This is a genomic window from Ewingella americana ATCC 33852, assembly GCF_000735345.1.
Classification (GTDB): domain Bacteria; phylum Pseudomonadota; class Gammaproteobacteria; order Enterobacterales; family Enterobacteriaceae; genus Ewingella; species Ewingella americana.
The window spans coordinates 343734-459076 of record NZ_JMPJ01000065.1 but is presented as its reverse complement, the minus strand read 5'-3'; the positions used below and the strand labels follow the sequence as shown (position 1 = coordinate 459076).

104 protein-coding genes, 1 tRNA gene, 1 pseudogene and 1 riboswitch (2 of these 107 cut by a window edge) are annotated in these 115343 nt (G+C 52.7%); of the genes and pseudogenes, 75 read left to right on the top strand and 31 right to left on the bottom strand.

Features of this window, described 5'->3' with window-relative positions; genetic code table 11:
- Positions 1–1097 carry the 3' portion of a bifunctional isocitrate dehydrogenase kinase/phosphatase gene (gene aceK, locus GEAM_RS16510; protein ID WP_034793508.1) on the top strand. The gene continues 661 nt to the left of window position 1, outside the view, so the window shows 1097 of its 1758 coding nt (coding positions 662–1758); its start codon lies off the left edge, out of view; its stop codon occupies positions 1095–1097.
- A 30-nt stretch (positions 1098–1127) separates the two neighbouring features.
- Here aceK and iclR read toward each other — a convergent pair whose 3' ends face one another.
- Positions 1128–1970 (bottom strand): glyoxylate bypass operon transcriptional repressor IclR, encoded by an 843-nt coding sequence (gene iclR, locus GEAM_RS16505; protein ID WP_034793506.1) that lies wholly within the window; start codon positions 1968–1970, stop codon positions 1128–1130.
- 264 nt (positions 1971–2234) lie between these two features.
- Between iclR and metH the strand changes: the two genes are divergently transcribed.
- Complete coding sequence (metH, locus tag GEAM_RS16500; RefSeq protein WP_051899558.1) at positions 2235–5918, top strand: methionine synthase; 3684 nt, start codon at positions 2235–2237, stop codon at positions 5916–5918.
- Between the two features lie 108 nt (positions 5919–6026).
- Here the strand turns inward: metH and GEAM_RS16495 are convergent, their stop codons facing one another.
- Positions 6027–6737 carry a UTRA domain-containing protein gene (locus GEAM_RS16495; protein WP_034793504.1) on the bottom strand — a complete coding sequence of 237 codons (711 nt, stop codon included), beginning with the start codon at positions 6735–6737 and terminating at the stop codon, positions 6027–6029.
- Positions 6738–6938: 201 nt separating this feature from the next.
- On the opposite strand from GEAM_RS16495, the gene GEAM_RS16490 reads away from it, so the two are divergent.
- From GEAM_RS16490 to GEAM_RS16455, 8 genes are all read left to right on the top strand, one after another.
- Positions 6939–7997 (top strand): ABC transporter substrate-binding protein, encoded by a 1059-nt coding sequence (locus GEAM_RS16490; RefSeq protein ID WP_034793501.1) that lies wholly within the window; start codon positions 6939–6941, stop codon positions 7995–7997.
- A 61-nt stretch (positions 7998–8058) separates the two neighbouring features.
- The gene (locus GEAM_RS16485) at positions 8059–8856 is read left to right on the top strand and encodes an alkaline phosphatase family protein (RefSeq protein WP_034793498.1); all 798 of its coding nucleotides are present in this window, start codon (positions 8059–8061) and stop codon (positions 8854–8856) included.
- Between the two features lie 25 nt (positions 8857–8881).
- Positions 8882–9721, top strand: coding sequence for an ABC transporter permease (locus GEAM_RS16480; protein ID WP_034793495.1), 840 nt, complete (start codon positions 8882–8884; stop codon positions 9719–9721).
- 29 nt (positions 9722–9750) lie between these two features.
- Positions 9751–10536, top strand: a complete 786-nt coding sequence (locus GEAM_RS16475; protein WP_034793612.1) for an ABC transporter permease — start codon at positions 9751–9753, stop codon at positions 10534–10536.
- A 2-nt stretch (positions 10537–10538) separates the two neighbouring features.
- Complete coding sequence (locus GEAM_RS16470) at positions 10539–11531, top strand: ABC transporter ATP-binding protein (protein WP_034793494.1); 993 nt, start codon at positions 10539–10541, stop codon at positions 11529–11531.
- Positions 11528–12184, top strand: a complete 657-nt coding sequence (locus GEAM_RS16465; RefSeq protein WP_034793493.1) for an HAD family hydrolase — start codon at positions 11528–11530, stop codon at positions 12182–12184. Before GEAM_RS16470 ends, GEAM_RS16465 begins: the two co-directional genes overlap by 4 nt.
- 15 nt (positions 12185–12199) lie before the next feature.
- Entirely contained in the window at positions 12200–13855 is a 1656-nt protein-coding gene (locus GEAM_RS16460) for a Na/Pi cotransporter family protein (RefSeq protein WP_034793492.1), read from the top strand.
- A gap of 235 nt (positions 13856–14090) precedes the next feature.
- Entirely contained in the window at positions 14091–14576 is a 486-nt protein-coding gene (locus GEAM_RS16455; RefSeq protein ID WP_034793491.1) for an ureidoglycolate lyase, read from the top strand.
- Between the two features lie 57 nt (positions 14577–14633).
- Here GEAM_RS16455 and panS read toward each other — a convergent pair whose 3' ends face one another.
- Together panS and lysC are read right to left on the bottom strand one after the other, a co-directional pair.
- On the bottom strand, positions 14634–15575 hold the full coding sequence (panS, locus tag GEAM_RS16450; RefSeq protein ID WP_034793490.1) for a ketopantoate/pantoate/pantothenate transporter PanS: 942 nt from the start codon (positions 15573–15575) through the stop codon (positions 14634–14636).
- A 134-nt stretch (positions 15576–15709) separates the two neighbouring features.
- The gene (gene lysC, locus GEAM_RS16445; protein WP_051899551.1) at positions 15710–17098 is read right to left on the bottom strand and encodes a lysine-sensitive aspartokinase 3; all 1389 of its coding nucleotides are present in this window, start codon (positions 17096–17098) and stop codon (positions 15710–15712) included.
- A gap of 107 nt (positions 17099–17205) precedes the next feature.
- A riboswitch (Lysine riboswitch) is annotated at positions 17206–17400 on the bottom strand.
- Positions 17401–17640: 240 nt separating this feature from the next.
- On the opposite strand from lysC, the gene pgi reads away from it, so the two are divergent.
- From pgi to ubiA, 4 genes are all read left to right on the top strand, one after another.
- On the top strand, positions 17641–19287 hold the full coding sequence (pgi, locus tag GEAM_RS16440; RefSeq protein ID WP_034793489.1) for a glucose-6-phosphate isomerase: 1647 nt from the start codon (positions 17641–17643) through the stop codon (positions 19285–19287).
- A gap of 151 nt (positions 19288–19438) precedes the next feature.
- A complete protein-coding gene (psiE, locus tag GEAM_RS16435; protein WP_034793488.1) occupies positions 19439–19846 on the top strand; it encodes a phosphate-starvation-inducible protein PsiE in 408 nt (135 codons plus the stop codon).
- A gap of 113 nt (positions 19847–19959) precedes the next feature.
- Positions 19960–20496: a chorismate lyase gene (ubiC, locus tag GEAM_RS16430; RefSeq protein WP_034793486.1), complete on the top strand. Its 537-nt coding sequence runs from the start codon at positions 19960–19962 to the stop codon at positions 20494–20496.
- A complete protein-coding gene (gene ubiA / locus GEAM_RS16425) occupies positions 20496–21407 on the top strand; it encodes a 4-hydroxybenzoate octaprenyltransferase (RefSeq protein ID WP_034793484.1) in 912 nt (303 codons plus the stop codon). The genes ubiC and ubiA overlap by 1 nt, the downstream gene beginning before the upstream one ends.
- Positions 21408–21499: 92 nt before the next feature.
- On the opposite strand, the gene plsB is transcribed toward ubiA, so the two are convergent.
- Positions 21500–23980, bottom strand: coding sequence for a glycerol-3-phosphate 1-O-acyltransferase PlsB (gene plsB, locus GEAM_RS16420; RefSeq protein ID WP_034793482.1), 2481 nt, complete (start codon positions 23978–23980; stop codon positions 21500–21502).
- Positions 23981–24144: 164 nt separating this feature from the next.
- Between plsB and GEAM_RS16415 the strand changes: the two genes are divergently transcribed.
- The 4 genes from GEAM_RS16415 (at position 24145) to GEAM_RS16400 (ending at position 27259) form a co-directional block, all read left to right on the top strand.
- The gene (locus tag GEAM_RS16415; RefSeq protein ID WP_034793480.1) at positions 24145–24513 is read left to right on the top strand and encodes a diacylglycerol kinase; all 369 of its coding nucleotides are present in this window, start codon (positions 24145–24147) and stop codon (positions 24511–24513) included.
- A 118-nt stretch (positions 24514–24631) separates the two neighbouring features.
- Complete coding sequence (gene lexA, locus GEAM_RS16410) at positions 24632–25240, top strand: transcriptional repressor LexA (RefSeq protein ID WP_034793478.1); 609 nt, start codon at positions 24632–24634, stop codon at positions 25238–25240.
- A gap of 259 nt (positions 25241–25499) precedes the next feature.
- Positions 25500–26861, top strand: a complete 1362-nt coding sequence (gene dinF, locus GEAM_RS16405; protein ID WP_034793476.1) for an MATE family efflux transporter DinF — start codon at positions 25500–25502, stop codon at positions 26859–26861.
- 188 nt (positions 26862–27049) lie between these two features.
- The gene (locus GEAM_RS16400; RefSeq protein WP_034793474.1) at positions 27050–27259 is read left to right on the top strand and encodes a CsbD family protein; all 210 of its coding nucleotides are present in this window, start codon (positions 27050–27052) and stop codon (positions 27257–27259) included.
- 143 nt (positions 27260–27402) lie between these two features.
- Here GEAM_RS16400 and zur read toward each other — a convergent pair whose 3' ends face one another.
- Positions 27403–27912: a zinc uptake transcriptional repressor Zur gene (gene zur / locus GEAM_RS16395; RefSeq protein WP_034793471.1), complete on the bottom strand. Its 510-nt coding sequence runs from the start codon at positions 27910–27912 to the stop codon at positions 27403–27405.
- A 120-nt stretch (positions 27913–28032) separates the two neighbouring features.
- On the bottom strand, positions 28033–29235 hold the full coding sequence (locus tag GEAM_RS16390; RefSeq protein WP_034793468.1) for an ROK family protein: 1203 nt from the start codon (positions 29233–29235) through the stop codon (positions 28033–28035).
- A 110-nt stretch (positions 29236–29345) separates the two neighbouring features.
- Here GEAM_RS16390 and GEAM_RS16385 point away from each other — a divergent pair, with 110 nt between their 5' ends.
- The 9 genes from GEAM_RS16385 (at position 29346) to pspG (ending at position 41652) form a co-directional block, all read left to right on the top strand.
- Entirely contained in the window at positions 29346–32633 is a 3288-nt protein-coding gene (locus GEAM_RS16385; RefSeq protein WP_034793465.1) for a DUF5107 domain-containing protein, read from the top strand.
- A gap of 158 nt (positions 32634–32791) precedes the next feature.
- The gene (locus tag GEAM_RS16380; protein WP_034793462.1) at positions 32792–33778 is read left to right on the top strand and encodes a substrate-binding domain-containing protein; all 987 of its coding nucleotides are present in this window, start codon (positions 32792–32794) and stop codon (positions 33776–33778) included.
- 44 nt (positions 33779–33822) lie between these two features.
- Positions 33823–35334: a sugar ABC transporter ATP-binding protein gene (locus GEAM_RS16375; RefSeq protein WP_034793459.1), complete on the top strand. Its 1512-nt coding sequence runs from the start codon at positions 33823–33825 to the stop codon at positions 35332–35334.
- Between the two features lie 170 nt (positions 35335–35504).
- A complete protein-coding gene (locus GEAM_RS16370) occupies positions 35505–36503 on the top strand; it encodes an ABC transporter permease (RefSeq protein WP_419471236.1) in 999 nt (332 codons plus the stop codon).
- An 89-nt stretch (positions 36504–36592) separates the two neighbouring features.
- The gene (locus GEAM_RS16365; protein ID WP_034793453.1) at positions 36593–37654 is read left to right on the top strand and encodes a zinc-dependent alcohol dehydrogenase family protein; all 1062 of its coding nucleotides are present in this window, start codon (positions 36593–36595) and stop codon (positions 37652–37654) included.
- Positions 37655–37672: 18 nt separating this feature from the next.
- Positions 37673–38581: an aldose 1-epimerase gene (locus GEAM_RS16360; protein ID WP_034793450.1), complete on the top strand. Its 909-nt coding sequence runs from the start codon at positions 37673–37675 to the stop codon at positions 38579–38581.
- Entirely contained in the window at positions 38581–40008 is a 1428-nt protein-coding gene (locus tag GEAM_RS16355; RefSeq protein WP_034793608.1) for a sugar porter family MFS transporter, read from the top strand. Before GEAM_RS16360 ends, GEAM_RS16355 begins: the two co-directional genes overlap by 1 nt.
- Positions 40009–40181: 173 nt before the next feature.
- On the top strand, positions 40182–41216 hold the full coding sequence (gene dusA / locus GEAM_RS16350; protein ID WP_034793447.1) for a tRNA dihydrouridine(20/20a) synthase DusA: 1035 nt from the start codon (positions 40182–40184) through the stop codon (positions 41214–41216).
- A gap of 199 nt (positions 41217–41415) precedes the next feature.
- Complete coding sequence (pspG, locus tag GEAM_RS16345) at positions 41416–41652, top strand: envelope stress response protein PspG (protein WP_034793444.1); 237 nt, start codon at positions 41416–41418, stop codon at positions 41650–41652.
- Positions 41653–42027: 375 nt separating this feature from the next.
- On the opposite strand, the gene GEAM_RS16340 is transcribed toward pspG, so the two are convergent.
- Positions 42028–43014 carry a quinone oxidoreductase gene (locus GEAM_RS16340; RefSeq protein WP_034793441.1) on the bottom strand — a complete coding sequence of 329 codons (987 nt, stop codon included), beginning with the start codon at positions 43012–43014 and terminating at the stop codon, positions 42028–42030.
- Between the two features lie 193 nt (positions 43015–43207).
- Between GEAM_RS16340 and dnaB the strand changes: the two genes are divergently transcribed.
- Positions 43208–44614, top strand: a complete 1407-nt coding sequence (dnaB, locus tag GEAM_RS16335) for a replicative DNA helicase (protein ID WP_034793439.1) — start codon at positions 43208–43210, stop codon at positions 44612–44614.
- A 195-nt stretch (positions 44615–44809) separates the two neighbouring features.
- Positions 44810–45895 carry an alanine racemase gene (gene alr / locus GEAM_RS16330; protein ID WP_034793437.1) on the top strand — a complete coding sequence of 362 codons (1086 nt, stop codon included), beginning with the start codon at positions 44810–44812 and terminating at the stop codon, positions 45893–45895.
- Between the two features lie 6 nt (positions 45896–45901).
- On the opposite strand, the gene GEAM_RS16325 is transcribed toward alr, so the two are convergent.
- Positions 45902–46660, bottom strand: a complete 759-nt coding sequence (locus GEAM_RS16325; protein ID WP_034793435.1) for a 3-oxoacyl-ACP reductase family protein — start codon at positions 46658–46660, stop codon at positions 45902–45904.
- A gap of 124 nt (positions 46661–46784) precedes the next feature.
- Here GEAM_RS16325 and GEAM_RS16320 point away from each other — a divergent pair, with 124 nt between their 5' ends.
- The 4 genes from GEAM_RS16320 (at position 46785) to GEAM_RS16305 (ending at position 49971) form a co-directional block, all read left to right on the top strand.
- Positions 46785–47717: a LysR family transcriptional regulator gene (locus GEAM_RS16320; RefSeq protein WP_034793434.1), complete on the top strand. Its 933-nt coding sequence runs from the start codon at positions 46785–46787 to the stop codon at positions 47715–47717.
- 162 nt (positions 47718–47879) lie between these two features.
- Positions 47880–49073 carry an amino acid aminotransferase gene (locus tag GEAM_RS16315; protein ID WP_034793606.1) on the top strand — a complete coding sequence of 398 codons (1194 nt, stop codon included), beginning with the start codon at positions 47880–47882 and terminating at the stop codon, positions 49071–49073.
- 122 nt (positions 49074–49195) lie between these two features.
- Positions 49196–49612, top strand: coding sequence for a secondary thiamine-phosphate synthase enzyme YjbQ (locus tag GEAM_RS16310; protein ID WP_034793432.1), 417 nt, complete (start codon positions 49196–49198; stop codon positions 49610–49612).
- Between the two features lie 5 nt (positions 49613–49617).
- Positions 49618–49971 (top strand): MmcQ/YjbR family DNA-binding protein, encoded by a 354-nt coding sequence (locus GEAM_RS16305; RefSeq protein ID WP_034793604.1) that lies wholly within the window; start codon positions 49618–49620, stop codon positions 49969–49971.
- Between the two features lie 2 nt (positions 49972–49973).
- Here the strand turns inward: GEAM_RS16305 and GEAM_RS16300 are convergent, their stop codons facing one another.
- Positions 49974–50903: a pyridoxamine 5'-phosphate oxidase family protein gene (locus GEAM_RS16300; RefSeq protein ID WP_419471237.1), complete on the bottom strand. Its 930-nt coding sequence runs from the start codon at positions 50901–50903 to the stop codon at positions 49974–49976.
- A gap of 33 nt (positions 50904–50936) precedes the next feature.
- The gene (locus GEAM_RS16295) at positions 50937–51557 is read right to left on the bottom strand and encodes a glutathione S-transferase family protein (RefSeq protein WP_034793430.1); all 621 of its coding nucleotides are present in this window, start codon (positions 51555–51557) and stop codon (positions 50937–50939) included.
- A 101-nt stretch (positions 51558–51658) separates the two neighbouring features.
- Here GEAM_RS16295 and GEAM_RS16290 point away from each other — a divergent pair, with 101 nt between their 5' ends.
- Positions 51659–52558 (top strand): LysR family transcriptional regulator, encoded by a 900-nt coding sequence (locus GEAM_RS16290; protein WP_034793428.1) that lies wholly within the window; start codon positions 51659–51661, stop codon positions 52556–52558.
- Positions 52559–52606: 48 nt separating this feature from the next.
- Here GEAM_RS16290 and uvrA read toward each other — a convergent pair whose 3' ends face one another.
- A complete protein-coding gene (uvrA, locus tag GEAM_RS16285; RefSeq protein WP_034793427.1) occupies positions 52607–55462 on the bottom strand; it encodes an excinuclease ABC subunit UvrA in 2856 nt (951 codons plus the stop codon).
- A 324-nt stretch (positions 55463–55786) separates the two neighbouring features.
- Between uvrA and ssb1 the strand changes: the two genes are divergently transcribed.
- The 8 genes and pseudogenes from ssb1 to GEAM_RS16240 all read left to right on the top strand — a co-directional run.
- Positions 55787–56323: a single-stranded DNA-binding protein SSB1 gene (gene ssb1, locus GEAM_RS16280; protein WP_034793426.1), complete on the top strand. Its 537-nt coding sequence runs from the start codon at positions 55787–55789 to the stop codon at positions 56321–56323.
- Positions 56324–56541: 218 nt separating this feature from the next.
- Entirely contained in the window at positions 56542–57714 is a 1173-nt protein-coding gene (locus GEAM_RS16275) for a tyrosine-type recombinase/integrase (protein WP_034793425.1), read from the top strand.
- Positions 57715–58222: 508 nt separating this feature from the next.
- On the top strand, positions 58223–59302 hold the full coding sequence (locus GEAM_RS16270) for a tyrosine-type recombinase/integrase (RefSeq protein WP_244956638.1): 1080 nt from the start codon (positions 58223–58225) through the stop codon (positions 59300–59302).
- Positions 59295–61304, top strand: a complete 2010-nt coding sequence (locus tag GEAM_RS16265; RefSeq protein WP_034793424.1) for an integrase — start codon at positions 59295–59297, stop codon at positions 61302–61304. The genes GEAM_RS16270 and GEAM_RS16265 overlap by 8 nt, the downstream gene beginning before the upstream one ends.
- Complete coding sequence (locus GEAM_RS16260; RefSeq protein ID WP_034793423.1) at positions 61297–61773, top strand: hypothetical protein; 477 nt, start codon at positions 61297–61299, stop codon at positions 61771–61773. The genes GEAM_RS16265 and GEAM_RS16260 overlap by 8 nt, the downstream gene beginning before the upstream one ends.
- 107 nt (positions 61774–61880) lie before the next feature.
- The gene (locus tag GEAM_RS16255) at positions 61881–63134 is read left to right on the top strand and encodes an SIR2 family protein (protein ID WP_034793422.1); all 1254 of its coding nucleotides are present in this window, start codon (positions 61881–61883) and stop codon (positions 63132–63134) included.
- A 12-nt stretch (positions 63135–63146) separates the two neighbouring features.
- Positions 63147–64880, top strand: a complete 1734-nt coding sequence (locus GEAM_RS16250) for an ATP-binding protein (protein ID WP_034793421.1) — start codon at positions 63147–63149, stop codon at positions 64878–64880.
- 543 nt (positions 64881–65423) lie between these two features.
- Positions 65424–65585 (top strand): annotated as a pseudogene (locus GEAM_RS16240) (transposase); the annotation flags it as partial.
- Here the strand turns inward: GEAM_RS16240 and GEAM_RS16235 are convergent.
- The 3 genes from GEAM_RS16235 to GEAM_RS23480 form a co-directional block, all read right to left on the bottom strand.
- Positions 65581–66777 carry a hypothetical protein gene (locus GEAM_RS16235; RefSeq protein WP_034793419.1) on the bottom strand — a complete coding sequence of 399 codons (1197 nt, stop codon included), beginning with the start codon at positions 66775–66777 and terminating at the stop codon, positions 65581–65583. The pseudogene GEAM_RS16240 and the gene GEAM_RS16235 sit on opposite strands and share 5 nt — an antisense overlap.
- Positions 66774–68411, bottom strand: coding sequence for an AAA family ATPase (locus GEAM_RS16230; protein ID WP_034793418.1), 1638 nt, complete (start codon positions 68409–68411; stop codon positions 66774–66776). The genes GEAM_RS16235 and GEAM_RS16230 overlap by 4 nt, the downstream gene beginning before the upstream one ends.
- Before the next feature lie 223 nt (positions 68412–68634).
- Positions 68635–68817 (bottom strand): integrase domain-containing protein, encoded by a 183-nt coding sequence (locus GEAM_RS23480; RefSeq protein ID WP_244956644.1) that lies wholly within the window; start codon positions 68815–68817, stop codon positions 68635–68637.
- A 473-nt stretch (positions 68818–69290) separates the two neighbouring features.
- Here GEAM_RS23480 and GEAM_RS23160 point away from each other — a divergent pair, with 473 nt between their 5' ends.
- Positions 69291–69467: a hypothetical protein gene (locus tag GEAM_RS23160; RefSeq protein ID WP_156965804.1), complete on the top strand. Its 177-nt coding sequence runs from the start codon at positions 69291–69293 to the stop codon at positions 69465–69467.
- Positions 69468–69792: 325 nt separating this feature from the next.
- Entirely contained in the window at positions 69793–70368 is a 576-nt protein-coding gene (locus tag GEAM_RS16225) for a DUF1349 domain-containing protein (RefSeq protein ID WP_034793417.1), read from the top strand.
- Positions 70369–70383: 15 nt separating this feature from the next.
- Here the strand turns inward: GEAM_RS16225 and GEAM_RS16220 are convergent, their stop codons facing one another.
- The gene (locus GEAM_RS16220) at positions 70384–70869 is read right to left on the bottom strand and encodes a hypothetical protein (protein ID WP_034793416.1); all 486 of its coding nucleotides are present in this window, start codon (positions 70867–70869) and stop codon (positions 70384–70386) included.
- Positions 70870–71021: 152 nt separating this feature from the next.
- Here GEAM_RS16220 and GEAM_RS16215 point away from each other — a divergent pair, with 152 nt between their 5' ends.
- Both GEAM_RS16215 and GEAM_RS16210 read left to right on the top strand, forming a co-directional pair.
- Positions 71022–72479: an aldehyde dehydrogenase family protein gene (locus GEAM_RS16215; RefSeq protein ID WP_034793415.1), complete on the top strand. Its 1458-nt coding sequence runs from the start codon at positions 71022–71024 to the stop codon at positions 72477–72479.
- 26 nt (positions 72480–72505) lie between these two features.
- Positions 72506–73435 (top strand): AraC family transcriptional regulator, encoded by a 930-nt coding sequence (locus GEAM_RS16210; protein WP_051899550.1) that lies wholly within the window; start codon positions 72506–72508, stop codon positions 73433–73435.
- 3 nt (positions 73436–73438) lie between these two features.
- Here GEAM_RS16210 and GEAM_RS16205 read toward each other — a convergent pair whose 3' ends face one another.
- Complete coding sequence (locus GEAM_RS16205) at positions 73439–74332, bottom strand: LysR family transcriptional regulator (protein WP_034793411.1); 894 nt, start codon at positions 74330–74332, stop codon at positions 73439–73441.
- A 139-nt stretch (positions 74333–74471) separates the two neighbouring features.
- Between GEAM_RS16205 and GEAM_RS16200 the strand changes: the two genes are divergently transcribed.
- Complete coding sequence (locus GEAM_RS16200; RefSeq protein ID WP_034793410.1) at positions 74472–75215, top strand: SDR family oxidoreductase; 744 nt, start codon at positions 74472–74474, stop codon at positions 75213–75215.
- A 179-nt stretch (positions 75216–75394) separates the two neighbouring features.
- Positions 75395–76303 carry an SDR family oxidoreductase gene (locus GEAM_RS16195; RefSeq protein ID WP_034793409.1) on the top strand — a complete coding sequence of 303 codons (909 nt, stop codon included), beginning with the start codon at positions 75395–75397 and terminating at the stop codon, positions 76301–76303.
- A 43-nt stretch (positions 76304–76346) separates the two neighbouring features.
- On the opposite strand, the gene GEAM_RS16190 is transcribed toward GEAM_RS16195, so the two are convergent.
- A complete protein-coding gene (locus GEAM_RS16190) occupies positions 76347–77255 on the bottom strand; it encodes a DMT family transporter (RefSeq protein ID WP_034793408.1) in 909 nt (302 codons plus the stop codon).
- Positions 77256–77434: 179 nt separating this feature from the next.
- On the opposite strand from GEAM_RS16190, the gene GEAM_RS16185 reads away from it, so the two are divergent.
- The 3 genes from GEAM_RS16185 (at position 77435) to GEAM_RS16175 (ending at position 79591) form a co-directional block, all read left to right on the top strand.
- Positions 77435–78313 (top strand): helix-turn-helix domain-containing protein, encoded by an 879-nt coding sequence (locus GEAM_RS16185; protein ID WP_034793407.1) that lies wholly within the window; start codon positions 77435–77437, stop codon positions 78311–78313.
- A 69-nt stretch (positions 78314–78382) separates the two neighbouring features.
- The gene (locus GEAM_RS16180; protein ID WP_034793406.1) at positions 78383–78913 is read left to right on the top strand and encodes a GNAT family N-acetyltransferase; all 531 of its coding nucleotides are present in this window, start codon (positions 78383–78385) and stop codon (positions 78911–78913) included.
- 54 nt (positions 78914–78967) lie between these two features.
- Entirely contained in the window at positions 78968–79591 is a 624-nt protein-coding gene (locus GEAM_RS16175; protein WP_034793405.1) for a glutathione S-transferase family protein, read from the top strand.
- 105 nt (positions 79592–79696) lie between these two features.
- On the opposite strand, the gene GEAM_RS16170 is transcribed toward GEAM_RS16175, so the two are convergent.
- The gene (locus GEAM_RS16170; protein ID WP_034793404.1) at positions 79697–80809 is read right to left on the bottom strand and encodes an SDR family oxidoreductase; all 1113 of its coding nucleotides are present in this window, start codon (positions 80807–80809) and stop codon (positions 79697–79699) included.
- A 482-nt stretch (positions 80810–81291) separates the two neighbouring features.
- Between GEAM_RS16170 and GEAM_RS16165 the strand changes: the two genes are divergently transcribed.
- Entirely contained in the window at positions 81292–82149 is an 858-nt protein-coding gene (locus tag GEAM_RS16165; RefSeq protein WP_034793403.1) for a PA4780 family RIO1-like protein kinase, read from the top strand.
- A gap of 91 nt (positions 82150–82240) precedes the next feature.
- Here GEAM_RS16165 and GEAM_RS16160 read toward each other — a convergent pair whose 3' ends face one another.
- Both GEAM_RS16160 and GEAM_RS16155 read right to left on the bottom strand, forming a co-directional pair.
- Complete coding sequence (locus GEAM_RS16160; protein WP_034793401.1) at positions 82241–82981, bottom strand: molybdate ABC transporter substrate-binding protein; 741 nt, start codon at positions 82979–82981, stop codon at positions 82241–82243.
- A gap of 43 nt (positions 82982–83024) precedes the next feature.
- A complete protein-coding gene (locus tag GEAM_RS16155; RefSeq protein WP_034793399.1) occupies positions 83025–84104 on the bottom strand; it encodes an ABC transporter substrate-binding protein in 1080 nt (359 codons plus the stop codon).
- Positions 84105–84288: 184 nt separating this feature from the next.
- On the opposite strand from GEAM_RS16155, the gene GEAM_RS16150 reads away from it, so the two are divergent.
- From GEAM_RS16150 to GEAM_RS16140, 3 genes are all read left to right on the top strand, one after another.
- Positions 84289–84741, top strand: coding sequence for a GNAT family N-acetyltransferase (locus tag GEAM_RS16150; RefSeq protein ID WP_034793397.1), 453 nt, complete (start codon positions 84289–84291; stop codon positions 84739–84741).
- 96 nt (positions 84742–84837) lie between these two features.
- The gene (locus GEAM_RS16145) at positions 84838–85626 is read left to right on the top strand and encodes an inositol monophosphatase family protein (RefSeq protein ID WP_034793395.1); all 789 of its coding nucleotides are present in this window, start codon (positions 84838–84840) and stop codon (positions 85624–85626) included.
- Positions 85627–85699: 73 nt separating this feature from the next.
- Positions 85700–86038, top strand: a complete 339-nt coding sequence (locus tag GEAM_RS16140; protein WP_034793393.1) for a nuclear transport factor 2 family protein — start codon at positions 85700–85702, stop codon at positions 86036–86038.
- Positions 86039–86146: 108 nt separating this feature from the next.
- Here the strand turns inward: GEAM_RS16140 and malG are convergent, their stop codons facing one another.
- From malG to malE, 3 genes are all read right to left on the bottom strand, one after another.
- Entirely contained in the window at positions 86147–87037 is an 891-nt protein-coding gene (malG, locus tag GEAM_RS16135; RefSeq protein WP_034793391.1) for a maltose ABC transporter permease MalG, read from the bottom strand.
- Between the two features lie 19 nt (positions 87038–87056).
- Positions 87057–88619 (bottom strand): maltose ABC transporter permease MalF, encoded by a 1563-nt coding sequence (malF, locus tag GEAM_RS16130; RefSeq protein WP_128124395.1) that lies wholly within the window; start codon positions 88617–88619, stop codon positions 87057–87059.
- Between the two features lie 74 nt (positions 88620–88693).
- Positions 88694–89881, bottom strand: coding sequence for a maltose/maltodextrin ABC transporter substrate-binding protein MalE (gene malE, locus GEAM_RS16125; protein ID WP_034793387.1), 1188 nt, complete (start codon positions 89879–89881; stop codon positions 88694–88696).
- 455 nt (positions 89882–90336) lie between these two features.
- Here malE and malK point away from each other — a divergent pair, with 455 nt between their 5' ends.
- The 4 genes from malK to GEAM_RS16105 all read left to right on the top strand — a co-directional run bounded on the left by malK (position 90337) and on the right by GEAM_RS16105 (position 94865).
- Positions 90337–91446 carry a maltose/maltodextrin ABC transporter ATP-binding protein MalK gene (malK, locus tag GEAM_RS16120; protein ID WP_034793386.1) on the top strand — a complete coding sequence of 370 codons (1110 nt, stop codon included), beginning with the start codon at positions 90337–90339 and terminating at the stop codon, positions 91444–91446.
- A 30-nt stretch (positions 91447–91476) separates the two neighbouring features.
- Positions 91477–92772, top strand: coding sequence for a maltoporin (locus GEAM_RS16115; protein ID WP_034793384.1), 1296 nt, complete (start codon positions 91477–91479; stop codon positions 92770–92772).
- Positions 92773–92991: 219 nt separating this feature from the next.
- Positions 92992–93918 (top strand): maltose operon protein MalM, encoded by a 927-nt coding sequence (malM, locus tag GEAM_RS16110; protein WP_034793383.1) that lies wholly within the window; start codon positions 92992–92994, stop codon positions 93916–93918.
- A gap of 107 nt (positions 93919–94025) precedes the next feature.
- Positions 94026–94865, top strand: coding sequence for an AraC family transcriptional regulator (locus tag GEAM_RS16105; RefSeq protein ID WP_034793382.1), 840 nt, complete (start codon positions 94026–94028; stop codon positions 94863–94865).
- Between the two features lie 93 nt (positions 94866–94958).
- Here GEAM_RS16105 and GEAM_RS23295 read toward each other — a convergent pair whose 3' ends face one another.
- On the bottom strand, positions 94959–95132 hold the full coding sequence (locus tag GEAM_RS23295) for a hypothetical protein (protein ID WP_167333536.1): 174 nt from the start codon (positions 95130–95132) through the stop codon (positions 94959–94961).
- Positions 95133–95225: 93 nt separating this feature from the next.
- On the bottom strand, positions 95226–95789 hold the full coding sequence (locus GEAM_RS16100; RefSeq protein ID WP_051899549.1) for a hypothetical protein: 564 nt from the start codon (positions 95787–95789) through the stop codon (positions 95226–95228).
- A gap of 137 nt (positions 95790–95926) precedes the next feature.
- Here GEAM_RS16100 and GEAM_RS16095 point away from each other — a divergent pair, with 137 nt between their 5' ends.
- From GEAM_RS16095 to GEAM_RS16035, 13 genes are all read left to right on the top strand, one after another.
- On the top strand, positions 95927–96373 hold the full coding sequence (locus GEAM_RS16095) for a DUF2000 domain-containing protein (RefSeq protein WP_034793381.1): 447 nt from the start codon (positions 95927–95929) through the stop codon (positions 96371–96373).
- Positions 96374–96472: 99 nt separating this feature from the next.
- A complete protein-coding gene (locus GEAM_RS16090) occupies positions 96473–97111 on the top strand; it encodes an RpiB/LacA/LacB family sugar-phosphate isomerase (protein WP_034793380.1) in 639 nt (212 codons plus the stop codon).
- A gap of 105 nt (positions 97112–97216) precedes the next feature.
- The gene (locus GEAM_RS16085) at positions 97217–97918 is read left to right on the top strand and encodes an acid phosphatase (RefSeq protein WP_034793379.1); all 702 of its coding nucleotides are present in this window, start codon (positions 97217–97219) and stop codon (positions 97916–97918) included.
- Positions 97919–98120: 202 nt separating this feature from the next.
- Positions 98121–98861, top strand: a complete 741-nt coding sequence (locus GEAM_RS16080; RefSeq protein ID WP_034793596.1) for a response regulator — start codon at positions 98121–98123, stop codon at positions 98859–98861.
- Positions 98858–100165, top strand: coding sequence for an ATP-binding protein (locus GEAM_RS16075; RefSeq protein ID WP_034793377.1), 1308 nt, complete (start codon positions 98858–98860; stop codon positions 100163–100165). The genes GEAM_RS16080 and GEAM_RS16075 overlap by 4 nt, the downstream gene beginning before the upstream one ends.
- A gap of 161 nt (positions 100166–100326) precedes the next feature.
- Positions 100327–100596, top strand: coding sequence for a YdgH/BhsA/McbA family protein (locus tag GEAM_RS16070; RefSeq protein ID WP_034793375.1), 270 nt, complete (start codon positions 100327–100329; stop codon positions 100594–100596).
- A gap of 155 nt (positions 100597–100751) precedes the next feature.
- Positions 100752–101519: an alpha/beta fold hydrolase gene (locus GEAM_RS16065; RefSeq protein ID WP_051899548.1), complete on the top strand. Its 768-nt coding sequence runs from the start codon at positions 100752–100754 to the stop codon at positions 101517–101519.
- Between the two features lie 20 nt (positions 101520–101539).
- Positions 101540–102730: a cytochrome c biogenesis protein DipZ gene (locus GEAM_RS16060; RefSeq protein WP_034793374.1), complete on the top strand. Its 1191-nt coding sequence runs from the start codon at positions 101540–101542 to the stop codon at positions 102728–102730.
- Between the two features lie 99 nt (positions 102731–102829).
- On the top strand, positions 102830–103096 hold the full coding sequence (locus tag GEAM_RS16055) for a BufA1 family periplasmic bufferin-type metallophore (protein WP_034793372.1): 267 nt from the start codon (positions 102830–102832) through the stop codon (positions 103094–103096).
- An 18-nt stretch (positions 103097–103114) separates the two neighbouring features.
- Entirely contained in the window at positions 103115–103951 is an 837-nt protein-coding gene (gene bufB, locus GEAM_RS16050; RefSeq protein ID WP_034793369.1) for an MNIO family bufferin maturase, read from the top strand.
- Positions 103948–104700: an HvfC/BufC N-terminal domain-containing protein gene (locus GEAM_RS16045; RefSeq protein WP_034793366.1), complete on the top strand. Its 753-nt coding sequence runs from the start codon at positions 103948–103950 to the stop codon at positions 104698–104700. The genes bufB and GEAM_RS16045 overlap by 4 nt, the downstream gene beginning before the upstream one ends.
- 15 nt (positions 104701–104715) lie before the next feature.
- Complete coding sequence (locus GEAM_RS16040) at positions 104716–105198, top strand: DoxX family protein (RefSeq protein ID WP_051899547.1); 483 nt, start codon at positions 104716–104718, stop codon at positions 105196–105198.
- Positions 105199–105439: 241 nt separating this feature from the next.
- On the top strand, positions 105440–107461 hold the full coding sequence (locus GEAM_RS16035; protein ID WP_034793364.1) for a DUF4034 domain-containing protein: 2022 nt from the start codon (positions 105440–105442) through the stop codon (positions 107459–107461).
- 421 nt (positions 107462–107882) lie between these two features.
- On the opposite strand, the gene GEAM_RS16030 is transcribed toward GEAM_RS16035, so the two are convergent.
- Positions 107883–108767: a LysR family transcriptional regulator gene (locus GEAM_RS16030; RefSeq protein ID WP_034793363.1), complete on the bottom strand. Its 885-nt coding sequence runs from the start codon at positions 108765–108767 to the stop codon at positions 107883–107885.
- Between the two features lie 159 nt (positions 108768–108926).
- On the opposite strand from GEAM_RS16030, the gene attM reads away from it, so the two are divergent.
- A complete protein-coding gene (attM, locus tag GEAM_RS16025; protein WP_167333538.1) occupies positions 108927–109721 on the top strand; it encodes an AttM family quorum-quenching N-acyl homoserine lactonase in 795 nt (264 codons plus the stop codon).
- Positions 109722–109926: 205 nt separating this feature from the next.
- On the opposite strand, the gene GEAM_RS16020 is transcribed toward attM, so the two are convergent.
- Positions 109927–110003: transfer RNA gene (locus tag GEAM_RS16020), tRNA-Ile, on the bottom strand.
- A 142-nt stretch (positions 110004–110145) separates the two neighbouring features.
- Between GEAM_RS16020 and mug the strand changes: the two genes are divergently transcribed.
- Positions 110146–110646, top strand: coding sequence for a G/U mismatch-specific DNA glycosylase (mug, locus tag GEAM_RS16015; RefSeq protein ID WP_034793357.1), 501 nt, complete (start codon positions 110146–110148; stop codon positions 110644–110646).
- Positions 110647–110725: 79 nt separating this feature from the next.
- On the opposite strand, the gene rpoD is transcribed toward mug, so the two are convergent.
- The 3 genes from rpoD to rpsU form a co-directional block, all read right to left on the bottom strand.
- On the bottom strand, positions 110726–112564 hold the full coding sequence (gene rpoD / locus GEAM_RS16010; RefSeq protein ID WP_034793354.1) for an RNA polymerase sigma factor RpoD: 1839 nt from the start codon (positions 112562–112564) through the stop codon (positions 110726–110728).
- Positions 112565–112728: 164 nt separating this feature from the next.
- A complete protein-coding gene (gene dnaG, locus GEAM_RS16005) occupies positions 112729–114477 on the bottom strand; it encodes a DNA primase (protein ID WP_034793352.1) in 1749 nt (582 codons plus the stop codon).
- A 135-nt stretch (positions 114478–114612) separates the two neighbouring features.
- Positions 114613–114828: a 30S ribosomal protein S21 gene (gene rpsU / locus GEAM_RS16000; protein WP_001144069.1), complete on the bottom strand. Its 216-nt coding sequence runs from the start codon at positions 114826–114828 to the stop codon at positions 114613–114615.
- A 312-nt stretch (positions 114829–115140) separates the two neighbouring features.
- On the opposite strand from rpsU, the gene tsaD reads away from it, so the two are divergent.
- A protein-coding gene (tsaD, locus tag GEAM_RS15995; RefSeq protein ID WP_034793345.1) for a tRNA (adenosine(37)-N6)-threonylcarbamoyltransferase complex transferase subunit TsaD crosses the window boundary here: on the top strand, positions 115141–115343 show its 5' portion. The gene runs 811 nt beyond the window's last position; the window shows 203 of its 1014 coding nt (coding positions 1–203); the start codon lies at positions 115141–115143; its stop codon lies beyond the right edge, outside the window.

Below are 115343 nucleotides of genomic sequence, written 5' to 3'. Positions count from 1 at the left end.
TTTTACCGATTCACCGCAGCCTCAATGGCCAACTCTTTGTTGATACTTGCCTGACCAAGAGTGACGACGCCAGTATCGTGTTTGGGTTCGCTCGCTCCTACTTCATGGTGTATGCGCCGCAGCCTGCGGCATTGGTCGAATGGCTGCGAGAAATCCTACCGAGCAAAACCACCGCCGAGCTGTATAGCGCCATCGGCTGTCAGAAGCATGCTAAAACCGAGTGCTATCGCGAGCATCTGCGCTTTATGGCGCAGACTGAGCAGCCGTTTATTATCGCGCCGGGCGTCAAAGGTATGGTGATGCTGGTCTTCACGCTAGCGGACAGTGACCGCGTTTTCAAAGTGATTAAAGACAATTTTGCTCCGCAGAAAGAAGTGACCGAGGCGCAGGTGAAGGCCTGTTATCAACTGGTCAAAGAGCACGACCGCGTGGGGCGCATGGCGGATACGCAGGAGTTTGAGCATTTTGCCTTAGCTAAGAAAGACATCAGCCCTGAACTGCTGGATGAGCTGCTGCGAGAAGTGCCGAGCAAAATCGAGGATCTCGGCGACAGCATTTTGGTGCGCCATTTGTATATTGAACGCCGCATGACGCCGCTGAATCTTTATCTCGAAACAGCCACTGATCAGCAGTTGCACGACGTGATTGAAGAGTATGGCAACGCCATTAAGCAGCTGGCCGCGGCCAATATCTTCCCCGGCGACATGCTGTTTAAAAACTTTGGCGTCACCCGTCATGGTCGGGTGGTGTTTTATGATTACGACGAAATCTGCTACATGACGGATGTTAATTTCCGCGCCATTCCCGCCGCGCGCTACCCGGAAGATGAGCTTTCCAGTGAGCCTTGGTACAGCACTTCGCCACAAGACGTGTTTCCCGAAGAATTCCGCCATTTCCTCTGTAGCGACAAAAGAATCAAGCCGCTGTTTGAGATGCTACATGGCGACCTTTTTGAGGTGGAATACTGGCAGAGAGTGCAGCAACGCATTCTTGCTGGCGAAGTTGACGACGTCTACGCCTACCGTCGCCAACAACGCTTTAGTCAGCGCAGAGATGAAAAAGTCTGGGCTGAAATTCCGGCCATTATCTCCCTATAACTTCTCCCCTCTATAAAAGCAGGTTGCGAATTAATGCTTCCCGCCGCCGTAAGCCTGAGTGATCTCTTTGGCGGCGTGAATTACCAGCGCCCCCAGCTCAGTCACGCGGTCGTCAGTAATACGCGATATCGGCCCTGAAATCGAAATGGCGGCATAGGCGTCGTTATGCTCGTCATAAATGCAGGTCGCTACACAGCGCAGCCCGAGCGCATGTTCTTCATCATCAAAGGCATAGCCGCGTTTTCGGGTATCGGCTAGCTCCTGTTTTAAATTGGCAGGAGAAGTGCGAGTCAGTGGCGTATAGCTGTGCAGGCCGATTTTATGCAGCAGCTTAACCAGTCTGTCCTCAGGCAAGGTCGAGAGGAAAGCTTTACCCGCCCCCGAGGCGTGCATTGGCAGTTTACCGCCGATAGGCGCCGACATCCTCATCAGCGCGTTGCACTGCACCTGATCGATAATAATCGCCTGATAGTCGCTGTGATCCAGCACCGCCAGATTCACCGTCTCGCCTGACTCCTCCATTAACCGACGCAGCATCGGATGGACCATGGCCAGGAAATTGCGGCTTTGCAGGAAGCTGCTGCCGACCACAAACGCGTGGGAGCCAATCGTCCACAGCCCTAAATCGCCCACCTGACGAACAAAGCCCTGCTGCTGCATGGTGGTCAGCAATCGGTGGGTCGTTGAGTTAGGTAACCCTGCCTGCTGGGCTAAATCTGTCAGCGCCACGCTGCCCTGAGCTTCAGCGATATATTCCAATAATTTTAGGCCACGGGTTAGCGACTGCACTTGTCCGGTGGCGGCGCTGCCCGATGCGGCAGCGGCTTTGGTTTTTTTCACTCGTTTGGCCGAGGTGGTCACTGGCGTTGCCATGGGCCTTTTCCTTGTAAGATGCGCTAATTAGCGAGGAATAAAAGTTATTTTGGAATTCATTTTCGTTTTTACAGTATGGATCGCAACCTGCATTTCCGCTCATCCGATGTGTTGCATTGGGCTTGCGAGATGCATTCCTAAATTGAAAAAGTCTCACCAACTCCTGAGCTTTGGCCCTTGGAAGGTATGCTAGGATGCTTTTCATGATTTCCGGCGATTGCTAAGGGTTTGGCCGGTGGTGAACGACAGGTGATTGAGGTGAGAGTGGCGAATCAAGTTGAGGCACTACGCAACCAGTTAGCGCAGCGGATTATGGTACTGGACGGCGGCATGGGGACGATGATCCAAAGTTATCGTCTGGAAGAAGCGGATTATCGCGGCGAGCGTTTTGCCAATTGGGAAAGCGATCTCAAAGGGAATAACGATCTGCTGGTGCTGACCAAACCTGAGGTGATCACGGCCATTCATTACGCCTATCTTGAGGCTGGCGCTGACATTCTCGAAACCAACACCTTCAACTCGACTACCATCGCTATGGCCGACTACCACATGGAGTCGCTATCTGCTGAAATTAACTATGAAGCTGCCCGTTTAGCGCGAATCTGTGCCGATGAATGGACGGCGCGCACGCCTGAAAAGCCGCGATACGTCGCTGGCGTACTCGGACCGACCAACCGAACGGCGTCAATCTCACCTGATGTTAACGATCCCGCTTTTCGTAATGTCACCTTTGATCAGCTGGTGGCCGCCTACCGCGAGTCGACTCGTGCCTTGATCGAAGGCGGTGCCGACCTGATCATGATCGAAACCGTGTTCGATACCTTGAACGCCAAAGCCGCGACCTTTGCCGTGGAAACGGAGTTCGAAGCGATGGGCGTGATGCTGCCGGTGATGATCTCCGGCACCATTACCGATGCTTCGGGCCGCACGCTCTCTGGGCAAACCACCGAAGCTTTCTATAACTCTCTGCGTCACGTTAAACCGCTGACCTTTGGCCTGAACTGCGCCCTTGGCCCTGATGAGTTACGCCAGTATGTGGCCGAGTTGTCCAGAATTTCAGAGTGTTATGTCACGGCTCACCCTAATGCCGGCTTGCCCAATGCTTTTGGTGAATACGATCTCGGCGCCAAAGAGATGGCGGAGCATATCGGCGAATGGGCGCGTTCTGGCTTCTTGAATATCGTCGGCGGTTGCTGCGGTACCACCCCTGAGCACATTGCGGCGATAGCCAAAGTAGTGGAAGGCGTGCCGCCGCGTCAGTTGCCTGACATTCCGGTCGCTTGCCGTCTTGCCGGGCTTGAGCCACTGACCATTGATGCTCAAACCCTGTTTGTGAACGTTGGGGAAAGAACCAACGTTACCGGCTCGGCACGTTTTAAGCGACTGATTAAAGAAGAGAAATATAACGAAGCTCTGGAGGTTGCTCTCCAGCAGGTGGAAAGCGGCGCGCAGATCATTGATATCAACATGGACGAAGGCATGTTGGATGCCGAAGCCGCCATGGTGTGTTTCCTCAATCTGATTGCCGGTGAGCCAGACATTGCCCGCGTGCCAATCATGATTGACTCTTCCAAGTGGGACGTCATTGAAAAGGGACTGAAATGTATTCAGGGTAAGGGCATCGTTAACTCCATTTCGATGAAAGAGGGCGAAGAAGCCTTCCTGAATCATGCGCGTAAAGTGCGCCGCTATGGTGCCGCGATGGTGGTGATGGCCTTTGACGAAGTGGGGCAGGCTGATACCCGCGCACGCAAGATCGAGATCTGTCGCCGCGCCTATAAGCTGTTGACCGAAGAAGTCGGTTTTCCGCCGGAAGACATTATTTTCGACCCGAATATCTTCGCCGTGGCGACAGGTATTGAAGAGCATAACAACTACGCCGTGGACTTCATCGAAGCCTGCGCGGACATCAAAGAGCAGCTGCCTCATGCCATGATCTCCGGCGGCGTGTCCAACGTCTCCTTCTCATTCCGAGGCAATGAGCCAGTGCGTGAAGCGATCCACGCGGTGTTCCTGTATCACGCGATCCGCAACGGTATGGACATGGGGATCGTCAACGCCGGGCAGTTGGCGATCTACGACGATCTTTCCGCCGAATTACGTGATGCGGTTGAAGATGTGATCCTCAATCGCCTCGATGACGGCACAGAGCGCCTGCTGGATCTGGCGGAAAAATACCGTGGCAATAAAGACGACGGCGAAGTCAATAAGCAACAGGCCGAGTGGCGCAGTTGGGAAGTGCGTAAACGTCTGGAATACTCGCTGGTAAAAGGCATTACGGAATTTATCGAAGTCGATACCGAAGAGGCGCGCCAGCTGTCAGCCCGCCCAATAGAAGTGATCGAAGGCCCGCTGATGGACGGCATGAACGTGGTCGGCGACCTGTTTGGCGAGGGCAAGATGTTCCTGCCGCAGGTGGTGAAATCTGCCCGCGTCATGAAGCAGGCGGTGGCCTATCTTGAGCCTTATATTGAAGCCAGCAAAGAGAAGGGCCAGACCAACGGGAAAATCCTGCTGGCGACGGTGAAGGGTGACGTCCATGACATTGGTAAAAACATCGTTGGCGTGGTTTTACAGTGTAATAACTATGAAATCATCGACTTGGGCGTGATGGTGCCGACCGACAAAATCCTCAAAACGGCCATTGAAGAGAATGTCGATATCATCGGGTTGTCAGGGCTTATCACTCCTTCGCTGGATGAGATGGTCAACGTTGCCAAAGAGATGGAGCGCCGTGGTTTTACCATTCCTCTGCTAATTGGCGGCGCAACGACCTCGAAAGCCCATACTGCGGTGAAAATTGAGCAGAACTACAGCGGTCCGACGACGTATGTACAGAATGCCTCGCGCTCGGTGGGGGTCGTCTCAGCGCTGCTTTCCAACTCGCAGCGTGATGAGTTTGTTGCCCGTACCCGTAAAGAGTATGAAACCGTGCGTATTCAGCACGGTCGTAAAAAGCCGCGTACTCCGCCTGTCAGCCTTGAAACTGCGCGTGAAAACGCCACGGTCATTGATTGGGAAAGCTATACCCCGCCAGTTGCCCATCGTCTTGGTGTGCAGAAGGTGGAAGCCAGCATCGAAACGCTGCGCAACTACATCGACTGGACACCTTTCTTCATGACGTGGGCGCTGGCGGGTAAGTATCCGCGCATTCTGGAAGATGAAGTGGTGGGCGAAGAGGCCAAGCGCCTATTCAAAGACGCCAATGACCTGCTCGATAAGCTCTCGAACGAGAAGTTGCTGAATCCGCGTGGCGTGGTTGGGCTGTTCCCGGCTAACCGCGTGGGCGACGATATCGAAATCTACAGCGATGAGCGCCGCCAAGAGGTGCTGGTGGTCAGCCACCATCTGCGCCAGCAAACGGAGAAAACCGATTTTGCCAACTACTGCTTGGCCGACTTTGTAGCACCAAAATCCAGTGGCAAAAAAGACTATATGGGAGCCTTTGCCGTGACCGGCGGCCTTGAAGAGGATGCATTGGCCGAGGCTTATGACAACCAGCACGATGACTACAACAAAATCATGGTGAAGGCTTTAGCAGACCGTCTGGCAGAGGCTTTTGCCGAGTATCTGCATGAGCGGGTGCGTAAAGTCTATTGGGGCTTTGCGCCGAGCGAGAGCTTGAGCAACGAAGAGCTGATTCGTGAAAACTACCAAGGCATTCGCCCTGCGCCGGGATACCCGGCTTGCCCTGAGCACACCGAGAAAGGTGAGATCTGGAAACTGCTGGATGTGGAAACCAACACCGGCATGCAACTGACAGAGTCCTTCGCTATGTGGCCGGGGGCGGCGGTTTCAGGTTGGTACTTCAGCCATCCTGAAAGTAAGTATTTCGCCGTAGCCCAGATACAGCGGGATCAGGTGGAAGACTACGCGGCGCGCAAAAACATGCCGATTGCCGAAGTTGAGCGTTGGTTAGCACCAAACCTTGGCTACGACGCCGACTGATTTCTTGCTTTAAGCACCCGCCAACCTTTGAACTGACTCTGGTTGGCTGCCGAAATCCGCCCTAGTCGCTTACTTGAGTAAGCTTCTGGAGCGGATTTTGCTTCTGCCTTAATTCACTTCCACATCAATATGTAACGCGTCATACCGCCAATACTCCAAGTCACAATCAATCACCCGGTCGTGCTGATCGCGGTTGGTTCGGGTGATAAACAGCGCCGGGCTACCGGGGGCGACTTTTAAGGCTGAAGAAGCATCTTCCGGCAGGCGAGTGGGGAGCATATCGAAGCGTACTCGCCCATAGCTCATCCCATACTTTGATGAATAAAGGTCAGTCAGCGACTGGGTTAAGTCGACACTTAAAATCTGCGGGAAATACTTCGGATTAAGGTAGTGCTCGACATACAGCACCGGGCGACCATCAATGTAGCGCAGGCGGCGAATGCAATACACCGCGCTATCCTTCGGCAATGACAGCTTCGCGCATACCGCGTCGCAGGCAATTAACTCTTTGGCATCAATCACTTCGGTTTTCGCACTGCGCCCTTGCTCTCTTGCCATGGCGTGGAAATGGCTGCGCTGCAACGGGTTATAAACAATCCGTGGCGGAGAAACAAACCAGCCGCGCCGTACCTGACGGTAGATCAAACCCTGACCTTCGAGCTGGCTCAGTGCCTCGCGTAGGGTGATGCGGGTCGTTGCAAATTGTTCACTTAACTGGCGTTCCGAGGGCAGGCGGCCCTCCGCCGCGAATAGGCCGGACGCGATGTTTTCACTCAATCTCAGACAGATCGCAGCCACGGTGGTAAGCGGTTCACTCATTGCAACAGGCCTCATTTAAGTGCGTTTTTGCACCAGCACGGCGAATCAGTGCTGAATTATTGTGCGCTTGTTAACAGCTTGCGCCTTAAAAATGCTGGTTTTTCGCACTGTAATATAATTATCACAATTGATCGTTAGATTGGCTTGGTTCTTGCTGGACTAGACCAGCACTCACACACACTACCATCCGGAGCATCCGTTATGAAACAGTTGTTCGCTTCAGTGTTAACCAGCGCCTTGGTTCTTTCTACTTCATCGGCGTTTGCCGCTGAACCTCCAGCAGAACTGGTCAAAGCCGCACAGGCCGAGGGTACGGTCAACAGCGTCGGGATGCCTGACTCTTGGGCAAACTGGAAAGATACTTGGGCCGCGTTGAGCAGCCAATATGGGTTGAAGCATAGCGATACCGATATGAGTTCGGCACAAGAAATCGCGAAATTCGCCGCTGAAAAAGATAACGCCAGCGCGGACATCGGCGACGTAGGTGCAGCATTCGGCCCGGTTGCAGTGCAAAAGGGTGTGACTCAGCCTTACAAACCAACGACTTGGAATGATGTTCCAGCGTGGGCGAAAGACAAAGACGGTATGTGGGCACTCGCTTACACCGGCACCATCGCTTTTATTATCGATAAGTCACAGGTGAAAGATGAGCCGCACAGCTGGGCTGACCTGCTGAAAGGCAACTACAAAGTGACTATCGGTGACGTCGGTACCGCCGCTCAGGCAGCCAACGGCGTGCTGGCAGCGACTTACGCCATGGGCGGTAACGAGAAGAACCTCAAACCGGGTCTGGAGTTCTTCGGCAAATTGGCCAAAGCGGGCCGTCTGGGCCTGAGCGACCCAAGCATTGCCTCGTTGGAAAAAGGCGAAGTGCAGGTTGGCGTGGTGTGGGACTTCAACGGCCTGAACTACCGCGACCAGATCGACAAAACTCGTTTTGACGTGCTGATCCCATCTGATGGCACCATCACTTCTGGCTACACCACCATCATCAACAAATTCGCTAAACACCCGAACGCCGCAAAACTGGCGCGCGAATACATCTTCTCTGATGCTGGTCAAATCAATCTGGCTCGTGGTTATGCGCGTCCAATCCGTGCTGACAAAATCACTCTGCCAGACGACGTGAAAGCCAAACTGTTACCTGCCAGCGAATACAAAAATGCTCACCCAATTGCTGATCCAGAAGCTTGGGATAAGAGCGCGAAAACTCTGCCGCGCCTGTGGCAAGAGAACGTGATGATCAACATGCAGCAATAATAAAAGCTCATCACTTCAAACGGTTAACTTTTTAAAACATCAGCAACAAGGCAACGATTCAATGAAAAGCATTCTAGTGGTACTTGACGGTCTGAATTATCAGGTCGCTCGCGATGCAATGGGATATTTACAGGCACAGTGCGCTGCTGGACGCGGCCGCTTGTATCAACTGGAATGCGAATTGCCTTCATTGTCACGGCCTTTGTACGAGTGCATTCTCACCGGCGTGACGCCGGTTGAGAGCGGCATCGTGCATAACCATGTTGATAGACTTTCGACACAGCGCAGTATTTTCCATTATGCCCGTGACGCCGGTTTAACTACCGCGGCGGCGGCCTACCACTGGGTCAGCGAACTCTATAACCAGACGCCGTTTGACCCACCGCGTGACCGCCACACCAGCGACGAAAAACTGACTATCCAGCACGGGCATTTTTATTACGACGATGCTTACCCAGACTCCCATCTTTTCGACGACGCAGAAAGCCTGCGCCGCCGCTATGATCCTGATTTCCTGCTGATTCACCCGATGAATATCGACGATGCGGGACACAAATTTGGCCTCTCCACGCCGCAATATCGCAACAAGGCGCGCAACGCTGACGGCATTCTCTCCCGCTTCTTGGGTGACTGGCTGGCGGCTGGGTACCAGGTAATTGTCACTGCCGACCACGGCATGAATGACGACCGCAGCCACGGCGGTATCTTGCCGGAAGAGCGTCAGGTGCCGCTGTTTGTCTTCGGCTCAGCCTTTAGCTTGCAGGATGCCGCGCCGCTGCAAACTGAACTCTGTGGAACGGTGTGCCAGCTACTGAATATTGCCCACGACAAACCGCATTGCGCGGACTTGTTGGCTTAAACCCGTCACTGCTTGAGGAGTGCCGATGAAAGCCAAGTGGATAGCTGCGTTATTCATGTTGCCGTTTGCCGTGTTTTTTATCGCGTTTCAACTGGCCCCGCTGGTTTGGGTGGCGGTCAGTAGTTTTTACAGCGACACCTATGAGGCGTGGGGGTTCGGCAACTACTCCGATATCCTCACCTCGCCTTTCTACTTGCAGGCCATGCGCTTCTCGCTGGATATCTCTATCTGGTCGAGCGTGTTCGGTTTGTTGATTGCGTTGGTGAGCAGTTACTCACTCCGCCAGCTAGGCCGCACTAAGCTGCATGACTTTGTTATGTCGTTTACCAATATGACCAGCAACTTTGCCGGCGTGCCGCTGGCCTTTGCTTTTGTCATTTTGCTGGGTCTGAACGGCTGCCTGACTTTGCTGCTGAAGAAATACGGTTTGATGGAGAGCTTCAACCTCTATTCGCGCGACGGCCTGATTGTTCTTTATACCTATTTCCAAATCCCGCTCGGCGTTCTGCTGCTCTATCCGGCCTTTGACGCCCTGCGCGAAGACTGGCGCGAGTCCGCCGCGCTGCTCGGCGCGGGGCGCTGGCGCTACTGGCGTCATATCGGCTTGCCGGTGATGTTCCCGGCGCTGATGGGCACTTTCGTCATTCTGCTGGCTAACGCGCTGGGGGCTTATGCCACGGTCTACGCGCTGACCAACGGCAACTTCAACGTGGTGCCGGTGCGCATTGCCGCGCTGGTGTCAGGTGATATCTCCCTCGACCCGAATATGGGCAGTGCTCTGGCGATGTTGCTGGTGGTGCTGATGGTGTTTATCACGTTGATTCATCAATGGTTATTGCGCAGGAGCTATCTGAATGTGCGCTAAAAATGGGGTTGATTGCCGGGAGGGACGCCATGTCTCGCATTGAAGGGGCTTACCACCGCCTGATTGTTTGGATTTTGATGGTGATCCTGCTGTTGCCGCTGGCCGCGACGCTGATTTACGCCTTAGTTAGCGAGTGGGGCGCGACTATTTTGCCGAGCGGTTTCACCTTGAAATGGATGGTGGCGCTGTGGAGCGACCCGCGTTTCCTGATTGCACTGGGCCATTCGCTGCTGATCTGCTTTGGCACGCTGCTGCTGTCGCTGGTGCTGATCCTGCCACTGATGTTTGTGATTGCTTACTATTTCCCTAAGCTCGACACGCTAATGAACATCTTGATCCTGCTACCGTTTGCGGTGCCGCCGGTGGTCTCGTCCGTCGGCCTGATGTCGCTCTACTCGTCGGGGCCATTGGCCATGACCGGCACGCCGTGGATCCTGATTGGCTGCTACTTCACTATTGCCTTGCCGTTCATCTATCGGGCGATTTCCAACAACATGCAGGCGATAAACCTGCGTGACCTGATGGACGCCGCGCACCTGCTGGGCGCCAGCACGTGGAAAGCCGCGCTGCTGGTGGTTTTGCCCAACCTGCGCAAAGGCGGAATGATCGCCGTGCTGCTGTCGTTCTCCTTCTTAATCGGCGAGTTCGTCTTCGCCAACCTGTTGGCCGGAAGCCGCTACGAAACGCTACAAGTTTATCTGTTCAACATGCGCAATGGCAGCGGCCACTTCACCAGCGCATTGGTCATCTCCTATTTCGTGGTAGTCCTGATTTTCACTTGGATTGCTAACGTGCTGAACAAGGAAAAGAGCTGAAAATGTCCTATTTACAGGTCACTAAACTCAACAAGCATTACGGCCAAACGCAGATTTTCAACGACATTGATTTCAGCGCGAAAGAGGGCGAATTCGTCACTTTACTTGGGCCTAGCGGCTGCGGGAAATCCACCCTGCTGCGCTGCCTCGCGGGGCTGACCTCGGTAGACAGCGGGCAGATTATTTTGCAAGGGCAGGACATTGTGCCGCTCAGCCCGCAAGAGCGCGGTATCGGCATGGTTTTCCAGAGCTACGCGCTATTCCCGAATATGACTGTCGAAGGCAATGTGGCTTTCGGCCTCAAGATGCAGAAATTGTCGGCGAATGAGATTCACCGCCGGGTTGGCGACGTGCTGGCGCTGGTGGAAATGAACGATTACGCCAAGCGTTATCCGCACCAGCTGTCGGGCGGGCAGTGCCAGCGCGTGGCCTTGGCGCGCTCTTTGGTGACACAGCCGCGCCTGCTGCTGCTCGACGAACCTCTCTCCGCGCTTGATGCCCGTATTCGTAAACACCTGCGCGAGCAGATCCGCCGTATTCAGCGCGAAATGAACCTGACGGCCATTTTTGTGACCCATGATCAGGAAGAAGCCCTGACCATGTCCGACAGAATCGTGCTGATGAACAAAGGTCAGATTGTGCAAAACGCTGACGCCGAAACTCTATATACCGAGCCGGTTAACGCCTTCGCCGCCGGTTTCATCGGCAGTTATAACTTGCTGACAGCCGAACAGGCGCACGCTTTGACCGGCCAGCAGTACGGCGGTCAGGTGGCAATTCGCCCTGAATCGATTGTATTATGTGCACCTGAACAGGGCATTTCGGCCCGAATTTTAAATCACAGCCTGTTGGGAAGCGTGGTGCGTTATCGCGTTTTGGCGAACAATGTCGAGCTTTCCGTGGATGTGTTGAACCGTTCTGTAGCCTCTCTCCTCGCCGATGGCAGTGAAATTGGTCTACAGTTAGATCTTGTTACGTTACGGGAAGTTGCATGAGTCTGGCGCTGTTTGATCTCGATGAAACTCTGATTAGCGGCGACTGTTCCAGCCTGTGGTCAGCCTTTATGGTGAAGCAGGGATGGGTGGCGAATGAGCAGGCATTCCTGCAACGCGACGCCTACCTGATGCAGCAATACGCCGTGGGTCAGATGGATATGCAAGAGTACATGAACTGTACCCTTGAGCCGCTGCAAGGCCGCACTCAGCAAGATGTGGCGCAGATGGTACAACTTTATATTCATGAAGTGATTGCCCCACGCGTATACAATGACGCTCGTGAATGTTTGGCCCGTCACCGTGAGAAAGGTGATCGCACGGTGGTGATTTCCGCCTCGGGTGAACATTTGGTTGCGCCAATCGCCCGCTTCCTTGGCGTTGACGAAACCTTGGCGATTGGTGTCGGCATTGAAAATGGGATTTTCACCGGCACGACGCAAGGCGTGATGACCTACCGCGAAGGCAAGGTCACGCGGCTGATGGCGCTGATTAATCAGGATGCTTCCCAGCTGCAACACGCCAGTTTTTACTCGGATTCCCACAATGACTTGCCGCTGCTCACTAAGGTAGGTCACCCGAATGTGGTGAACCCGGACGCTATCCTGCACCAACACGCCCGGCAGGCAGGATGGCCTGTTTTTGCCTGGCGTTAACGGAGCTGTTCTTTAGTGTTAACTCTTCTGCATTTGTTGTCTGCTGTTTCACTTTTAGTTTGGGGTACGCACATTGTGCGTACTGGCATCATGCGCGTTTTTGGTGCCAATCTGCGGCGAGTTCTCAGCAATAGCGTGGAAAAAAAACCTCTGGCCTTTGTGGCAGGGATTGGGGTTACCGCGCTGGTTCAAAGCAGCAATGCTACAGCATTGCTGGTGACCTCCTTCGTTTCACAGGGGCTGGTGGCCCTTTCTCCGGCGCTGGTGATTATCCTCGGCGCGGATGTCGGTACCGCGCTGATGGCGCGCGTACTGACCTTTGACCTGTCGTGGCTCTCGCCGTTGCTGATTTTTGTCGGCGTCTCCTTCTTCCTCAGCCGTAAACAGACCCGCGCCGGGCAGATGGGCCGCGTGGGGATTGGCCTTGGGCTGATCTTGCTGGCGCTGGAGCTGATTGTCTCGGCCGCGACGCCTATCACGCAGGCATCGGGCGTCAAAGTGCTGTTCTCGTCGTTGACCGGCGATGTGATCCTCGATGCCCTGACCGGCGCAGTTTTCGCCATTGTCAGTTACTCCAGTTTGGCGGCGGTGCTGCTGACGGCCACGCTGGCGGCGACCGGGGTGATTTCGCTGAAAGTCGCGCTCTGTCTGGTGATTGGTGCCAACCTCGGCAGTGGCTTGCTGGCGATGATCAACGCCAGCAAACAGAATGCCGCTGGCCGCCGCGTGGCGCTGGGCAGCGTGCTGTTTAAGCTAATTGGCTGCGTCATCGTGCTGCCTTTTATCGGGCCGCTCTCGGGGCAACTGGCGCGTTTGGGCATTCCGGACGAAGAGCTGGTTATCTATTTCCACATGTTCTACAACCTGATCCGCTGTCTGGCGATGGTGCCGCTTTCTGGCCCAATGGCTCGGGTGTGCGAACTGATGATAGCCGACGCGCCGGAAGAAGATCCGCGCCTGCGCCCTCGCCATCTGGATGTCAGCGCGCTGGATACCCCGGCGCTGGCGCTGGCTAATGCCGCGCGTGAGACGCTGCGCATGGGCGACGTGGTGGAGCATATGCTGATCCTCAACCACGAGGTGATGCACGGCAAACTGGCACAGGACCGTGAAGTGCGCCGTCTGGATGATGACGTTGATGTGCTTTACACCGCCATCAAGCTCTATCTGGCGCAGATCCACAAAGAGGATTTGGGCGAAGATGATTCGCGCCGCTGGGCGGAAATCATCGAAATGGCGATGAACCTCGAACAGGCTGGCGACATCATTGAACGCATGACGGCGGACATTGCGGCGAAATCTCACGCGGCGCGCCGGGCGTTCTCGCCTGAAGGTCTGACCGAGTTGGATTCTCTGCATGAGAAGCTGGTGGACAACCTGCGTCTGAGCCTGTCGGTATTCCTGTCTAATGATTTGACCAGCGCCCGCCGCCTGCGTCGTTCTAAGCATCGCTTCCGCTTGCTGGACCGCCGCTACGCTCACGCCCACGTCGACCGTTTGCATCAGCATAACGTGCAAAGCATCGAAACCAGCTCGTTGCATTTAGGTTTGCTGGGCGACATGAAGCGCCTTAACTCGCTGTTCTGCGCCGTGGCTTATAACGTGTTGGACAAAGATGCGCAGGAAGACGACGACCGCGACGCCGATGATGCCGTAACCCTGATGAAATAAGCCCTGAAGCCACGCGAAGCTTAACTTTCGCGTGGCTTTCTTCTTGTTTTCCCCTCTGTATTTCCTTTTGAAACCCGAGCTGCTTTTTATCCTATTGCGCGATAATTGTGCGAATGATCGCTGTTATGGAAAATATTTCCAATAATATGTTTATGCACGCTCACACGCGTTGAAGCGCAGGTTCTGGCCCGTGGAAAATCCCAAAGGATGGACCCCCTATCGCAAAAGGAAATGTATGGAACTGAAAGTCAGCAGGCTCACAAGCGAAGCGTTTTCGCCTTACGGTGAGGTTATCAAAGTGGAGGGAAATGATTTCTTTCACATCAATGATGGCCAGACCGAGCGGTATCACGACCTGATAGATATTGAAATTATTGATGGCAAGCCGGTGCTGATGAGTATCAATCGCTCCCAGCCCGCGCCGCTGCCAATCCAGATTTCTGTGCTCGAGAAGCACCCGCTGGGCAGTCAGGCCTTTATGCCGCTGAAGGGGGAGGCTTTTGTGGTGATTGTGGCGGAGGCCGGAGAGCACATTCGAACGGAGACGCTAAAAGCCTTTATCACTAACGGCTCGGAGGGGGTGAACTATCGCCGGGGAGTGTGGCACCATCCGCTGTTTGCTTACCAAACCGTGACCGACTTCCTGACCATAGATCGCGGCGGTACGGACAATTGCTTGGTGGAAGAGTTACCGGAGCTTTGTACGTTAGTTTTTGAATAGCTTTTGATACTCACGAGCAGCCCGCCTGAAACTCAGCGGCGGGCTGCTCGGCCCTTCTTACTTACTCACTTTATGAGTTCGCTTCGCGTCATCCACCGGCTTTCCTGACCAGTAGCCCGCCAGCAGCGAGCCAGACAGGTTGTGCCAAACCGAGAACAGCGCGCCCGGCAAGGCGGCCAGCGGGGTGAAGTAGATTTTACCCAGCGTGGCGGCCAGACCTGAGTTCTGCATGCCGACTTCCATCGCCAGCGTGCGGCAGGTGGTTTCGTCGAAGCCAAACAGCTTGCCGCCCCAGTAGCCGCTCAGCAGGCCAATGGCGTTATGCAGGATAACCGCCACGATCACCACCAAACCGACCGAGCCGATAAAGCCCTGACTGCCCGCCACCACGGCGCTGATGATGGCGACGATGCACACCATAGAGAAGATAGGCAGCAGCGGTTCGATGCGTTTGACGGTTTTGGTAAACAGGTGATGAATAATCAAACCGGCGAAAATAGGGATAACCACGATCTGCAAGATGCTCAGCAGCATGCCGACCACGTCCACTTTGATGTGGGTATCCACATACAGGCGGGTGAGCAGCGGGGTGGCAAACACGCCAACCAACGTTGAGACGGCGGAGATGGTCACGGACAGTGCGACGTCACCTTTCGCCAGATAAATCATCACGTTGGATGCAGTGCCCGAGGCAACGCTTCCCACCAAAATCATCCCTGCCGACAGATCAGCGGGCATATGGAATAGCTTGGCCAGAACCCAGGCCGCCAGAGGCATGATCAGGTAATGCAGGAAGGTTGCGGCGGCTACCGGCGCAGGGCGGGACAGCACGCGCTTAAAGTCGCCAAATTCTAGCGTTACGCCCATGGCAAACATAATCAGCATCAGGAGGGTGGTGACGTGCGGCCCGATGGGCGTGAAGGTGCTGGGCGAGTAGTAGGCGGCGACGGACAGCAGCACTGCCCACAGAGGGAACAGGCGAGTTATTTTGGCTAACATGTGGAGGATCCTTGTTTTCTAGTTATGTGATGTTGTGGGTCAAAATTTGCCATAGCGATTTGGTTGTAGCACAGAACGATGTGCATAAAAAAGCCGGGCGCAGGGCCCGGCTGAACAGCACACCGCGCCGAAGATTATTCGAATAGGTTGCGGTGTAGAGTAGTAATGACTTGGTCGGCGTCGTTGCCCGGCACCAGGAAGCACAGGTTGTAGCTGCTTGCGCCGTAGCAAATCATGCGGATGTTGAACGGGTCGAGCACCCCAAACACCTCTTTACCCACGCCGCTTGCCTGAGACAATTTATTGCCAATCAGGGCGATCAGCGCCAAGTTTTCTTCCACTTCCACGCGGCACAATGAAGACAGCTCAGTCAGCAGCGAGGTGGTCAGCAGGCTGGCACCGGATGACGTTGAACCCGTGGTGTCCAACGTCAAGGCCACGCTAACTTCAGAGGTGGTGATCAGGTCTACTGACACATTGTGACGCGCCAGAATGCCAAACACTTCGGCGAGGAAACCGTGTGAATGCAGCATGCTCAGGCTGTGCAGAGTGACCAGAGTCTGTTTGCGGCGCAGAGCCAGCGCGCGGAACAGCGGCGGGTTAACCGTGGTGTTACACACTAATGTGCCGCCCGCAGCCGGGTCTTTGCTCGAACCGACAAATACCGGAATACCGCGACGTACGGCGGGAAGCAGGGTCGCCGGGTGCAATACTTTCGCTCCGAAGGTGGCCATTTCAGCCGCTTCTTCGAAAGTAATGCGATCAATGCGTTTAGCCGCTGGCACTACGCGCGGGTCAGTGGTGTAGATGCCCGGCACGTCTGTCCAGATATCCACGCGAGCGACGCTCAACGCTTCACCCAGCAGAGCAGCGGTATAGTCGCTGCCGCCACGGCCTAGCGTGGTGGTGCGTCCTTTGGCTTCCGCGCCGATAAAGCCCTGAGTTACCACTAAGGCTTCCTGAATGCGCGGTTGCAGCTGTTGCAGCGCCAGCTCAGACAGGGCGGTGGTGTCCGGCTCGGCTTTGCCGAAATGTTCATTGGTACGCATGACTTTACGCACGTCGAACCATTCTGCGGCGACATTGCGCTCACGCAGAATTTCCACAAACAGCAGAGTGGACATCAGTTCGCCGTGGCTGACCAGTTCATCGGTCAGCGCGGTCGAGGTGGCGAGGCTTGCGGCTTCAGACAGCATGCTAATGTTTTCCAGCATGCGGCCAATCTCTTCGCGGATCACGTCAGGTTTATTCAGGCAGTCGATGATAGCGGATTGGATCCGGCGAATTTCATCAAGCAGGAATACCCGGCGCTCGGCGTCTTTGCCCTGCGCGAGTTCAACCAACAGGTTAGTGATCCCAGCCGATGCTGACAGCACGACAAGACGGACATTCGGGTTGGAGAGAACCACATCGGCGCTGCGATTCATGGCGTCGTAATCCGCTACGCTGGTGCCGCCGAATTTGGCGACAACGGTGCTGCCCAAAGGCTGGGGATTCGCGTTGCGGGATACTGCGTAATTCATGGTAAACCTCGTGTCACGGATGTTGGAGCTTCAACATCCACTTAATTCCATAAGAATTGGCACAAGAGGGAGAGCGGGAGAGGGGGCAGACGTAGAAATGCTACGATACACCCAGAAGCGCCCCACCTTGCCAATACCCTTGTTACGGGTATATCTCGGTGACAACCCAGAGGATTCAGCCCCTGTGGTCGATCCGCAGCTTGCCGCAAGCTTTAGACCTCGGCGTCGCACCCCCTGATGTATCCTCTTCGGATTTCGGCTCCTCCGATACACTTCCTGGGCGACGCGCCTCTTCTGGCTCAAATGGCGCAATTAACGCGCGCATGTGAGTTAGGCGCTTAGGAATAACGGGTTATTGCCTCTCTGTCAACGATAAGCAGCCTTACCTAGGTACATTTTGACCAATTGCCATCTAATATTGTTTTCTGTCATGGTTAAGCGACAGTTATCACCTATCGCAAGAAAAGGCATCTCATCTCAGGTATAACGGGATACAATCATGTTAGTTACGTCACATTTATTCTCAGCCTAAGAGCATTGCTATGAAAAATATCAATCCAACTCAAACCGCTGCATGGCAAGCGTTGCAGCAGCATTTCGATACGATGAAAGATGTGCAGATTAGTCATCTGTTTGCTGAAGATAGCGACCGTTTCACTAAATTCTCTGCGACCTTTGAAGACCAAATGCTGGTCGATTTCTCTAAAAACCGCATTACCGCCGAGACGCTGGACAAACTGCAAGCACTGGCGAAAGAGACCCAGTTGCAGGATGCCATCAAATCGATGTTCTCCGGCGAGAAGATCAACCGCACTGAAGACCGCGCCGTGCTGCACGTCGCTCTGCGTAACCGCAGCAACACCCCAATCGTGGTGGATGGCAAAGACGTTATGCCTGAAGTCAACGCGGTGCTGGCGAAAATCAAAGGTTTCACCGAGCGCGTCATTGGCGGCGAGTGGAAGGGTTACACCGGTAAAGCCATTACTGACGTCGTTAACATTGGTATCGGCGGTTCTGACCTCGGCCCATTCATGGTGACCGAAGCGCTGCGCCCGTACAAAAACCACCTGAACATGCATTTCGTCTCCAACGTTGATGGCACCCACATCGCCGAAGCGCTGAAAGACCTCTCTCCAGAAACCACCCTGTTCTTGGTTGCTTCAAAAACCTTCACCACGCAAGAAACCATGACCAACGCCCACAGCGCGCGCGACTGGTTCCTGAAAACTGCCGGTGATGACAAGCACGTTGCGAAACACTTCGCGGCCCTGTCTACCAATGGCAAAGCGGTGAGCGAGTTTGGTATCGACACTGACAACATGTTCGAGTTCTGGGACTGGGTTGGCGGTCGTTACTCCCTGTGGTCTGCTATCGGCCTGTCGATTGCTCTGTCGGTTGGTTTCGAAAACTTCGAACAACTGCTCAGCGGCGCGCACGCGATGGACAAACACTTCGCAGAAACCCCAGCCGAGAAAAACTTGCCGGTTCTGCTGGCGCTGATTGGTATCTGGTATAACGATTTCTACGGCACCGAAACCGAAGCTATCCTGCCATACGACCAGTACATGCATCGCTTTGCGGCTTACTTCCAGCAGGGCAACATGGAATCCAACGGTAAGTACGTTGACCGTAACGGCAATCCGGTGGACTACCAGACTGGCCCAATCATCTGGGGTGAGCCGGGCACTAACGGCCAGCACGCCTTCTACCAGCTGATTCACCAAGGGACCAAAATTGTTCCTTGTGACTTCATCGCGCCAGCCATCAGCCATAACCCGCTGAGCGACCACCATGCCAAATTGCTGTCTAACTTCTTCGCACAGACTGAAGCGCTGGCATTTGGTAAATCACTGGACGTGGTAGAGCAAGAGTTCGCGGAACAAGGCAAAAAGCCGGAAGACGTGAAACACGTTGCGCCATTCAAAGTGTTTGAAGGTAACCGCCCAACGAACTCCATCCTGTTGCGCGAAATCACGCCATACAGCTTGGGTGCGTTGATCGCCATGTACGAGCACAAAATCTTCACTCAGGGCGCAATCCTCAATATCTACACCTTCGACCAATGGGGCGTGGAATTGGGCAAACAGCTGGCAAACCGTATCCTGCCAGAACTGAGCGGCAATGAAGAAGTGAAAGGCCACGATAGCTCCACCAATGGTCTGATTAATCGCTTCAAAAACTGGCGTTAATAATTCGTCATCTTTCGCATTTTCTTGGCGGAAGCTGCATTAAATTAAAAGGGTCGGCCATGAGTGGCTGGCCCTTTTTTTATCGCGCTTTGCTATGGCTGGCGCTGTGGTATTCTGCTCGAACAATTAACAAAAGTGGGACATAGATCACATGGCTGGCTCAAAACGCGCGATGATGATATCCGTCATTATGCAACGAATTATGAACGTCTTTTTATTGGGGCTGGCAGCGATTTTGACGCTGTTCCTTGGCCGCGAAACCTATCATTTAGCGCTGGTGCTGTTCGTCAACAATGACGAATCTTCCTCCTATTTGCTGATCGAAGGTATCGTCATTTACTTCCTGTACTTCGAGTTTATCGCCTTGATTGTGAAGTACTTCTCCTCGGGATATCACTTCCCGCTGCGCTATTTTATTTATATCGGCATCACGGCCATTATTCGCCTGATCATTGTGGACCACAAAAGTCCTTACGATACGCTGGTCTATGCCTGCGCCATCTTGGTTCTGGTGGTCACGCTGTTCTTGGCAAACAGCGAACGGCTGCGTCGCGAGTAGTTGAGAGTAAAGGATTCGCCCGCAAGTCGATTACTGTCGGAACATTCTGCGTTAGAATGCGAGGCTGATGATTAATAGGGGCGCTTAATGCGTCCCTGCTACGGAGTCTATTCATGTCTGAGTCCCATTCCCCTGCACAACCCCCAATTCACTGGTTAGAAGACGCGAAAAGCGTCCCCGCCGACGTTGCCGACTGGCTGATGGAAATGGGCTCGATGACCCGTCGCTTTGAGAAGCAGGGCGTTACCGTGACGGTACAGCCCAAGCGCGAATGCTTTGTCACTCGTGAAGAGCTGGGTGAAAGCGAAGCCGAACAGCTGCCGGTGAGCGCGCGTTACTGGATCCGTGAAATCGTGCTGTTTGGTGATGATGAGGCGTGGCTGCTGGGGCGCACCGTGATCCCTGAGGAAACCCTGACCGGCCCTGATTTGGCGCTGGTGGACTTAGGCACCGTGCCGCTGGGCCGCTATCTTTTTGGCGGCAACAATATGACCCGTGATTACATTCATCTCGGCCAACTGCCGCTGGAAGAGGGTGACCTGTGGGCTCGGCGTTCTCGCCTACGCCTCTCGGATAAGCCGCTGTTGCTGACCGAAATTTTCCTGCCGGATTCGCCTGTTCACCGTCCTGAAAACAAGGTGCAGGGCTAATGGCTCAGTTAAATCAACAAGAGGGAACCAAGGTGTCTGCAAGCCTGCCACAGGGCACTTGGCGCGACTACTGCCGCCTGATGCGCATTGATAAACCTATTGGCTCGCTGCTGCTGCTCTGGCCGACGCTGTGGGCGTTATGGCTGGCGGGCGGCGGTATGCCGTCGATGAAAATCCTGCTGGTCTTCGTGCTGGGCGTGTTCTTTATGCGCGCCGCGGGTTGCGTGGTGAATGACTATGCTGACCGCAAGTTCGACGGCCACGTGAAGCGCACGGCTCACCGCCCGCTGCCGAGTGGCGCTATCAGCGGCAAACAGGCCAAAATACTGTTTGCCGGGCTGGTGCTGGCTTCTTTCCTGCTGGTGCTGACGCTTAATCGCATGACGATTCTGCTGTCACTCGCCGGGCTGGCGCTGGCGTGGATCTACCCCTTTGTTAAGCGTGTGAGCAATTTGCCGCAGGTGGTTTTAGGCGCGGCGTTTGGCTGGTCTATCCCGATGGCCTATGCCGCAGTGAGTGAAGCCGTTCCACTGAGCTGCTGGCTGCTGTTTGCCGCCAATATTTGCTGGACCGTGGCTTATGACACCCAGTACGCGATGGTTGATAGAGACGATGACTTGAAGATTGGCGTGAAGTCCACTGCGATACTTTTTGGTCGTTTCGACAACCTGATCAACGGCATTCTGCAACTCGTCATGCTGGCACTGCTGGCGGTAGTTGGGCATTTAACCCAGTTGGGCGCGCCATTCTATTGGTCTTTGCTGCTGGCCGCCGCGCTGTTCGCCCATCAGCACAAGCTGACTGCGAAACGCGACCGCGACGCCTGCTTCTTGGCTTTCCGCCAAAACAACTATGTCGGCTTGGTGCTGTTCCTCGGCATTCTGATGAGCTTATCCCAGTTTAGCTTCTAAGCCTTCGCGCTTCGGAAAGTGCCATAAAAAACGCCCGGTTCTTGTTAAGAGAACCGGGCGTTTTGTTTGTGATTTACTGCACTTGGCGAGACTTAGTGGTCAGTTTCTCGCACGTCGACCTTCGGCTCCGCCGGTGGCTCGGAAGGCTGCGGAAGCTCGGACGGCATGCCCGCGCTTTCGATAGTCAGCTTGATTTCCGGCGTCATTAAATCACTCAGAATGGTGTAAATCTCACGCGTGTGTTCCGGGATAGCATCGCCGATATCGTTGATGAAGCCCTCGGCACGCAACGTGCCAACCAATGTGGTAAAGACGGCTTTGTCGAAGAACTCTGGCGCATTGATACCGTGCAGAACGGACAGGCGCTGGGCCATGATCCGGCTCTCTTTCTCCAACGCCCCACGGCTGATGCTCGGGTTGTTGGTTAACAGAGAGAGGGTGATGGCGTAGCGTTGCAGCGTTTCACGCACACCGGCTGCCAGCAGTTGCAGCGGGCGAATACGCGCCGGGTTCAGCGACAGCGTCTCGCCGTCGAGCTTAATCAAGCCCTGACGAGCCAGTTCGGCGCTCAGCACTTCCAGCAGCGCTGGCAACTGTTCTTTGCTGTAGTGCATGAACAGTTCGGCTTTCATCATTGGGAAAATCAGCTCAACCTGACGCAGCAGTTCTTGGCTGCTCACCGAGCGGTGATGCATGACAATACTGGCAATCAGCGATGGCAATACCAGCATATGGTGAATGTTGTTGCGGTAGTAAGTCATCAGCACGGCCTGCTCGCGCGGCAGTACAATGATGTCACCAATATTGTCTTTCTCGACTTCGAACTTGTTCATGTTCAAAGCGTGGTCGAGCAACTGCGCCGCGGTTAAATCTGGCACGGTTGAATCTTCAGCGTAAGGCACGTTGCGCAGCAATTGCAGGTAGCAATCGAGCTGCTCGGTTAACTGCTCACGGGTGAGTGAACGTTGACGCGACGCCAGCAGCGCGGTACAGCACAAGTTCATGGCATTGGCTGCCGCTGAATTGTTGATACGTACCATGATTTTGTCCGCCAAATCCTGCACCGTTGGGGTCAGCCAGCTTGGGCGTTGTGCTTCGATTGGGTCGATAGCGTCACGCCAAGTTGGGACATTTTGGTTCAGGTAGGTGGTGAGATGCAGCGGCTCGCCGAAGTTAACGTAGCCCTGACCCAAGTTACGCAGTTTGCGCAACCCGTTGATCATCTGCATAAAGCTTTCTTTCTCTTTGGTCGCGCCGCGCAGCTCTTTGGCGTAAGTCCCCACTTCCATCACGTGCTCGTAACCGATGTAAATCGGCACCAACGTGATAGGGCGAGAACCACCGCGCAGCATGGCCTGTATGGTCATCGCCAGCGTGCCGGTCTTCGGCTCAAGCAGTCGCCCGGTGCGCGAACGGCCACCTTCGACGAAATACTCAACCGAATAGCCACGGGTAAACAGCTCGCCCAGATACTCGCGGAAGACCGTGGAGTAGAGCTTGTTACCCTTGAAGGTACGGCGAATAAAGAAGGCACCCAGACGGCGGAAAATCGGGCCAGCGGGCCAGAAATTCAGGTTGATACCGGCAGCGATGTGCGGCGGCACCAGACCTTGATGGTAAAGCACGTAAGAGAGCAGCAGGTAGTCCATGTGGCTGCGGTGGCAGGGAACATAAACAATCTCCTGACCATCTTGCGCCAGCTGACGAACGCGCTCGGCGTTGTGTACGTTGATGCCTTTATAGAGGCGGTTCCACGTCCAACTCAGTACGCGGTCGGACAAACGCACGGCTTCATAAGAGAAGTTCGCCGCAATCTCTTCCATCAGTTCGATGGCGTTCTGTTGGGCTTTCTCGTGAGAAATCTTCTTGCTACGCGCTTCGTCTTCAACCGCTTTTTCGATGGCTTTCGAGGCCAACAGCTTGTTGAACAGCTCCTGACGCACTGGCAGACGCGGACCAACGGCGGCCAGACGCTGGCGTGAGAAGTGCATACGCGCCACGCGAGCCAGCTTCTGAGCAATGGTCTTGTCAGTGCCGTGTTCTGTGGCCATGTAGCGCAGAGAAACGGTGTTGGAAAAACGCACAAAGCTATCGCGACCCAGCCACAGCACGGCGAAGAACTTCTGCACGCCGTTCAACACGCGAAGATGCGGTGTCTGCTGCCCTTCACGCCCCGGCGCACGGCCAAACATCACTGATACTGGCAACATTTGAATGTCGAGATCAGGATTATTGCGGTGCAAATCGAGGTAGTCGTGGAACAGCTTTATCGACTCAATTTTCGGCGTGTAATAAGTGAATACACGCGGGCCTTCAGCGATAAACACGTGGCTCGGCAGCTGTACGCCGTCGATTTCCAAAGGAATAAGGGGATCAGGCAGATTCTGCGCCAAGCACTGGGTGCGCAACGTCAGTAAATCCGCTTTCGAATGGTAAGGTAAAACATACAAGATCGGGCGAGTCGGATCTAAACGCAACTCGGTAACGGGATCTGTAGGGATGACCTTGCTCTTTACCAGCAATTTTAGTGGTAAATTCAATAAGGTATAATAAAGTCTACGCCAACCTGACATAAAAAATGTGAAGCCTCTTGTTAGCAAATCGCCGCAAGGATACCAGAAACTAGGATCGAGTTCTGTTTGTTGCACTAGTGGCGATATTTGTCACCCTGAATGGTTTTGAGTATAAAATGCTGCCAATACTCTGTCCGCCAAAACTCTGTTAAGACGCATAACACATGAAAAATGAATCAACGGGCCTTATTCGTATCGTTAAAGCCGCGGGCTATTCCCTCAAAGGGTTTAGGGCTGCCTGGAAAAACGAGGCGGCCTTCCGTCAGGAAGTCATAGCCGTTCTGCCCTTCATCATACTGTCATTTTTCCTCGATGTGACTAGCGTCGAGCGTATTTTGTTAGTGGGCGTCTTGGTTCTGGTGGTGATCATCGAATTACTGAATAGTGCTGTTGAAAGCGCCATTGACCGCATCGGTCCTGAATTCCATGTCCTGTCCGGGCGAGCCAAAGATTTTGGATCGGCGGCGGTACTTTTGACCATCATACTGGCGATTTTCACTTGGGTCAGCGTGTTTTGGCCGCGCTGGTTCTAAAGCGGAATACAGATTCCAGATTTCAACTTAGCATTGGTTTTTATGCACTCTTAGGTTTTCATTCCCTAGTTACCTGTATATACTCACAGCAATACTGTATAAACAATCAGGGGGCGGCATGAAAGCTTTAACAGCCAGACAACAAGAGGTTTACGACCTCATTCGCGAGCATATATCCACCACGGGTATGCCGCCGACTCGTGCAGAAATTGCCACTCGTCTGGGGTTCCGCTCACCAAACGCTGCGGAAGAACACCTCAAAGCCCTGCAACGCAAAGGCGTGATTGAAATCGTCTCTGGCGCGTCGCGCGGCATTCGCTTGCTAATGGAAGAAGAAGAAGGTTTACCACTGATTGGCCGCGTCGCCGCCGGTGAGCCTCTGTTAGCTCAGCAACATATCGAAGGCCACTATCAGGTCGATCCTGCCATGTTCAAGCCAAGCGCTGACTTCTTGCTGCGCGTTAGCGGGATGTCGATGCGTGATATCGGTATTCTCGACGGCGACCTGCTGGCAGTCCACAAAACTCAGGATGTGCGCAATGGTCAGGTTGTGGTTGCGCGCATTGATGATGAAGTCACGGTTAAGCGCTTGAAAAAGCAGGGTAGCGTGGTGCAACTGCTGCCAGAGAACAGCGACTTCGAACCCATCGTAGTTGACCTGCGCGAGCAGAGTTTCAGCATTGAAGGCTTGGCGGTAGGCGTTATCCGCAACGGCGACTGGATCTAATCCTTTCTGCTGGTGACGGCTCGGCATTCGCCCTTCCTGAATGTACTGCCGGGCTCTCGCTATAGGCATTTGCCACTAAGCTCGCTGTCGCCTTACGGTGATCCCTCGCCGTGTCACTGCGCCCCTTGATTGGGGCGTTGTTGTTTCAATAGAACGCGATCCTTTACATAAAGCCAGATGGTGTAAACCCAGCGTTGATATCGAAGCACCCGTTACGCCGAATTGAAATCGTGTTCAGCATCCTCAGCATGGGACTTCTATGCCTCACCACCCCTTTCGACAAGCATTGAGCCGTACCTTCCTCAGTCGCGAGGACAAAGCCTTATGGAAACTGGCTTTGCCGATGATTTTCTCCAATATCACCGTCCCGCTTTTAGGCTTGGTGGATACCGCCGTGATAGGTCATCTCGACAGCGCGGATTATCTCGGCGGCGTAGCCGTCGGCGCGATGGTCACCACCTTCCTGTTCATGATGTTGCTGTTCTTGCGCATGAGCACCACCGGCCTGACGGCTCAGGCATTTGGTGCCAAAGATAAGCTGCTGCTGGCTCGCGCCTTTATGCAGCCTTTCCTGTTGGCGCTGCTGGCGGGCATTTTCATCATGCTGTTCCGCACGCCGCTGATGAATCTGGCCTTTCAGGTGGTCGGCGGCAGTCAGGCCGTGCTGGATCAGGCGCGGATGTTTATTGAAATACGCTGGCTGAGCGCGCCGGCTTCTCTGGCGAATCTGGTGATCCTCGGCTGGCTGCTGGGCATCCAGTATGTGCGTGGCCCGGTGCTGCTACTAATAGTCGGCAACGTGCTGAATATCGCGCTGGATATCTGGCTGGTGATGGGGCTGGGCCTGAACGTGCGCGGCGCGGCCATTGCTACTGCCTGCTCAGAGTACGTCACGTTGGCCTTAGGGCTGTGGCTGGTATGGCGGATGATGGCGCAAAAAGGCATTGATTTGGCCCTGCTCAAACAGGCGTGGCGCGGCAACCTGCGGCGCTTGCTGAGCCTCAATCGTGACATCATGCTGCGTTCGCTGCTGCTACAAGTCTGTTTTGCCTCTTTGACGGTGATCGGTGCCCGGCTGGGTGGGCATATTGTGGCGGTAAACGCCGTGTTGATGAACCTGCTGACCTTCACCGCTTTCGCCCTCGATGGCTTCGCCTATGCCGTGGAAGCCCACTCGGGAGAAGCCTTTGGCGAACGTAATCGTGAGAAGTTGTTACGTGTATGGCACGCGGCGTGTCGCCAAGCAGGGGCCGTGGCGGTGGGGTTTGCACTGTTCTACGGTCTGGCCGGGCAGCAGATTGTCAGCATGCTGACCTCTTTACCTGACATCCGCCAGTTGGCTGACCAATATCTCGGTTGGCAGGTGGTTCTGCCGCTGATTGGCGTCTGGTGCTATCTGCTGGATGGCATGTTTGTCGGCGCAACGCGAGGCCGCGAGATGCGCAATAGCATGGCCGTCGCTGCAGCAGGCTATGCCCTGACGCTGTTCACTCTGCCGTGGCTCGGCAACCATGCTTTGTGGTTGGCTTTGGCCGTGTTCCTCGCGCTGCGAGGTTTGTCGCTAGGCTGGGTGTGGCGCAGATATTGGCAAGGGGATCGCTGGTTTACCAAGGCGGAGTAAAAATAAATAGCTGATAAATTCACTAGAGTTTATCGCTATTTAACACTTTGGATTAATCCTAATATTGTGATTTATGCCTGTCATTGGACCTAAATGCCAAATTCTCTACTACTCTTATTTATGTGATAAGCACTTCGTGTGTTGAACAAAACACAGAAACCTAAACCACGGTAGTAGGAGAATTGATTATGAATAAGGACCAAACCGAAGGTAACTGGAAGCAGTTCAAAGGCAAAGTGAAAGAGAAATGGGGCAAGCTGACGGACGATGATCTTACCGTTGTAGAAGGTAAGCGCGATCAGCTGGTCGGCAAGATCCAAGAGCGCTACGGTTATAAGAAAGAAGAAGCTGAAAAAGAGCTGAAAGCGTGGGAAACGGATAACAAGTATCACTGGTAAATCGCAACTTCCCCGTGCGTAACAGTGATATTGCATCCTGAAAAAACGCTGCTCCTACCCGGATAGCCTTCAGGATGCATGGTACAAGGACGTACCGCCTTTGCTCTATTTATCTGATTTAAATAATTATCTGATGAAACGCATTAACGCTTTTTCGTCACAATACTGTGGTCATGCTCGCAATGTTCATGGCTGTCGCAAAGCTCCACCACTTTACAATCCCCGCACAAACCATGCGCTTCCACCACGGAATGCCGCAATTCAAACCCAGATTCAATCGCCAGTTTCGCCAATCTCTCTTCAATGCCGTCGGTAGTCTTCTCGGTGACCAATCCGCAACGATCGCAGATGAACAGCGCAGAGGTGTGGCTCGGCTCTTCGAAATGATGGCACAGCACGTAGCTGTTGGCAGATTCCACGCGGTGAATAAAGCCTTGTTCGAGCAGGAAATCCAGCGCGCGATAAACCGTCGGTGGCTTGGCCTGCGGCTCGCTAAGCCTCAGTAAATCCAGCAGATCGTAAGCACTAATGGCACCGGGTTGCTGCGTCATCAGGCGCAAAACTTCCAGACGCTGTGGCGTTAAACGCACATTACGCTTCTGGCAAAGTTTTTCGGCCTGTGAAAGAAGTTGATCCGGATTGTTCAGGGTCATAAGAAGTTTCTCTGAGTACGATGCTGGGTTGAACGCTTACGAGCAAGCGAACGATGATTTTACCATGCTTCGCGTAAATCGCCGAATTATGCGCCATTACGGTTAACATCCTGCACCTATTCAGACGCGATTTTCTAGCGCTTGTTCCACATACAAGTAACCAATTCCCATGATTTGCTGCTCGCGGCTCAGCGTTCCGAGGCCGATATGTGTCGCCTGAGTCTTCACGCTGTCAGTCTTATCGAAGGGATTTAAGCCACTCTGTTCCAACACCGTGCTCAGCCACGCCTCGCCAAAACCACAGCTGCGGCCATAAAGGTAAATCTGGTTGATGTTGAGAATATTCAAGAAGTTATACAGGCTCAGCCCCAAGGCGCGCGCCGCCGAAAACACCATCACGCGCAGGTTTTCATCTCCCTGATGGTAGCCTTCGATAATTTCCTGAGTGGTCGGGGTGCGCAGGGCGGATTTATCTGCCGCCGCCGCGCCATTTTTCAGCAGCATGCGGGCCTTTTTCTTCATGGCGGAGAGCGAGGCGATAGTCTCCAGACAGCCATACCGCCCGCAAGAGCAGAGGCTGCCGTCGGGGTCGATAATGGTGTGGCCGATTTGGCCGCTGCCAAACAGATTACCGCGATAAATCTGCTGATTGATAACGAATGAAGAGCCAATGCCGTAATCTACATTGATAACGCAAAAATCACGCTGAATTTCAGTATGTTGCCATTTCTCGGCCAGCGCCAGCATGATGCAGTCGTTATCCATCAGAATTTCTGTATTTAGCTTCTCTTCCAGCAAATATTTAATCTCTATCGCGCTGTCCCACGGCGCCTGTGGCATGTTCTGCGAGACGCCGGTGGTGGGATTCACCTGCCCGTGAACGGACAGCGCGAGGCTGAGATTTCTTCCTCGATATTGTTTGCGATAGTCGTGAAACAGACGTTCTATCTCATTAAGTAGCTCATTGGGCGTTTTCACTGAGATTTCGCTCAGCCGGAATTCGCTTTTGGCGGTGATAAGCCGATCAACCAGAATACTTTCAATGCGATAGGGCGAGACATTCATACACAGAATATCGCTGTCTTCGACCGCCACCTGATAGCTGCCACCACCCAGTCCACGGGAGTGCAGATTCACCTCGCTGTGAACCACGCGCCCCTCCTGCTGCAATTCATTGAGAATTTTGCCGACCGCCGGAATCGACAGGTTAGACAATCGCGCCAGCGTCGATTTACTTGCCGTTTTCTCACGATACAGCAGGGTCATCAGCACCTTTTTATTGAATTCCCTGACCCGCAGATTGTTCAGACCCTTAAGTTGCATTCACTAAACTCCGCTTACTGAATTGCGTGACCGTAGCGCATTAATTAGCCGCTTTCGCTGCGTAGACTCACGAAATTGAATTTTTCAGTATTCATTAGTGAGAGGAAAGCATGAGCGGAAATGTAAAAGTCTGGCAGGAGCAGGTCGAATTACCGACTTATCTCACGGGAAAACAAGATACCCACCCGATGTTTTTGGCCCATCGCGTCTACCAAGGCTCTTCGGGCAACGTCTATCCGTACGGCGTGACTGACCAACTGACGGGTGAGAAGCAGATGCAGTGCTATCAGGCGCTCTATCTGGAAAATGATTATATAAAAATCATGCTGTTACCCGAGCTTGGCGGGCGCGTACATCGCGCATGGGACAAGATTAAGCAGCGTGATTTTGTCTACCACAATGAAGTGATTAAACCGGCCTTAGTGGGCCTGCTGGGGCCATGGATCTCCGGCGGAATTGAATTCAACTGGCCGCAGCACCACCGCCCAACCACCTTTATGCCAGTGGATTTCACCTTGCAGCAGCATGAAAACGGCGCGCAAACCGTCTGGATGGGGGAAGTGGAGCCGATGCGCGGCTTACAGGTGATGACCGGCTTCACGCTCTATCCGCACAAAGCGCTACTGGAAATCAGCGCCAAAATTTATAACGCCAACCCAACGCCGCGCCACTTCCTGTGGTGGGCCAACCCGGCGGTGAAGGGCGGGGATGACCACCAGAGCGTTTTCCCGCCGGATGTCACGGCGGTGTTTGACCACGGCAAGCGCGATGTTTCCTCCTTCCCGATTGCCACCGGCACCTATTACAAAGTCGACTACTCGCGCGGCGTGGACATCTCGCGCTACAAAAATATCCCGGTGCCGACCTCCTACATGGCGGACAAATCAGAATATGACTTCGTTGGCGCTTACAGCCATGACGATCGCGGCGGCTTGCTGCACGTTGCGGACCACCATGTCTCGCCGGGCAAAAAGCAGTGGACTTGGGGCAACTGCGCCTTCGGTCTGGCTTGGGATCGCAATCTTACCGACCGCAACGGCCCTTACATCGAGCTGATGACCGGCGTTTTCACTGACAACCAGCCTGACTTCACTTGGCTTGATGCCTACGAAGAGAAGTGCTTTGTGCAGAATTTCATGCCCTACAGCGAGCTGGGCATGGTGCAGAACGCCAATACCGAAGCCGTGCTCAAATTGCAGCGCGACGGGCAGAAGGTGGAGTGGGGTATCTATGCCGTAGCACCGCTGAACCAAGCGCGGGTACTGATCACCACAGGTAATGATGAGCAGGTTCTGGTGGATAAAGTCGTGACTTTGCAACCGGGCGAAGTGCTGCATGCCAGCCTACAAGGGGAGTTCAGCGGGCGGCTTAAAATCAGCCTGTTGGCGGAAAACGGCAGCGAAATTCTGCATTATCTTGAGCATCAGCCGAAGGAAACGCCGCTGCCGGAAGCGGCTAAAGCGCCACTGCCCGCTGACCAAATTCAGACTGCGGAAGAGGCTTGGTTTATTGGTCAGCATCTTGAGCAATACAACCATGCCAGCCACGGCGCGCCAAACTACTATCAGCGCGGGCTGGAACTTGACCCATTGGACTACCGCTGCAACTTGGCGCTGGCGACGCGCGAATATAACCGTACCAACTTCGCCAGCAGCATTGCTTTTGCCGACAATGCCCTGAGCCGCGCTCATCGCTGGAATAAGAACCCGCAGTGCGGCCTCGCCAGCCTGATCCGCGCCTGTGCTTATGAGCAAACCGAGGATCTGGATGCCGCCTACGAGGACTTTTTCCGTGCCATCTGGAGCGGCGACGCCAAGTCCGGCGGCTACTTTGGTTTAGCTCGCATTGCCACTCGCCGTGGGAAATTTGCCGATGCGCTGCAATTCTGCGATCAGGGTCTGGAAAGCCACGCCAGCCATTACGGCCTGATTGGCCTAAAAGCGCTGCTACTGCAACTGAGCGGCGACGCGGCCTCTGCCGGGCGCTATCGCCAGCAGCAGTTGCAACGCTACCCGCTGCACTATCTGCTGCATTTCCTCAACTACCAGCAGCAGCCGAACAGCGAATCACACCACGCTCTGCGCAAGGTGACCGGGCAGCGCGGCGAAAGTGCGCTGAATATCGCCACCCAACTGCTCTCTTTCGGCTTGAAAAAGCTGGCGCTTGAGGCGCTGGAGTCCATCGACAGTCGCGAAACTCTGCCGCTCTGTGTGCAGGCAAGTCTTGATCCGCACAACCGCCAGTCGCTGGTGAGTCAGGCCCGTCAGGCTTTCCCCGACAATGTTCGCTTCCCGAACAGCGTTGCCGAAGTGCAGATACTTAACAGCTTCACCGATGACGCCTTTGCTCACCACTTGCTGGCCTGTTTCCACTACAGCAAGGGCAATCTACAGCCTGCGGTTGCCCACTGGCAGCGCTGCCTTGAGCTTGAGCCAGACTTCACCGATGCATGGCGCGGATTGGGGATCCACGCGTGGAATATCGACCATGATGCCGACGCGGCGGCCCGCTATTTCGATAAAGCTTACGCGCTGGCTCCGCACGATGCCCGTCTGCTGTTCGAGCAGGATTTGTTGAAGAAACTCACCTCGACGACGCCGCAAACCCGCCTTGCGCTGCTCGAAAAGCACCTCGACGTGGCGACCCAGCGCGATGACCTGACGGCCGAGCTGCTGGGGCTTTATCACCAAACCGGCAAGTTGCAGCAGGCTGCAACGCTACTGTCAGAACGCCAGTTCCATCCGTGGGAAGGGGGCGAAGGGCGCGTCACCGGGCAGTTCTTGTTGAATGCGCAACTGCGGGCGTTTGAGTTGCTCAACAGCGGTAAACCGGCAGAGGCGCAGGAGATTTTACTGGCGGCTCAAACCTATCCGCTGAACCTTGCCGAAGGGCGGCTGGTCGGGCAAACCGACAACGACCTTTACTACTGGCTCGGCGTCACTGCCAAACAGCTGGGGCAGCACGGGCAGGCAAAACAGTGGTTCGAGCGCGCCGCGCAGGGCGATAAGGGCATCAGCGAGCGCCGTTATTACAACGACCAGCCGGTGGATTATCTGTTCTATCAGGGCATGGCATTGCGCCAGTTGGATCAGCAAGCCGAGGCTAATCAGCTATTTAGCCAAATGCGCGACTGGGCCGAACAGGCTAGCGGCGATGTCGTAAGCGCTGACTTCTTCGCCGTCTCCTTGCCGGATCTGCTGGTGCTCAACGGCGATCGTCAGCTTCAACACAAGGAACATCTGTTATTGGTCAAAGGCTTAGCCGAGTTGGGGGCAAGGGATAACGGCGCAGCGGCCAGCAGTTTGCAACAGGCGCTGGCACTCAATCCGGCCAACAACAAAGCACAGCTTTTCCTACGCCTTGCTGAGCAACAGGAGGGTTTACTAAACGCTGTTTAGTTTAATCCGTGATCGTGATGAATAACTGCACAGCGGGGATGATTTACTTTATCCCCACTGTGTTAACTCATCGAAAACATTTACTTCACAACTAAAACAATAAATTAGCCACCAACCTTACCAGAACATCACGCCAACCCAGGAATACCGGAGGAATCATGCCGTTCAACTGTAAAAGAATTGCTCTGACTACCGCCCTACTGACCGGTTTATTCACCCTCACTCATGCGCAGGCCGAATCGGCGAAAGCGCTGACCGTCGGGGCCATCTATCTCGATACCCAAGGCTATTACGCCGGAGTAAAAGCCGGGGTGCAGCAAAGTGCCAACGCCTCGGGCGACAAAGTGAATTTGATTGAAACCAACGCGCAGGGCGATATCTCGAAAGAGAGCACGTTCATCGACACGCTGATTGCCCGCAAGGTCGACGCCATCGTGCTCTCCGCCGTGTCTGAGCAGGGCAGCCGCCGGGCTATCCAGCGGGCCAGCGAGGCTGGGATCCCCGTGGTTTGCTACAACACCTGCATCAGCGACAAAGGCGTGCAGAAGTATGTCGCGGCCTATCTGGTGGGCGACCCCGTGGAGTTTGGCCGCAAAGCGGGTGATGCTGCCGCCGACTACTTTATCGCTAACAAAATTACTGCGCCGAAAATCGCGGTGATTAACTGCGAAGCCTTCGAAGTGTGCGTCCAGCGCCGTAAAGGCTTCGAAGCCGCGTTGAAGCAGCGAGTGCCGGGCATGAGTATCGTGGCAAATCAGGAAGGAACCGCCATCGACAAAGCCATTTCAGTGGGTGAAAAACTGCTGATTTCCCAGCCTGACTTGGACGCCATTTTTGGTGAATCCGGCGGGGCGAGCCTTGGCGCCGTGAAGGCCGTGCGCAATCAGAATCGCGTGGGGAAAACCGTGGTGTTTGGCTCCGACATGACCACCGAAATCGCCCAAGAGCTGAATAAAAATCAGGTGCTTAAGGCAGTCGTGGATATCTCAGGTAAGAAAATGGGCGAGCAGGTGTTTGCCAAAACGCTGCAAGCCATCAACAAAACCCTGCCAGCGGACAAAGTCATTCAAGTACCGATTGACCTCTACACCACCTCAGCTCAGGGACAGGGCTGGCTGGACACCCATCAGGATGGCTTACCTTAATCTGGGGTTCGACTATGTCAGCACTTGCAATGGCAACAGACACCATGACCACGCCTGACGATGATAAGGATTGTGTCGCAGCGGTCCGTGGCGGCTACAAAGAGTATCCGGGCGTTATTGCGCTGGAGAATGTGGATTTCACCCTGAAACGCGGCGAGATCCGCGCCCTGTTGGGGAAAAACGGTGCCGGGAAATCGACATTAATTCGCCTGCTTACCGGCAGTGAAAAGCCGGATCGGGGAACCGTGATGCTGGGCGGGCAGACCCTTTCAGGCAGCGATGCCCAGCTTACCCGCCGCGCGGCGGAACTAGGCGTGCGCGCGGTGTATCAGGAGCTGAGTCTGGTGGACGGCCTCAGCGTGGCGGAAAACCTCTATCTCGGCGAGTGGCCGCGCAGCGGCGGCATGCTCGACGCCAAGAAGATGTTGGAACAAGCGCGGCACTGCCTTGGGCATCTCGGCGTGGATATCGACCCACTGCAGCGCGTTGAAAACCTCAGCCCGGCACAGAAGCAACTGGTTGAAATCGCCCGCGTTATGAAGGGCCATCCGCAGGTAGTTATCCTCGACGAGCCCACCAGTTCTCTGGCTTCCAACGAAGTCGAACTGGTGATCGCCGCCGTTCAGGCAATGGCTGAGGTCGGCATCGCGGTTATCTATGTCAGTCACCGAATGAATGAAATCCGCCGACTGGCCTCCAGCGCCACCATTATGCGTGACGGTAAAGTGGCGGGGAATGTCCGTTTGGCTGAGGCCTCCACCGAAGAGATTGTCGCGCTGATGCTGGGTCACAGCGGGCATCGCGACAACCAAGTCACTCAACCGCAAGGCGGCAAACCCGTGTTGTCGGTTCGCGGGATGAATCTGCCCCCCAAACTTCACGACATCAATTTCGACCTGCTGCAAGGCGAAGTGCTGGGCATTGCCGGGCTGCTGGGGTCCGGCAGAACAGAACTGCTCAAAGCCTTGGCGGGTCTGGACAGTTACAGCGAAGGCGAAGTGGAAATCGACGGTGCACGGATACACAAACCGACCTATGCCCGCATGCTGGCCCACGGATTGGGGTACACGCCGGAAAACCGCAAAGAGGCGGGCATCATGCCGCTGCTCGGCGTGGATGAAAATACCGTGATGACCAACCGCCATCGCGTCAGCCGACTGGGCGTTTTGCAGTGGGCCGACATTCGCCAATACACGCAGGACATTATCGCCAGGATGCGGGTGAAGGCCGCCAGCACCACGACGCCAATCGGCACGCTCTCCGGCGGCAACCAGCAGAAGGTGGTGATTGGCCGCTGGGTCTATGCCGAAAGCCGCGTGCTACTGCTCGATGAGCCGACGCGCGGGGTGGATGTCGAAGCTAAAAACCAGATTTATCAGATAGTTCGCCAACTGGCCACCGAAGGCAAAAGCATCATCTTTGTCTCAAGCGAAGTGGAAGAGCTGCCACTGGTTTGCGACCGAATTCTGCTGTTGCAGCAGGGCACGCTGACCCGAACGCTGACCTCACCAGTGAGTACCGAAGAGTTAATGGCGGAAATATTAGCGTCACATTAAATAGCCGCGGAGTGAATAAAGTCTGCGGCTTAAAAATATAAATCAGGGTGATAGCGATGGGCTCAAATAAACGCTGGCGTGCAGAGCCTCTCCGTTGCCGGTAAATGATGGCTTTCGTTTCCGGGCTTTTATTTCGATGCCGGGAAATAGTGTGGAGTAATGAAATGACCATGACGACATTATCTTATCAACAAGAAAAAGGTGAATCCCGCCGCGCCTTTATTTCGGCGAATATTAATGCCATTGGCCTATTAGTGGTTATTGCTCTGCTTTATCTGGTGTTTTCAATTTACGCGCCGGGCTTTATTTCACTCAGTAACCAGATGAACGTGCTGCGCGATGCCGCGACTATTGGCATTGCGGCGTGGGCCATGACGCTGGTGATCATCGCCGGTGAAATCGATGTCAGCGTCGGGCCGATGGTGGCTTTTGTCTCAGTCTGTCTGGCCTATCTGATGCAGGCGCAGGTGCCGCTGGCGGCGTCGCTGGTTCTGGTGCTGATCCTTGGTGCGGCCTTTGGCACTCTGGCGGGCTTCTTGCGTGGATGGTTTAACGTGCCGAGCTTTGTGGCAACGCTGGGCCTGTGGAGCGCACTGCGCGGACTTGGCCTGTTTATGACCGACGCCCTGCCAGTGCCGATTGACGAAAATGACGTGCTCGACTGGCTGGGCGGGCAGGTGGCAGGCATTCCCGTCTCGGCGCTTATCATGCTGATTTTATTCGCCGTATTCCTGTTTGTCAGCCGCAAAACGGCCTTTGGACGCTCGGTGTATGCCGTGGGCGGTAACGCCTCGGCGGCGCAGCTGTGCGGCATCAATGTCAAACGCGTGCGGGTGCTCATCTTCACACTCTCCGGCCTGCTGGCCGCCGTCACCGGGATCTTACTCGCGGCGCGTCTGGGTTCAGGCAACGCCGGGGCGGCCAACGGCTTGGAATTTGACGTTATCGCGGCAGTAGTGGTTGGCGGCACGGCGCTGTCCGGCGGCCGAGGCTCGCTGCTCGGCACCCTGCTCGGGGTTCTGGTTATCACGCTGATTGGCAATGGATTGGTGCTGCTGGGGATTAACTCTTTCTTCCAGCAAGTGGTGCGCGGCGTAATTATCGTCGTCGCCGTGCTGGCAAACATTCTTCTGACTCAGCGAAATAGTCGAGTTCGCTCGAAAAAATAATCTGCACCTTTGCGCCTTGCAAACAATCTTCGCGAGGCGTGATGGCAAAAAGAAAATGAACAATTTTCAAATTTATGGAGAGGAATAATATGAAAACCATGTTGGCGGCTTATTTACCGGGAAACTCTACTGCTGAATTAAGAGAAGTGGCGATCCCAACGCCGGGGATCGGACAGGTCTTAATTAAAATGAAATCGTCGGGAATTTGCGGCAGCGACGTTCATTATATTTATCACCAGCATCGGGCGACCGCCGCCGCGCCGGATAAACCTCTTTATCAGGGCTTTATTAATGGCCACGAACCTTGCGGCCAAATTGTCAGTCTGGGGGCCGGGTGCCGCCACTTCAAAGAGGCTGACCGCGTGCTGGTGTACCACATTTCCGGCTGTGGCTTCTGCCCCAACTGCCGCAAGGGTTTCCCTATCTCCTGCACCGGCGAGGGCAAGGCGGCCTACGGCTGGCAGCGCGATGGCGGGCATGCCGAATATCTGCTGGCGGAAGAGAAAGACCTGATTCACCTGCCGGACTCCCTGAGCTACGAGGATGGCGCATTCATCTCCTGCGGCGTCGGGACGGCCTATGAAGGCATCCTGCGCGGCAATGTCTCGGGTAGTGACAACGTGCTGGTCGTCGGGCTTGGCCCGGTGGGCATGATGGCGATGATGCTGGCGAAAGGCCGGGGGGCGAAGCGCGTCATTGGCGTTGATGTTCAGCCTGAGCGTCTGGCGACCGCCAAAAAGCTCGGCTTGATGGATCACGGCTTTTTAGCCAGCGGCGAAAGCCTGATCCCTTCCATCGTTGAGCTGACGCGCGGCGGCGCAGATGTCGCGCTCGACTGCTCCGGCAATGCCCAAGGTCGCCTGCTGGCCTTGCAAGCCACCGCCGACTGGGGCCGCGTGGTGTACATCGGCGAAACCGGAAAAGTCGAATTTGAAGTCAGCGCGGACCTGATGCATCACCAACGGCAGATCATCGGCTCGTGGGTCACCAGCCTCTACAACATGGAGAAATGCTGTGGTGATTTGCATGACTGGAAAATGCGGCCGCAAAGCGCCATCACTCACCGCTTCACGCTGGAACAGGCGGGAGAGGCTTATGCGCTAATGGCCAGCGGTAAATGCGGCAAAGTCGTCATCAACTTTGCCGACTAACCCTTCAAGGAGTGCGCTATGTCTGTGTTTACGCTAACCAATCCGCTGCTGTCTCTTAAGGTTTCTACTCATGGCGGCAGCATTCTGCAGCTGGTGGCGCATCGCGACGGGCACGACCTGCCTCTGCTGCGCCCGGCGAAAGTCTCGCCGGATACGCCGCCGCTGCAATCGGGCTGTTTCCCGCTGGTGCCTTTTGGTAACCGGGTTAACGGCAACCAGTTTGAGTTTAACGGCACGCGCTATCCGTTGAAGCCTAACACCGACTGGGATGACCACTATCTGCACGGCGACGGTTGGTTACAGGAATGGCGCTGCGCCGAGCATGATGATTGGCATCTGCTGTTGGAGTTTAGCCATCATCACGGGGCTTATCAGTACCGCGCTTTGCAGCGATTTGAGCTGGTGGATAATCAGCTCGAAGTGACACTCAGCGTTACCAATCTAAGCAAAGTGGCGATGCCCTTTGGGTTGGGCTGGCACCCCTATTTCCCTCTCGAAGAGGACACCCAGCTTCAGGCCAATGCCGCAGGATATTGGCTGGAAGAGGCGCAGTGGCTGGCGGGTGAACACCAGACTGACTTGCCCGAAGAGTTGAATTTTGCAGCGGCAAAAAAACCGCCGCGCCGCTGGGTGAATAATGGTTTTTCCGGGTGGGATGGGCAGGCGAAAGTGATTTGGCCGAGCCGTCACCAGCAGCTAAGCCTGTCCACTGAGCCTGCCTGCCCGGTTTATTTCGTTTTTGTCTCAGACCCTAAATTCGACCGCGGCTACGACTTTGATTTCTTCTGTTTCGAGCCGATGAGCCACGCCGCCAATGGTCACAACATGGCTGATTTAGGGGGCTTAAAGGTGTTGGAGCCGCATGAAACTCTTAGCCAAAGCATGACGCTCACTTCTGAAACGGCGACGGGCGAGGAGAAGCAATGATGAAAAATCCTACAACATTGAACATGCCTTATGTCTGGATGATCTGTCTGGTTGCCGCCTGTGGCGGGCTGCTGTTTGGCTACGACTGGGTGGTGATTGGCGGGGCGAAGCCTTTCTACGAGGCATATTTCCACATTACCGATCCCGCTACCTCTGGCTGGGCCATGAGCTCGGCGCTGGTGGGCTGTATCGTTGGGGCCATGGTATCAGGCTGGCTGTCAGACCGTTTTGGCCGCCGACTGCCGCTGATCATTGCGGCAATCGCCTTTACGCTTTCAGCCGTGGGAACGGCACTGGCCAACGACTTCGGCTGGTTTGTGTTTTGGCGCATTGTCGGCGGGGTCGGTATTGGTTTGGCTTCGGCCCTCGCGCCGGTCTATATCGCGGAGATAAGCCCTGCGGAGAAGCGCGGGCGCTTTGTGGCAATCAATCAGCTCACCATTGTTATCGGCGTGCTCGCCGCGCAACTGGTCAATCTGATGATTGCTGAACCCGTGGCTTCGGCGGCGACACAGGCTGAAATCCTGCAAACTTGGAATGCACAAATTGGCTGGCGTTATATGTTCGGCGCGGAAGGGGTTCCGGCGGTTCTGTTCCTGCTGCTGATGTTTGTGGTGCCGGAGTCCCCGCGCTGGTTGGCAAAAGCCAATCGCTATCCGCAGGCTGAAAAGGTGCTGCGCCGCATTGGCTCGGTGGAGTACGCGCAGCACACGTTGTCTGACATTCGCCACTCGCTGGGGTCGGAAAACCAGCAAGTGCCGCTGTCCGCCTTATGGCAGCCGAAAGTCAGACCCATTGTGGTGATGGGCGTGGTGTTGGCGGTCTTCCAGCAGTGGTGCGGGATTAACGTCATCTTTAACTATGCGCAGGAGATCTTCGCCTCGGCGGGCTTCGACATCAACGATACCCTGAAATCCATTGTCGCCACCGGGCTGATTAACCTTATCTTCACGCTTTTGGCGCTGCCGCTGGTGGACCGCATTGGGCGTCGCCGCCTGATGCAGTACGGTGCGGCGGGTTTGACCATCATTTACGTGCTGATTGGCATGGCCTATTCCTTCGGCATTATGGGGCTGCCGGTCCTGCTGTTGGTGCTGGTCGCTATCGCCATTTACGCGGTGACGCTGGCTCCGGTGACTTGGGTTTTGCTGTCAGAAATCTTCCCCAATCGGGTACGCGGCACGGCGATGGCAACCTGCACGCTGGCGCTGTGGGTGGCCTGCTTTGTGCTGACTTACACCTTCCCGCTGCTCAACGTGGCGCTGGGCGCGGCGGGGAGTTTCTTCCTGTATGGCGCGATTTGCCTCGCGGGATGGGCCTTCGTGCAGCTCAAGGTGCCTGAAACCAAAGGCGTTTCTTTGGAAGTATTGGAGCAACAGCTGGGGCAGAGTAAAGCCGAACGCGAGGCGGCCAAGGCAGCGGTCTGAACATCCTAGCTGTAAAAGCCGTTGGCGTAATGGCTCACGCGGTGCTTGGCCTCTGTTGGCAGAGCACCGCGTGAGATGCCGAATCTCTGTTCTGTGGTATAATCTGCGATTCCATTCCTTCGGCTGGTTAGGTCCGAAGGAGCGCCCGAACACCTTCAGCGAATCTCAGGTCGATGTCAGAAACTCAAAACGCCACATCTCAAACCAGCGCCAAGCCTTACTCCGCTCAACGTTTTTCCGTCGCGCCGATGCTCGACTGGACAGATCGTCATTGCCGCCATTTCCATCGCTTAATGACTGGGCAGACGTTGCTGTACACCGAAATGGTTACCACGGGCGCGATTATTCACGGCAAGGGCGACTATCTCGGGTTTGGTGACGCGGAGCATCCTGTGGCGTTGCAACTGGGCGGCAGTAATCCTGCGGATTTGGCGACCTGCGCCAAGCTTGCCGAACAGCGCGGCTATGACGAAATTAACCTGAACGTCGGCTGTCCGTCTGACCGCGTGCAAAACGGCATGTTCGGTGCCTGCCTGATGGCGCAAGCCTCGCTGGTAGCGGACTGCATCAAAGCCATGCGCGACGTGGTGTCCATTCCCGTGACGGTGAAAACGCGTATTGGTATCGACGAACAAGACAGCTACGAATTCCTTTGCGACTTCGTGCAGCAAGTCTCCGAGAAGGGCGGCTGCGACACCTTTATCATCCATGCCCGCAAAGCCTGGTTGTCCGGCCTCAGCCCGAAAGAAAACCGCGAGATCCCACCACTGGATTACCCGCGCGTGTATCAGCTGAAAAAAGACTTCTCGCACCTGACGATGGCAATCAACGGCGGGATAAAAACGCTGGAAGAAGCCAAGGCGCATTTACAGCATATGGATGGTGTGATGGTGGGGCGCGAAGCCTATCAAAACCCAGGCATGTTGCTGAACGTGGATCGCGAGCTGTTCGGCTCCGAAGCCCCGCTGCGCACGGCACCCGAGGTGATTCGCAGCATGTATCCGTACATTGAAGCTGAGCTGGCGAAAGGCACTTATCTGGGGCACATGACGCGGCACATTCTGGGGATTTTCCAGAGTGTTCCCGGCGCTCGCCAATGGCGTCGCCATCTGAGCGAAAACGCCCACAAGCCGGGTTCAGGTATTGAAGTGGTCGAGCAGGCGCTACAACTGGTCACTCAGCCGCACGCTGCCCTCAGCCAAGCTTAAATCTGTTAGTTAAATCCGCTAAAAGTTAGCCTTTCTTACTATTACGCCATTAGCTCTAATAGCCGGTGGCGTAAATTCTTCTTAAAAATCAAATCAATAAATTATCCGCCGTTCTGGCATGTTTCTTGTAATAGCTAGGAGAGTCAGATGACATTCGTCAGGCTGTTCCGTGTTTTCGCTGTTTATTAAGGAGCATGCGATGTTGGAAATTCTCTTTGTGCTTGGCTTTTTCTTTATGTTGATGCTGACCGGTATTTCGCTGCTGGGCATGATTGCTGCGCTGGTGGTGGCCTTTGCGGTGATGATGCTGGGAGGCTTTGTGGCTATTGTTATAAAAATGTTGCCTTGGCTGCTGCTCGCCGTTGCCGTGGTGTGGGTCTATCGTGCCTTTAAGAAGCCCGACACGCCGCGCTACCGTTCGCGCCGCCTGCCATAACTGTTGAAGATGATGAATTCTTCGAATTATCAGCTATCTGAGCTTTGACCTGCTCGGATTGACTGCAACATTTGTCGAGATAACTTTTACTTATGTGGCACCGATCACAGCTTGCACTTTTAAGTCGGCAGATTTTTTATTAACCATACTTTTTAACATTAAGGGCTGCTAGGATGCATTTCTCGCGCTGCAAATATCAGCTCGAACGAAATTCATCAAATCCGTGAGATATAAAATAGAGGCTTAAGCCTCATCGTCCGCGGATTTACCTTGCAGTACCCCTACAAGCAGTACCCGTCTCAATCAGAGGTCGTCTGAGCGAGACAGTAAAAGGGCTTCCACACGGAAGCCCTTTTGCATTTCAGGAAAAGCAGATTATTTGCCGGGAATCAGCAGGCTTGAGCCTTGTGTCGCACGGCTTTCCAGCGTCTCGTGGGCGCGCTTGGCTTCGGACAGCGGGAATTTCTGCGCGTCGCTGACGTCCACTTTGATAGCACCGCTGGCGATCAGTGAGAATAGCTCGTCGCTGGCGGTTTTCAGCTCTTCACGGTTGGTGATGTAACTGCCGAGACTCGGGCGAGTGACGAACAGTGAGCCTTTCTGCGACAGAATCCCCAAATTAACGCCAGACACCGGGCCGGAGGCATTGCCGAAGCTGACCAGCAGGCCGCGCGGCTTCAGGCTGTCGAGTGAGCGCTCAAAGGTATCTTTGCCCACGGAGTCATACACCACATCGACTTTTTGGTTATTGGTCAGCTCTTTAACACGAGCAACGATGTCTTCGGTCTGGTAGTTAATGGTCGCCCATGCCCCAGCTTCTTTCGCACGCTGGGCTTTTTCTTCTGAGCCGACGGTGCCAATCAGGTTGGCACCCAGCGCTTTCGCCCATTGGCAGGCAATCAGGCCCACACCACCTGCGGCGGCGTGGAACAGGAAGGTTTCACCGGCCTGAATTTTATGGGTTTGGCGCAGCAGATACTGGACGGTCAACCCCTTGAGGAAAGAGGCGGCAGCCACTTCAAAGCTAATGGCGTCCGGCAGCAGGGCGATTTTTTCTTGCGAAACGTTATGCACTTCGCTGTAGGCACCCAAAGCGGCCTGCGCGTACACCACGCGGTCGCCGACCTTAATGCCCGTCACGTCGCTGCCCACTTTGCTCACCACGCCCGCCGCTTCGGTACCCAGCCCGGAAGGGAGGGGAGCAGGATACAAACCGCCGCGAATATAAGTATCAATGTAGTTGATCCCTATCGCTTTATTCTCAACCTGAACTTCGTATGCGGCCGGGTCTTTCGGTTGGAAATCGACATATTGCAGAACATCGGGGCCGCCTGTTGCGGCAAATTGAATGCGCTTAGCCATGTTTTAATCTCGTGTTGGGGTCTGTTTTCAACCCTAGGCTAAATGCTTGTGACAATCCAGATTTTAGGCACAGCGGGTTAATACCCTTTTGAAATGAGACAGCACAACCTATACTAAGCAGCGAAAAAACTTCCTTAATTACGGGGAAGTCGATGCTCACAAAACAGGCGCTTACCGCAGGAATTTCCCACACATGGCAGCAAAAAAACCGACCAATCAACAGAACGAAAACCGCGATCGTCAGATGGAAGGATTGAAGCTTCCTCCGCACTCGCTGGAAGCTGAACAATCCGTTCTGGGCGGGCTAATGCTGGATAACGAACGTTGGGACAACGTGGCTGAACGCGTGGTCAGCAATGACTTCTTCAGTCGCCCGCATCGCCTGATTTTTACCGAAATGCAGCGCTTGCTGGAAATGAGCAAGCCTATCGACTTGATAACCCTGTCTGAATCGCTGGAGCAAAAAGGCGATTTGGACTCGGTGGGCGGCTTTGCTTATTTAGCCGAGCTGTCGAAAAACACCCCAAGTGCGGCCAACATCGGCGCTTATGCTGATATCGTCCGCGAACGTGCAGTCGTGCGTGAAATGATCTCCGTGGCCAATGAAATTGCCGACGCCGGTTATGACCCGCAGGGCCGCAGCAGTGAAGACCTGCTGGATCTGGCCGAATCACGCGTATTCCAAATTGCCGAAAGCCGCGCCAACAAAGACGAAGGCCCGAAAAGCATCGACCGTATTTTGGAAAGCACGGTGTCGCGCATTGAAGAGCTTTTCCAGCGCCCGCACGACGGGGTGACCGGGGTGTCCACCGGCTATACCGACTTAGACAAGAAAACCGCCGGTTTGCAGAAGTCAGATTTGATCATCGTGGCGGCGCGTCCTTCGATGGGTAAAACCACCTTTGCGATGAACCTCGCAGAAAACGCCGCGATGATGCAGGAAAAGCCGGTACTTATCTTCAGTCTGGAGATGCCCGGCGACCAGATCATGATGCGTATGTTGGCGTCGCTCTCGCGCGTCGACCAAACCAAAATTCGTACCGGCCAGCTCGACGACGAGGATTGGGCGCGCATTTCCAGCACCATGGGTATCCTGCTGGAAAAACGCAACATGTACATCGATGACTCCTCCGGCCTGACGCCAACTGAAGTGCGCTCCCGCGCGCGGCGTATTTTCCGCGAACACGGCGGCCTGAGCCTGATCATGATTGACTACTTACAGCTGATGCGCGTTCCTTCGCTGTCCGACAACCGTACGCTGGAAATCGCCGAAATCTCCCGCTCGCTCAAAGCTTTAGCCAAAGAACTGCAAGTGCCAGTAGTGGCGCTATCGCAGCTGAACCGAAGCTTGGAGCAGCGTGCCGACAAACGCCCGGTTAACTCCGACTTGCGTGAATCCGGCTCCATCGAGCAGGACGCTGACTTGATCATGTTCATCTATCGTGACGAGGTTTATCACGACAACAGTGAAGAGAAAGGCATCGCCCAGATCATCCTCGGTAAGCAGCGTAACGGCCCAATCGGTACGGTTCGACTGACCTTTAATGGGCAGTTTTCGCGGTTTGATAACTATGGTGGTCCTCAATACGACGAGGACTAGTGTGCGGGGCTATTTTGCTTGCCATTTTGCGTCCGGGCAGTGCTCAAAATCCTCGTGTACTACGTGTACACTCCGGTTTTTCCGCGCTGGCCGAACGCAAACTGACTGCGCCAATAACGCCCCTTAGCTTTCGTGTTAATTCCCTATGAAGCTAGGGGTGTCATTTTTAAATTAAGAATTTATAAAGGAATCAAGATGAAAGCGGCTACGGCTGTCATTGATTGCCGCGCTCTGCGACATAATCTGCAACGGGTGCGGCATTTGGCGCCGCAAAATCGTGTGGTGGCGGTGGTGAAGGCTAACGCTTACGGACACGGTTTGCTGGAAGCTGCGCAGGCTTTGCAGGATGCAGATTGCTATGGCGTGGCCCGCCTGAGCGAAGCATTAACGCTGCGGGCTGGCGGGATCATTAAACCTATTTTGCTGCTGGAAGGTTTCTTCAGCGCCGATGAGCTGCCTGTTGTGGCCGCGCATGGGCTGGAAACCGCGGTTCACAGCCTTGAGCAGCTGCAAGCTCTGGAGCAGGCGAAGCTCGAACGGCCGCTCACGGTATGGATGAAGCTCGACACCGGCATGCACCGTCTTGGTGTTCACCCAGCCGAAGCCGAGGCGTTTTATCAGCGGCTCAGCGCCTGCCCGAATGTCCGTCAACCGGTCAATATCATGAGCCACTTCGCCCGTGCCGACGAGCCGGACGCTGAAGCCACCCCTGACCAGATTCGCTGCTTCCAGCAATTTATTCAGGACAAGCCGGGGCTGAAATCTCTTGCCGCCTCAAGCGGAATTCTCCAATGGCCCGAAGCCCATCACGACTTGGTGCGCGCCGGTCTGATCCTCTACGGCGTCTCGCCGATGAGCTTTGCCGACGCCGCCCATTTTGGCTTAAAACCTGCGATGACCCTGACCTCCAGCCTGATCGCCGTGCGCGACCACGCCTCTGGTGAACCCGTGGGTTACGGCGGAATTTGGCGCAGCACGCGGAACACAAGACTTGGCGTCGTGGCGATGGGCTATGGCGACGGCTACCCGAGAAGCGCGCCGAGCGGCACGCCGGTGCTGGTCAATGGCCGCATCTTGCCTATCGTCGGGCGCGTTTCTATGGACATGATTTCTGTCGATCTCGGCCCGGACGCCACCGACCGCGTGGGTGATGAAGTGATTTTCTGGGGAGAGGGGCTGCCGGTCGAACAGATCGCCGCCGCGACCGGCATCAGCCAGTACGAGCTGGTCACTCAGTTGACCGCCCGCACTGCCCGCGTTTATGTCGGTAATGACGCCTGAGTGGTATCAGGCGCCGAAACCACCGTCGATAGTCAGGCTGGCTCCGCTGATATAACCCGCCTCGGGGCCAGAAAGGAAAGCCACAAAGGCAGCGATTTCGCTGTCTTTGCCATAACGGTTTACCGCAATCAGCTTAGTTAACTCATCGGCCATTTCACCTGCTGCCGGGTTCATATCGGTATCGACCGGGCCGGGCTGAACGTTATTTACAGTTATCCCACGAGTGCCTAAATCCCGCGCCAAACCCTTAGTGAGGCCCACAATCGCTGATTTACTCATGGCATACACCGCGCCACCGGCGAAAGGCATGCGATCTGCGTTGGTGCTGCCGATATTGATGATACGCCCGCCTTCCGGCATGTGGCGCGCCGCTTCCTGACTGGCAACAAACACGCTGCGCACATTGATGGCCAGCGTGCGGTCAAAGTCTTCCATGCTGAATTCGTCGAGCGGCGCGACGGCCAAAACTCCGGCGTTATTGACCAAAATATCTAAGTGACCGAAATGCTTGGCCGCCTGTGTGACAGCCAGACGAACGGCCTGCTCACTGGCGCTGTCGGCCTGAATCGCTAAGGCTTTGCCGCCCGCTTTTTCAACGTCTTCCGCCAGCGCCTTGGCTTTGTCTGCCGAAGAGACGTAGGTGAAGGCCACGCTCGCGCCTTCCTCAGCTAAACGGCGCACGATAGCCGCGCCGATACCCCGTGCGCCGCCTTGGACGAAAGCGACTTTGCCAGCCAGTGAAGCAGAATGTGTTGTGGTGTTCATGGTATATCTCCAAATCATTAGGAAGAGGTGTTGATGGAGACAAGTATTGACCTGAAATTAGGTTAGGAATAGCCAGTAATCGCTATAATCATTTCAAACCAAAAGTTTGAAATGGGCTAAGAGCATGATTAATCATCTGGAATGCTTTGTTGAGAGTGCCGATACCGGCAGTTTTTCGGCGGCGGGGCGGCGTTTGGCATTGACCTCAGCCGCGGTGGGCAAAAATGTGACCACGCTGGAAGCCCAGCTTGGGGTGCGGCTCTTCCAGCGCAGCACGCGAAAACTTACGCTAACCGAAGCGGGCGAGCGCTTTTTGCTTGAGGTTCGTGGTGGCTTGGCATCGATTCAGAGGGCGATGAACAGTCTGGACAGCAGCGGGCAGCATCCTTCAGGGTCATTGAAGGTGAGCGTCGGCACGCACTTTGGTATTCACTATTTACTGCCTTTGCTGGACGAGTTTTTGGGCCGCTACCCTCTTATTCGCCCGGATTGGGAATTTGATAATCGTAAAATCGACCTGATTGGCGAGCGGTTTGATGCCGCAATTGGCGGGGGATTTGAACTGCCGCAGGGGATTGTCGCCCGTGAACTCGCGCCCGCGCATACCGTTTTGGCCGCGTCGCCCGCTTACCTTGCCCGTAAGCCTGCTTTTGTCGAACCCGAAGATTTAGCCTTTGGCGAGGGGATCCGCATTCGTTCGCCGCAGACCGGGCGAGTGCGTAATTTTATCCTGCGCGACAGCCAAGACCGTCAGGCCGCTATTTCGCTGCCGGAACGAATGACCTTCAACGAGCCAGAGGCTTGCTGCGAGGCGGCGGTGATGGGATTGGGCATCGTGGTCGCCAGCTTACCCAATTTACTGCCCTATCTGGAGAGTGGTCGGCTGGTTCGCGTGCTGCCCAATTGGTATGCCGAAAACGGCTCGCTGTCGCTCTATTTTCCGACCCATAAAATGCTGCCCGCAAAGACCCGAGTTTTTGTGGATTTCGTGATTGAAAAGTTCCGTGAACAGCAGCTCTCACGCAGATTTGACGCACGAATAATGTTCGTAAATTGACACCATATAGTAGTCATTTTTTTTAACAAACTTTGTTAGTCTGTGAAGCAAGCTGAATCATGTGATCGACCCTAATCGCACCGCCGCCGCGACTGCGCGGCGCTGGATAGAGATTCGCTGAAGTCGATCATCTGAAAATAAACCACCGAGGAGATGTATACCGTGTTCCAACATGTCGATGCCTATGCGGGTGACCCGATCCTGTCACTGATGGACAGTTTCAAAAATGATCCAAGAGAGAAGAAGGTTAACCTGAGCATCGGTTTGTATTACGACGAGCAAGGTATTATCCCTCAATTGCCTTCGGTGGCGGCCGCGGAGGAATGGCTGAACGCCCAGCCTCAGGCGGCGTCAGTCTACTTGCCGATGGACGGCTTGCCGGCCTACCGCAGCGCGATTCAGACGCTGTTATTTGGGGCTGAACACCCGGCGCTGAAAGAGGGGCGCATTGCGACTATTCAGACCGTTGGCGGCTCAGGCGCGCTGAAAGTTGGTGCTGATTTCCTGAAAACCTACTTCCCGAATTCAGAAGTCTGGGTGAGCGACCCAACCTGGGATAACCACGTGGCTATCTTTAGCGGCGCGGGTTTCAAGGTTCACACTTACCCGTACTTTGATCCAACAAGCCTCGGCGTGAACTTCGCCGGTATGCTCGAGACGCTGAAAACCCTGCCAGCGCAGAGCATCGTCTTGCTGCACCCGTGCTGCCACAACCCAACGGGTTCTGACCTGACCCCAGCGCAGTGGGACCAAGTGATTGAAATCGCGAAACAGCGCGACCTGATCCCCTTCCTCGACATCGCTTATCAGGGCTACGGCGCGGGTATCGACGAAGACGTTTATGCCATTCGTGAAATGGCGGCGGCGGGCGTGACGTGCTTCGTCAGCAACTCCTTTTCCAAGATTTTCTCGCTGTACGGCGAGCGCGTTGGCGGCCTGTCCGTGGTGTGTGAAAATGCTGAATCAGCCGGTCGCGTGCTCGGCCAGTTGAAAGCCACCGTGCGCCGTAACTACTCCAGCCCGCCAAACTTTGGTGCGCAGGTAGTAGCGAAAGTGCTGAATGACACCCAACTGAAAGCCCAATGGCTGAGCGAAGTGGAAAACATGCGTTCGCGTATTCTCGAAATGCGCCAGACGCTGGTCAACAGCCTGAAAGTCTCGCTGCCGAACCGTAACTTTGATTACCTGCTGCAACAGCGCGGCATGTTCAGCTACACCGGCTTCAGCGTGGCGCAGGTTGACCGCCTGCGTGAAGAGTTCGGCGTATACCTGATTGCCAGCGGCCGCGTCTGCATGGCGGGCCTGAATCACCATAACGTGAAGCAGGTTGCTGAGGCATTCGCCGCCGTTCAGTAATTCTCGCCATCCTTCCTGCACTCTGATTTTTCTGCGGGAAGCGTTTTTAAGGGCCGACAGCAATGTCGGCCTTTTTTATTGGCTGCTATCCTTAACGAGCAACCGTTTTGGCAGGAGAGATTATGTGGCATCAGCAGACCTTCACCCTTAGTGCGAAATCGCGCGGTTTTCATCTGGTGACTGACGAAGTGGTCAGTCAAATCCAGCGTCTGCACGAGGTGCAAATTGGCTTGTTGCATCTGTTTATCCAGCACACCTCGGCGTCGCTGACGCTGAATGAAAACTGCGATCCGACGGTTCGCGTGGACATGGAGCAGCATTTCATGCGCAGCGTGCCGGAAAACGCGCCCTATGAGCACGATTACGAAGGGCGAGACGATATGCCGGGTCACATTAAATCGTCACTTTTGGGGGCATCATTAATGCTGCCCGTTTCGAAGGGCAAACTGGTGTTAGGCACCTGGCAAGGCATCTGGCTGGGCGAACACCGGATCGACGGCGGACAGCGCCGGATCGTCGCTACCTTGCAAGGGGAATGAACAAAATGACCAATGAGGAATTACTCGATTATTGTCTGGGGAAGCCGGGCGCGGAGGCCACGCAGAATACCCAGCGCGGCGCTAACCAAATTAAAGTGGCGGACGTGATGTTTGCCATGTTTTGCGAATGCAACGGGCGGCAGGCGATTTCGCTCAAAACCAGTGCCGAATTGGCCGACGACCTGCGGGCCAAGCACGAATGCGTGATCCCCGGCGATAAGCTGAACAAGGCGCACTGGAACACTATTTATATCGATGGCGACTTGCCGGATTCGCAGTTTTACTACCTGATAGACAGCTCTTATCAGCTGGTGGTAGCTGCTCTGCCGGAAGAGACGCGCCACGGTTTAGGCGCGTAGCGCTACCACTGGCCGGTGCCTAACGAGGCGGGTGAATACTCCACGTTGCGCCCGCGCCAAGGCAGTGCCTGACGAAAGCGCCACGCCCGCTGGACATCGACACACCAATAACGCTGGGCTCCTTCGGGGCCTTTAATCGTTTCTGGCTGCCAGACAATCTCCGTGGTGCCCTGCAAATGCAGAATATCGCCAGTGTCGAAGTCGGGGAACAGCAGGGCAGCCTTCGGCTTAGCCAGAAGATTTCCCAACGTATTCATAAACTTGTTGCCGACGAAATCCGGGATCCACAGGCGATTTCCGTCTATCTTCACAAAGCCCGCTTGCCCGCCGCGATGCGAGACATCCGCGCCGCCCTGCGCTTTTTCGCTGTAGGCGTGAGAGGCGACAAACAGAGTGTCGGCGCGGCTAATCAGCGCCCGCGCTTGGTCGTCCATCTGGGCCAGATCCTCTCTGGCAGCAGGCGGCGTCGTGCTGTCCACGGGGTAGATCTCGCGGATCTGAATGTATTTCGGGCAGTTGCCGAAGCTTTGATCTATCGCGATCTCAATACGGTTCTTATCCATCCGGCCGATCCGCCCGTTGGCTCGGTTACGGCGGCGGTTGGAGAAGTCGATCCCTAAAATGCCAATCTCTTTACCGGAGAACATGGCGTTCAGCGCCGGGTCATCCTGCCGACGCGGGGCATTAATGCGTAGATGCGTATCGTCCGGCGAGCTGACAAAGCCCGGCGGGCCGGTGAAAAGTGTCGTCAGCGGCCAGCCTTCATCATCAATGGTGGAAGCCAGCAAATAGGGTAAACCGGCGAAAAACGTCCGGTGCTGCTCCGGCATGGCGGGGCGGATTGGCGCGCTTTTGATATCAAACTGCGCCAGTGCCTGCGCCCGTCGTTCGTCAGGATGGAAAACATCATTCACCACTAAGGATTCGCTCATTATCCACCCCGACTTACTGGCTTAATATGGCTGTTAGATCACTTCGGCAGGTCGCGTCAGCTCTGGCTGCGGCTGGTAGCCGGGCAGTTTTTCAATGTGCGCGAGCCAGCGACGAATCGACGGATAATTGGCGAGAGAAATGCCGCCCTCTGGCGCAGTTTTGACATAGCAAGAGCAGGCCAGATCGGCGATGGTTGCTTTATCGGTCGCCAGAAACTCGTGCTGGCTCAAATGGGCTTCCAGATGAGGCAAGAACTTGCGTGCAACGGCAATCGCCGCGTCGTAGTTTTCCGGTGCTTTGAACTGAGTCACCATGCGGGCAGATGCCACGCCGTAGCGGATCTCACCGGCGGCTTTTGACAACCACTGCTGCACCTGAGCGGCTTCAACCGCGTCTTCCGGCAGCCAGTGGCTGTCTGGCGCGTAGCGTTTCACCAGATAAACCATGATGGCGTTGCTGTCGGTCAGCACCAGCTCACCATCAACCAGCACTGGAACTTGCGCCAGCGGGCTCAGTTTTTTGAATTCGTCGGTTTGGCGCAGCGTCGCAGGCGCATCGATATATTCGAACGGCAGGCTGAGCATGTTGAGCAGTAAAACCACGCGGTGGCAGTGACCAGACAGCGGGGTGGCGTAAAGTTTAATGTGCGGCATCAGTGATTCTCCTTGTTCGGGTTATCTACAGATTACTCTTGCAACAAACAAAGTGAATCCGCCAATATTGAAATATACCGTTGCAGTTTGTGGAAGAATCTATGGACCGTTTAGACGAGCTGGAAATTTTCGTGGCCGTGCTGCAATACGGCAGTCTGGCCGAGGCGGCGCGTAAAACCCGGCGCTCGGCTCCGGCCATCACTCGCGCGATTGCCTCTCTGGAGCAGCGCTTTGGCGCCCGGCTGGTTGAGCGCACTACGCGACGGCTCGCGCCGACCGAGGCCGGAGCGCGGCTGGCGGAGAAGGCGCAACGCTTGATTGGCCACTATCAAGAAGCCCTGCTCGACACCGCCGAAACCCAGCTCAGCGGCCTGTTACGCATCACCGCGCCGGTGCAGTTTGGCCGCAAGCACATCGCCCCGCTGGTGATGGAGTTCCTCACGTTACACCCTGATATGCAAATAGAAATGCTGCTGAATGACCGCAATGTAGACCTGATTGACGAAGGTCTGGATTTGGCGATCCGCATCGGCCATCTGGAGGATTCGAGCAAGGTGGCGCGCAAGGTCGGAGAGGTGACTCGCATGCTGGTGGCGAGCCGCGAATATGTGGCGAAGCATGGCCAGCCGCGTGAACCCGCCGAGTTAACCGAACACCAAATCATTCTCAGTACCTTAAAAGCGCCGCGCCGGGAGTGGCGTTTCGGGCCGAGGGAGGACGGGCTGCGCGTTAAGCTTTCGCCCCGTTTGATGTTTAACGAAGTCGAGTCCCAACTGCTGGCGGTGCGCGCCGGACACGGTATTGCGCGCCTGCTGAGTTATCAGGTGGCGGATGATTTGGCCGCAGGGACGATGGTTCGGCTATTGCCCGACGAAGAACCACTGCCGATGCCGGTGCAATTGGTGGCGCAAAAGGTGGAAAGAATGCCGCGTAAGGTGAGAACGTTTTGGGATTTTGCCTGTGACAGGCTGGGGCAGTTGCCGCAGATCCACAGCGAATAGGCGAGGAGATCACCCCTTCTCCCAAGGCAGGAGAAGGAGTGAGAAGCATTAGGCCGACTTCTTGGCTTTCTGCTTATGGTGCTCAAGGATAGGCTTGAGGAAGCGCGCGGTGTGCGACTCTTTGCACTCCGCCACGGTTTCTGGCGTGCCGGAGACCAGAATCTCACCGCCGCCGCTGCCGCCTTCCGGGCCTAAATCGACAATCCAGTCCGCCGTTTTAATTACGTCCAGATTATGCTCGATAACCACGATGGTGTTGCCTTGGTCGCGCAGCTGGTGCAATACCGCCAGCAGCTGCTGAATATCCGCAAAGTGCAGACCGGTGGTCGGCTCATCCAGAATATACAGCGTCTGGCCGGTGCCGCGTTTCGACAGCTCACGCGCCAGTTTCACACGCTGGGCTTCACCGCCGGACAGCGTGGTCGCTGACTGGCCGAGGCAGATGTAAGTCAGGCCAACGTCCATCAGGGTTTGCAGCTTACGCGCCAGCGCAGGAACGGCGTCGAAGAAATCACGCGCTTCTTCGATAGTCATTTCCAGCACTTCGTGAATGCTCTTGCCCTTGTATTTGATTTCCAGCGTTTCACGGTTATAGCGTTTACCTTTGCACTGGTCGCACGGCACATAAATGTCCGGCAAGAAGTGCATTTCGACCTTGATCACGCCGTCGCCCTGACAGGCTTCGCAGCGCCCGCCCTTGACGTTAAAGCTGAAACGCCCTGGGTTGTAGCCTCGCGCGCGTGACTCAGGCACACCGGCAAACAGCTCGCGAACCGGGGTAAAAATGCCGGTGTAGGTCGCCGGGTTAGAGCGCGGGGTACGGCCGATTGGGCTCTGGTCGATGTCGATCACTTTGTCGAAGTGCGCCAGACCGTCGATTTCACGATAAGGTGCCGCTTCGGCGATGGTCGCGCCGTTCAGCTCGCGCTGGGCCAGCGGGAACAGAGTGTCGTTAATCAGCGTCGATTTACCCGAGCCGGACACGCCGGTGATACAGGTAAACAGGCCCACCGGCAGCGTCAGGGTGACATCTTTCAAGTTGTTGCCCTTAGCGCCAGACAGCTTCAGCACTTTGGTTGGGTCGGCCGGAACGCGTTTCTCCGGCAGCGCGATTTCACGCTTGCCGCTGAGGAACTGGCCGGTCAGCGACTCTTCCACCGCCATGATTTGATCCACCGAACCTTCAGCCACCACTTCACCGCCGTGGACGCCAGCGCCCGGACCGATGTCGATGACATAATCTGCGGCGCGGATCGCATCTTCGTCGTGCTCGACCACAATCACCGTGTTTCCGAGGTCACGCAGGTGGATCAGGGTTTCCAGCAGGCGTTCGTTATCGCGCTGATGCAGGCCGATTGACGGTTCATCCAGCACGTACATTACGCCTACCAAACCCGCACCAATCTGGCTAGCCAGACGGATGCGCTGCGCCTCGCCGCCGGACAGGGTTTCTGCCGAGCGGGAGAGGGAGAGGTAGTTCAGCCCGACGTTGACCAAGAACTTCAGGCGGTCGCCAATCTCCTTCAACACTTTCTCAGCAATCTTGGCGCGCTGGCCGCTGAGTTTCATGTTTTGGAAGAATTCCATCGCATGACCAATGCTGAAATCAGAAATCTGCGGCAGCGTGGTCTCCTGCACAAACACGTGGCGCGCTTCTTCACGCAGGCGGGTGCCTTTACAGGACGCACATGGGCGATTGCTGATGTATTTGGCTAACTCTTCGCGCACCGCGCTGGATTCCGTCTCTTTATAGCGGCGCTCCATGTTGTGCAGCACGCCTTCGAACGGATGGCGACGAATCGAGGTATCACCGCGATCGTTAATGTATTTGAACTCGATGGTGTCCTTGCCGGAGCCGTGCAGGATGGCGTGTTTCACGTCGCTGCTCAGTTCGCTATAAGGCGCTTCCACGTCGAATTTATAGTGCTCGCCCAAGGAGCGCAGCATCTGGAAGTAGTAGAAGTTGCGGCGATCCCAACCACGAATTGCGCCACCCGCCAGCGAAAGCTCAGGGTTTTGCACCACGCGTTCAGGGTCGAAGAACTGCTGTACGCCCAAGCCGTCACAGGTCTGGCAGGCACCGGCCGGGTTGTTGAACGAGAACATGCGCGGTTCCAGCTCACTCATGCTGTAGCCACAAATCGGGCAAGCAAAGTTGGCGGAGAACAGCATCTCGTCGGCTTTCGGGTCATCCATATCAGCGACCACGGCGGTGCCGCCGGAGAGCTCTAGCGCAGTTTCAAAAGACTCCGCAAGACGCTGGGCGATGTCTTCGCGCACTTTAAAGCGATCCACTACCACTTCAATGGTGTGCTTTTTCTGCAACTCCAGCTTCGGGGGATCAGACAGGTCACAGACTTCGCCATCAATACGCGCGCGGATATAACCCTGCGCCGCCAGATTCTCCAGCGTCTTGGTGTGCTCGCCTTTGCGATCTTTAATGATGGTCGCCAGTAACATCAGGCGCTGGCCTTCCGGCTGCGCAAGCACATTGTCGACCATCTGGCTGACGGTCTGGGCTGACAGCGGCACGTTGTGGTCCGGGCAGCGTGGCTCACCCACGCGGGCAAACAGCAGGCGCAGGTAGTCGTGAATTTCAGTGATGGTACCGACCGTCGAACGCGGGTTGTGCGACGTGGATTTCTGCTCAATCGAAATCGCCGGAGAGAGACCTTCGATGTGGTCAACGTCCGGTTTTTCCATTAAGGATAAAAATTGGCGAGCATAGGCTGACAGCGACTCAACGTAACGACGCTGGCCTTCCGCATAGAGGGTATCAAACGCCAGTGAGGACTTGCCTGAACCCGATAAGCCGGTGACAACAATCAGTTTGTCGCGCGGGATAATCAGGTTGATATTCTTGAGATTATGGGTGCGTGCGCCCCGAACTTCGATCTTATCCATTCATCATTCCCGGATTAACGTGATAGCTCACCGTGCCGGTGGCCGTCGCTCAATCTGTATCGCGGCGGTCAACGAATCGGGCACAGAGAAAGAACATAACGGGCAATTATGACACAAAACAAATCTCCTCGCACAAGAAAACCTGAATGTATATCCAGTATCCCATGCAACGATAGTGGGTTTCATAAACAATCTGGAATGAATCTTCCAACGAATGACATCCTTGGTACGGACGCTGCGTTTTATGGTTATAATGGCACAAAGTGAATTCCTCACCTTCAAACTGTGGTTTCAACCACGACATACATCATCAGGAGAATCCACATGGCCAGCAGAGGCGTAAACAAAGTCATTCTCGTCGGTAACTTGGGTCAAGACCCAGAAGTTCGCTACATGCCTAACGGCGGCGCCGTAGCCAATATCACTCTGGCGACATCTGAAAGCTGGCGTGACAAAGCGACCGGCGAGCAGAAAGAAAAAACTGAATGGCACCGCGTGGTGTTGTTCGGCAAGCTGGCTGAAGTGGCAGGCGAATACCTGAAAAAAGGCTCTCAGGTTTACATCGAAGGTGCACTGCAAACCCGTAAATGGACCGATCAGGCTGGCGTTGAAAAATACACCACCGAAGTGGTTGTTAACGTGGGCGGCACCATGCAGATGCTTGGCGGTCGTGCCGGCGGCGGCGCACCAGCAGGCGGCGGTCAGGCTTCTGGCGGCCAGAGCGGTTGGGGCCAGCCGCAGCAGCCACAAGGCGGCAACCAGTTCAGCGGCGGTCAGCAATCTCGCCCAGCTGCGCAAAACAACGCGCCAGCACAGAGCAACGAACCACCAATGGATTTCGACGACGATATCCCGTTCTGAATGACATAAAGTGATTGTTGTTAAGTAATTCTTAATCTGGTTTATTTAACAGATTGATTTTACTAATGACAAATGAAAAATTAAGCCCTTTAAGTGTGTAAACATTTGAAGGGCTTTTTTGTACTACATAGTTCTGTGTTTTTGTGAAATCGTATAATTAAATATATTGTAAAAATGGGTTTTGCAGCTATCCTTGTTTTGTTAACAATGGTGGTGTAATGAAAATAGAGTTGGTCACGCACAACACCGGTGAGCAAATACCAATGATGCTGGATGCTTCTGGTATGCCAGTTGTTTTACCCAATGAATTTATCCTGGCCCGACGCTCCCTTAGTACCAATACGTTGGTTCGGAATTTGAGAGAGCTGTCAGTGCTCTATCGTTGGCTGGATAAATCAAATTGTGATCTATCTGCGAAATTACTGGCTCAAAACTCATTCAACGAAGCGGAATTAAAAGGTGGTTTGGTCGAAGCGTTAAGAATCGATCAGTCCAATGGACGTATAAGTGCAGTAGCGCCTAACACCTTTAATCAACGGTTAACCACTATCCGACAATTTATCAGTTGGTGCATGGTTGTGCTGATTAGTCAGTTGCCCCTATCTTCCTTGGACTATGAGCGTTTAAGGGAGAGAAAGTCATTTTTGCTCAAAACGTTGGATGGTAGCTTTATGTCTGCCACGCCAATGAGAAAGAGCCTTCGAAAGGGCCTAAATGAGGCTGAAGTTGATTTCTTGCTTGAGGTATTGCACCCCGAATCTGATCAGGGTTTTGGACGAGATTCTGCTGTAAAGTTTAGAAATTATATATCTGTTGGGCTGATGCTATTTTGTGGTTTAAGGCCAGGTGAGTTGCTTAGCCTCAGGGTAGAAGATATTCAATTTGGTGCGATTTCGGCGATAAAGGTTGAGCGTAGACCAGCAGACCCGCTAGATGTTAGGCGACCCAGGCCTCAAATAAAGCGAAATGGTCGAATCATTCCGATTGAAAATAAGCAATTTGCATTTACTTTGAATGAGTACATTGTTACTTGGCGTGAAGTCCTTGAAAGTAAAAACCAAGACGAATCAGATTATTTAATCTTGAGTGATGAGGGGAGGCCTTTGTCGCAATCCTCAATTACACAATTTTTTCAGTTGTTGCGATCGCAATATGCTGATCATCTTCCTGACAACTTAACGGCCAAGTCTCTTAGGCATACATTTTCATCCCGGCTTGAGCGGGTGTTGCGTGCTTCAGGAATGGATGAACAGCGCAGACGAGAAGCGCTGGCCTTGCTGCGTGGCGATAGTAGTTTGGATTCACAAGATACTTACATAGCCCAAGAAGTAGAAGAGCAGGCAATCAAGTCGTTGAAGCGGTACCAGGCTGAAATAATGTCAGAGAGGTAGCCGGAGTGAACACAAGATCATCGAAAATACAGGCTGCCGGGCAATTTTGGCCTGAGATAGAGATGCTAATTACTCGTGAAGGAAAGGAAGTTGATATATCAGATGATATTTGGAGATTGCCATATTCAGCGCGGGATAATTCAACCCTGAATTTCAAAAAGATTATTAACTCCAACATTAGAGAATCGTTCAAAGGTCATGTTGCCGACCGACTTAAACGAATATCGACCCATGCGGGCTATGCAGTGTATCAGGATGTCTGGAGAGAGGTGCTGAGACATTGGGGTAACCCAACACCTCAAGTTGATACAGAGTCGCACCTAATAGATCTGTTTGAAATCGCTATCAATCGTGCTCGTTCACAAAAAAATTATGGGCAATGTACAGGCCCATACAATGGTACATCTGGAGCGCGGACAACAATCCAGAATATGGCTTTTCGGAAATTTATGCGCAGGAACTCGAGGCCCTAGAACTACCAGGGAACCCGAAAGGTGAAGCTGTTCGGATGGAAGATCCTGAAGGTGGTCCTCTGAACAAGTCTATTGAGCTACCTCTCTTAGTCAATGCACTTAAATCGGATGAGGGGCGATCATTAGAGCATTTGCATCAGAGGGTTGTGGTTGCCCTTTCCATAGCATTTGGTCGTAACCCAGCTAACCTAACATTTCTACGTGAGTCTGATTTTGAAAGGCTTGCTCCCGGAGGTGAGGACCCGTGTTACATCATTCGCATGCCGAGAATTAAAAAGCGATTTGTGAATCCAAGAGACGATCTTTTGGATGAATATCTCGATCCACATTTTGGTGCAATGATCGAGCAGTTGATTGAACTTAGTAAGTTGGTGCCGTTGAGCTTTGCAGATAGGGCCTTTGTTAATCCGGAAGAGCGACCATTGCTAATTAACAGGAATGGAAATAAAGCGGCCATTTTATCCAAAGATCTTGATAATGCATTTAATCTGACAAGCAGCGATATATCACGTTTACTCAGTGCATTCGTAAAGCGTCACAATATTATCTCACCTCTCACTGGTGAATTAATGCGCGTTACTCCAAGGCGACTGCGCTACACCTTGGCAACAGGCTTGGCTGCCGAAGGGATCAGTAAGCGTGAGCTTGCCAGAATACTGGATCATACTGATACCCAGCACGTGAATGTCTATTTTGAGATGGCAGGAAGAATAGTTAAACACCTTGACAAGGCGACAGCGAAAGGATTCTCGACGTACCTCAATTTTTTCAGAGGCAGACTAATCAATAGTGATGAAAATGCTGTCAATGGTGAGCGAGATGACAAGCATCTAGAGTTCTTCGATGAGCAAAACCCTACTATTCAGGCTGGTATTGGTGTGTGCGGTGAATCCAGTGTTTGCCACCTTGATCCACCTTACTCATGTTATCTATGTCCAAAATTTCAGCCTTATCGGCACGCTAACCATGAACATATACTGGAATGCTTGCTGGCTGGTCGTGAAGAGCGTTTAAAAAAGTACGAGAATGCGCGACTGGGCATACAGCTTGATGAGGTGATCGCAGCGGTTGCACAAGTAGCCAAACTCTGTGAGGAAGGGGGAGACAGTGTCTGATGGTCGCTCTAATCGCAAGGCTAAGATCGTCCCTTTCGTCGATCGTCTTGAGCGTGACAGGAATAAAAACCTCAAATCTTTAGTCAGCAAAGCAAAGCTAATGAAACTAGTAGGGTTTGAGTCGGCTGTTTGGGATGACCCCGAGTGGCAAGTCGATGCAGGGCGCCTGGTCAAGTTAACTGGCAAAAACACGAAATCAGCCTCTTTTGGTTTTTCGCTATCTCCGAAGCTGGGCTCTGAGCCACTAGATGGTTGCTGGGAGGTGGTTGCCAAGGCGCTATTCGTTCTCAGGTTCCACAGAAAGCATCAATCAACATCCAATCAGCGTAATTTCATTACCGCTATTGGATATGTCTCATTTGCTGCGAAACAGATCGGTCAAGAGTTGGCCATACTGACGCCAGAGTCGCTGGATAATGCGTGCACGCTAATTTCGAAACACTACAGTGATACAACCGCCTATAACCTTCACAAGCATGTTGCAGAGTTCTCGGCACACTGTGATGCCAATGGTTTATGCAGAGTTTTATTGCAGTACAAGTACGCTAAAATGAAGCGTCCAACTAGCACGGGAGGGATAAATTATAAAAGGTTAGATGATCCTGATGTTCTGGAGACGAAGTCGGACAAACTAGTCGATCCCTCTGTGTTTCGAGTCATCGGCGAACTCTACTTAAACGTTCCCAACGATCATAAGTATCGCTTCTATATTCTGATGTTAACGTTACTTGCTTGCACAGGTAGGAGATTCAGTGAGATTTCACTATTACCCAATCAGCAATTGTCTTTTGATGATGAAGGTAACCGCTATATCGAATACTTCCCGCGAAAAGCAAGTCGTGGTGATGCTTTCACCCCAAAGCGCAGGCTTTACTTACCATCCGAAGTGACTCTTATCGTCAATGATGTGCTCGTCGAATTAGCGGAAATTACATTTAAAGCGCGTTCAATAGCGGAAGAAATGCATAAAATTGGTGGGCCTGATATTAGGTTTTTAGACGCCATACAGGAAGATAAGAAGCTATTTGCTGCTGATTTAGCTGAATTGGGGATCAGTCATACTGTTTTAGGCACAACTGGCTGGCTCAGGAAGCAAAACTTCGCGTGGCCAGATCATAGCGCATTAACCAAGCAGGGAGTTAAGCTTGTAAACCCCTTTTTTTACACTTACAAAAATGGATTGGTTGAATACTGTTTTCGTGATTTCTCGGAAGCATATTTATCGGCCTTCCATACGGATCAATTTGGTAAAGAATACTACCTAAAAGATCTTTTATTCATTCGCCCTCTGGGACTTTCTAGTGGGAGGTACGCTCATTGGCTGGCCATAAGCTGTAGCCAGTGCATGTTTTCTACCTTCCTCCGTTATTTCCCTGCGCTTGCTGCCGAATACGCTTCCAGTAGTATCGAGGTAGGCTTCACCAGTCACCACTTCCGCCATACGCTCAATACCCTGCTTGATGAAGGCGGGTTAAGTGATCTGCTGCAGACCGAATGGTTTGGTAGAACTAATCCAAGAGACACCAAAGCTTATCAGCATACATCCCGTGAAAAGCGAGCACTGACGCTCCGTGAAGACATCAAAAAAGGCTTGGTTGGAGGCCTGGTAGCTGAACAAATTAAAGTTGTTCCTATAGAAATCCAGGATGCCATTCTGAGAGCGCGAATTCAGGCTGTGCATGATGTCGGTACGGGTATCTGTATCCACAACTTCTCTCAAACACCCTGTGAGCGCCATTTGCAATGTTCTGCCAATTGTAAGGACTACGTGTGGATCAAAGATGATAAAGAACGGCTTGATGAGCAAAAACGGCAATATGCGCTTACGGTTCTAGCTCGACACAATGCAGAAAATCACTTGAACAGTAAGAACCCGAAAAAGAGCGCTGATTGGCTAGCGTACAATGAAAAAAAAATTAAAACCCTCGGCGCACAGTTGGCTGACAATGGGGTTGAGCACTTCGACCCCGAACAATATTTTAATGAGGTAGGGCATGGTTAAACGTTTTAGACGAATGTCCGATAGTGACATAAATATGATCGTTTCCGATCTTGAGCGATGGGCAATGGGCGAGGTTGGCTCTAAGCTCACTTGGGCAATGCTGGAGAAGCGTTTTAGTTTTAGCCGCCAATCGCTTCAGTCGAAGTCCGAAATCAAAGCTGCTTATGATATTGCCAAGAGAGTGCTGTCAAAGGGGTTGGTCAAGACTAGGGGGCAAGCAACAAAAGAAGCTAAAGAGTTGCAAGTTGAGATTGAACGTCTTAAAACTGAGTTAGAAGCTTATAAACTTAAAGAGGAGCGATGGTTGCGCCGCTGGCAGCAAATTGCTTTTCATATTCGTCAAATGGGAATACAAATGATCAATGTTGATAAAACACCGCAGGAAAGAGCTGTGTTGCCATCACATACCGTAACTGCCCAGATTCTGAAACCTTTTGAGAAAGAGATTCCTCCATCTGGACGTTTATAAGATTAAGCAAATACAACAATGATTCACGCTCTAAAAACGGTTAGAATCCTCTTAAAAGGAAAAATATATATTTTTTAATTGTTCCTGTTAATTCTGAGTGAGGGAGTATGGAGATTAAAAACAAGATTGGTTTTATATCCTCTGATGTGAAAAGAAACCCGGAGTCAAATCGGATTGAACCAATTGAATTAAACTTGGATAGTGATGATTTTGATGAGGAGTTTACTCCATATTATCGATTCGTAAACAAAATATTGGATGCTGAAAATCTTGTTGTATTAGCAGGTTCAGGGACTTCATTAACTTTCAATAAGGCGGGGCTACATCCAATAGCTCCAAGTATGTGGCATCTGTGGGATTACTGCCAAAAAGATGATGAAAATTTATTTGGATTGGTATTAGCAGCAACGAAATATAATGTGCTTCAAAGCGTAAAAGACGAGCATGGTAATGCTAAGCCAGATATTGAATTATTGTTGTCACTTTGTGATTCATCATTATCTGTCGGGAATCTCTCTGCTCAAAGGAAAAATCAAGTTAAACGTTTCCTTGAGCGAGCAAAAAAGTTAATACTGGAAAAGACAAACTTTGCTGATAAAATACAGGATGTTGCTGGCTGGATTAGCCATGATAAATTTATCCGAGCAGTAGCTAGAAGGAGTGCTCAGCAACAAAGATTGAAAATATTTACTACAAATTATGATTTGGCTTTCGAGCAATCAGCATCTAACGTTGGTTTCGTTGTGATCGATGGTTTCGAATTTACCAATCCTTCATTTTTTAACCCAATGTGGTTTAATTATGACATCGTCAATAGGCGGCATTCCAGGAATAGTGAAGGTGCTTATATTCCTAATGTAATGCATCTGTATAAGATGCATGGTTCTGTTGACTGGAGAAGAGTTAATGGACGAGTTCAGAAATTAGGAGTCGAGAGTAATAAGGGAGAACCGGTTTTTATCTATCCAAGTAGTAGTAAGTACCAAACTTCCTACGATTCGCCGTATTTAGATATGATGACGTCTTTTTTAGAAATGTTAAAGCAACCAAGAACTGCTGTTCTATGTCTTGGATTTGGGTTTAATGATAAACATATAAATAACGCTTTAACTATGGCTCTTCGAACAAATCCTGAATTTATGTTAATGGTATCTACAAAAGATCCATTTAATGAAAATGCTTCTTTTAATCGTGATATTAGACAGTTATTACTGGCTGCAGTAAATCAAGGTGATGGAAGAATAGCTATTGTCGATTCGACATTTGAACAGTTTTCAAAACTTCTTCCTGAGCGTAGGTCTACGACACCAGAAGATGAGCTTTTTAAAGCATTTGAGAAGATAACGGCAAACTTAAAATAAAAAGGTGTGCTTATGGGACAAAACAAATGGTTTTCTCCATACGATCCAATCAGGCGTATAGGAAGCGTAATCAATGTTTCTGCAACAGAATTAATTGCAAACCTTTCGAAAGCGGGTTCTGGTGAACCTGGTTGGTCTTTTGGTAATAGAATTGCTGCAGGAGAAGTTAATGAGTTTGTCTTTATTGATGTCGGTGAGACTGCGATACTAGGTCGTCTAGTAAAAGTATGGATAGAGGGTGGGGAAAGATTAAGTGTCGATGGTTTAGCAGATAAACCGTTAGAGAATCACCCAATTGGTCTTATTCAACTATTGGTAAGTTTAAACCCTGTTAATGGGAAAAATCACAAAGGAATTAAACAACATCCACGATTAGGTAGTCAAATATACTCGGCTCATTCTGAGCTTGTATCTATAATTGCAGAGGGCAAACAGGATGATACCAGCGAAAAAATATATTTGCCCCTTGCAACTTTTCCTCATGATTCATCCGTAACAATACATGTCACTCCTGAGAAGTTATTTTCCAGACATTGTGCGATTTTAGGTGCTACTGGTGGTGGGAAAAGTTACTCAATGACAAATATCATTGAGCAAGTGCGTGATGCTGGAGGGAAAGCTATAGTAATAGATCCTACTGGTGAATATGATTCATTAAATTGTGAAAGTTATTATGTTGGCAATCATATTAGAGCTAACAAGAATAATAAATTAACATTTCCGCATTGGCAGTTTACCGACTCAGATATTCGTGCCTTTCTAAGACCTTCAGCTCAGAGTCAGTCACCAAAATTGGATGCTGCAATTGAGAGTCAGAAAATAGTATGGCAATACCATGCGCAAGCAGGGCATAACCTTAATATAACCAATCAGTTTCTGCTAAACAAATCCGGACAGCAAAAGCTTCCGTATGAGACTGCGCTTCTAGCTATGAATTCTTATATTCAATTAGCTCCTTGGGTTTTTAAGAATATTGCTGATCAAATTGTGAATGAGTGTGTTTGGCCAAACGGCGGAACTTCGACAAATCCTAACTCAACAATATGGGGGGGAAGAGCCGATAATGACGTTGGACATTGCTTAAACCTCATCTCTCGTATTAAATCGTACTCTGGTAACAAAAATTTAGAATGGATGATCGATGTCGACCATACACTCAAAACTATACCTAATTTAATCGACGAATTTTGTGGAGTCGACTGTAAGTCAAAAATTATCAGATTGGATTTATCTGAAGTCCCATTTGAAGCAAATTCACGTGAAATCCTTGTTAATGCGATCGGAAGAAAACTACTTTCTGTTGCAAGAAAAGGATTTATTAGCCATGAAAGACCTCTTTTGATATTTATTGATGAAGCACATCAGTTTTTAAATAAAAAAGTAGGTGAGGATTCAAACAAATTTGAGCTAGATGCATTTGGGAATATAGCAAAAGAAGGTAGGAAATATGGTTTAAATACCATTATTGCAACTCAGCGCCCACGTGACATTCCCGAAGATGTTTTGAGCCAGATCGGTACTCTTATAGTGCACAGACTAACTAATCAGCTTGACCAAGATATTGTTAAAAAGGCGGTAGGTGCAATTGATCAGCGTTCAGCTTCATTTCTTCCTGTTTTGGGACAAGGTGAAGCCTTGATGTTGGGTGTGGATTTCCCATTCCCCATGACAGTAAAAATGAAAAAGCCTCTCAATGTTCCAAACTCTAAAAATGCAAATTTTTCAGGTAGTTGGAAGGTGGATTAGTTTTATATTTTCACTTTATGATGATATACACGGTGCTGTATCTGAGCTTAATATCTATTACTTAGCCAGCACCGTGTCATTTTATTTTAAAATAGCCTTAGACGAACAACAGGCGTGCTCGTTGCTCTTGGATATTCTGGCCATGATGTGTTCGTTGATGTCCGCAAAGGTAACAAGAGCATTGGCAGGGAGTAGAATACATTTTTCCCAGCGCATGATCTGTTTGGTGTGTTGATAAGAGGCATTTTCTCCGTTTAGCTTTTAAGCGAAAAGTTTGATGGCGTCGCCATGATCTGGTTCTAACCAATTGAATTTACTCCAATGAATGAGTGCGGCGTTATGCCGCGCCCGTATCATTTTATGAATTCTCGAAATGGAGTAATTGTTCATGATCTTTCTATAGTGGTTAATAACTGTGCTCATTATATAAGTTTAGGCCAGCATGAAAAGAAATTAATCATTTCAATAACGTTGACCTGCTCCCCGTTGATTAATACACCTCGATGTTAGTAATGTCTTCATAAGCCACATGAAGACATCCCCATGAAGAAGCGTTTTTCCAACGAACAGATCATCAGTATTCTCCGCGAAGTGGAAGGCGGTGTTTCTGCCCGCAAGCACGCCATTTCCGATGCCACTTTCTACACCTGGCGCAAGAAGTTTGGTGGCATGGAAGTTCCTGAGGTGAAGCGGCTTAAATCTATATGCAGGCATTGAAGCTTGAGTCGGTCATTTGATTAACTGTGTCTAAAAGCAACTTTTTCCATCTAAAATTATTTGCCTTTTCCCCTAATTGAATTTTTAGATGTAGGTAAAATCTATTAAAATCATTTAATGTCTCATTGAGAGTTCCGGAGTCCCTTAAGAATTCAATTCTTTCCATTATCCAAGCAACTTCTTGCTTAGTATCTGGTTTGTTATAAACATCATATAGGCCAAATATTTCGGTGTTAACTTTGAATTTTTCGCTTATATTTAAAATATCAATTGATATATTGTTTGTAGAGACCTTGACATCTGGGATGTAGTTAATTAAAAAAACTGCCTGATGTGGGATCTGATCTGTAATTAAATTAGGATTAGAAGCAGTTCTTGTGTCTCTCATAAGCTTAAATGAGTTGTTACATCTGGTTCCTGAAGGTATTAGATTATATATTGATACTGCTAAAAAAGGGTAAAGAGCTTTAGGTAAAAAATGGTCAAGAGGTGGTCTAAAGGTCTTTCGTGTAGACTGGATTGAGTGTATCGGTTCATCATTGCAATATGGACAATAGCCAATGTTATAGAAACCATTTATTTCATGACCAAATTTTTTACTAACATGTTCGTAATCAAATGCTTTTTCGAGCATATTAACCCAAATGGGAAATTTTGTAGGGTATATTTCATTCAATACGCCAGGTTTGCCATTTAGGAATCCTTTCACTTTTTCAAGGTTTTTTCTAATGTCACCCGGTAATGTAGGATTGTTAATGTAAGAGATTAACTCATCAACGATTATTTCATTCTTTACACATTTTATTCTGTTAAGCTCAGCAATTGTAAGTTGTAAACAATCGATTACTTTAAGCTTATCAGCCTTGTTCCTCGTTGATTCAGGAAGCATGGATAGCTTACTAATATCAAAATCAGTAAGCAATATGGTGGGGTTATATCTTTGGATTATTATTGGTAAGTTTATTTCCAGTTCTTTTACATACCATTTTAAATAATTTGCCGGGAGCAATGTTAATTTCATTATATTGTTTAAGCTAAAATAATATTCAAATATTCTCTTGCTTTCATATGGTACAAATTGATTAATTTCACATATTTCTTTGAAAACTTTTTTAACAGATACTTCATTTCTATAGCGAACCATGAAATCCTTCGTGAATCGCGGGGTGGTTTTAATCATTGGGACGCTCCGAGCATTAATCTGATATTTTTACTTTTAATTTTCTCGATGAGTTTTTTCTGGAATTCGTCAAGGTTGTCACGACTTTCAATTATGTCATCAATATATCTTTTTGAGCGAGATCCAAAAGTTGATGATAAATGCATTCCATCAATGTAGAGCTCAGATATCGGTGTTCCAAATCCTCTGGAACTAACTTTTTCCACTTGACCAGAATTGTTTTTATTAAGTGCTACTATATTCTCAGATAGAAAGTCGCTTATGATGATGGGGGAGTGAGTAGTTAATATCACTTGTGACTTCATGTTTATTCGAAGAGATGCTAAATGTTCAATTAGCTCATCAATGAACTCTCTTTGCCACTCAGGATGAAGATATAAATCTACCTCATCAATTATAAATATAAAACTTTTGGTTTTTTTTTGTAACTTTAATACTGCTGCTTCAAGTTCGCAAAAGAATTTTATTAATGCATACTCTCCACTACTGAAACCTTTCCATCCATATGAAATATTATGCTTAATCACTCTTGGTATTGCGTCGAGGTGTTTGACACCACGATAGGCTTCTTCTGCACTTTCAGTTTTTACCGTGATTCTTTCATCTTCAATTACTATACTTTCTATGTTATTATTTTTTAAAATAATCTCGTTTTCTAATAAGTATGAAAGTGACCTAAAACCATTAATATAATTGTCTAATAATTTTTCTGAGATTGAATTTTTGTTAAGCACTTTAAGGCATAACTCAAAGGATTGATTCGCATTTCCCACGCCGTAACTTCTGTTATTCAGGTAGGATGAGATTAACTCAATTAAATACATGTTGAGTTCACTGGATTCATATTTGAGTCCTGATACTAATGATTTTAGCGTAGATAAACATGTAGCATCTAATATCTGGTCAATTATTTCATCTATGGTGTTAGTTGACTCGTATTTATAACTAAATATTTTATCAATTTTGTTGACGACGTAACTATTTGAGTTGCCCCGCTTGATTTTATATTTATTATTCAACTCAATTATATCGTTAAGGTTGTGGTGGTTAAATATAAATTCAAAGCTTGCTTGAGAACCCTTGAGTTTATTCCCTCTTGGATTATGTAGGAGATAGGTGTACGTCCGTAAAAAACGGTCTTTAGTATTTATTTCTATCTTTGATAGCGGTATGTTTTTGACATGTCTTGATTTTTTATTTTTCGATTCTCCGGTAGGGCTCGGCAGATTATTTATCTTTATTACTTTTACGTTTTCCTTGAATAACGTAGTTTCATAAAGGTAATATATTTCATGTGAGAATTGAGATGTGTTATTAACTTGTTTAACATCCATGTTGTATACATGTATTAGGTATCCGCTATCGGGATCGTGCCAAACAATTATTCCGGAGCCGTTAATATAACTAAAGGAGGCTTCTATGAATTCAAGTAACGTGCTTTTACCTACGCCATTTTCACCGATTACAGCTGAGAGAGAGATTTCATCATAATATTTTTCGGGAACTAAATCTTTTTCTTTTTTATTTATTTCTATGCAGCCATGATTGAAGTTACAATCGTGCTCTGCGTTTATAGGTATATTTATTTCGTTAAGGATTTTGTACTTTTTTATATATATGTGTGCAATTTTCATTTGATTTATTAACCAGTAATATTTTTTTGATATTTATCTACCATAAACTCTCGAAACTTTGCAACCTTTTCCATCTCCATGTTCCAAATCCATCGAAACCATGGCCTCAGCTTCTTTCCTGCTAAGGCAATTTTTCCTATGCTACTCTGTAGTCTCTCGTATATCTGCATATCTCAGCCTGTGCGGCGCTTTTTCCCAGAAAAACTCGCATCCTTAAACACATTTACGTAGCGATCGCGCTCCTCAGCCCAAGTTTATCGGCCAACTTACCACCGTGCTCGACCGAATATGCTACCGCAGCATTTAAGCCGTGCACCAACTCATTGCACCTAGCGACCGTTGTATTTCTCGGTCTGCCGCCTTTGGCGCCGGATACAACACGCAACAGTACATCCCCACGCGCCAGCGACTGTTGCCACGTCTTAAGTGATTTCGCCGACTGAACCGTTTCTTCTGTTCTCAGCCCCTAAATAGCGCGTAATCACCATCGACAATGCGATGCCTTTGCCTTTACTACATACGAGGGCGAGCACATCATGAATCAAATTCTTATGCTTTGGATCAGACGGTTTGGTTTTGCCTGCAGTGGCCTCAGCCGCTCGCAGCAGGCACTGTGGCGATGCCACCGATTGCAATCACACTCTATGTAGTTGAACACTGCAGCCCGCATTATCTTACGGCTGGTAAAGCCGTTCCCCCCCGATGGCAGACAATTAATATTCTCTGCGAAGTTAAGGCAGGCATTTATGCCTGCGAGTATTGCTGTAAGCACGCTATTGTAAATATCTAATGATGGGTGCAGGTCAAAGTTTTAAAGTGATATAATAACCTGTTGATAAATACAATTAACAGATGATCCTTTCATCTAAAGGATTTTAGATGGATAAAAAACTCTTTGAAAGTCCTGTATGTAGTATGGAAGAAATGCTCTTAATTGAGAAAGGCGAGTTTTTCCTATTGTCTGAAAATGTTCATTTGCACGTCGTTCCTGTTTCTGAAGAAGCCTATGAAGCAACAGGTTTAGAAGATACTCTTCATACGCCAAACGACGAGTGAATGTGTAAATTGTAAACTTTCTATCTTTACATTTGGTCCCATTTTTTACAAAACGCAAAGACTGATGTACTGAAATGCATGTGTTAACTTAACATATGTAGCGTTTTTTATTTTAAAGATAACTTAATCAATGGGTTGTCCTTCTTTATCGGTTTTATATGTGAACTACCGTTCTGATTATTTGCCCTCAGCGGCAATATGACTCAGAAACTATGGTTCCTCAGCATTAAGGACCATAAGCAAAGAAGCCCCGAGAGGGGCTTTTTTGTTTTTTCTGCCATCCCCTCTATCCTTACCCTTCCACTCTTTAGCCTAGGAACTGCCCATGATTTCTACTCCTCGATGGATTAATCCGCCGCAGCAGTGGTCGGAGCAAGATGGCGTGTTGCGCGCTGTGACGGACGACACCACCGATTTTTGGAGCAATACCTGGTATGGCTTCAACCGATTTAGCGGACATGTTTATGGCTGGGACGTGGCGGAAGACTTCACCTTACAGGTCCGGGTGCGCAGCGATTTCACCACGCTGTACGATCAGGCGGGTATCATGGTCACTGCCGATGAGAGCCACTGGTTGAAGGCTGGAATTGAGTTGAATGACGGCCAGCCGATGATTGGCAGCGTGCTGACCAATGAAAATTCAGACTGGGCGACGGGGATTTTTTCCGGCGATCCGCGAGATTTTTCGATGCGCGTCACCCTGACCGAAGGCTGCTTGCGGGTGCAATACTCAACGGATGGCCAAGTCTGGCCGCTGCTGCGTCTGTGCCCATTCCCCGCCGCGAAAAGTATTCACGTTGGCCTGATGTGCTGTACGCCGCAGCGCGCTGGACTGGCGGTGGAGTTCAGCGACATCAGCCTTGGCAAAGCGTTGAAGAAAGAGCTGCACGACTTGTCGTGAAAGGCGATTTCCGGCTTAAAGCTCGAACTTCGCGCCTTGCACCACTATCTCTTCGAACTGCAAATGGTGCATGAATTCGCGCAGGATCAGCAGCGTAGCGGCGAAGTCATTGCCCTCGGGGATGCCTTCGAAGCTGGCCGGGCGGCCATTAATCACTAAAGCCAGACGATCGAAAGTGCATTCCACGGCGTCCACCGACAGCGGCATCTGTTCATTTTCGGCCACCCCGGCCAGCCGTGCGATAGCACGAATGTCGTTATCGCTGCTGCTCACTCGCGCTCCTGGTGGGATATCGTGACGCACGCGCATCAGCTCGTCTTCGACCACCATAATGGCATTTTCCAGCTCGGCAGGTGTGGGCGGCGTATGGCGAAAATAGGCCAGCGATGTCAGCTGGGAACCCAGCGTCAGCAGCAAGTGTAGGTCTTCTCGCCCGGCGGTGCGGACAGTTATCTCAGTCTGTTCAGGGCCAATATGCAGTAATACGCTAGATGTGGTCATCGCTCTTCATACTCCAATTATTGATGATTCAACTTACTCCCGAACAGCAGGATTAGGCAATCCTTCCACAGTATCGGTCTATCGCTGATTTCCCTTCGCCACCTAACATGATTGTTCATTCACTGAGCGGCTTGGCCGCAGCGGAGTCATTCATGTCATCCCCAACGATAAAGCAGATCAATCAGATTTATATCAACGGCCAGTTTGTCACCCCGCACGGCAGCGAGGTGATGGACCTGATAAACCCGGTGACCGAGCAGGTGGTCACGCAGGTGCGTCTGGCGGATGAAGTTGATACCCAACGGGCGATTGCCGCCGCCAAAGCGGCTTATGTCAGCTACTCGCAGACCAGCAAAGCCCAGCGTATCCAGTATTTGCAACAGTTGCATGACGCCGTGCTGGCGCGGGCCGATGAGCTGGAAGCCGTGATGCTCGCCGAATACGGCGGCGCAGGTTGGATGGTAAAAGGCACGGTGGCACGCGCCTCGGGCGCTTTCCTGCAAACCATCAAGCTGCTACAAGAGTATGATTTTGTTCGCTATGTCGGGCAGGCCAAAGTGGTGATGGAACCTATGGGCGTCGTCGGTCTGATCACGCCGTGGAACGCCAACTATGGCTTTATTACCAACAAGATGGCGACGGCCTTGGCGGCGGGGAGCACGGTGGTGATTAAGCCGAGCGAACTGAGCGCGGCGCAGACGCAAATCATCACTGAATGCCTGCACGACGCCGGTTTGCCGCCGGGCGTGTTTAATATCGTCACTGGCCGTGGCGACGTGGTTGGCGCGGAAATCACTCGTCACCCGGACATTGCTAAAATCTCCTTTACCGGCTCGACGCTGGTGGGCAAAACCATTGCACGCGGCGCGGTAGACACCATGAAGCGCGTCACGCTGGAGCTGGGCGGCAAGTCGCCAAACGTGATTCTGCAAGATGCTGATTTGGAAAAAGCCATTCCTCTGGCGCTGACCATTGGCACCATCAATAACGGGCAGGCCTGTCTGGCCGGGACTCGCCTGCTGGTGCCGCAGAGCCGTTTAGAAGAGGTGAAAGCGCAGATTAAACGCTCCATTGGTCAGCTTACCGTCGGCGACCCGGCCAAGAGCGATGTTTTCATCGGCCCGTTGGTTACCGCCAAGCAGTATCAGCGCGTGCAGAACTATATTCGTCAAGGGATTGCCGAAGGCGCTGAGTTGCTGTGTGGGGGAGAAGGTCGCCCTGAAGGGCTGGAGAGCGGCTATTTCGTCAAACCGACGGTATTTGTCAACGTCACCCCTGAAATGACCATTGCCCGCGAAGAGATCTTCGGGCCGGTTATCTCGGTGCTGACCTACAAGGATGTTGAAGAAGCTATCGCCATGGCTAACGACACGGTCTACGGCCTGCACGGCTACGTGAGCGGCCAAGACCTTGAGAAAGCGCGCTACGTGGCGTCGAAAATCGTCGCCGGGCGAGTCTTCATCAACGGCATGTATGACGTGCCCGATGCGCCGTTTGGCGGCTTCAAACAGTCGGGAATTGGCCGCGAACTTGGCACCTATGGGCTAGAAGCGTATCTTGAGCCAAAGAGCATTGTTGATGACCAACCGGTGAAAACGAGCCACCCATAATGAATCGACAGCCAGAGAGTTCGCCAATGAGCAATTCACACCTCGAGGATTCGCCGACGCTGCATAAGCTGCGCCAGCGAGTGACGGCCTGCTATGCCGGTCTCGACGCCAGTGAAGTGACGTTGAAAACCGCGCTGCCCTGGCTGTCTTTCATTCGCTACGCCGAGCCGACCGACATGAAGAAAGGCATGCTGGAGCCTGCCGTTTGCATCGTATTGCAGGGCAGAAAGCGGGTGCTGATTGGGCAGGAAGTGACGGACTATGGCGCAGGCAGCTACGTGCTGGCCGCCATTGATATGCTGATCGCCGGGCAAGTGACCCATGCCACTGGCGACGAACCTTATCTTGGCGTGCGCATTGACCTGAATATCCCGGAAATGGCCGACTTATTGATCGACATGAAAGTTGCACCCCCCACTGGGCAAGGCAGCAGTGTGGCGGCCTATGTGGCCCATTCTGACGAGCAGTTGCAGGACGCCTTTTTACGGCTGATCAGCATGCTGGACAACCCTCAGGAGCTTCAGGCACTGGGCGGGCTGGTGAAGAAAGAGATTTTTTACCGGCTGATCACTAACCCGAAATGCGATGCGTTTTATCATCACTTGCTTACCTATTATCAGGGCAAAGGGGTGAGTGACGCGGTGATATGGATTAAGCAGAACTTCACCAAACCGCTGCGCATGGACGAGTTGGCGAAGCAGGTCGGCATGAGCGTATCCAACCTGCACCATCGCTTTAAGGCGCTGACCGCCATGAGTCCGCTGCAATATCAAAAGCAAATTCGCCTGTTGGAAGCACGCCGTTTATTGATGGCGGGCGACCTCGATGCCGCCACGGCCGCCTTTCAGGTCGGCTATGAAAGCCCTTCGCAGTTTAACCGCGAATATCGCCGCTCTTTTGGCGCGCCGCCTTTGCAGGACATCGAACAGCTCAGGCTAGTCGGCATGGTGGTGTAAGGCTTACTGATTTCGGGCTGCGAACTCTTTCACTATCCAATCGATAAATACCCTGACTCGCGGCGACAGCTGGCGGTTGCGCGGATAGAGCAGGGAAACTTGCATCGAACCCGGCGAAAACTGCGGTAAAAGCTGCACCAGCGCGCCGCTTTGTAAATCCTCGGTTAAACCATATTTCGGCACCTGAATAATGCCCAGTCCGCGTCTGGCGGCTTCTTTCATGCTCTCTGCGCCGGTCACCGAAAGCGTGGTGGGCAGCGTCACAGAACGCACTTTCCCCTCGACGTTGAACACCAGTGGCAACAAGCCGCCGGTGGCGGTTGAGCGATAGCCAATCATCTGATGCCCTTGAAGATCTTCCAGCATTTTTGGCGTACCGACGCGCTGCAAATAGTCCGGGCTGGCGCAGGTTATCTCTTCAAGCTGCCCCAGCGAGCGTGCCACCATGTCGCTGTCTTTCAGCTCTCCGGCGCGGATCACGCAGTCGATACCTTCGCGCACCAAATCCACCAAGCGATCCCCTTCGCTCAGCACCATCTCTATGTCGGGATAGCGCGCCAGAAAATCCGGCAAGCCCGGCAGAACAAAGTAACGCGCCATGGTGCCGTGAACGTCTACCCGCAAAATCCCCTTGGGTTGTGCTCCGGCAAAGGCCATCTCGGCCTCTTCGACGTCGGCCAAAATCCGCAAACAGCGCTGATAATAAGCTTCGCCATCCAGCGTCGCGCTGACGTGCCGTGTGGTGCGCTGCAACAGGCGGACATTCAGCCGCTGCTCCAACTGTTTAATGGCGTCGGTGACGGTGGAACGCTTTAAATCCAGATCCTGCGCGGCCTGAGTAAAACTGCGCAGTTCTACCACGCGGGTGAACAGCCGCATGCTGTCGAGTTTATCCACCTTTGGCTCTCTTTATTGTTCGAATTATTCGGATAGTGTTAACGAATATTAGGTAATTATTCGAAAAGTTCAATGGACTATTCTTTGTTCAACGGTGAGCAACGCTGCTGACTAATTAATCAATGACGAGGAACAGAACATGACCAACACGACTCAAAACAAAGTTGCATTAGTGACTGGCGCGTCACGCGGTATCGGCGCGGCGATTGCAGAACGTCTGGCGAAAGAGGGTTTCACCGTAATTGTTAACTACTCCCGTGGCGCTGAAGCCGCTGACGCGCTGGTGCAGAAAATCGAACAGGCAGGTGGCCGCGCGGTGAGTGCGCAGGCCGACGTCAGCGACTCCGCGGCCGTGGCAAAAATGTTTGCCAGCGCCGAGCAGGCTTTTGGCGGCATCGACGTGTTGGTCAATAACGCGGGCGTGATGCCGCTGTCGAGCATTGCCGATACTGACGATGCTACTTTCGATAGCCTGATTGATATTAACCTGAAAGGCACCTTCAACACCCTGCGTGAAGCGGCGAAAGGCATGCGCAACGGCGGCCGAATCATTAACTTCTCTTCAAGCGTGGTGGGCCTCTACCAGCCAACTTACGGCGTCTATGCTGCCACCAAGGCGGCGGTCGAAGCCATGAGCCGGGTGTTAACCAAAGAGCTGCGCGGCCGCCAAATCACCGTCAACTCAGTAGCCCCGGGCCCAACGGCAACGGACCTGTTCTTCAACGGCAAGTCAGAGCAACTGATTGAAACCATTTCAAAAGTAGCTCCACTGGAACGCCTCGGTCAGCCAGAAGATATCGCCGCCGTGGTGGCCTTCTTGGCTGGCCCTGATGGTGCATGGATCAATGGCCAGACGCTGCGCGCCAATGGCGGCATCATCTAAATCCCCTTAATCCCCGTCATAATTCGTGCTGTGGGGGTGTTGGCTGCGCTCGTTCACCCCGGTCACATGGTTGGCCATGCTCCCGGGGATTCTCTCGCTTGCCGCCTACCCACAACTCGAATTATTTAGGGGATCCCTCTGCTACACCTGAAAACCTAAAAATAAGAAAGGAACAAAAAATGGCGAAGTCTCAAAGCAAACAAGTCATTGTTATCACCGGGGCATCTAGCGGATTTGGCGCGTTGACCGCCCGCACGCTGGCGAATGCCGGGCATATCGTTTACGCCAGTATGCGCGAAACCACCGGGCGCAATGCGCCGCAGGTCGAAGCTGTTTCGCGCTATGCCAGTGAGAATAAGGTCGATCTGCGCGCCGTCGAGCTGGACGTGGCCTCCGACAGCTCGGTTGAAGCCGGTATCGCGCAGATTATTGCCGAAGCCGGGCGTCTGGACGTGATCATCCACAATGCCGGACATATGTCCTTCGGCCCGGCAGAAGCTTTTACGCCGGAGCAGTTCGCCCAGCTGTTTGATATCAACGTCTTGAGCACCCAGCGTGTCAACCGCGCCGCTTTGCCGCACTTGCGCAAGCAGGGGCGCGGGCTGGTGGTGTGGGTGTCGTCGAGCAGCGCCCGTGGCGGTACGCCGCCTTACCTTTCGCCGTACTTTGCAGCTAAGGCAGCAATGGACTCGCTGGCGGTCTCTTACGCCTCCGAACTCACGCGCTGGGGCATTGAAACGTCAATCATCGTGCCGGGCGCCTTTACCAAGGGCACCAACCACTTTGTCCACGCAGGCTCTCCGGCGGATAAAGCCCGCGCGGCAGAATATGACAACGGCCCGTACGCCGGTCTGCCAGAGCAGAGCCTGAAAGGGCTGGCGGCGCTAGAACCCGAAGACGCCGACGTTGGCGAAGTGGCGCAGGCGATAGTCGACGTGGTGCGTATGCCGTTCGGCACCCGCCCATTCCGCGTACATATCGATCCATCCGAAGATGGCTGTGAAATCGTCAACGGCGTGGCAGACCGCGTCCGCACCGAGCTGTTCCGCCGTATTGGGTTGGAAGATTTATTGAAGCCTGCGATGTAATTGACTAGAAAATGGCTGGCCTGATCCCTCAGGCCAACCCGATTTAACTCACCGCTTTATCCGTTTTACGCAACCCGCTGAACCAATTAGGTTTGGCGAACATCACGAAATTCCCCAGCAGGATCATGCACAGCCCAATCACCGCGTTGATGTGCCACTGATAGCCTTCACCGAACGTGGAGACGGTAAGTGCCACCAGTGGGAACAGCAGGGTGCTGTAGGCCGCTTGGCTGGCACCGATGCGCCCGACCAGGCTGAAATAGATGCCGAACGCCACCACCGAGCCGAACACGGCGAGGTAAACCAATGAGCCGATATACTGCGGCGTCAGGTCGATGGCGAAGGATTCCCCTTGCGACAGGGCCAGTGCGCCAATCACCGCGGTGCCGTAAAACATGGCGTAGGTATTGGTGGAGAACACGTCCAGACCGCGATTTTTGTGGCGAGTGCTGATCATATTGCCCAGCGAGAAGCCGTAAGTGCCGAGCAGGCTCAGGCCGATGCCTTTGAGCAATTCTGGCGCGATATGCGAGGCTGAAAGGTCGTGCCAGAAAAGGGTTACGATGCCCGCCAAGCCGAGGATGGAAGCTGGGATCAGCGTCGGCGCGAGCTTCTGGCGGAAGAACAGCATGCCGTTAAAGGCATTGAACAGTACTGACATGGAGAAAATCACTGACTCCAGCCCGGTGCTGATATAGGCCGCAGCATGGTAGAAGCAGTAGAAGTTGAAGCTGAAAACGCAGCAGCCCTGCACGATGCAAAACAAATGGTCACGCAGCGGCAGGCGGCGCAGGCGACGGGTTGCCAGCATGACAATCAGCATCAGGATGGCGGCCAGCAGGAAGCGGTAAAAAATAGAAACGGACGCAGGAACATCACCTTGCTGAAGATAAATAGCAAACCACGTCGTGCCCCAGACCAAAATAATCGAAATATATAACAGCGCGTTCATGTTCAATCCCCGGTATAGAAAGGCGGAAGTCTGAGGCTTTTGCTGCGACCGTGCTTGCACCAGGCTGCTGGGGTTTGCATATTCTTGCGCTTTTTTTCAGAGCGAAAGCTCAAAAACTGGCCTCCACACCCGTCAAACCGTTACACTTAGCGCTCTCATTCATTCCGACGGTGCGCACCATGGCCAAGGTTTATCAGGCGTTCGAAACGCTCAGGAAGCATCATGCTGTCCTGCACGACAGCGTGGAGTTAGGCTCTGGGATTAAACTCGCCGCGTGGTCGAACAAGAATGACTGTGTCACTCAGGAGAATCCTGACCACCATACGCTGAGCCTTTACGTGGCGGATGGTTATGAAACCTATCATAAAACCCGCTCCGGCTGGCGTAACGGCGGCGGCCCGGATCGCTTCTGCATCATGCCCAAAAACAATGTCTCCAGCTGGGACGTGCGCGACGATCTCTCCTTCGTGCATTTGTATTGCAGCGATGAGCACTTGCTGCACTTGGTCGAGCAGACGTGGGAACGCACCCCGGCGAGCATTCAGCTGGAAGAGCGAACCTTTGCCGAAGACCCGCAAATTACCCTGCTTTATCGCCAGTTTTTGCTCAGCAGCCAGTGGCAGGAGCGCAGCAATCACCTGATGCTGAGCAGCGCGTCCACGCTGCTGATGGCCCATCTGGTGAAGAACTACACCCAGCTGCAATGGGCCTTGCCGACGGTGCGCGGCGGGCTGGCGCCTGCGGTGCTTAACCGGGTGAAAGAGTATATTCACGCCAATCTCTCCCAGCCGCTACTGCTGGCCGAGCTGGCGGCCTTGGCGGAGCTGAGCGAATTCCACTTTGCTCGCATGTTCAAACAGAGCATGGGCATGGCGCCGCATCAGTATGTGATGAATGCGCGGCTGATTCAGGGCGAAAACTTACTGCGCAGCAGCGCGCTGGACGTCACGGCGATTGCGCTGGAGTGCGGCTTCAGCTCGACCAGCCATTTTAGTAATCGTTTCAAAGCCATGCGTGGCATCACGCCGACCGAACTTCGCCAGCAAAGCTTGCGCTAAAAAGTCCATTCCCTCCTCGTGTATTTCAGTGTTAGCTTATGATTTAGTGAAATTTAATGAGCCAACGCCATGCTGACTTCTGCTCCCGTTTTAGAAACTGAACGCCTTGTCCTGCGCGGCCACCGCGTGGAAGATTTTGACGCCATTGCCGAGCAGTGGGCCAACCCCGACGTGGTGAAATATATCGGCGGTACGCCGTCCAGCCGCGAGACTAGCTGGAGCCGCTTATTGCGTTATCCGGGGCACTGGCAGATGCTGGGCTTTGGCTATTGGGCCGTTTGTCTGCACGACGGCACCTTTGTGGGTGAGGTCGGTATTGCGGATTATCAGCGCGATATCACCCCTTCGCTGGAAGGTTTGGCCGAGATGGGCTGGGTTATCTCTCCGGCTTTCCACGGCAAAGGCTATGCGCTGGAAGCTGCGCAGAAAGTGCTGGAGTGGGCCGACACCCATCTCGACCGCCAGCTCTGCTGCATCATCGATCCTGAACATATTGCTTCGATTCGCCTCGCCGAGAAGTGCGGCTTTGTGGCGGAAACCGACACCGAGTATTACGGCAGCCCGACCCGTATTTTTAAACGCAGCGGGCCGCGTTTTTAAGATCACCAGATCCACGTTGATGTTCACATTGTCTGCTGTCTATCAGGAGGTATCGTGTTGAAATTATTGGGTAAGGCGTCATCTATCAATGTCCGCAAAGTGTTGTGGACCTGTCATGAGCTAGGGCTGGATTATTTACGCGAGGATTTCGGCATTGGATTTCAGTCCACCGAAACTCCTGAATTCAAAGCATTAAATCCCAATGCCATGGTGCCGGTGCTGATCGACGGCGACTTCGTGCTGTGGGAATCCAACGTGATTTGCCGCTATCTGGCGGCGCGAGAAGGGCGTGAAGACCTACTTTCGGCAGATATTAAAAAACGCGCGCTAACCGAACAGTGGATTGACTGGCAGGCGGGCGAGCTGAATAACTCTTGGCGCTACGCCTTCCCGGCGCTGGCGCGTAATAGCGCGCAGCACACTGACCCCGTGCTGATTGAAGCTGGCGTCAGTAACTGGAATCGCCACATGCAGATTTTGGAAGCGCAGCTGCAAAAAAGCGGCGACTACGTGCTGGGCGACAGCTTCACGCTGGCGGATATTCCGCTGGGCTTGTCGGTCAATCGCTGGGCGATGACCCCGATGTCGCGCCCGGCGCTGCCTGCGGTCGAGGCTTACTACGAAAGGTTGAACCAGCGCGAAGGTTTCCGGCTGTTTGGCCGCAATGGCATGCCGTAAGCTGAAAAGCACGCTATACGAGTTATCTCAATCAGTGAACAATAAAAAAATCCCGCGCCAAAATAGGCCGCGGGATTTTTTATTTTCAGCCGATTTTCTGACCGGTTATTTAAAATCAACCATCATCAGTTCGGAGATGGTTTGACCATGCGTAGAGATAACGCACTTATCGATATAGTTTTTAAATGGCATTGGCTTTGGCAAACCCATGTCCATTACGCGGCGGTTATCGAATTTAACGTTTAACTCCGCGAAGCTGCCGTATAATTTGATGGCACGTAAAATAACCTTATCATTGCACGGGCCAAGAATATCTTTGAATTGTTTGCGAATACCAATGAAGTCTTGGTAAGTCGTTTGTTTATACTCGCCGACGGCCGCTGGCGTATTGCTGGCTTTTGCCACGCAAATATCAATTTCATGGAAAGGCGTAGACATATCGCCGGATGAAATATGATAGAAATCGTGCTGAATTTCTTTATTCAGGCAGAGATTAACCAGCACCATGGCGCAATAATCTACCGGAATAACGTCAATTCTGTCGTCGAGCGTGCAAGGGAATTTCTTGAGTTTCAGTGCCATCAGGAACACCCAGAAAATGCTGCTAGATGGGCGGCAGCCAAACTGAGTGTGGCCAACGATAATCGACGGGCGCGCCACGACGAAGGGCATATCCGGGCACTCTTGGCGGATCAGATTTTCAATCGCGCGCTTAGAAGCCGTGTACTGCACCAGATCTTCGTTATGGGCGTTATCCGGCATGTCTTCATAGAAAACGCTGTCTTTGTCCGGCATTGAGGCCATCGCTGTGCCCACGTGGACAAAGCGTTGCAGGCTTTTCACCTGTGCCATGCGTTTAGCAAAAGCCAGTGACCCATCAACGTTCACTTTCCACAGCACCGGGTTATTACCGAATGACGCGATAGCGGCACAGTTGATCACGTGAGTAACGTCATCAAGACGCGGATCGTTAATAAAACCTTCAGGTTCGCCGAGGTCACCAATTAAAATAGATTCTTCAGTGATAACGGAAAGCTGTTGCTCGGTTAAATCGAATTTTTCCAAATTACTAATAATACGGTTACGGCCAGCCAGATTGTCGTCAGCCCTGACTAATAAAAGTAATTGAAGGTTATCCATAGCGACGTGACGAATAATATGTTCAACCACTGCGCCACCAACGAAACCTGATGCGCCGGTAATTAAAATATTTGGCATGACTGTTACCTGTAACGAGAAAGTTCCGGCACAGTACCACCGTGATACTAAACGATATGTATACCAACGCAGGTGATAAATAAACGATAGCTAAACGAAATGTGGTGATAAATAACCAAATTTATAATCAGTCAGTTAGGTTTGATATTAATTTAAATGGATTTTTACAGGTGGAAATATTAAATGTTTATCTCTGCTTAATAAATAGCAGGCTGGGGTAAAAAAATAAACCCCGTGAGCTTATCCTTTTTGCCGAATTGTACTGATTTTGAACTGGCATAAGCATCAGTTTGTGCAGGAAGTAGTCACTAAGATAAACTGACGCAAAACCCGCCTCGTAGTCAGGTGTTGTCTGCGGCGGAGTGTTACAGTAAGCATTAAGAAATGGGGAAGCGAGCAACAGGCTACTCCCTCATCAAGGTTCACGAAGGGAATATTGCGCTGGTGATTCCCTCGCGCGAGTAAATAAGGTACAAGGCTGCATGAAAATCCCAAATAGAATCCAACCTCTGGTGGATGACGGCCTGATAGACGATGTGGTCCGTCGACTGAAAAGCGGCAAAGAAGCCGACGTTTACACTGTACTTTGCGGTGAAGAGATCCGTTGCGCCAAGGTTTACAAGGAAGCCACCCAGCGCAGTTTTAAGCAGGCGGTGCAGTATCAGGAAGGGCGTAAAGTTCGCAACAGCCGCAGTGCGCGTGCGATGCAAAAAGGCTCCAAGTTTGGTCGTAAGCAGCAGGAAGAAACCTGGCAGACGGCCGAAGTGGACGCGCTTTTCCGCCTCGCCAACGCCGGAGTGCGCGTGCCGCAACCTTACATCTGCCTCGACGGCGTGCTGCTGATGGAGCTGATAACCGATGCCGAAGGGCTGGTCGCGCCGCGCCTGAGTGACGTGATCCTGACGCCAGAAGAGGCGGTGGCTGACCACGACACCATGATCCGCAATATCGTGCGCATGCTCTGTGCCGGTATCGTTCATGGCGACTTGTCAGAGTTCAACGTGCTGATGGACGCCAACGGGCCGGTGATTATCGACTTACCGCAGGCTGTCGACGCCTCGGCCAACAACCATGCCGAATCCATGTTCGAGCGCGACGTGAATAACATGCGCAGCTACTACGGGCAGTTCGCGCCGCAGTTGCTGGAGACGCGTTTCGCTAAAGAGATTTGGGCGCTGTATGAGGACGGCAAACTGACGCCGGAAAGCGTGCTGACCGGTCACTTTGTGGAAGACACCTCGAAAGCCGATGTCGATTCGCTGCTGGATGAAATTATTGCCGCAGAAGATGAATATTACGATCGCCAGCGTGCGCTGAAGGAACGTGATTTCAACGACTGACCGCTCTAGATTTCAATAAGAAGGGCGCAAGGAGAGAACCCACTTTGCGCCCGACTACATCGCTTTTACTCCGCTTTATGCCATTTCTCGGCTATTCCCGCATCACCGAGTCCCGCCCGCAAAAACCGGCATTCTGTAACAGGTGCTGGCCTTGGTCAGACAGAATAAACTCCGCCAGCGGTTTGGCCTTTTCAGTACAGGTCGCCAGCGCGTAGTTGGCCCGCACGTTGTAATCCGCCGGAATGTTAAACACCCGCAGTTTATCGTTTTCACGCAGCAGTCGAGCATAGCTGGTATAGCCGATAAACAGGTCAGTCTGCCCGCTGCAAATCAGCCATTCTGAGGCCAATTTCCCTGCGGGCACGGCGGCGCTGTTTGGCCCGCCGACCAGTCTCAGGGCTTTATTACGCAGCCCTTCACCCGAACCCGGATGGCGGCGCTCAATCTCTTCAAACATCTGCAAGGTGTAGTCACCCGACGGGTCGCTCTGCGGCGTCGAGGTGGCGAGGCGAAAACGGGAGTCGAGAAGCACGGACAGCCAGTTCAGCCCGTCCAGTTCTGGCGTATCACGCGCCACCAGACAGAGGCTGTTGCCGCAGAAGGTATTCACCTCCAGCGCGCGGCCCTGCTGCTGGATTGCCAGCGGATGGGCGGTATTAGCGGAGGCGAAGAGATCGGTTTTCTCCCCCTGCTCAATGCGCTGGCGCAATAGCCCGGCGGGTCCAAATTCGGTTTTCACTTTCGTGCCGGTGGCTTCGGTAAAGGCTTGCGTCAGCTGCTCCCACACCAGACGCAGACTGCCCGCCGCCAACACGTTGATTGAATTTGCCATCTCTTCTTCTCCTTTATTATTTTATCGCCTCACCGTGACGGCATCAGGGGCGAGGCTGGCTCCCTTTCTGCTCGGCTTGACTGACATAGCTCGTACGGTAGAAACGTTGATAATAGTCATCTGCCTGTTTCTGCATATTGATGTCGGTAAACTTTTGTGGATAAAGCTTTTTCGCCATCCACAGCTCACCAATGGCCAGCGCCTCGGGCATCGGGTAACCCCAGGCTTTGGCGTACTCCGGCATCAAATACACGCGATGGTTCTTCACGGCGTCGATGGCCTGCCATTTCGGATCGTTATTAATTTGATCCACCACTTCCGGATAGCGATCTTGCACGAAGATCACCTGCGGATCCCATGCGATCACCTGTTCCAGCGCCACTTGTTTGAAGCCTTTCACCGTCGCTGCGGCGACATTCATCGCCCCGGCATGCGCCATCATCAGCCCGGTATATTTGCCCGAGCCGTAGGTGGTTAATTCAGGGTTGGCCATGTAAGTGCGTATACGCTGATCGGCAGGAATGTCTTTCAAACGCTGGCTAACAATCTGACGCTGAGCAAAAGTATAGTCGATCAATGCCGCGGCCTGTTTTTGGCGGTTCACAACTTCGCCAATCAGTCGAATACCTTGCTTGAGGCCGTTGTCGTAAGCCTGATCTTCATTGTCGAGGGTCGGGTTGAGTTTCCCCGCCTGATCCTTGGCATCTTCGCGCAGGGAGATCGCCACCACCGCGATACCGGTATGGCTTATCTGGTCAATCATCTCCTGCGGCGCGTAGTTGGTGACGAACACCACCTGCGGATGCAGCGCCACTAGGCTTTCTAGATTCACACTGGTCAGGTCGCCGACCTGCGCCTTGCTATCAAGAGAAGGGGCCAGGCGCTCATAGCCATCGCCCAGCTGCTTCTTCCAGTTATTGAGCACGCCGACGATGTCGTCAGTGGCATCAAGCTGCACCAGCAGGTTGAGCGTCTGGTGTTGCAGCACGACGACGCGATCGACTTTATCGGGAATCGTCACCTGACGGCCTAACTGATCGGTAACTTGGCGGGAAGCCCATGATGAAAGTGGAGCAAAGCTCAGCGCGAGGCCAAGCAGCAAAACGGAACGGAAAGCGCGCACGGTATAATCCTCTGATTCGTTGTGAAAAAGATTATATAACGGAGTGCCTTAACAAAATATGACCAAAAGGGGGGAGATGATGCAGAAAGGGCGGGGCAACAAAGAGTAATAAAATCCACCAACGCAGAGAGGGCCAGAAGCGTTATATTGGCAAGCCTTTCGACACTCATCGGAGAACCTATGTATGTTAATCATTGCGGCGGTTGACCCTTCTACGGCGGGATTCGATGCGCTCTGCGCGGAAAGCCAGCGCGAGGGGCAGCGAATGCTGGTGCGCCTGCGCGACAACTGGCAGTCGGGCGCGAATCGTTTTGCTCTAACCGGGGAAATGCTCAATGGGGCATTTTTATTGCAGCAGGGCAGCGATGAGCGCCAACTGGTGGGTATCTGCGGGCGCAATATCGACCCCTTTGCCAACTCGCCGCGCATTGGCCGGGTACGCCATCTGTTTGTAACTCGTGAGCTACGGCGGCAGGGCGTTGGGCAGCTGCTGATGTCACACCTGCTGGCCGATGCGCCAGACTATTTCGACCTGCTCAATACCCACGCCCCGGAGAGCGCCCACGCCTTCTACCGCAGTTTGGGATTTGTGCCGGTGATAGATGACCCCAATGTGACCCATCGTTTGACGCTCTAACGGCGGATTGTCATATTTTGTTCATCAATCAGAGGGCATGCTGTGGCCAATTTTTATTTTTGCTGAAGCAAAACGGCACGAAATTCAGGGACAACGATGATTAACCATGACATGTCACCACGTCTGGCGAAGGCCAGTCAGATTGCCGCACAGGCCGCCGAGCTGGCGTTAAACTACTTCAACCGCCGGGATGAGATTCAGGTCAGCAGCAAAAAAGTGCAGGATTTTGTCTCACAGGCCGACGTCGCGGTGGAGCAGTTTATCCGCGCTCAGCTCGCCGAGCATTTCCCGCAAGATGCCATTATTGGCGAAGAGCTTGGCGGCACGCTGACTGACGCGGCCTGCTGGGTTATCGACCCTATCGACGGCACCTCGAACTTCTTGCGCGGTTCGCCGCTGTGGGGCGTGTCGCTGGGGCTGGTGGAAGGCAAGAAGCCGGTGATTGGCGTGGTGGCGCTGCCGGTGCTCAATGAACAGTTTGCGGCACAAAGCGGCAAAGGCATCTTCCTCAACGGCGAGCCTTTTACCCGCGACAACCGTTTTGGCGACGTGCAGATCCTCTCCCTCGGCGACAGCTCCGACGACCGTCTCGATGACGCCGCCAGCTTCTACCAAGGGCTGCGTGCCGCCGATTGGTCGGTGCAGTGCTATCGCTGTACCACCGTCGGTATGGTGTTTGCCGCCAAAGGCGTGATTGACGGCCATCTTCAACGCCGCACCACCCTGTGGGATATCGCCGGAGGCGCGGTGCTGTGCCAAGAGGCCGGGCTAGAAACCGTGGTGAGCTTTGGCGATGAAGGTATTCGCGGGTTGTCGGTTGCCAGCGGCACGGCCAGCTTGATGAGCACGGTCAGAGGCCTGTGGGATTTAAAACCTCGTGATTGACATATTGACTGCATCAATAGATATTGAATTTCCATTCAAATAATAAGAATTTTTATTCAATACCGGAGTTAATATGTCTTCACCTTTATTGCCTGTTGAACAGCAGTTTTATGCCTATAACGAGCATAACTTAGAAAAATTCGTCGCCTGTTTCAGTGAAACTTTCAAAGGCTTCCGTATGCCTGCCACCGAGCCTTCGACCATCGGCAAGCGGCAGTTACGCGAGTTTTATGCTAATCACCGCTTTAATAACCCGAAGCTACGGGCTGAATTAATATCCCGCTCGGTGCTGGGCAATAAGGTGTTTGACCACGAACGTATTCACGGCATTAATGAGCAGCCCATCGAAAGCGTCGCAGTGTTTGAAATTGAAAATGGCCTGATTGAAACCGCGTGGTTCTACTTCGCGTAACGCCTTCTAAACCAGATGAAAAAAGGCGACTTTCGCAAGTCGCCAATAGTTCAGACACAGAGGTTGTTGAGAAGTAAAACCAAATAACACCAAGCGCATTGCAGTAAACTAGCCCTTCACCCCGCCAGCCGTTAACCCGCCCACCAGCCAGCGTTGTGCAATCAGGAACACCGCCGTGATAGGTATCGCAGACAGAATTGCCGCTGCGGCAAAGTCTCCCCACAGGTAGTTTTGCGGGTTGAGATATTGCTGCATGCCGACCGCCAGCGTGTAGCTATTGACGTCGCGCAGCAGCAGAGAAGCCACCGGCACTTCGGTGATCGCGGCGATAAACGAAAGAATAAACACCACCGCCAGAATCGGCACTGATAAAGGCAACAGCACCAGTCGGAAGGCCTGCCACGGCGTCGCGCCGTCGAGCGAGGCGGCTTCTTCCAGTGAATTATCAATGGTTTCGAAGTAGCCCTTAATGGTCCAGACGTGCAGCGCGATGCCGCCCATATAGGCGAAAATCACCCCGCCGTGGGTATTCAACCCGAGGAAAGGCACATACTGCCCGAGGCGGTCGAACAGGGCGTAGAGCGCCACCAGAGAGAGCACCGCCGGGAACATTTGGAAAATCAGCATGCCTTTCAGCAGCGTACTTTTGCCGCGAAAGCGCATGCGCGCAAAGGCGTAGGCGCAGGTGGTGGAGAGCGCCACAATACCAATCGCGGTGATCACCGCAATCTTAATCGAGTTCCACAACCACAGCATTACCGGGAAGGGCGGCGGCGTGACGCTGCCGTCGCTGTTGGTCACCGCCATACCCAGCGCCAGCTTCCAGTGGTCCCAAGATATTTGCTCAGGAATGATGCTGCCGGTGGCGAAGTTACCGGGGCGCAGCGAAATAGCAAACACCATCAGCAGCGGGAATAAAATCAGCGCCACAAAGCACAGCAGCAACACGTGAGTGACCAGCAGCCGGAGTTTTTGCGACTTAGGTTTAACCATTGGCATCTGTCTCTCTCCTTGTCGACTAGTCGAATTTCATGCGGGAAGCTTTCAGGTTGATCAAAGCCAGCGCGCCCACTAACAGGAAAATCAGCGTGGCAATCGCCGCCGCCAGCCCGAAATCTTGTCCTCCGCCGCCTTCAAAGGCGATGCGATAGGTGTAGCTGACCAGCAGGTCGGTATGCCCGGCCGGGGTGGTGGTGCCAATCATGTTCGGGCCGCCGTTGGTCAACAGCTGGATCAGCACGAAGTTGTTAAAGTTAAAGGCAAAGCTCGCCAACATCAGCGGTGCCAGTGGCTTGATAAGCAAAGGGAAAGTGATGCGGAAGAAGTTCTGCATCGGCGTCGCGCCGTCCATCGCCGAGGCTTCATACAGGTCATCAGGAATCGCCTTCAGCAGCCCCATGCACAAAATCATAATGTAGGGATAACCCAGCCACGTATTGACGATAATAATCATGGTCTTGGCGGTCAGTGGGTCGCTAAACCACGCCGGTTTGATACCAAACAGGCTGCTGAGCATCAGGTTGATTTCGCCGAAGCTTTGGTTGAATAACCCTTTGAAGATCAAGATAGAAATAAAGGCTGGCACGGCATAAGGCAGGATAAACAGCAGCCGATAAATGGCTTTGCCTTTCAGCTCCTCCCACTGCACCACGCAGGCCAGCACCATGCCCACGGCGGTAGTGAAAATCACCGTCAGCAGCGAGAAAATAATGGTCCAGACGAAGATAGACAGGAACGGCTTCTGGATACCGTCGTCATGCAGCACCCGCAGGAAGTTGGCCCAGCCGATGTTTACCGTAAAGCCGGGGCTGAGTTTCTCCGCCTGCCACTCGCCTTGGGCATTCACCGCCTGATAGAAGCCGGTTTGCATATTTGGCCGATACACCAGGCCGCTCTGCACATTGGTCAGCTGTTCGCCATCTTCGGCGCGCTGGTACAGCGGCTGGCTGCCGGAAAACTGGCGCAGCGAGCTCATCTTCAGGCTTTCGCCACTCGGCAGTTTGGCGGTCAATTGCCCCAGCGCCTGACGGTTTTGCGTCACCACGCGCAGCCCGGCTTTCTCACCCTCGGGCATGGTCTGCGGGGAGAGCGTCAAGGTTTGCGGCGTGGTTGGGTTGAAAGCAAAGGGGGCGGAAACCAAGGTTTCGCCACTGTCTGGCGAGGTCAGGGCCAAGCGCCACTGGTTGGCGTCGGCGGGGAACAGGGCGAACGCGTAGGCTTTGTCAGCCTGAAACTGGCGGTCCATTAATACTGACTGCGCGCGTTCAAAGGTCAGCTGGTTGGTGCTGCTGTAGTTGGTGAAGGCGATGAAAATGGTACAGACCAGCGGGAACAGCACGAACAGCGACATACCGGCGAGGCCGGGATAAATATAGCGCCACGAGTAGGCGCGGCGGTTGGCATAAATATATAAACCTACGCTGGAAAGCAGCAGCGTTAGCATGGCGAATAGCATCTCGCCCTGCGCATACATCAGGACAATCAGGTAGCCGGTAAACAAGGCCAGCAGGCTGACCACCAGCCATTTTACGCCATTGCCGATGCGCCCTTTTTTTCTGGCTGACATTCCGCTTTCTCGCATAGCACATCCCTTGTTACGCCGGGGCGAAGCTTCACCCCGGCGGATTACGACTCATTTTTAGCTCAGGCGTCAGGTTACTTGGTGACGCGGGTTTCAGCTTCTTTCAGTGCCTGCTCGACGGTTTGGCGACCATTAATAGCATTGATGATCGCGCTGCGTTCGGCATACCAGAAGTTACTCATCTGCGGGATATTCGGCATGATTTCGCCGGTTTTCGAGTTCGCCATGGTGGCGGCAATGCGCGGATCTTGCTCGAGTTTTTCCTGATAAGACTTCAGCGCCACGGCACCCAGCGGCTTGTCTTTGTTCACCGCCGCCAAGCCGTCATCGGTCAGCAGGTAGTTTTCCAGAAACTCTTTGGCCAGCTCTTTATTCGGGCTAGCGGCGTTGATCCCGGCAGTTAATACCCCGACGAACGGCTTCGACGGTTTGCCATGGAAGGTTGGCAGCAGGGTTACGCCGTAGTTAATTTTGCTTTTATCGATGTTTGACCACGCCCAAGGGCCATCAATGGTCATCGCGGTTTGGCCCTTGTTAAATGCGGCTTCGGCGATGGAGTAGTCGGTGTCGGCGTTGATATTTTTGTTTTTCACCATGTCGATGATGAATTGCAGGCCAGCCTGCGAACCCGCGTTATTCACGCCGGTGTCTTTGATGTTGTATTTGCCGTTTTCGTATTTGTACGCGTAACCGCCGTCGGCGGCGATAATTGGCCATGTGAAGTAGGGTTCTTGCAGGTTCCACATGATGGCGCTTTTGCCTTTGGCGCGCAGCTCTTTGTCGAGGGCAGGGATCTCCTCCCACGTCTTCGGCGCTTGCTTGATGATGTCTTTATTGTAAATAAGTGACAGCGCTTCGACCGAAACCGGATAGCCAATCAGCTTGCCGTTGAAGGTCACCGCGTCCCAGGTAAACGGGAAGAGTTTATCTTTGAACGCCTGATCTGGGCTGATTTCCGCCAGCAAGCCGGACTGGGCGTAGCCGCCAAAACGGTCATGAGCCCAGAAGATAATGTCCGGGCCGTCGCCGGTGGAGGCCACCTGCGGATACTTCTCTTCCAGTTTGTCCGGGTGCTCAACCAGCACTTTGATGCCGGTGTCTTTCTCAAACTTCTTACCCACTTCGGCCAGGCCGTTGTAGCCCTTGTCTCCGTTGATCCAAATGACCAACTTGCCTTCTTCGATTTTGGCAAACGCGGAGGACGACATGAAAAGCGTTGCCAGGGCAGATACTGCGAGAGTTCGTGTGACTGTCTTCTTCATAATCTAATCCTTTAACGAGCGTAGAGAGGCGATTTTTATTCCGTCTGAAGGCGATGTTTGTGCCGTAAAAGTCTGTTTGAGGTAGCCAGATAAGCTTGCCGGACCAGTGTCGGTGATAACTCAACCCAGCTTCATCATCCCCCTCTCTACGCCCCCCTCTCTGGTTGTGTGATCCACTTAACACTGCCGCGCATTCTGTGGGGTATAACTCAAAATTATGGGTGGCAATTTGCCGCCGAGATCACGAATTTGATCTTTAGTGTGAACTTTCAGCCGTTTGCGCAATAGCCTCATCCTCCTTCCTCCTCCCCCACGAAAATCTTTGTTACGGATGATTACGAAAAGGTATCGTTCCCGCACTCTGCCTGACATTCAGTTTCCTTGCTTACGCGGCAAATAAATGATTGGTCGCGCGGTGAGCGGGAGACTCCAGCAAGTCTGTTCAGGAGTCGGCTATGGCGGGCGTATCACTTCGTAACCTCTACAAAGCCTTTGGCGACACGGTCATCTCAAAAGACGTGAATATTGAGATTGCCGAAGGTGAGTTCGTGGTTTTTGTCGGGCCGTCTGGCTGTGGCAAATCCACGCTGTTACGCATGATTGCGGGTCTGGAAGACATCACCTCGGGCGACTTGCTGATTGGCGAAAAACGCATGAATGACGTGCCGCCCGCCGAGCGCGGCATCGGCATGGTGTTCCAGTCCTACGCGCTTTACCCGCACCTCTCCGTAGCCGAAAACATGTCCTTCGGCCTGAAGCTGGCGGGCACCAAGAAAGCCGAAATTACCCAGCGCGTGAATCAAGTTTCAGAAGTGCTGCAACTGGCTCACTTGCTGGACCGACGCCCTAAAGCGCTCTCTGGCGGCCAGCGCCAGCGCGTCGCCATTGGCCGCACGCTGGTGGCCGAGCCGACGGTTTTCCTGCTCGACGAACCGCTGTCGAACCTCGACGCCGCGCTGCGCGTGCAGATGCGCATTGAGATTTCCCGTCTACATAAGCGTTTGAAACGCACCATGATTTACGTCACCCACGATCAGGTCGAAGCCATGACATTGGCCGACAAAATCGTGGTGCTTGACGCCGGTCGTGTGGCGCAAATCGGTAAACCTCTCGCCCTTTACCACTACCCGGCGAATCGCTTTGTGGCCGGGTTTATTGGTTCGCCAAAAATGAATTTCCTGCCGGTGAAAGTCACCGGCGTTGAAGCCGAACGTGTGCAGATTGAACTGCCAGACCGCCAGCGCGTATGGCTGCCGGTCGAGGGCAAAGAGGTCACGGTCGGCAGCAATCTGTCTCTGGGGATCCGTCCTGAACACCTCTTACCGAGCGATATCGCAGAAGTGACGCTGTCCGGCGTGGTGCAGGTGGTCGAGCAGCTCGGCAACGAAACCCAGATTCACATCCAGATCCCGGCTATCCGTCAAAACCTGGTGTACCGCCAGAACGACGTGGTGTTGGTAGAAGAAGGTGCAACATTCGCAATAGGCTTGCCGCCTCATCGCTGTCACTTGTTCCGCGAGGACGGGACTGCGTGCCGACGGCTACACCCAGAGCCCGGCGTTTAAAGCACGCGATCCCCCTACAGGAGAACAATGATGATGACTTTGCGTAAATACTCTCTGCCGCTGGCAGTCGCGGCGGGTATTTTTTCTACACAAGCGATGGCAGTAGACTTCACCGGTTATGCGCGTTCGGGCATTGGCTGGACTGGCAGCGGCGGCGAACAACAATGTTTTAAAGCGACCGGTGCTGACAGCAAATATCGTCTGGGTAACGAATGTGAAACCTATGCCGAGTTACGTCTTGGACAGGAAGTGTGGAAGGAAGGGGATAAGAGCTTCTACTTCAACAGCAACATCGGTTACGCCGTAGACCAGAGAAATGACTCCGAATCTACCAGCCCTGCCGTTCGTGAAGCTAACGTGCTGGGTAAAAACCTGATTGACTGGCTGCCGGGTTCTACCATCTGGGCCGGTAAGCGTTTCTACCAACGTCATGACGTCCACATGATTGACTTCTACTACTGGGATATCTCTGGTCCTGGTGCAGGTATCGAAGACATCGACTTGGGCTTTGGTAAGTTGTCTCTGGCAGCCACCCGTAACACCGAAAGCGGTGGTTCTTACGGCTACATCGCTGACCAGCGTAACGAAGTTCCAACTTCAAACGACGTGTTCGACGTGCGCGTAGCTGGCCTGAACACCAACCCAGGCGGCGTGTTAGAGCTGGGTGTTGACTATGGCCGTGCTAACCCACGTGACGGTTTCTCTCTGGCTGACGACGCTACGAAAGACGGCGTAATGCTGACTGCTGAACACACGCAGAGCATCTACAACGGCTACAACAAATTCGTCCTGCAATACGCCACTGACTCCATGACCGATCCGGGCACTAACGGCGCGAGCGGCCACTCAAGCGGCGGCAGCGTAAACAACAACGGCAACATGTGGCGCGTGCTCGACCACGGTGCCATCGACTTCAACGATACTTGGGGTCTGATGTACGTCGCGATGTACCAAGATGTTGATCGCGATAACAATAACGGTACAACCTGGTACACCGTGGGTGTTCGCCCGATGTATAAATGGACGCCAATCATGAGTACCTTGCTGGAAGTGGGCTACGACAACGTCAAATCCCAACGCACCAGCCAGAACAACGGCCAATACAAAGTCACCCTGGCGCAACAATGGCAGGCTGGCGACAGCATCTGGTCACGTCCGGCAATCCGTATCTTCGCCACCTACGCCGACTGGAACGAAAAATGGGGCTACGACACCGACCGCGGTCTGAACAACGGTCTGGCCATGAGCGATACCAGCACCAATACTTTCAGTCGTGGTAAGGACAGTGAAGTTACGTTCGGGGCTCAAATGGAAATCTGGTGGTAATTTTTTCCGTCATCCTTCGCGTTGCTGAGGCGTTGGCTGCCCGCGCTCACCCCAGTCACGTAGTTGTCTACGATCCTGGGGATGAGCTTGGTTGCCGCCTTCCAGCAACACGAATGATTTAGGAAAAAAGCAGTGGATGTCCTTAAAAGCTAAAAGACCAAGATGTGCTGGCTGGCGATCCTTTCGCCAGCCTTCATGGTGATTCAAAAGGAAATAACGATGAAAAAGAATCTGCTGTCACTGTGTCTGTCATTGAGCCTGTTGGCGATGACCCCCGCAGGTGTTTATGCTGCGCAAACTGACACAGCGGTTGCGCCGGTGATCTCCGCTCAGACCTTACAGAAATTGTCGTGGACGCCACTGGTTCCTCCGGTGACGCAGGATGTGACGCTGTCGGCTTCTGGCGCACAAATCAATCAGGGAAATATTCAGGGCGCGGTGGGGGCATTTGCTGTTCCAGCTGACCGTGGATCTCTGGAAATTACCGTCACCAGCATCGCGACCGGCAAAACGGTGTATGTGCCGAACGTCTTAGTGCTGGACGAACAAATGCGCCCGGCGGCCTATTACCCGTCGAGCTACTTCCCGTATGAGAAACCGGGCATTGTCTCCAGCGACCGTCTGGAAGGCACTTTGAAACTGACACCAGCGCTGGGTCAGAAACAGATTTACCTGCTGGTTTACACCACTAAGCAAGACTTGGCGACCACTACCCAGATGACCAACCCGGCCAAGGCGTATGCTGCTGGCGTGGGTAACGCTATCCCGGATATTCCAGACCCGATTGCTCGCCACACGCCAACCGGCACGCTGAGCATTAAAGTTCGCGCCGAGCAGAAGTCGGGCAACATCATGATTGGTCAGATTCTGGATAACGTGAATACCAGCACCAGCAGCACGACGCCGGCTCCAACGCCTGTGATCGTCGGTCAGCAGGCCGCGCCAACACCAGTTCGCACTGAGCCTGCCGCGCCAGCTAAACCGGCGGAGCCAATGCTTTCTGATTCAGAAGCCTACTTCAACAGCGCAATTAAGAAAGCGGTGAAAGCGGGTGATGTGGATAAGGCACTGAAACTGCTGGACGAAGCTGAGCGTTTGGGTTCGAAAACTGCCCGTAAAACCTTTATCGACAGCGTTAAGCATTAATCCCCGCTGACGGCTTCAGCTCCTCCGTTTTGGGGGAGCTGAACATCCTTTCTCTTCCTCCTGCCATTTTGTTACTCTGTTGTTAATTTAGACAGCGGAGCAGGGCCATGGCGCCAAAAAACTGGGTCGATTTATCGAAAGATAAAGAGAGCGGCATCGAGACCATTCAGGCGCATTTCGAAGGCCACGCCTATGATCCGCACTGGCACGACAGCTATTTGATTGGCGTAACCCGTCAGGGCGTGCAGCAGTTCAGCTGCCGTCGGCAAAAACACCAAAGCCTGCCCGGCAAAGTCTTTATGCTCGAACCCGGCGAGATCCACGACGGCGACGCCGTGGCACCCGACGGTTTCACCTACCACATGCTCTATCTTGACCCGCAGTGGCTCAGCCGCGAATTGGCTTCGCGTCGGGAGGATTTCATCCCCGGCGGCGACCCTAGTTTTGAGCGTACTCTGGCGCAGGATGTGCACCTGGCTCAGGCGGTTTCCAGCGCCTTCGACGCTTTGCACGGCAATGACCTGCGTATTGTTCGCGAGTCCGCATTAGACGGCATGCTCAATGCGCTGGGTGGCCACCTGACGTGGCGACTGAAGGCCGACGGTGAGGGAACCGATGCCTCACTGGCCTATCGCGCGCGGGACTACCTGCACGCCCATATGCAGGAAGATATCGGGCTGGATCAATTGGCCGCCGCCCTCGGCGAAAGCCGTTTCATCGTCACCCGAGCCTTCAAAGCCGCTTTCGGCTTGCCGCCTCACGCCTACCTGATTCAACTTAAACTGACCCGCGCCCGCCACTGGCTCGCCGCCGGACACTCGCCGGTGCGTGTCGCCACTGACCTCGGTTTCGCCGACCAAAGCCACCTCGGCCGCTGGTTCCGCCGCGCCTATCAGCTGACGCCAGCACGTTATAGGCGGCTGTGTGGCAAAGAGGGCAATATTTAACGGGGGAGATATAAATGGATGAGATTTGCTTGCGAAGGAGTGCCAAATAGTAGCCATAAAAAAGACTCCCGAAGGAGCCTTTTCTATCTGGTATTAACCTAATTTCACCATCTTTTGGCTTTTAGGCTGACCGACTAAATCCATATCTTTTTCTTTCAGACCGACTTTAGCGAGTTTGCTGCCATCAATTTTCGCCCAAAAATCCACAGAACGTTGCGCGGCGGCATTGGCTTTCTCGGCGCTGATTTTTGTCGCTTGCTGAGTCATAACGCCTCCTAATCATATTGTGGCTAATGCTGCTGATTCTAACGCAGCCCTGCTCATTTAACAATCAACTATGGATTGCACTAAGACGGCCTTTTATTGCTCAAAACGACTTATCTTTTCGATGAGGCGTTGCTTAATGTCGTCTAAACCTGCCGAAATTTTATTAAGGTCGTCCCATACGGCGGCAAAGCCATAAGACCTATAACGCGGTCTTGCTTCATCGGTCGGATCTTGAATAACAATGTCCTCGATGCCAGTCATATCACAAAAGGTTGTCGAGTAAATCAGCGCAATAATGAACACGTTGCCTGTTAGCGGAGTCCGCTGCTTGGCTAAGAAATTTTCTAGCATGCAAATAGCAAATTCACCTCTTAGCGGATCATATTTGCAAAGTATTACGGCATGAAGAGAGTCAGGATCATTATGGTCGATGACCTTAAGTGAGATATCCAGAATGCCGTCCTCTACGCTGCCTTGGTATCGCTCCATCGCCCACTGCCAATCTAAGGTGCCGCTGTATTCATCGCTTTTAAGGCGTTGTTTATCTGTATCACTCAATGTACCTACAGAAATATTATTCCACCCGAAACCGGAAATGACCTCTGAGGTGGCCCCCAAACATTTATCGTGAATATCCTTATTTGATAACTCGTTCACTAGGCATCCTTCCTTAGCTTGTTTTTTGTGCGACAGATAATACCCCCGTTACCGTTGGCTGTGCACAAATCTTCCAGATTGAGTTTTTCTTGCGGGCTATGCTCCGGTTTTCACTGTGTAAATCGGAGTTTGTTTTTATGAATGCGCCTGTATCTCCTTCATCCCCCTCTTCTTCACTGCCGGAACGCTGCGTGGTGGTCATCAATAGCGAACTGAGTGCCGGACATGCCGCCAATGCCGCGGCGGTGCTGGCGTTGACTCTCGGCCAGCGCCATCCGGGGCTGGTGGGTGAGCCGCTGATTGATGCCGATGCGCGAGTGCATCCGGGGCTCATTCCGATTGGGATTAGCGTGCTGGTGGCGGACAGCCAAACCCTCTCGCAACTGCACCAAACGCTGCTCAACGATGATGAGATGGACGGGGTGATTTTTCCGGTCGAAGGCCAGCAAACCACCGACTACGCGGCGTTTCGTCAGGCCGTGACTCAGGTGCCGACGGATTCGCTGCAACTGCTGGGCATTGCGCTGGCGGGTAATAAGAAAGTGGTGAGAAAACTCACCGGCAAGCTCGGCTTACTGGGCTGATTCTGTGAAACCAGTCACGGCAAGGGTCATTTTTTCAAGCATAAAACCATTTTTTCATTAAAATGAAATGACGGTTCAATAATTGAATGGGATGAAGAAATGAAAATTGCACTGATGATGGAAAACAGTCAGGCCGCGAAAAATGCGTCGGTCCTGAAAGAGCTGAAAACCGTGGCGGACGAGAAGTCTTACTCGGTTTACAACGTCGGCATGAGTGACGAGCAGGACCACCACCTGACCTATATTCATCTCGGTATCATGGCCAGCATTCTGTTGAATGCCAAGGCGGTGGACTTCGTGGTCACCGGCTGCGGCACCGGGCAGGGCGCGCTGATGTCACTGAATATCCATCCGGGCGTGGCCTGTGGTTACTGTATCGACCCGGCGGATGCCTACCTGTTTGCCCAGATCAACAACGGCAACGCGCTCTCCCTGCCTTTCGCCAAAGGTTACGGCTGGGGCGCAGAGCTGAACGTGCGCTTCATCTTTGAGAAAGCCTTCTCGGGTGAAAGGGGTCAGGGCTATCCGGCGGATCGCAAAGAGCCTCAGGTGCGCAACGCTGGAATTCTTAATCAGGTCAAAGCCGCCGTGGTGAAGGAGAACTACCTCGACACCCTGCGCGCCATTGATAAAGACTTGGTGAAGACGGCGGTCAGTGGCCCGCGCTTCCAGAAATGCCTGTTTGAAAACGGTCAGAACAAAGAGATCGAAGATTTCGTCAGAACCCTGCTGGCGTAATTCCCCGGCAATGCTCCGCCACTCGCGCGGGGCATGGCTGTCATATTGCTGTCATATCCGCTCTTTACTCTCCTGCTATTCGAAAAAAAACTCAGGAGCTCTCCCTTGCGTAAGTCCCTCGTCGCGTTACTGTTTTTAACCCTCACCGGTGCAGCATTCACTTCTCAGGCCGCTGAAGAAGCCAAGCCGTTTGTCACCAGCAAAGAGGTTGATCTGAGTAAGTATCTGCCAGCGCCACCGGCGGATGACTCGGCGCAAACCAAAGCTGAAATCAAAGAGCTGTTGGCGATTCAGGCTAGCCGTACGCCGGAGCAGGAGAAGGAGGCGATTGCCGACGCGCAGGAAAACGTTTGGCGCTTTGCCGATGTGATGGGCCCTGAATTCACTGCTGAAAAATTGCCAAAAGTGGCCGCGCTGTTTGACCGTATCGTCGCGACGGAAGACGTGGTAGATGACTCCGCCAAGAAGTTCTTCAACCGTTCACGCCCGTACATGGTCGATGAGCAGATCCACCCGCTGCTGAAAAAATCCAAGTCTGGCTCATGGCCTTCCGGCCACTCAACCGTCGGTTACCTGATGGCGACCGTGCTGGCCGATATGGTGCCGGAAAAACGCAACGAGCTGTTCACCCGCGCCGCAGGCTATGCCGAGAACCGTCTGGTGGCAGGTTTCCACTACCGTTCTGACACTGTCATGAGCCGTACCGGTGCCGCGCTGATCGCCCAGAAAATGGCCGAGCAGCCAGAATTCCAGACCGAATTCGACGCCGCCAAAACTGAACTTCGCGCGAGCATGGGGTTGAAGTAATTTCCCCAGTTCGCCAGTAAAAAAGCCGCTCCGCTGCCTCGAAAACAGCCGAGCGGCTTTTTTATTATCTCGTTTCTCCTCTCTTTATCTCTCGCCATGTATCCCCAGCCCGTCCAGATACACTGTGGTACAAAGCCGACTTTTTAGGCCGAAATAATAGGATACAATCTGTTCATCCCTCCTGATGCTAATGGACGTTTACGTGGATCATATTGACCATATTCTGATCGTGGATGATGACCGCGATATTCGTGACCTTATCGCCGATTACCTGCAAAAGGCCGGGCTGCGCACCAGCGTGGCGGCCAATGGCAAGCAGATGCGCGCCTTGCTGGAAACCCAGCCGGTGGACCTGATTGTGTTGGATATCATGATGCCGGGCGATGACGGTCTGGTGCTGTGCCGCGAGTTGAGCAGCGGCAAGCATCGCACTATTCCGGTCCTGATGCTGACCGCCCGCCATGAGGAAACTGACCGGATTTTGGGATTGGAAATGGGCGCGGACGACTATCTGGTGAAGCCTTTTGTCGCCCGTGAACTGCTGGCGCGCATCAAGGCGATTTTGCGCCGTGCGCGCATGATGCCACCAAACCTGCAAGTGACCGAAGCAGGGCGTTTACTCTCCTTTGGCGTGTGGGATCTGGACACGTCGGCGCGCCATCTGGTGGCTGCCGACGGCACTATCGTGGCGCTCAGCGGCGCGGAATATCGGCTGCTGCGGGTGTTTCTCGACCATCCCCAGCGCGTGCTAAACCGCGACCAACTGCTCAATCTGACCCAAGGCCGCGACGCCGAGTTGTTCGAGCGCTCAATCGATTTGCTGGTCAGCCGCCTGCGTCTGCGACTTAACGATGACGCTCGCGAACCGGCCTACATCAAAACCATGCGCAGCGAAGGCTACGTTTTCTCCATGCCGGTGGTGATTAAAGAGGCACGCGAATGACGTGGTGGCCGCGCTCTCTGCTTTCCCGCCTGCTGATTATCGTGCTGCTCGGCCTGCTGCTGGCTAACGCCCTGACGCTGAGCTTATTGATGTATGAACGCATTAGCAGTGCGCGCTCGGTGATGCTGGGTAACCTCGAATATGACGTGGCGACCAGCGTGGCGATCCTCGACCGGCTGCCCGCCGCCGAGCGCCCGGCCTGGTTGAGCATGCTCGGGCGCGGGAACTACCATTATTTGCTTAGCGCCGGTCAGTCCGGCGAGTACCCGACGACGTGGCGTTCACAGGATACCGCCAAGTCGCTGGAGCAGGCGCTGGGTGCCAATTATCACCTGTCGATCAATGCTATTGCGGGCAAGCAGGAGCAGCTACAGGCGCACCTCACCTTGAAAGACGGCCAGCCGCTGACCATTGATGTCATGCCGCGCCCGACGCCTATCGCCAACTGGCTGCCCTTCGTGCTCTGCGTGCAGCTGGTCCTGCTGCTGATTTGTTCGTGGTTCGCCGTGCGTCAGGCGGTGCGGCCTTTGACCGTTTTTACCAAGGCGATTGAGTCACTCGACCCGACCTCGCTGTCTGCTAGCACCATGGTGGAGAGCGGACCCGCCGAGGTGCGCTACGCCGCGCGGGCTTTTAACGCCATGCAGGCCAGAATTAAAGGTTATTTGAAGGAGCGGGCGCAGATTCTGGCGGCCATCTCCCACGACTTGCAGACGCCAATCACGCGGATGAAATTACGTGCCGAAATGGCCGACCAGCCCGAGCTGCGCGACAAGCTGCTGTTGGATCTCGAGGAGATGACTCATCTGGTGCGCGAGGGGATCGCCTATGCCCGCGCGTCAGAAAATCTTGAAGAGAAGTTGAGTCGAATCGACCTCAATGCCTTTATCGACAGTCTGGTGTGCGACTATCTCGACGTGGGGAAAAACGTCACTTTCACCCCCGCCGGGCAGGCCGTGGCGCTGGTCACTCACCCACAGGCGCTGCGGCGTATTCTGACCAACCTGATTGATAACGCGCTGAAGTTTGCCGGTAGTGCCGAGCTGCGGCTTAGCCTCGGCGAGAGTGGAGCGGTGGAGATTGTGATTGCTGACAACGGGCCGGGCATTCCGCCAGAAGAGCTGGAGTCCGTGCTGCAACCTTTCTATCGGGTCGAAAGCTCGCGCAATCGCGATACTGGCGGCACAGGTTTAGGCTTGGCTATCGCCCAGCAGTTGGTCAATCAGCTGAAGGGTAAACTGCAATTAGCCAACCGCCAGCCACAGGGTTTGCAGGTCAAGATCCATTTCCCTCTCACTGAATAATTGTTTTCTTATGTATCAGCGCCGCCCGGCGCTATACAGGAAAACAAATCTACCGTTAATTGAAACAGCCCACATACATTTATACGTTTAAATAAGTCATCCGCCGAGACAGGGTCCGGCGGAAATAAACTTAACCTAACCGATATATTGTGAGGCTTATTATGAAACTCTTCCGCACCGTTATTCTGCCACTCTCTTTGCTTATTGCCGCCGCTGCCGCTACACCTGCCTTTGCCGCCAAAGAAGTCAACAACGCACAGGGCTTGGTGAAAATTGGCACCGTTTCTGACAGCAGCAGTAATGCACTTTCATTATCTGAATTAAATGACAATCTTTCGATGAAAGCGGACAAAGCCGGGGCCAGCGCGTATCGCATTATCGCCGCCGGTGGCAATAACAGTTATTACGGCGTCGCTGAAATATACCGTTAATTGTGTATCTCATTATTTATTACGTCATCCAGATACATAGACATAAGAATCCGCTACCAGACCGAAACATGCCAGATACATAACAACTTTAGTCTTGTTATGTCGGGAAGCTCATCCCGCCCACGTCACTTGGTCTGGTATTTCAGGAGAAAATGATGAAGCCGCTACACAAAACGTTTTTGGCAATGACCGTCGCCGGTCTGATGACCGGCTTTTCCGCCCACGCGGAGCAGGTTCACACCATTGTTCTGGTCCACGGCGCTTTCGCCGACGGCACTGCCAGCTGGGAGCAGGTGATCCCCGCGCTACAGTCGCGCCATTACGAAATTATCACCGCGCAAATCCCGCTGACCTCGCTGAAAGATGATGTCGAAGTGACTGAACGCGCCATTGCCCGCGCCAAAGGCGACGTGATTCTGGTCGGCCACTCGTGGGGCGGCACGGTCATCACCCAGGCTGGCAACAACCCGCGCGTCAAAGGGCTGGTGTACATCAACGCCTTCGCGCCGTCTGCCGGGCAGTCCACCGCCGACTTGGTGAAAAGCTTCCCAGCACCTCCGGGCAGCGCAAAAATTGTGAAAGGGGCTGACGGCTTCCTCAGCCTGCCAACCAGCGCCATCGCCAGCGACTTTGCACAGGACGCCACGCCAGAGGCGCAGAACATAGTGGGCATTACTCAGGTGCCAATCCGCGCCTCAAGTTTTGATGAAAAAGTCACTAAAGCCGCGTGGGAAACCAAGCCCAGCTGGTTCTTGGTCGGCAGCAAGGATCGGATGATCAATCCCGACTTGGAGCGCGCGATGGCGAAGAAAATCCACGCCCACGTGACCGAATTGCCGGTGAGCCACGTTCCGATGCTGTATGACCCAAAAAACGTCGCCCGCACAATTTTCAAAGCGGTGAATATCACTTCGGGTAACTAGCCCGTGGTCAGGGAGTTCTCATGCCAATTCTGATTGCTTATCTGGGCGGAATGCTCACTTTGTTAAGCCCGTGCACGCTGCCGGTGATCCCGCTGTTATTCGCCGGAGCGGGCAGCAATAAACGCCATTTCGCGGCCTTGCTCGTCGGCATGGTACTGACCTTCACGCTGGTGGCTCTGCTGGCAACGGCGAGCAGCGAGTGGGTGGTTCATGCCAGCAAATATGGCCGCTGGCTGGCGCTGGGGTTATTGGCTATCACCGCGCTGTCGCTTATCTCTGAACGTTTTGCTCAGAAGATTGCGCAGCCCGCGGTGCGCCTTGGCTCACTGCTGGATAGCCGCAGCCGCCAGCAGCGGGGTATCACCAGCGCGCTGCTGGCCGGGGGAGCAGTCGGGCTGTTATGGGCACCCTGCGCGGGGCCGATTCTGGGGGCGATCCTCAGTACCACCATGCTTAACGGAGCATCAGGGCAGAGTGGGTTACTGCTGCTGGCCTATGGCAGCGGCTGCGCGACCATGCTGGCCTTACTGTGGTTTTGCGGTGACAAGCTGCTCACCAGACTGCGAGCCAAAATGGCACTCACTCTGCGTTTTCGCCAGATGGCCGGGGTGATGATGCTGGCCTCGGTGGTGTTTATCGCCTCGGGAGCTACCAGTTTGCTGGATACCAATAGCGCCGTTGGACAGCAGTTGGAGCAGCATCTGCTGACCCTCAAGCCTTCACCGGCCAAGAGAGTGATTCTACAACCCGTTGATATTCAGGCACCTTCCAGCCAAATGCCGTCTCTCAATGGCGCCATAACGTGGCTGAACTCCCCGGCACTCACGCCGGAGCAGTTAAAAGGCAAAGTGGTGTTAATCGACTTCTGGACCTTCGACTGCATTAACTGCCAGCACAGTATTCCTTACGTCCGCGAGTGGGCTGAGAAATATCAGTCGCAGGGGCTGGTGGTGATTGGTATTCACACCCCGGAATATCCGTGGGAGAAGAATATCGATGCCGTAAAACAAGCGCTGAATAAATGGAATATTAAGTACCCGGTCGCGGTTGATAATAATTACGCCATCTGGAATGCCTTCGGTAACCAATATTGGCCCGCGCATTATTATTTCGATGCCAAAGGACAATTACGTTATCAGAACTTCGGAGAAGGTAATTATCAGCAGCAAGAGAAAGTCATCAACGCATTATTAGCCGAAGCTAAGGCTTAATTTAATAAGGAGGTAATGTCACATTAGATAATCTCACTGTGTTAATGCTGTGTCTGACATCATTTATTTAATTTAACTTTCAACTTTCTGGAGCTTTATATGAAACGTATTGCTATGTCCGCTATTGCCTTATCTCTGATCTCTTTCAGCGCCGCGTCTTTAGCTGCTGAAGCCACTGGCCCTAATTTAGAGCGCTGTTTTGGTGTGGCAAAAGCGGCGGATAACGACTGCAAGGCCGGGGCGGGCACCACCTGCGCCGGGACTTCCAAAATCGATTACCAGAAAGACGCCTACAAGATGGTTCCGCAAGGCACCTGCACCTCCATCCAGACACCAAAAGGCCACGGTTCACTGACCGAAGGCTAAGCCAAGAGGGCCACCACCATGACGACAATAACTCAACTGGGTGCCGGGCTGGGGCTGAAGCCGGAACATTACCAGCAGGCGCTTAAAAGTCCGGCGGACGTTTGGTTTGAAGTCCACAGTGAAAATTATCTCATGGCCGGTGGCCCACGCAGGGAGTGGCTGGAGGCGATTCGCCAGCAGCACGCAATTTCTCTGCACGGCGTTTCGCTCTCTCTGGCCGCCGATGCTCCGCCGGACGCCGCGCTGCTCTCTCGCCTAAAAATGCTGGTGGACGAGGTTAAACCGGCCTTGGTTTCCGAGCATTTGGCGTGGTCGCAGTGGGACGGCGCTTACTACCCGGATCTGCTGCCGGTGCCGCGCACCTCGCAGGTGATGCGCCGGTTAATCGACAATATTGACCGGGTGCAGGACGCGCTGGGCAGGCAGATTTCGCTGGAGAACCCGACACACTATCTGCATATGCCGGAGCACGAGTGGGATGACATCGCGTTTCTGCACGAAGTGAGCTGTGCCACGGGCTGCGGGCTGCTGCTGGATATCAACAATGTCTGGCTGAGTGCCCACAACTTGGGGTTTGACGCCGCCGCGTGGCTCGACGGTTTTCCGGCAGACCACGTTACCGAGATCCATCTGGCCGGGTTTAGTAGCGACGAAGGCGGCAGCAGTTTGCTGATCGACAGCCACGACAACCCGGTTTCCGACGATGTTTGGGCGCTTTATCAACGGCTTATTCAGCGCATCGGTGCGCGCCCAACGCTGATTGAACGCGACGACAAACTACCGGAGTTCGCGGTGTTATTACAGGAGCAGCAGCGAGCACAGGGCATCCTTCACACCTACGGAGGTCTGCGATGAGCGGCGAACTGGCTCGGTATCATCAGGCTTTTATCCGCGCCCTGTATGACGAGAACAGCAATGAACTGGCGCATTTACAGCAACAGCCGGGGTTTATGGTCTATCGCAACAGCGTGCTAAAAGGCTGCATCGACGCGCTTCAGGCCAATTTCCCCAGCGTTGCCAGCCTGACCGGAGAGGACTTCTTCCGCGAGATGGCGCGGCAATACGCGCTGGTGGAGCCGCCGAGGGAGGGGATGCTGATTCGCTACGGCGAGTTCTTCCCGGCTTTTATCGCCACCTATCTGCCCGCCGCCGACCTGGGCTATCTGGCTGACGTGGCGCGACTCGACTGGCTGTGGTTGGAGATGTTTTGCGCCGAATCGGCAGCCTGTTTGGCGGTGCAGGCACTGGCTGAGTTGCCACCAGAGTCGGTTGGCGAGCTGGTTTTATCCTTGCGCGACGCGGTGCGCTGGCATTGGCACCCGAGCCTGCCGGTCTTCACGCTGTGGCATTTCAACCGTTACCACACTGCGCCGCCGGAGAATATTCAGTGGCAAGGAGAGGGCGCGCTACTGGTGATGCGCCAACAGGGTATTGAGGCCGAGCCGATAAGCCGTGGCGGCGCGGCATTTCTCGCTGCCTGCCGCGATGGCGCGAACCTGAACGCGGCGAGCGAACGGGCATTACACGCCGAACCGACATTCGATATTGGTCCATTTTTCACGCGCTTACTGCATCTCGGCGTGTTCGCCGCGACGGCGCATTAATTCTTAGAGGTAAAAATGAAAACGACAGATAACTCTTTAAATAATCAGGCTTCTTCTGAGCAAGGTCTGCGCGGGTTGTGGAATGGGACCTGGCGCGGCGTGCAGCGTGTGGTCAGTGGCAACGTGCTGCTGCTGGTCGCCCGAGTGGGCATTGCGGCGGTGTTTTTCCTCTCGGGGCGCACCAAAGTGACGGGCTTCATGACCCTCAAACCTTCGACTTATGAGCTGTTTAAAACCGAATACGCCTTGCCGCTGATCCCCTATGACATCGCCGCGCATCTGGCGACCTTTGCCGAACACACCTTCCCAGTGCTGCTGGTCCTCGGCCTGCTCTCCCGCTTCGCTGCCAGCGGCCTGCTGTTTATGACGCTGATTATTGAGATCTTTGTCTATCCCGACGCATGGCCAACTCACCTGATTTGGGGCGGATTGCTGCTGATGGTCATCTCACGCGGAGCCGGGAAGTGGTCGCTGGATCGGGTGCTGGGGTTGGTTTGATAAGGTGCTAAGTGAAAGTGGATCCGTTATAAACAGTAGAAGTAAATAGTTTAGGGCGGATTTGAGATCCGCCCTACCGCATTTCAACATAAGACATTAATTCTCCAACTCCACCCAATAATTTACGCCAGCTAGGGTCCATGCCTAAAATGCCTTCTAATTGTATGGGTATTCAATATTCAGAAAATTTTTTTTGTGCTGCTACAATTACAGCTATCTTTTCAGAACAGGACGTTTACTCATGCAATCCCTCGTTGAGATATATGACTTACAACAGCAAGTGAAGGAAAAAATAAGCCAAAAAAAATATCAAGATATTGAGGCCCTGTTTGCGCCACTCTCCAGAAAGGACTTACAAAATGTACTTCAATTTCCATTTATTTTTAATTCTCAGGTGGAAGGGCTGGATTCAATATTGTCACAGCTTCAGGAGTGGCAGCAGGAAACCCCACATAGCTATTACCCTTATGTCTTTTTTGCTAGTTTCTGGTTTATTACTGCCGCCAACCAGCGTGGTAAACAAACTATAGATCGAGTTACTCCGGCACAGCGTCAGAATTGTAGTGCGGCAAATGATCAATTTTTTTATTGGGCTTTGAAAACTCTAGAGTTTAATCCTCAGTGTGAAACAGCATATACAATGCTGTTAGAGGCTTCAGGATATTTCGGTATGCCGGAGTGGCTTGATTTTCTAGTCACTAAGCCTATTCGTTATTCTTGTGAAAGCTATAATGAAGAAGCTGTGAAGTTTGTATCTTCATTCACAACCTATAGTATTCCACATGGTTCAATTAATATAAATCTTCCATCACCTAGTGAAGAAGAAGAGAGGTTTATTCCGCTCTACTGGTTGAGGAGAATTCTGGCTATTGCTCCTGACCATATGATTTCAAGAAAAGTAGTGATAAAACTCTTGTCGCCAAGATGGTATGGGGGAGAAAAATATGAAGATATTGATTATTTTTTAGCGAGTGATTACTGTTCCAGTTTATCCGAGTTAGATATAAAAATACTTAAGCGTGAAAAAGAGTACGACCAACTAACCTCATATAATACTCTTCCTTTGCTTAATTACAGAAAAGAGTTAAAGAGGAGAGCAAGTAATTTTATAGATTTAATTAATTCTCCGCTCACCAAGGATGAGACTTCTCGGACATTGCTTGAGTATGTTTACTTTTGTAACCATGTCTTAGAGACAGATCCAAAGGCTAAACAAAGTGCAAAAGATGACATGGTAGAAAGTGTTTATCAATCGTTACATCATATTGTAAAGCTAGCGTCGCCTTGGTTCCTCTTTTATCAATCAGAAGAGATTTTTAATCAACTCATTTCATTTATGAAAATTTATGAATTCGATGATAAATCCCATGTCTTTGACGACATAGCTAGACAGACACAGTTCCGAAATTTAACTTCACCGATAGATGTTCTTTATAGTACTTTCGCGGCAAACTTCACATTAGCTAATATTTCGCTTTTCACTCAACGTGAAAGCCTCGAACGTTATTATATGCTCGCTGAGAAGAACTTCGATTACTACATTTTCAGACTGCACATTTTCATGCTTTGCAAAATGGGATATGCCTCTTCAATAAAACCAGTGTTGGAAAGGTTTGCAATCGAAAATATGACTACCAGTGCCTCGTTGCTGTTCTATGAAATTTATCACGGTAACGTCCCTGGGATGGCAGGCATGCTTTCAATTCATCCTGACGAGAATAAAGAAAGAGAATTTTTAGATATTGCAGTTAAGCAGGGTTCAACACACGCCATTTTAATTAAATCTCGCGATTTAGAGAGTTTAATTGAGCGTAGTACTAAGCCATCCGTGAAGTCCGAGCTTGCTCTCGAAAGAGAGAGATTACTTAAACAGAACATTCAGTTGGGAGATGCTGTATCTCAGTACGATTATGCATGCAGCTTAATTTCCTCAAGCGAAGAACAGCAGATTATAAAAGGTCTATTCATTGAGGCCCCCAAAGTTCTGGCCGAATCCCGAGTCAGATTAGATCAGTTAGCTTATATCGCTTATCTATATGCTTTCTGTGCTTTTAATGGGCGCGGGATGAGAAAAAATATATTCGTTATGGATTTTTGGATGAATATGGCACTTGCATGGTATCCTGACCTTGAATATCAAGATTTTTACACCACGGCAAAACATGCTGTTGGTATAAAACCCTTTTACAATAGTGCCCTAAAAAAGGGTAGAGGTAAGATACCCGAGGAAATGAAAAAAATAATGAATAGTGTGGCCCAATAAAGGAGTTTTTGCGATGACAACACTTCCCATTGTTATCTTTATCGTGTTGGTTTATATGATCATCAGAATTAGGAGTTTTAGGGCAAAAAAGCGCATCACGTCGATTATGTTGCCAAGAAGGAAGTAATTTTGAGGAGACTGGCACGCCGAATTTAAAACTGATCTAACGAGATGTGCCTAGTTTCCGTAGGTGTGTTTTTACATCAGCTATCCTGTTGGGAAAACGACTATTTTTCTCAGCTAAGATATTTAACACATGGCTGCGAGTCATCTTACGGGGAGTAGGGCAGTGGTTGCGGGATCGGCTGTTGGGGTTGGTTTGACTTAAACAATGACCAAGCTTATCAGGCGAGTTTCTCTTTGCTGGCTTTGTTGCGAATGCAAAAAGTCCGCTATCTGCCACAAACAAAAAATATCAACCTCACGACATCTCAAGCAGCGAATCTTTGAGATAACCCTCCAGCAGAGAGGCACAAATTCGTGTTTCATATGACATCATGACTGTTGGTGGATGAAGCAAATAGGCGTTAAAAGAGGGGAGCTGAAAGTGGCTTAAAAGAGGTATTAACTCACTCTTTTCAATTTCGTTTCTACAAACCGGGTATTGCAGAACACCAATAGCATGCCCAGCTAATAAGTATGTGAAGACGCTTCGCCAGTGCGTGGCCCGAAATCTAACGTCGATCGGAACATTCATTAGTTGGTTTTCAGAGCTGAGTAATTGAATCCGGTTGTTGGCAAATATGCCCGAAACAGCAGCAAATGGATAACCTGCCAGCTCATCAGGAGACTGCGGATCGCCCATTTTAGCCAGCAAAGCGGGAGAAGCCAGTAACACTCTGCGCACAATGCCAAGTGGACGTGCGACAAAAAAACCTTCCGAGAGATCTCCCAGCCTCAATGATAAATCCACACCTTCAGTGACAGGATCGATGACATTATCGTTAAAAATCACATCAACCTGTAGGCTAGGGTGTTGGTCCTGAAGTCGAAGTATCGCGGGCATCAGCAGGCTTTCGCCAGCAGAATAGGGCGCGGCAATGCGGATTTTGCCTTGCAGACTCTGATTCTCTTCATTCACTAAAAGAGCGTGTTCTGCCGCCTGAATGGCCGTTTTGCTCCGCTCATAAAATAAATTGCCGCTATGCGTCAGAGACATGTTGCGCGTGTTGCGCCTCAGCAAACGAGTGCCGAGATGGGCTTCCAGTTTTTCTATTCTTTCACTGACTGCGGGTTGCCCAATGCCAAGATCGCGGGCCGCAGCTGACATGCTGCCCCGCTCGACCACCCTGATAAAAATACGCATTGCTGAGAAGAGATCCATTTAGCGATTATATTGGTTTTACAGATAAATGTAAGTGGATATAGGTATCTACTGTTTTTCTGTGAAATGATAAAAAATCCACATTCGGCAATATATTCCATTGCGCTGGAATATATTCAATTGATTTAAATGTGGAAATTAATTATGTCAGATATCAGACTTTTTATGTTCCAGTCAGGAACTCAACATTGTAAGTATCAGGATATTTGGATGAATCAGGGCATGGGAGAGAGTTATGAAATCCCCGTCCCTTGGTTCTTACTGACACATCCGGATGGATATACCCTCATCGACGGTGGTCTGGCTGTTGAAGGTTTGCCAGACCCCTATGCATATTGGGGGAATGCTGTAGAGCAGTTTAAGCCGGTGATGTCAGAAAAACAGGGATGCTTAGCGCAGCTTAAAAGCGTTGGCATTGCGCCGGAGGATATCCGCTATGTGCTGCTGTCCCATTTGCATTCCGATCATACTGGCGCGATTGGTCGCTTCCCGCATGCCACTTATGTAGTGCAAAGGCGAGAGTATGAATATGCCTTTACGCCGGATTGGTTTACAGCTGGAGCCTATTGTCGAAAAGATTACGATCGCCCTGAACTTAATTGGTTTTTTCTTAACGGGCCTTCAGATGATAGCTATGACCTTTATGGCGATGGCACGTTAGAGTGTATTTTCACGCCGGGGCATTCACCGGGGCATCAATCTTTTCTTATCAGATTACCGAGTGGTAAGAACTTTATGCTCGCCATTGATGCAGCTTACACCTTGGATCATTACCACGAGAGGGCGCTCCCCGGCCTGATGACGTCAGCCACTGATGTGGCTCAGTCTGTCCGCAAGCTACGCCAGCTCACCGAGCAACATAACGCGGTATTTATACCCGGCCACGATCCGCAAGAATGGAGCAAAAACAGGCTTGCTCCAGCCTATTACAGCTGAATTTTTTCTCGCTCAAACTATGAAAGCTGCCCTCTTGCGGAAAATCGGCAGAAAAGCCGTCTCGTTTTATTCGAAACTAAATGTATGTGATGGCCCAACGGGAGGCAGGGATTTTCTATCGCCATTTCATCGCCACTGATATTTAGCCAACAAAAAAGCCACTTCCTAAGAAGTGGCTCAATATGCTGATTTCACAGCAAAAATTTGGTGGCCCCTACTGGACTTGAACCAGTGACCAAGCGATTATGAGTCGCGTGCTCTAACCAACTGAGCTAAGGGGCCGTGGGGCGGGATTATACGGTAAGTTACTGTTACAGGTCTACTGGTGTTCCGTTTGTATGCGCGTTTTATGTGCAATTGTAGACTGTTGTCATTGCTGCGGTTTTTTGCGATAACTCGGGTAAATACGTCTTAGGGATACATCATGATAACCGATATTATTGCCGAGGATTTACGCGTGGTTTTCTGTGGGATCAACCCCGGCCTTTCGACTGCGCATCACGGTTTCCATTTCGTTAATTCTAATAATCGCTTTTGGAAAGTTATCCATCAGGCAGGTTTTACCGAACGCTTGTTGAAGCCGGAAGAGGAGCAGCACCTGCTGGATACCCGGTGTGGCATTACCATGCTGGTTGAGCGTCCGACGGTGGAGGCCACCGAGCTGGTGCGCGATGAGCTGCGCGAGGGCGGGGCGGCGCTGACGGCTAAGATTGAGCGCTATCAGCCGCGTGCTCTGGCCGTGTTGGGTAAGCAGGCGTTCAGTAAGGCGTTTGGGATCAGCAAAGTGAGCTGGGGACGTCAGGCGTTAAAAATCGGTAGGACGGAAGTCTGGGTGTTGCCGAACCCAAGCGGATTGAATCGCGCGACGCTGGACGAGCTGACGGCATCCTACCGCGAGCTGTATGACGCGCTGAACGCGCAATAATCTGCGGCTGGCTGAAAAGCAAAAGCCCCGCGACGGCATCACCATCGCGGGGCTTTTTAATGACGCTTTACTCTAACGATTAGTCGTCGAGGAAGCTACGCAGCACTTCAGAACGGCTTGGGTGGCGCAGTTTGCGCAGAGCCTTAGCTTCGATCTGACGGATACGTTCGCGGGTAACGTCGAACTGTTTACCCACTTCTTCCAGCGTGTGGTCGGTGTTCATATCGATACCGAAACGCATACGCAGGACTTTAGCTTCACGCGCGGTCAGACCGGCCAGAACGTCGTGCGTTGCAGAACGCAGGCTCTCAGAAGTAGCAGAATCCAGTGGCAGCTCGAGGGTGGTATCCTCGATGAAATCACCCAGATGCGAATCTTCATCGTCGCCGATTGGCGTTTCCATGGAGATAGGTTCTTTAGCGATTTTCAGCACTTTACGGATTTTGTCTTCCGGCATCAGCATGCGTTCAGCCAACTCTTCCGGCGTCGGCTCGCGGCCCATCTCTTGCAGCATCTGGCGTGAAATACGGTTGAGTTTGTTGATAGTCTCAATCATATGCACCGGAATACGGATGGTACGCGCCTGGTCGGCGATGGAGCGGGTGATAGCCTGACGGATCCACCAAGTCGCATAAGTTGAGAACTTATAACCACGGCGATATTCAAACTTATCAACGGCTTTCATCAGGCCGATGTTACCTTCCTGAATCAGGTCAAGGAATTGCAGACCGCGGTTGGTGTATTTCTTGGCGATAGAAATAACCAAACGTAAGTTTGCTTCAACCATCTCTTTCTTCGCACGGCGCGCTTTTGCTTCGCCGATGGACATGCGACGGTTGATATCTTTAACCTGCTCGATAGTCAGGCCGGTTTCTTCTTCGATTTGACGCAGTTTCATCAGGCCGCGTTGAACTTCTTCAGTCACTTCTTTCAGCTTCTCAGACCATGGTTTACCCATAGCCAGAGCGGCATCAAACCAAGTTTGGCTGGTTTCGTTGCCGGCGAACAGGTTGACGAAGTTTTTCTTCGGCATTTTGCACTGTTCAACACAGACTTTCATGATGAAACGTTCCTGAGCACGGACGCGATCCATCATGGAACGCATGCTGTTAACCAGGAAGTCGAACTGTTTTGGTACTAAACGGAACTGTTTGAAGACGTCGGACAGTTTCAGAATTTCTTCTGCGGCGCTTTTGTGGTTACGGCCGTTTTTCTTGATGACGTCACGAGTGGCTTCGTGCTGCTCACGCAGCTCGGTGAACTTCTGGCGCGCCAGCTCTGGGTCGATGCTGTTGTCGTCTTCAGCGTCGTCGTCTTCATCTTCGTCTTCGTCGTCGTCGTTTTGCTCTTCAGTCGTCAGTTCAGAACCAACGTGAGTGGCAGTCGGCGCGATCTCTTCTTCTGCGTTCGGATCAACAAAACCGGTGATCAGATCAGACAGACGCGCTTCGCCCGCTTCAACGCGATCGTACTGCTCGAGCAGGTAAGTGATGGCTTCTGGGTATTCTGCAACGGAGCACTGGACCTGGTTGATACCGTCTTCGATACGCTTAGCGATGTCGATTTCGCCTTCACGGGTCAACAGCTCAACGGTACCCATTTCACGCATGTACATGCGCACTGGGTCAGTGGTACGTCCAATTTCAGATTCAACGCTGGAAAGCACCTGAGCAGCAGCTTCGGCTGCATCTTCGTCAGTATCAGGACGGTTTTCGGCCAGCATTAAGTCATCGGCGTCAGGAGCTTCTTCAAGAACCTGGATGCCCATGTCGTTAATCATCTGGATGATGTCTTCGATCTGGTCGGAGTCGACGATATCTTCCGGCAGATGGTCATTGACCTCAGCATAGGTCAGATAGCCTTGCTCCTTACCACGGGTGACAAGTAGCTTAAGCTGTGACTGCGGGTTTTGCTCCATAAGACGGTATCCACACTTCAGAGTATTTGGGTTGGTGTTGGTCAGCGAAACCGCCAACAATAACGTTTACCCGTTAGGGTATCGGGGCGTTTACTTGTTGCCGCGGCCCGCGATGGCGGCATCGTGCGGGACTCTGTCCCACTATATATCGGCACTTAAGCCGTTCAATTTTTCTTCGCTAAAACCTGATTTAACGAGCTAACTTCGGCGCGTTCTTCCGGGCTGAGCCCGTGGGTTCTGGCTTTAGCGATTAATTCTTCAAGCCGCTGCTCTAAGATCGAGTCATAGAGGCTGGCCAGCGTGGCGCGAAACTCTTCTTCGACCATATCCTCAACGATCATATGGTTCCATGTAGCCAGAGTTTCAAGCTGCTGGTAGAACTTATTGTCTCGGTACAACTCAAGCAACTGGCCGGTAGTCAGGCCCGGCTGGGCTAAGCAAGTGGTTACTAACTCGCTAAACAGATCCAGTCCCGGTTGCTTCGCTCGCTCCAATCCTTGTAACGAGGGTATAAGTGTAGCCAGTTGTGGATTTTGTACCAGTAACCCTATAAGTATACGCATGGTTGTGCGTTTTAGCTGGGGCGCCTGATAGGTATTGCCACTGTCGACCTGCTTAGGAACCAGTTTTTCGAGCTGGCTGTCGTCCAAAATACCGAGCTTATTGCCTAGCTGCTGGCGCAAATACATGCGCAGCGTCTCGCCGGGGACTTGGCGAATCAAAGGCAGCGCCAGCATGCTCAATTTGGTGCGCCCGTCGGGGCTGCTCAAATCGACCTGCGGCATCAGCGATTCAAACAAGAAGGTTGAGAGCGGCAGCGCCTGCTCCATCCGTTGTTCGAAGGCTTCTTTACCTTCTTTACGTACCAGCGTGTCTGGATCTTCGCCGTCGGGTAAAAACATAAAGCGTAACTGGCGGCCGTCGCTCAAATAGGGCAGCGCCGTTTCTAGCGCGCGCCATGCTGCTTCGCGACCGGCTCTGTCGCCGTCATAGCAACACACCACGTTATCCGTGGCGCGGAACATCAGCTGAATGTGGTCGGCGGTGGTCGAGGTGCCCAGTGATGCAACGGCATAATCGATGCCAAACTGCGCCAGTGCCACGACGTCCATATAGCCTTCGACAACCAATAAGCGTAAAGGTGTCGGATGTTTCAGCTGCGCTTCATAAAGGCCATACAGCTGGCGGCCTTTATGGAAAATCTCGGTTTCGGGGGAGTTAAGATATTTCGGCGTACCCTCACCCAATACCCTGCCACCAAACGCAATAACCCGGCCGCGCTTATCGCGGATGGGAAACATGACGCGTTCGCGAAAACGGTCATAACTGCGTCCGTTGTCATTGGTGACCAACATACCCGCATCAATTAATGAGGCTTTGTCATCGGCATTTTTGCCAAAACGCTTGAAGGCGTTGTCCCAGCCAGGAGGCGCGAAACCTATGGCAAAGTGTGCGATAACATCTTCACTTAATCCGCGCTGAGAAAGGTATTCTCTGGCAGGTGCGCCAACGGGTTGTTTAAGTGATTGCTGATAGAAGTCGGCGAGCGGCTCCATCAACTGGTAGAGGCTTTGACGCTGATGGCGCTCCATCTGGCTTGGACCGGTGCCCGCTTCATACGGCACTTCCAAACCCTGCATTGTCGCCAATTCCTCGATACTTTCGACAAACTCAAGCCTGTCGTAGTTCATCAGGAAGTCGACGGCATTGCCGTGGGCTCCACAGCCGAAACAGTGATAAAACTGCTTATCGCCGTTTACGGTAAATGAGGGTGTTTTCTCATGGTGGAAAGGGCAGCACGCGTGGTAATTCTTACCCTGTTTCTTCAGCTTTACGCGAGCATCGATAAGGTCCACGATGTCGACACGAGCCAGTAAGTCATTGATAAATACGCGTGGAATTCTCCCAGCCATAAGCCCCTTACTCACTAGCCTATAAACGAGAACAAGCCGCGCATTCCTTTCGGAAAGCACGGCATGCGTATGCAACTACTCATCGATCTGTGTGCTTTTGCGAGAGCAAATACACGGTGGGGTTGCCCCCGAAGATTAATACAGACGAGTGCGGCGTGCGTTTTCGCGAGCCAGTTTCTTGGCGTGGCGTTTTACTGCAGATGCTTTAGCGCGTTTACGTTCGGTAGTCGGTTTTTCATAGAACTCACGACGACGAACTTCTGCCAGAACACCCGCTTTTTCGCAGGAACGTTTGAAGCGACGCAGAGCTACGTCGAACGGCTCGTTTTCACGTACTTTAATTACAGGCATGTGCCTCTCACCTCGATAAAATCGGTTTGTTTGCTGGTTTGTACCAGCACATTTCAAAATGGTGCGGAATTTTACTCCAACTTGCGCTGCGTTGTAAAGCATAACGGCAAATTGAAGCAGCGCCTTCCAACCCATCTATTTCCAAAAGTGCGCTCGCTTTTGCGTCGGCCGGCGATTATATACCAATCAACTCAAATTGCTCGACATTAATTGGCAAAAGCAGCGGATTTGCTTCTGAGAAGCAGCGCTGACGCGGTGTTGTGTGCTAAACTGCGCGCCGCGAGTTAGCGCGAGAATGAGATGGAAAAGGTGATGCGAGTACTTGGTATAGAAACGTCCTGCGATGAAACCGGCATCGCTATCTATGACAGCGAAGCGGGCTTATTAGCCAACCAATTGTATAGTCAGGTAAAACTGCATGCCGACTACGGCGGCGTGGTGCCTGAACTGGCGTCGCGTGACCACGTGCGCAAAACTATTCCTCTTATTCAGGAAGCCCTGAAAGAAGCCGGGCT

Bases quoted from the DNA above. Each gene is read 5' to 3' on its own strand.
- iclR (WP_034793506.1), bottom strand. From the start codon at position 1,970: ATGGCAACGCCAGTGACCACCTCGGCCAAACGAGTGAAAAAAACCAAA.
- GEAM_RS16495 (WP_034793504.1), bottom strand. From the start codon at position 6,737: ATGAGTGAACCGCTTACCACCGTGGCTGCGATCTGTCTGAGATTGAGT.
- GEAM_RS16490 (WP_034793501.1), top strand. From the start codon at position 6,939: ATGAAACAGTTGTTCGCTTCAGTGTTAACCAGCGCCTTGGTTCTTTCT.
- GEAM_RS16485 (WP_034793498.1), top strand. From the start codon at position 8,059: ATGAAAAGCATTCTAGTGGTACTTGACGGTCTGAATTATCAGGTCGCT.
- GEAM_RS16480 (WP_034793495.1), top strand. From the start codon at position 8,882: ATGAAAGCCAAGTGGATAGCTGCGTTATTCATGTTGCCGTTTGCCGTG.
- GEAM_RS16475 (WP_034793612.1), top strand. From the start codon at position 9,751: ATGTCTCGCATTGAAGGGGCTTACCACCGCCTGATTGTTTGGATTTTG.
- GEAM_RS16470 (WP_034793494.1), top strand. From the start codon at position 10,539: ATGTCCTATTTACAGGTCACTAAACTCAACAAGCATTACGGCCAAACG.
- GEAM_RS16465 (WP_034793493.1), top strand. From the start codon at position 11,528: ATGAGTCTGGCGCTGTTTGATCTCGATGAAACTCTGATTAGCGGCGAC.
- GEAM_RS16455 (WP_034793491.1), top strand. From the start codon at position 14,091: ATGGAACTGAAAGTCAGCAGGCTCACAAGCGAAGCGTTTTCGCCTTAC.
- panS (WP_034793490.1), bottom strand. From the start codon at position 15,575: ATGTTAGCCAAAATAACTCGCCTGTTCCCTCTGTGGGCAGTGCTGCTG.
- lysC (WP_051899551.1), bottom strand. From the start codon at position 17,098: ATGAATTACGCAGTATCCCGCAACGCGAATCCCCAGCCTTTGGGCAGC.
- pgi (WP_034793489.1), top strand. From the start codon at position 17,641: ATGAAAAATATCAATCCAACTCAAACCGCTGCATGGCAAGCGTTGCAG.
- psiE (WP_034793488.1), top strand. From the start codon at position 19,439: ATGGCTGGCTCAAAACGCGCGATGATGATATCCGTCATTATGCAACGA.
- ubiC (WP_034793486.1), top strand. From the start codon at position 19,960: ATGTCTGAGTCCCATTCCCCTGCACAACCCCCAATTCACTGGTTAGAA.
- ubiA (WP_034793484.1), top strand. From the start codon at position 20,496: ATGGCTCAGTTAAATCAACAAGAGGGAACCAAGGTGTCTGCAAGCCTG.
- plsB (WP_034793482.1), bottom strand. From the start codon at position 23,980: ATGTCAGGTTGGCGTAGACTTTATTATACCTTATTGAATTTACCACTA.
- GEAM_RS16415 (WP_034793480.1), top strand. From the start codon at position 24,145: ATGAAAAATGAATCAACGGGCCTTATTCGTATCGTTAAAGCCGCGGGC.
- lexA (WP_034793478.1), top strand. From the start codon at position 24,632: ATGAAAGCTTTAACAGCCAGACAACAAGAGGTTTACGACCTCATTCGC.
- dinF (WP_034793476.1), top strand. From the start codon at position 25,500: ATGCCTCACCACCCCTTTCGACAAGCATTGAGCCGTACCTTCCTCAGT.
- GEAM_RS16400 (WP_034793474.1), top strand. From the start codon at position 27,050: ATGAATAAGGACCAAACCGAAGGTAACTGGAAGCAGTTCAAAGGCAAA.
- zur (WP_034793471.1), bottom strand. From the start codon at position 27,912: ATGACCCTGAACAATCCGGATCAACTTCTTTCACAGGCCGAAAAACTT.
- GEAM_RS16390 (WP_034793468.1), bottom strand. From the start codon at position 29,235: ATGCAACTTAAGGGTCTGAACAATCTGCGGGTCAGGGAATTCAATAAA.
- GEAM_RS16385 (WP_034793465.1), top strand. From the start codon at position 29,346: ATGAGCGGAAATGTAAAAGTCTGGCAGGAGCAGGTCGAATTACCGACT.
- GEAM_RS16380 (WP_034793462.1), top strand. From the start codon at position 32,792: ATGCCGTTCAACTGTAAAAGAATTGCTCTGACTACCGCCCTACTGACC.
- GEAM_RS16375 (WP_034793459.1), top strand. From the start codon at position 33,823: ATGACCACGCCTGACGATGATAAGGATTGTGTCGCAGCGGTCCGTGGC.
- GEAM_RS16370 (WP_419471236.1), top strand. From the start codon at position 35,505: ATGACGACATTATCTTATCAACAAGAAAAAGGTGAATCCCGCCGCGCC.
- GEAM_RS16365 (WP_034793453.1), top strand. From the start codon at position 36,593: ATGAAAACCATGTTGGCGGCTTATTTACCGGGAAACTCTACTGCTGAA.
- GEAM_RS16360 (WP_034793450.1), top strand. From the start codon at position 37,673: ATGTCTGTGTTTACGCTAACCAATCCGCTGCTGTCTCTTAAGGTTTCT.
- GEAM_RS16355 (WP_034793608.1), top strand. From the start codon at position 38,581: ATGAAAAATCCTACAACATTGAACATGCCTTATGTCTGGATGATCTGT.
- dusA (WP_034793447.1), top strand. From the start codon at position 40,182: ATGTCAGAAACTCAAAACGCCACATCTCAAACCAGCGCCAAGCCTTAC.
- pspG (WP_034793444.1), top strand. From the start codon at position 41,416: ATGTTGGAAATTCTCTTTGTGCTTGGCTTTTTCTTTATGTTGATGCTG.
- GEAM_RS16340 (WP_034793441.1), bottom strand. From the start codon at position 43,014: ATGGCTAAGCGCATTCAATTTGCCGCAACAGGCGGCCCCGATGTTCTG.
- dnaB (WP_034793439.1), top strand. From the start codon at position 43,208: ATGGCAGCAAAAAAACCGACCAATCAACAGAACGAAAACCGCGATCGT.
- alr (WP_034793437.1), top strand. From the start codon at position 44,810: ATGAAAGCGGCTACGGCTGTCATTGATTGCCGCGCTCTGCGACATAAT.
- GEAM_RS16325 (WP_034793435.1), bottom strand. From the start codon at position 46,660: ATGAACACCACAACACATTCTGCTTCACTGGCTGGCAAAGTCGCTTTC.
- GEAM_RS16320 (WP_034793434.1), top strand. From the start codon at position 46,785: ATGATTAATCATCTGGAATGCTTTGTTGAGAGTGCCGATACCGGCAGT.
- GEAM_RS16310 (WP_034793432.1), top strand. From the start codon at position 49,196: ATGTGGCATCAGCAGACCTTCACCCTTAGTGCGAAATCGCGCGGTTTT.
- GEAM_RS16305 (WP_034793604.1), top strand. From the start codon at position 49,618: ATGACCAATGAGGAATTACTCGATTATTGTCTGGGGAAGCCGGGCGCG.
- GEAM_RS16300 (WP_419471237.1), bottom strand. From the start codon at position 50,903: ATGAGCGAATCCTTAGTGGTGAATGATGTTTTCCATCCTGACGAACGA.
- GEAM_RS16295 (WP_034793430.1), bottom strand. From the start codon at position 51,557: ATGCCGCACATTAAACTTTACGCCACCCCGCTGTCTGGTCACTGCCAC.
- GEAM_RS16290 (WP_034793428.1), top strand. From the start codon at position 51,659: ATGGACCGTTTAGACGAGCTGGAAATTTTCGTGGCCGTGCTGCAATAC.
- uvrA (WP_034793427.1), bottom strand. From the start codon at position 55,462: ATGGATAAGATCGAAGTTCGGGGCGCACGCACCCATAATCTCAAGAAT.
- ssb1 (WP_034793426.1), top strand. From the start codon at position 55,787: ATGGCCAGCAGAGGCGTAAACAAAGTCATTCTCGTCGGTAACTTGGGT.
- GEAM_RS16275 (WP_034793425.1), top strand. From the start codon at position 56,542: ATGAAAATAGAGTTGGTCACGCACAACACCGGTGAGCAAATACCAATG.
- GEAM_RS16270 (WP_244956638.1), top strand. From the start codon at position 58,223: ATGGAAGATCCTGAAGGTGGTCCTCTGAACAAGTCTATTGAGCTACCT.
- GEAM_RS16260 (WP_034793423.1), top strand. From the start codon at position 61,297: ATGGTTAAACGTTTTAGACGAATGTCCGATAGTGACATAAATATGATC.
- GEAM_RS16255 (WP_034793422.1), top strand. From the start codon at position 61,881: ATGGAGATTAAAAACAAGATTGGTTTTATATCCTCTGATGTGAAAAGA.
- GEAM_RS16250 (WP_034793421.1), top strand. From the start codon at position 63,147: ATGGGACAAAACAAATGGTTTTCTCCATACGATCCAATCAGGCGTATA.
- GEAM_RS16235 (WP_034793419.1), bottom strand. From the start codon at position 66,777: ATGATTAAAACCACCCCGCGATTCACGAAGGATTTCATGGTTCGCTAT.
- GEAM_RS16230 (WP_034793418.1), bottom strand. From the start codon at position 68,411: ATGAAAATTGCACACATATATATAAAAAAGTACAAAATCCTTAACGAA.
- GEAM_RS23160 (WP_156965804.1), top strand. From the start codon at position 69,291: ATGGATAAAAAACTCTTTGAAAGTCCTGTATGTAGTATGGAAGAAATG.
- GEAM_RS16225 (WP_034793417.1), top strand. From the start codon at position 69,793: ATGATTTCTACTCCTCGATGGATTAATCCGCCGCAGCAGTGGTCGGAG.
- GEAM_RS16220 (WP_034793416.1), bottom strand. From the start codon at position 70,869: ATGACCACATCTAGCGTATTACTGCATATTGGCCCTGAACAGACTGAG.
- GEAM_RS16215 (WP_034793415.1), top strand. From the start codon at position 71,022: ATGTCATCCCCAACGATAAAGCAGATCAATCAGATTTATATCAACGGC.
- GEAM_RS16210 (WP_051899550.1), top strand. From the start codon at position 72,506: ATGAGCAATTCACACCTCGAGGATTCGCCGACGCTGCATAAGCTGCGC.
- GEAM_RS16200 (WP_034793410.1), top strand. From the start codon at position 74,472: ATGACCAACACGACTCAAAACAAAGTTGCATTAGTGACTGGCGCGTCA.
- GEAM_RS16195 (WP_034793409.1), top strand. From the start codon at position 75,395: ATGGCGAAGTCTCAAAGCAAACAAGTCATTGTTATCACCGGGGCATCT.
- GEAM_RS16190 (WP_034793408.1), bottom strand. From the start codon at position 77,255: ATGAACGCGCTGTTATATATTTCGATTATTTTGGTCTGGGGCACGACG.
- GEAM_RS16185 (WP_034793407.1), top strand. From the start codon at position 77,435: ATGGCCAAGGTTTATCAGGCGTTCGAAACGCTCAGGAAGCATCATGCT.
- GEAM_RS16180 (WP_034793406.1), top strand. From the start codon at position 78,383: ATGCTGACTTCTGCTCCCGTTTTAGAAACTGAACGCCTTGTCCTGCGC.
- GEAM_RS16170 (WP_034793404.1), bottom strand. From the start codon at position 80,809: ATGCCAAATATTTTAATTACCGGCGCATCAGGTTTCGTTGGTGGCGCA.
- GEAM_RS16165 (WP_034793403.1), top strand. From the start codon at position 81,292: ATGAAAATCCCAAATAGAATCCAACCTCTGGTGGATGACGGCCTGATA.
- GEAM_RS16160 (WP_034793401.1), bottom strand. From the start codon at position 82,981: ATGGCAAATTCAATCAACGTGTTGGCGGCGGGCAGTCTGCGTCTGGTG.
- GEAM_RS16150 (WP_034793397.1), top strand. From the start codon at position 84,289: ATGTTAATCATTGCGGCGGTTGACCCTTCTACGGCGGGATTCGATGCG.
- GEAM_RS16145 (WP_034793395.1), top strand. From the start codon at position 84,838: ATGATTAACCATGACATGTCACCACGTCTGGCGAAGGCCAGTCAGATT.
- GEAM_RS16140 (WP_034793393.1), top strand. From the start codon at position 85,700: ATGTCTTCACCTTTATTGCCTGTTGAACAGCAGTTTTATGCCTATAAC.
- malG (WP_034793391.1), bottom strand. From the start codon at position 87,037: ATGCCAATGGTTAAACCTAAGTCGCAAAAACTCCGGCTGCTGGTCACT.
- malF (WP_128124395.1), bottom strand. From the start codon at position 88,619: ATGCGAGAAAGCGGAATGTCAGCCAGAAAAAAAGGGCGCATCGGCAAT.
- malE (WP_034793387.1), bottom strand. From the start codon at position 89,881: ATGAAGAAGACAGTCACACGAACTCTCGCAGTATCTGCCCTGGCAACG.
- malK (WP_034793386.1), top strand. From the start codon at position 90,337: ATGGCGGGCGTATCACTTCGTAACCTCTACAAAGCCTTTGGCGACACG.
- GEAM_RS16115 (WP_034793384.1), top strand. From the start codon at position 91,477: ATGATGACTTTGCGTAAATACTCTCTGCCGCTGGCAGTCGCGGCGGGT.
- malM (WP_034793383.1), top strand. From the start codon at position 92,992: ATGAAAAAGAATCTGCTGTCACTGTGTCTGTCATTGAGCCTGTTGGCG.
- GEAM_RS16105 (WP_034793382.1), top strand. From the start codon at position 94,026: ATGGCGCCAAAAAACTGGGTCGATTTATCGAAAGATAAAGAGAGCGGC.
- GEAM_RS23295 (WP_167333536.1), bottom strand. From the start codon at position 95,132: ATGACTCAGCAAGCGACAAAAATCAGCGCCGAGAAAGCCAATGCCGCC.
- GEAM_RS16095 (WP_034793381.1), top strand. From the start codon at position 95,927: ATGAATGCGCCTGTATCTCCTTCATCCCCCTCTTCTTCACTGCCGGAA.
- GEAM_RS16090 (WP_034793380.1), top strand. From the start codon at position 96,473: ATGAAAATTGCACTGATGATGGAAAACAGTCAGGCCGCGAAAAATGCG.
- GEAM_RS16075 (WP_034793377.1), top strand. From the start codon at position 98,858: ATGACGTGGTGGCCGCGCTCTCTGCTTTCCCGCCTGCTGATTATCGTG.
- GEAM_RS16070 (WP_034793375.1), top strand. From the start codon at position 100,327: ATGAAACTCTTCCGCACCGTTATTCTGCCACTCTCTTTGCTTATTGCC.
- GEAM_RS16065 (WP_051899548.1), top strand. From the start codon at position 100,752: ATGAAGCCGCTACACAAAACGTTTTTGGCAATGACCGTCGCCGGTCTG.
- GEAM_RS16060 (WP_034793374.1), top strand. From the start codon at position 101,540: ATGCCAATTCTGATTGCTTATCTGGGCGGAATGCTCACTTTGTTAAGC.
- GEAM_RS16055 (WP_034793372.1), top strand. From the start codon at position 102,830: ATGAAACGTATTGCTATGTCCGCTATTGCCTTATCTCTGATCTCTTTC.
- bufB (WP_034793369.1), top strand. From the start codon at position 103,115: ATGACGACAATAACTCAACTGGGTGCCGGGCTGGGGCTGAAGCCGGAA.
- GEAM_RS16045 (WP_034793366.1), top strand. From the start codon at position 103,948: ATGAGCGGCGAACTGGCTCGGTATCATCAGGCTTTTATCCGCGCCCTG.
- GEAM_RS16040 (WP_051899547.1), top strand. From the start codon at position 104,716: ATGAAAACGACAGATAACTCTTTAAATAATCAGGCTTCTTCTGAGCAA.
- GEAM_RS16035 (WP_034793364.1), top strand. From the start codon at position 105,440: ATGCAATCCCTCGTTGAGATATATGACTTACAACAGCAAGTGAAGGAA.
- GEAM_RS16030 (WP_034793363.1), bottom strand. From the start codon at position 108,767: ATGCGTATTTTTATCAGGGTGGTCGAGCGGGGCAGCATGTCAGCTGCG.
- mug (WP_034793357.1), top strand. From the start codon at position 110,146: ATGATAACCGATATTATTGCCGAGGATTTACGCGTGGTTTTCTGTGGG.
- rpoD (WP_034793354.1), bottom strand. From the start codon at position 112,564: ATGGAGCAAAACCCGCAGTCACAGCTTAAGCTACTTGTCACCCGTGGT.
- dnaG (WP_034793352.1), bottom strand. From the start codon at position 114,477: ATGGCTGGGAGAATTCCACGCGTATTTATCAATGACTTACTGGCTCGT.
- rpsU (WP_001144069.1), bottom strand. From the start codon at position 114,828: ATGCCTGTAATTAAAGTACGTGAAAACGAGCCGTTCGACGTAGCTCTG.